This is a genomic window from Micromonospora sp. NPDC023644, assembly GCF_040640115.1.
Lineage (GTDB): Bacteria > Actinomycetota > Actinomycetes > Mycobacteriales > Micromonosporaceae > Micromonospora.
This window is the reverse complement of sequence record NZ_JBFABA010000019.1, coordinates 1-95,775: the sequence shown is the minus strand read 5'-3', so window position 1 is coordinate 95,775 and position 95,775 is coordinate 1. Positions and strand designations below refer to the sequence as shown.

71 protein-coding genes, 1 tRNA gene and 4 pseudogenes are annotated in these 95,775 nt (G+C 71.3%); 53 read left to right on the top strand and 23 right to left on the bottom strand.

Features of this window, described 5'->3' with window-relative positions; translation table 11 throughout:
- Nucleotides 1-265 precede the first annotated feature (265 nt).
- Both AB0G08_RS16685 and AB0G08_RS16680 read left to right on the top strand, forming a co-directional pair.
- A complete protein-coding gene (locus AB0G08_RS16685; protein WP_358088215.1) occupies nt 266-2,017 on the top strand; it encodes a CTP synthase in 1,752 nt (583 codons plus the stop codon).
- Nucleotides 2,018-2,093: 76 nt separating this feature from the next.
- Nucleotides 2,094-2,699 (top strand): NUDIX hydrolase, encoded by a 606-nt coding sequence (locus AB0G08_RS16680; RefSeq protein WP_358088212.1) that lies wholly within the window; start codon nt 2,094-2,096, stop codon nt 2,697-2,699.
- Nucleotides 2,700-2,758: 59 nt separating this feature from the next.
- Here the strand turns inward: AB0G08_RS16680 and AB0G08_RS16675 are convergent, their stop codons facing one another.
- Nucleotides 2,759-3,136, bottom strand: a complete 378-nt coding sequence (locus AB0G08_RS16675; protein WP_358088209.1) for a TM2 domain-containing protein — start codon at nt 3,134-3,136, stop codon at nt 2,759-2,761.
- Nucleotides 3,137-3,307: 171 nt separating this feature from the next.
- Here AB0G08_RS16675 and ald point away from each other — a divergent pair, with 171 nt between their 5' ends.
- The 9 genes from ald (at nt 3,308) to AB0G08_RS16630 (ending at nt 11,921) form a co-directional block, all read left to right on the top strand.
- Nucleotides 3,308-4,423: an alanine dehydrogenase gene (gene ald / locus AB0G08_RS16670; RefSeq protein WP_358088207.1), complete on the top strand. Its 1,116-nt coding sequence runs from the start codon at nt 3,308-3,310 to the stop codon at nt 4,421-4,423.
- Nucleotides 4,424-4,434: 11 nt separating this feature from the next.
- Nucleotides 4,435-5,427: a site-specific tyrosine recombinase XerD gene (locus AB0G08_RS16665; protein ID WP_358088229.1), complete on the top strand. Its 993-nt coding sequence runs from the start codon at nt 4,435-4,437 to the stop codon at nt 5,425-5,427.
- Nucleotides 5,428-5,760: 333 nt separating this feature from the next.
- Nucleotides 5,761-6,684 (top strand): AAA family ATPase, encoded by a 924-nt coding sequence (locus AB0G08_RS16660; RefSeq protein ID WP_121397670.1) that lies wholly within the window; start codon nt 5,761-5,763, stop codon nt 6,682-6,684.
- Nucleotides 6,685-6,719: 35 nt separating this feature from the next.
- The gene (locus AB0G08_RS16655) at nt 6,720-7,739 is read left to right on the top strand and encodes a ScpA family protein (protein WP_358088204.1); all 1,020 of its coding nucleotides are present in this window, start codon (nt 6,720-6,722) and stop codon (nt 7,737-7,739) included.
- The gene (scpB, locus tag AB0G08_RS16650) at nt 7,736-8,650 is read left to right on the top strand and encodes an SMC-Scp complex subunit ScpB (RefSeq protein ID WP_358088200.1); all 915 of its coding nucleotides are present in this window, start codon (nt 7,736-7,738) and stop codon (nt 8,648-8,650) included. Before AB0G08_RS16655 ends, scpB begins: the two co-directional genes overlap by 4 nt.
- Nucleotides 8,637-9,407 carry a pseudouridine synthase gene (locus AB0G08_RS16645; RefSeq protein ID WP_358088197.1) on the top strand — a complete coding sequence of 257 codons (771 nt, stop codon included), beginning with the start codon at nt 8,637-8,639 and terminating at the stop codon, nt 9,405-9,407. The genes scpB and AB0G08_RS16645 overlap by 14 nt, the downstream gene beginning before the upstream one ends.
- A gap of 157 nt (nt 9,408-9,564) precedes the next feature.
- Nucleotides 9,565-10,245, top strand: coding sequence for a (d)CMP kinase (gene cmk / locus AB0G08_RS16640; RefSeq protein ID WP_358088195.1), 681 nt, complete (start codon nt 9,565-9,567; stop codon nt 10,243-10,245).
- Nucleotides 10,242-11,645 (top strand): ribosome biogenesis GTPase Der, encoded by a 1,404-nt coding sequence (gene der, locus AB0G08_RS16635; protein WP_358088193.1) that lies wholly within the window; start codon nt 10,242-10,244, stop codon nt 11,643-11,645. The genes cmk and der overlap by 4 nt, the downstream gene beginning before the upstream one ends.
- 202 nt (nt 11,646-11,847) lie before the next feature.
- A tRNA-Pro gene (locus tag AB0G08_RS16630) sits at nt 11,848-11,921 on the top strand.
- A gap of 355 nt (nt 11,922-12,276) precedes the next feature.
- Here AB0G08_RS16630 and AB0G08_RS16625 read toward each other — a convergent pair.
- Nucleotides 12,277-12,567: a hypothetical protein gene (locus AB0G08_RS16625; protein ID WP_358088191.1), complete on the bottom strand. Its 291-nt coding sequence runs from the start codon at nt 12,565-12,567 to the stop codon at nt 12,277-12,279.
- A 125-nt stretch (nt 12,568-12,692) separates the two neighbouring features.
- Between AB0G08_RS16625 and AB0G08_RS16620 the strand changes: the two are divergent.
- Nucleotides 12,693-13,906 (top strand): annotated as a pseudogene (locus AB0G08_RS16620) (IS3 family transposase).
- Here the strand turns inward: AB0G08_RS16620 and AB0G08_RS16615 are convergent.
- Together AB0G08_RS16615 and AB0G08_RS16610 are read right to left on the bottom strand one after the other, a co-directional pair.
- A pseudogene (locus tag AB0G08_RS16615) lies at nt 13,891-14,103 on the bottom strand (hypothetical protein); the annotation flags it as partial. The pseudogenes AB0G08_RS16620 and AB0G08_RS16615 overlap by 16 nt on opposite strands.
- A 2-nt stretch (nt 14,104-14,105) precedes the next feature.
- Nucleotides 14,106-14,300 (bottom strand): annotated as a pseudogene (locus AB0G08_RS16610) (IS5/IS1182 family transposase); the annotation flags it as partial.
- A gap of 149 nt (nt 14,301-14,449) precedes the next feature.
- On the opposite strand from AB0G08_RS16610, the gene AB0G08_RS16605 reads away from it, so the two are divergent.
- Nucleotides 14,450-14,716 carry a hypothetical protein gene (locus AB0G08_RS16605; protein ID WP_358088188.1) on the top strand — a complete coding sequence of 89 codons (267 nt, stop codon included), beginning with the start codon at nt 14,450-14,452 and terminating at the stop codon, nt 14,714-14,716.
- A gap of 125 nt (nt 14,717-14,841) precedes the next feature.
- Nucleotides 14,842-16,887: a hypothetical protein gene (locus AB0G08_RS16600; protein WP_358088185.1), complete on the top strand. Its 2,046-nt coding sequence runs from the start codon at nt 14,842-14,844 to the stop codon at nt 16,885-16,887.
- A gap of 6 nt (nt 16,888-16,893) precedes the next feature.
- Here the strand turns inward: AB0G08_RS16600 and AB0G08_RS16595 are convergent.
- Both AB0G08_RS16595 and AB0G08_RS16590 read right to left on the bottom strand, forming a co-directional pair.
- A pseudogene (locus AB0G08_RS16595) lies at nt 16,894-17,718 on the bottom strand (IS5 family transposase).
- 100 nt (nt 17,719-17,818) lie between these two features.
- The gene (locus tag AB0G08_RS16590; protein ID WP_358088226.1) at nt 17,819-18,649 is read right to left on the bottom strand and encodes an IS5 family transposase; all 831 of its coding nucleotides are present in this window, start codon (nt 18,647-18,649) and stop codon (nt 17,819-17,821) included.
- A 1,047-nt stretch (nt 18,650-19,696) separates the two neighbouring features.
- On the opposite strand from AB0G08_RS16590, the gene AB0G08_RS16585 reads away from it, so the two are divergent.
- Nucleotides 19,697-20,149 carry a CPCC family cysteine-rich protein gene (locus AB0G08_RS16585; RefSeq protein WP_358088183.1) on the top strand — a complete coding sequence of 151 codons (453 nt, stop codon included), beginning with the start codon at nt 19,697-19,699 and terminating at the stop codon, nt 20,147-20,149.
- A gap of 357 nt (nt 20,150-20,506) precedes the next feature.
- Nucleotides 20,507-21,184, top strand: coding sequence for a hypothetical protein (locus AB0G08_RS16580; RefSeq protein ID WP_358088180.1), 678 nt, complete (start codon nt 20,507-20,509; stop codon nt 21,182-21,184).
- 305 nt (nt 21,185-21,489) lie between these two features.
- On the opposite strand, the gene AB0G08_RS16575 is transcribed toward AB0G08_RS16580, so the two are convergent.
- Nucleotides 21,490-22,512 (bottom strand): site-specific integrase, encoded by a 1,023-nt coding sequence (locus AB0G08_RS16575; RefSeq protein WP_358088177.1) that lies wholly within the window; start codon nt 22,510-22,512, stop codon nt 21,490-21,492.
- Between the two features lie 553 nt (nt 22,513-23,065).
- Here AB0G08_RS16575 and AB0G08_RS16570 point away from each other — a divergent pair.
- On the top strand, nt 23,066-24,502 hold the full coding sequence (locus tag AB0G08_RS16570) for an endo-1,4-beta-xylanase (protein WP_358088224.1): 1,437 nt from the start codon (nt 23,066-23,068) through the stop codon (nt 24,500-24,502).
- A gap of 191 nt (nt 24,503-24,693) precedes the next feature.
- On the top strand, nt 24,694-26,067 hold the full coding sequence (locus AB0G08_RS16565; protein WP_358088174.1) for an RICIN domain-containing protein: 1,374 nt from the start codon (nt 24,694-24,696) through the stop codon (nt 26,065-26,067).
- A gap of 103 nt (nt 26,068-26,170) precedes the next feature.
- Here the strand turns inward: AB0G08_RS16565 and AB0G08_RS16560 are convergent, their stop codons facing one another.
- Nucleotides 26,171-26,878: an FCD domain-containing protein gene (locus AB0G08_RS16560; protein WP_358088171.1), complete on the bottom strand. Its 708-nt coding sequence runs from the start codon at nt 26,876-26,878 to the stop codon at nt 26,171-26,173.
- A 93-nt stretch (nt 26,879-26,971) separates the two neighbouring features.
- Here AB0G08_RS16560 and AB0G08_RS16555 point away from each other — a divergent pair, with 93 nt between their 5' ends.
- Nucleotides 26,972-29,302 (top strand): RICIN domain-containing protein, encoded by a 2,331-nt coding sequence (locus AB0G08_RS16555; protein ID WP_358088221.1) that lies wholly within the window; start codon nt 26,972-26,974, stop codon nt 29,300-29,302.
- Nucleotides 29,303-29,377: 75 nt separating this feature from the next.
- Here AB0G08_RS16555 and AB0G08_RS16550 read toward each other — a convergent pair whose 3' ends face one another.
- A complete protein-coding gene (locus tag AB0G08_RS16550; protein WP_358088169.1) occupies nt 29,378-31,141 on the bottom strand; it encodes a family 43 glycosylhydrolase in 1,764 nt (587 codons plus the stop codon).
- A gap of 142 nt (nt 31,142-31,283) precedes the next feature.
- Nucleotides 31,284-32,915, bottom strand: a complete 1,632-nt coding sequence (locus AB0G08_RS16545; RefSeq protein WP_358088166.1) for a ricin-type beta-trefoil lectin domain protein — start codon at nt 32,913-32,915, stop codon at nt 31,284-31,286.
- A gap of 676 nt (nt 32,916-33,591) precedes the next feature.
- Between AB0G08_RS16545 and AB0G08_RS16540 the strand changes: the two genes are divergently transcribed.
- Nucleotides 33,592-35,676, top strand: coding sequence for an RICIN domain-containing protein (locus tag AB0G08_RS16540; protein WP_358088163.1), 2,085 nt, complete (start codon nt 33,592-33,594; stop codon nt 35,674-35,676).
- A gap of 310 nt (nt 35,677-35,986) precedes the next feature.
- Here AB0G08_RS16540 and AB0G08_RS16535 read toward each other — a convergent pair whose 3' ends face one another.
- The gene (locus tag AB0G08_RS16535; RefSeq protein ID WP_358088160.1) at nt 35,987-36,388 is read right to left on the bottom strand and encodes an FCD domain-containing protein; all 402 of its coding nucleotides are present in this window, start codon (nt 36,386-36,388) and stop codon (nt 35,987-35,989) included.
- Between the two features lie 56 nt (nt 36,389-36,444).
- Between AB0G08_RS16535 and AB0G08_RS16530 the strand changes: the two genes are divergently transcribed.
- Entirely contained in the window at nt 36,445-36,879 is a 435-nt protein-coding gene (locus AB0G08_RS16530; protein WP_358088157.1) for a hypothetical protein, read from the top strand.
- 89 nt (nt 36,880-36,968) lie between these two features.
- On the opposite strand, the gene AB0G08_RS16525 is transcribed toward AB0G08_RS16530, so the two are convergent.
- Complete coding sequence (locus AB0G08_RS16525; protein WP_358088154.1) at nt 36,969-39,707, bottom strand: beta-L-arabinofuranosidase domain-containing protein; 2,739 nt, start codon at nt 39,705-39,707, stop codon at nt 36,969-36,971.
- Nucleotides 39,708-40,406: 699 nt separating this feature from the next.
- Nucleotides 40,407-43,058 carry a LuxR C-terminal-related transcriptional regulator gene (locus tag AB0G08_RS16520; RefSeq protein WP_358088151.1) on the bottom strand — a complete coding sequence of 884 codons (2,652 nt, stop codon included), beginning with the start codon at nt 43,056-43,058 and terminating at the stop codon, nt 40,407-40,409.
- Nucleotides 43,059-43,741: 683 nt separating this feature from the next.
- On the opposite strand from AB0G08_RS16520, the gene AB0G08_RS16515 reads away from it, so the two are divergent.
- From AB0G08_RS16515 to AB0G08_RS16505, 3 genes are read left to right on the top strand one after another with little or no spacing between them, the layout of a single operon-like run.
- Nucleotides 43,742-46,372 carry a lantibiotic dehydratase gene (locus AB0G08_RS16515; protein WP_358088148.1) on the top strand — a complete coding sequence of 877 codons (2,631 nt, stop codon included), beginning with the start codon at nt 43,742-43,744 and terminating at the stop codon, nt 46,370-46,372.
- Nucleotides 46,365-47,516 (top strand): lantibiotic dehydratase C-terminal domain-containing protein, encoded by a 1,152-nt coding sequence (locus AB0G08_RS16510; RefSeq protein WP_358088145.1) that lies wholly within the window; start codon nt 46,365-46,367, stop codon nt 47,514-47,516. The genes AB0G08_RS16515 and AB0G08_RS16510 overlap by 8 nt, the downstream gene beginning before the upstream one ends.
- Before the next feature lie 37 nt (nt 47,517-47,553).
- On the top strand, nt 47,554-49,254 hold the full coding sequence (locus AB0G08_RS16505; protein ID WP_358088142.1) for a thiopeptide-type bacteriocin biosynthesis protein: 1,701 nt from the start codon (nt 47,554-47,556) through the stop codon (nt 49,252-49,254).
- Nucleotides 49,255-49,317: 63 nt separating this feature from the next.
- Here AB0G08_RS16505 and AB0G08_RS16500 read toward each other — a convergent pair whose 3' ends face one another.
- The 3 genes from AB0G08_RS16500 to AB0G08_RS16490 all read right to left on the bottom strand — a co-directional run bounded on the left by AB0G08_RS16500 (nt 49,318) and on the right by AB0G08_RS16490 (nt 53,244).
- Nucleotides 49,318-51,246, bottom strand: a complete 1,929-nt coding sequence (locus AB0G08_RS16500) for a TOMM precursor leader peptide-binding protein (RefSeq protein ID WP_358088139.1) — start codon at nt 51,244-51,246, stop codon at nt 49,318-49,320.
- A 7-nt stretch (nt 51,247-51,253) separates the two neighbouring features.
- A complete protein-coding gene (locus AB0G08_RS16495; RefSeq protein WP_358088136.1) occupies nt 51,254-52,942 on the bottom strand; it encodes a hypothetical protein in 1,689 nt (562 codons plus the stop codon).
- 128 nt (nt 52,943-53,070) lie between these two features.
- Nucleotides 53,071-53,244, bottom strand: a complete 174-nt coding sequence (locus AB0G08_RS16490) for a thiazolylpeptide-type bacteriocin (protein WP_358088133.1) — start codon at nt 53,242-53,244, stop codon at nt 53,071-53,073.
- A gap of 502 nt (nt 53,245-53,746) precedes the next feature.
- Here AB0G08_RS16490 and AB0G08_RS16485 point away from each other — a divergent pair.
- The 6 genes from AB0G08_RS16485 (at nt 53,747) to AB0G08_RS16460 (ending at nt 59,044) form a co-directional block, all read left to right on the top strand.
- Complete coding sequence (locus AB0G08_RS16485) at nt 53,747-54,121, top strand: nucleoside triphosphate pyrophosphohydrolase (protein WP_358088218.1); 375 nt, start codon at nt 53,747-53,749, stop codon at nt 54,119-54,121.
- Between the two features lie 197 nt (nt 54,122-54,318).
- Complete coding sequence (locus AB0G08_RS16480) at nt 54,319-55,140, top strand: hypothetical protein (protein WP_358088130.1); 822 nt, start codon at nt 54,319-54,321, stop codon at nt 55,138-55,140.
- Between the two features lie 489 nt (nt 55,141-55,629).
- Nucleotides 55,630-56,421, top strand: coding sequence for a class I SAM-dependent methyltransferase (locus AB0G08_RS16475; RefSeq protein WP_358088127.1), 792 nt, complete (start codon nt 55,630-55,632; stop codon nt 56,419-56,421).
- A 54-nt stretch (nt 56,422-56,475) separates the two neighbouring features.
- Nucleotides 56,476-57,477 carry a hypothetical protein gene (locus tag AB0G08_RS16470; protein WP_358088124.1) on the top strand — a complete coding sequence of 334 codons (1,002 nt, stop codon included), beginning with the start codon at nt 56,476-56,478 and terminating at the stop codon, nt 57,475-57,477.
- The gene (locus AB0G08_RS16465) at nt 57,474-58,127 is read left to right on the top strand and encodes a hypothetical protein (RefSeq protein WP_358088121.1); all 654 of its coding nucleotides are present in this window, start codon (nt 57,474-57,476) and stop codon (nt 58,125-58,127) included. Before AB0G08_RS16470 ends, AB0G08_RS16465 begins: the two co-directional genes overlap by 4 nt.
- Before the next feature lie 14 nt (nt 58,128-58,141).
- Nucleotides 58,142-59,044 (top strand): inositol monophosphatase family protein, encoded by a 903-nt coding sequence (locus AB0G08_RS16460; protein WP_358088118.1) that lies wholly within the window; start codon nt 58,142-58,144, stop codon nt 59,042-59,044.
- Nucleotides 59,045-59,050: 6 nt separating this feature from the next.
- On the opposite strand, the gene AB0G08_RS16455 is transcribed toward AB0G08_RS16460, so the two are convergent.
- Complete coding sequence (locus AB0G08_RS16455) at nt 59,051-60,283, bottom strand: SLC13 family permease (RefSeq protein ID WP_358088115.1); 1,233 nt, start codon at nt 60,281-60,283, stop codon at nt 59,051-59,053.
- Nucleotides 60,284-60,379: 96 nt separating this feature from the next.
- Between AB0G08_RS16455 and AB0G08_RS16450 the strand changes: the two genes are divergently transcribed.
- The 6 genes from AB0G08_RS16450 (at nt 60,380) to AB0G08_RS16425 (ending at nt 72,151) form a co-directional block, all read left to right on the top strand.
- The gene (locus AB0G08_RS16450) at nt 60,380-66,169 is read left to right on the top strand and encodes a TIR domain-containing protein (protein ID WP_358088112.1); all 5,790 of its coding nucleotides are present in this window, start codon (nt 60,380-60,382) and stop codon (nt 66,167-66,169) included.
- Between the two features lie 179 nt (nt 66,170-66,348).
- Nucleotides 66,349-66,594: a hypothetical protein gene (locus tag AB0G08_RS16445; RefSeq protein WP_358088110.1), complete on the top strand. Its 246-nt coding sequence runs from the start codon at nt 66,349-66,351 to the stop codon at nt 66,592-66,594.
- A 218-nt stretch (nt 66,595-66,812) separates the two neighbouring features.
- Nucleotides 66,813-67,667: an alpha/beta hydrolase gene (locus AB0G08_RS16440; RefSeq protein ID WP_358088107.1), complete on the top strand. Its 855-nt coding sequence runs from the start codon at nt 66,813-66,815 to the stop codon at nt 67,665-67,667.
- A 171-nt stretch (nt 67,668-67,838) separates the two neighbouring features.
- Complete coding sequence (locus AB0G08_RS16435; RefSeq protein WP_358088105.1) at nt 67,839-69,872, top strand: hypothetical protein; 2,034 nt, start codon at nt 67,839-67,841, stop codon at nt 69,870-69,872.
- A 160-nt stretch (nt 69,873-70,032) separates the two neighbouring features.
- Nucleotides 70,033-71,073 (top strand): hypothetical protein, encoded by a 1,041-nt coding sequence (locus AB0G08_RS16430; protein ID WP_358088103.1) that lies wholly within the window; start codon nt 70,033-70,035, stop codon nt 71,071-71,073.
- Nucleotides 71,074-71,368: 295 nt separating this feature from the next.
- Nucleotides 71,369-72,151: a hypothetical protein gene (locus AB0G08_RS16425; RefSeq protein ID WP_358088100.1), complete on the top strand. Its 783-nt coding sequence runs from the start codon at nt 71,369-71,371 to the stop codon at nt 72,149-72,151.
- A 128-nt stretch (nt 72,152-72,279) separates the two neighbouring features.
- Here the strand turns inward: AB0G08_RS16425 and AB0G08_RS16420 are convergent, their stop codons facing one another.
- The 4 genes from AB0G08_RS16420 to AB0G08_RS16405 form a co-directional block, all read right to left on the bottom strand.
- Nucleotides 72,280-73,599 (bottom strand): M23 family metallopeptidase, encoded by a 1,320-nt coding sequence (locus tag AB0G08_RS16420; RefSeq protein ID WP_358088097.1) that lies wholly within the window; start codon nt 73,597-73,599, stop codon nt 72,280-72,282.
- Between the two features lie 281 nt (nt 73,600-73,880).
- A complete protein-coding gene (locus AB0G08_RS16415; RefSeq protein WP_358088094.1) occupies nt 73,881-75,107 on the bottom strand; it encodes a MalY/PatB family protein in 1,227 nt (408 codons plus the stop codon).
- A 117-nt stretch (nt 75,108-75,224) separates the two neighbouring features.
- Nucleotides 75,225-76,205 (bottom strand): DUF2804 domain-containing protein, encoded by a 981-nt coding sequence (locus AB0G08_RS16410; RefSeq protein WP_358088091.1) that lies wholly within the window; start codon nt 76,203-76,205, stop codon nt 75,225-75,227.
- Nucleotides 76,206-76,308: 103 nt separating this feature from the next.
- On the bottom strand, nt 76,309-77,175 hold the full coding sequence (locus AB0G08_RS16405) for an amidohydrolase family protein (protein WP_358088088.1): 867 nt from the start codon (nt 77,173-77,175) through the stop codon (nt 76,309-76,311).
- Between the two features lie 102 nt (nt 77,176-77,277).
- On the opposite strand from AB0G08_RS16405, the gene AB0G08_RS16400 reads away from it, so the two are divergent.
- From AB0G08_RS16400 to AB0G08_RS16375, 6 genes are read left to right on the top strand one after another with little or no spacing between them, the layout of a single operon-like run.
- Complete coding sequence (locus AB0G08_RS16400) at nt 77,278-78,501, top strand: M20 family metallopeptidase (RefSeq protein ID WP_358088085.1); 1,224 nt, start codon at nt 77,278-77,280, stop codon at nt 78,499-78,501.
- The gene (locus AB0G08_RS16395; protein WP_358088082.1) at nt 78,498-79,529 is read left to right on the top strand and encodes a Gfo/Idh/MocA family oxidoreductase; all 1,032 of its coding nucleotides are present in this window, start codon (nt 78,498-78,500) and stop codon (nt 79,527-79,529) included. Before AB0G08_RS16400 ends, AB0G08_RS16395 begins: the two co-directional genes overlap by 4 nt.
- Nucleotides 79,516-80,814 carry an ABC transporter substrate-binding protein gene (locus tag AB0G08_RS16390; protein ID WP_358088079.1) on the top strand — a complete coding sequence of 433 codons (1,299 nt, stop codon included), beginning with the start codon at nt 79,516-79,518 and terminating at the stop codon, nt 80,812-80,814. Before AB0G08_RS16395 ends, AB0G08_RS16390 begins: the two co-directional genes overlap by 14 nt.
- A gap of 55 nt (nt 80,815-80,869) precedes the next feature.
- Nucleotides 80,870-81,829 (top strand): sugar ABC transporter permease, encoded by a 960-nt coding sequence (locus AB0G08_RS16385; RefSeq protein ID WP_358088076.1) that lies wholly within the window; start codon nt 80,870-80,872, stop codon nt 81,827-81,829.
- Complete coding sequence (locus AB0G08_RS16380) at nt 81,826-82,659, top strand: carbohydrate ABC transporter permease (protein WP_358088073.1); 834 nt, start codon at nt 81,826-81,828, stop codon at nt 82,657-82,659. Before AB0G08_RS16385 ends, AB0G08_RS16380 begins: the two co-directional genes overlap by 4 nt.
- Nucleotides 82,656-83,075: an L-rhamnose mutarotase gene (locus AB0G08_RS16375; protein WP_358088070.1), complete on the top strand. Its 420-nt coding sequence runs from the start codon at nt 82,656-82,658 to the stop codon at nt 83,073-83,075. The genes AB0G08_RS16380 and AB0G08_RS16375 overlap by 4 nt, the downstream gene beginning before the upstream one ends.
- 62 nt (nt 83,076-83,137) lie before the next feature.
- Here AB0G08_RS16375 and AB0G08_RS16370 read toward each other — a convergent pair whose 3' ends face one another.
- Entirely contained in the window at nt 83,138-84,268 is a 1,131-nt protein-coding gene (locus AB0G08_RS16370; RefSeq protein ID WP_358088067.1) for a mandelate racemase/muconate lactonizing enzyme family protein, read from the bottom strand.
- 130 nt (nt 84,269-84,398) lie between these two features.
- Here AB0G08_RS16370 and AB0G08_RS16365 point away from each other — a divergent pair, with 130 nt between their 5' ends.
- The 11 genes from AB0G08_RS16365 (at nt 84,399) to AB0G08_RS16315 (ending at nt 94,559) form a co-directional block, all read left to right on the top strand.
- Entirely contained in the window at nt 84,399-85,334 is a 936-nt protein-coding gene (locus tag AB0G08_RS16365) for a thiamine pyrophosphate-dependent dehydrogenase E1 component subunit alpha (protein WP_358088064.1), read from the top strand.
- Nucleotides 85,327-86,307 (top strand): transketolase C-terminal domain-containing protein, encoded by a 981-nt coding sequence (locus tag AB0G08_RS16360; protein WP_358088061.1) that lies wholly within the window; start codon nt 85,327-85,329, stop codon nt 86,305-86,307. The genes AB0G08_RS16365 and AB0G08_RS16360 overlap by 8 nt, the downstream gene beginning before the upstream one ends.
- Nucleotides 86,304-87,065, top strand: a complete 762-nt coding sequence (locus tag AB0G08_RS16355) for an SDR family oxidoreductase (protein ID WP_358088058.1) — start codon at nt 86,304-86,306, stop codon at nt 87,063-87,065. Before AB0G08_RS16360 ends, AB0G08_RS16355 begins: the two co-directional genes overlap by 4 nt.
- A 41-nt stretch (nt 87,066-87,106) precedes the next feature.
- The gene (locus tag AB0G08_RS16350) at nt 87,107-88,429 is read left to right on the top strand and encodes a hypothetical protein (protein ID WP_358088056.1); all 1,323 of its coding nucleotides are present in this window, start codon (nt 87,107-87,109) and stop codon (nt 88,427-88,429) included.
- The gene (locus tag AB0G08_RS16345; protein WP_358088053.1) at nt 88,426-88,725 is read left to right on the top strand and encodes a YciI family protein; all 300 of its coding nucleotides are present in this window, start codon (nt 88,426-88,428) and stop codon (nt 88,723-88,725) included. Before AB0G08_RS16350 ends, AB0G08_RS16345 begins: the two co-directional genes overlap by 4 nt.
- Complete coding sequence (locus tag AB0G08_RS16340) at nt 88,725-90,302, top strand: hypothetical protein (RefSeq protein ID WP_358088050.1); 1,578 nt, start codon at nt 88,725-88,727, stop codon at nt 90,300-90,302. The genes AB0G08_RS16345 and AB0G08_RS16340 overlap by 1 nt, the downstream gene beginning before the upstream one ends.
- Before the next feature lie 336 nt (nt 90,303-90,638).
- The gene (locus AB0G08_RS16335; RefSeq protein ID WP_358088047.1) at nt 90,639-91,886 is read left to right on the top strand and encodes an ATP-binding protein; all 1,248 of its coding nucleotides are present in this window, start codon (nt 90,639-90,641) and stop codon (nt 91,884-91,886) included.
- Nucleotides 91,883-92,344, top strand: a complete 462-nt coding sequence (locus AB0G08_RS16330; RefSeq protein ID WP_358088044.1) for a roadblock/LC7 domain-containing protein — start codon at nt 91,883-91,885, stop codon at nt 92,342-92,344. Before AB0G08_RS16335 ends, AB0G08_RS16330 begins: the two co-directional genes overlap by 4 nt.
- A 23-nt stretch (nt 92,345-92,367) precedes the next feature.
- The gene (locus tag AB0G08_RS16325; RefSeq protein ID WP_357871150.1) at nt 92,368-92,712 is read left to right on the top strand and encodes a DUF742 domain-containing protein; all 345 of its coding nucleotides are present in this window, start codon (nt 92,368-92,370) and stop codon (nt 92,710-92,712) included.
- Nucleotides 92,705-93,295, top strand: a complete 591-nt coding sequence (locus tag AB0G08_RS16320) for an ATP/GTP-binding protein (protein ID WP_358088042.1) — start codon at nt 92,705-92,707, stop codon at nt 93,293-93,295. The genes AB0G08_RS16325 and AB0G08_RS16320 overlap by 8 nt, the downstream gene beginning before the upstream one ends.
- Nucleotides 93,296-93,317: 22 nt before the next feature.
- A complete protein-coding gene (locus AB0G08_RS16315) occupies nt 93,318-94,559 on the top strand; it encodes a styrene monooxygenase/indole monooxygenase family protein (RefSeq protein WP_358088039.1) in 1,242 nt (413 codons plus the stop codon).
- Between the two features lie 100 nt (nt 94,560-94,659).
- Here AB0G08_RS16315 and AB0G08_RS16310 read toward each other — a convergent pair whose 3' ends face one another.
- On the bottom strand, nt 94,660-95,487 hold the full coding sequence (locus AB0G08_RS16310; protein ID WP_358088036.1) for an SGNH/GDSL hydrolase family protein: 828 nt from the start codon (nt 95,485-95,487) through the stop codon (nt 94,660-94,662).
- Nucleotides 95,488-95,775 lie beyond the last annotated feature (288 nt).

Here is a 95,775-nt window from a genome sequence, read left to right as displayed (position 1 = left end):
CCCGGCCCCGCGCGCCCCCGGCCCGGCGACCGGGGCGGACGGGCCGACGGCCGGCACGGACGCCGGGCAGCGCGCGCCGGCCGGCCGGCCATCGACCGAGGTCACCGCCTCCTGAGCCGGGACCCGACGCGCCGCCGCCCGCTGCGGGTGCGCCCGGCGGGCGGGCCGGATGAGGTGTTACCGTGGAATCCCGTGGATCGCGTGATCACTTGGCTGATCGGCACGGCGGTCTGCACGACCGCGACGGACGACACGGGAGCAGGCCTTGGCCCCTTCAGCACGGACGACCAGGCACATTTTCGTCACCGGGGGAGTCGCCTCCTCGCTGGGTAAGGGCCTCACCGCCTCCAGCCTCGGCAACCTGCTCACCGCGCGCGGCCTGCGCGTGGTCATGCAGAAGCTCGACCCCTACCTCAACGTCGACCCGGGGACGATGAACCCGTTCCAGCACGGCGAGGTCTTCGTCACCGAGGACGGCGCCGAGACCGACCTCGACGTCGGGCACTACGAGCGGTTCCTGGACCGGGCGCTCTCCGGCAAGGCGAACGTCACGACCGGACAGATCTACTCGGAGGTGATCGCCAAGGAGCGGCGCGGCGAGTACCTGGGCGACACCGTCCAGGTGATCCCGCACATCACCAACGAGATCAAGTCGCGGATCCTGGCGATGGCCGACCCGGACGACGACGGCCAGGTGCCGGACGTGGTGATCACCGAGGTCGGCGGCACCGTCGGCGACATTGAGTCGCTGCCGTTCCTGGAGGCGATCCGCCAGGTCCGCCACGACCTGGGCCGCGACAACTGCTTCTACCTGCACGTCTCGCTGGTGCCGTACCTGGCGCCGTCGGGCGAGCTGAAGACGAAGCCGACCCAGCACTCGGTGGCCCAGCTGCGCAGCATCGGCATCCAGCCCGACGCGCTGGTGCTGCGCTGCGACCGGGAGATCCCCGACAAGGTCAAGCAGAAGCTGTCGCTCTACTGCGACGTCGACCGCGAGGCCGTCACCGCCGCCCCGGACGCGCCGAGCATCTACGACATCCCGAAGGTGCTGCACCGCGAGGGCCTCGACGCGTACGTGGTGCGCCGGCTCGGCCTCTCCTTCCGGGACGTCGACTGGACCAGCTGGGACGACCTGCTGGAGCGGGTGCACCAGCCCCGGCACACCGTCACCGTCGCCGTGGTCGGCAAGTACGTCGACCTGCCCGACGCGTACCTGTCGGTGAGCGAGGCGATCCGCGCCGCCGGCTTCGGCCACCGGGCCCGGGTGCAGCTGCGCTGGGTGCCCAGCGACGAGTGCGTCACCCCGACCGGCGCGGCGGCCGCCCTGGCTGGCGTGGACGGCATCGTCATCCCGGGCGGCTTCGGGGTGCGCGGCATCGAGGGCAAGATCGGCACCGCCCGGTACGCCCGCGAGAACGGCATCCCGCTGCTCGGCCTCTGCCTCGGCCTGCAGTGCATGACCATCGAGGTGGCCCGGCACCTGGCCGGCCTGGAGGGCGCGAACTCGCTGGAGTTCGACTCCGAGGCCGCGCACCCGGTCATCGCCACCATGGCCGACCAGGAGGACATCGTCGCCGGCCGGGGTGACCTGGGCGGCACCATGCGGCTGGGGGCCTACCCGGCGGCGATCGCCGAGGGCTCGCTGGTCGCCGAGGCGTACGGCAGCACCGAGGTCAGCGAGCGGCACCGGCACCGGTACGAGGTGAACAACGCCTACCGCGACGCGCTGACCAAGGCCGGCCTGCACATCTCCGGCACCTCGCCGGACGGGCGGCTGGTCGAGTTCATCGAGCTGGACCGGGGCCTGCACCCGTTCTTCGTCGCCACCCAGGCGCACCCGGAGCTGCAGAGCCGGCCGACCCGGCCGCACCCGCTCTTCGCCTCCTTCGTGAAGGCGGCGGTGGCCTACTCGGAGGCCGACCAGCTCCCGGTCGACCTGGACGCTGCCGAGAGCGCCGCCGCGAAGAAGGCCGCCCGCAACGGTGGCGCCGCCGCGAAGGCGACGTCGGCCTCGTGAGCGAGCGGAGCGAGCGAACCATCGGGCACGGCAGCGCGGCGGCTCACGCCGCTGGCACGCGAAGCGGGGCGGCGTCGTGAGCGCCGTCGAGCACCGCTACGAGGTGCGCTCCCGCACCGAGCGCTACCAGGGCCGGATCTTCGACGTGGTCAGCGAGGAGGTGACCATGCCGGGCGGCGGGACGGGCGTGCGCGACGTCGTCCGGCACGTCGGCGCGGTCGCCGTGGTGGCGCTCGACGCGGCCGGCCAGGTGGTGCTGATCCGCCAGTACCGGCACGCGGTCGGGCGGCACCTGTGGGAGCTGCCCGCCGGGCTGACCGACGTCTCCGGCGAGGACCTGGCCGCCGCCGCGATCCGGGAGCTGGCCGAGGAGGTGGACCTGGCCGCCGGGCGGGTCGACGTGCTGGTGGACCTGCACAGCTCGCCGGGCTTCACCAACGAGCTGGTCCGGGTCTTCCTGGCCCGGGACCTGACCGACGTGCCGGCGGAGCGGCGGCACGAGCGACGCGAGGAGGAGGCCGACCTCCAGGTCGTCCGCATCGACCTCGACGAGGCGGTCGGCATGGTCCTCGCGGGCGAGATCACCAACGCCTCCTGCGTGGCCGGGCTGCTCGCCGCCGTCCGGGCCCGTGACACCGGCTGGTCGGCGCTGCGCCGGGCCGACGCGCCCCTGCCGAGCTGAGCAGAAGGTGAAGGGGCCGTGCGGTACGCCGCACGGCCCCTTTCGTCGTTGCGGACCGGTCAGTCGCGCAGCGGCCGGCCCTGCCCGTCGACGCCACCGTTGATCAGGATCAGGATGCCGTCGATGAAGCCCCAGAGGCCGCCGATGCCGCAGGTCACCAGGGACACGATGAGCTGGATGACGCCGGTCTTGGTGTCGCCCATGTAGAAGCGGCCGATGCCGAAGGTGCCCAGCACGATCTGCAGGACGCCCGCGACGACCTTGCTCTTGTCGGAGACGCCCGACGGGTAGCCGGGCTGGTAAGGAGGTGTGGTCATGAGGCGACACCCTAGTGATCCACTGGTCTCTTGTCCGCAGCGGTACCCGAAGAGTGGGACGATAATGGATGAACACTGTCCTGACGGCTGAGGTGACGTCCCACCGCCGGCGCCGTTCATGCCTGACACATCGTCAGGGCGTACGGGCACCGGATGTCACTGTGCTGCCTCATCGGGGGCGGCGACGCGCCTAGACTGCCGCCGGCGGGACCGGTGGACCGCGGCGGCAAAGGGGCCGCCGTGGCACCGAGCAGTCGGGGGAGCGCAGCCCCGAAGAGAGGTGTCTGCATCGTGAAGGTCGGAATCCCACGCGAGGTCAAGAACCACGAGTACCGCGTGGCGATCACGCCGGCGGGCGTCAACGAGTTCGTCCGCAGCGGTCACCAGGTCTTCGTCGAGTCCGGCGCCGGGGTCGGGTCCAGCATCGGCGACGACGAGTTCGCCGCCGCCGGGGCCAAGATCCTGGCCACCGCCGACGAGGTGTGGGAAACCGCCGAACTGGTGCTCAAGGTCAAGGAGCCGATCGCCGAGGAGTACCACCGGATGCGCGAGGGGCAGGTGCTCTTCACCTACCTGCACCTGGCCGCCTCGAAGGCGTGCACCGACGCGCTCGTCGACCGCAAGGTCACCGGCATCGCGTACGAGACCGTCGAGCTGCCCGACCGGTCGCTGCCGCTGCTCGCCCCGATGTCCGAGGTGGCCGGCCGGCTCGCCCCGCAGGTGGGCGCCTACCACCTCCAGCGGCAGGGCGGCGGGCGCGGCATCCTGATGGGCGGCGTCTCCGGCGTGTACGCCGCGAAGACGGTGGTCATCGGCGCCGGCGTCTCCGGCATGAACGCCGCCGCGATCGCGCTCGGCCTGCAGGCCGAGGTGCTGCTGCTGGACAAGAACGTCGCCCGGCTGCGGCAGGCCGACGCCATCTACCGCGGCCACCTGCAGACCGTGGCCTCCAACGCGTACGAGATCGAGCGGGCCGTGCTGGACGCGGACCTGGTCATCGGCGCGGTGCTGGTGCCCGGCGCGAAGGCCCCGACCCTGATCTCCAACGAGCTGGTCTCCCGGATGAAGCCGGGCAGCGTGCTGGTCGACATCTCCATCGACCAGGGCGGCTGCTTCGAGGACTCGCGTCCCACCACGCACGCCGAGCCGACCTACCAGGTGCACGGCTCGATCTTCTACTGCGTGGCGAACATGCCGGGCGCGGTGCCGCACACCAGCACCTACGCGCTGACCAACGTCACCCTGCCGTACGCGCTGGAGCTGGCCAACCACGGCTGGCGCGAGGCGCTGCGTCGCGACCCGGCGCTGGCGCTGGGCCTGAACACCCACGACGGCCAGGTCACCTACGGCCCGGTCGCCGAGGCGCACGGCATGGCGAACCTCGCGCTGGCCGACGCGCTGGCCTGAGGGGTGGCGGGCTGACCGGCACACCGGACGGGGCCGACGCGGGCGTGCAGCCCGCGCCGGCCCTGCGCCGTGCCGTCCGCGGCTACCTCGACCACCTCACCGTCGAGCGGGGGCTCTCGGCGAACACGCTCTCGTCGTACCGCCGGGACCTGGAGCGCTACCTGGCGACCCTGGCGGCGGCCGGCGTGCCGGACCTGGCCGCCGTCGGCCCGGGGCAGGTCGAGGCGCACCTGGCCCGGCTGCGCGCCGGCGACGACGCGCACCCGCCGCTGGCGGTCTCCTCCGCCGCCCGGGCGGCCAGCGCGGTGCGCGGCCTGCACCGGTTCGCGCTGCGCGAGGGGCTGACCGGCGCCGACCCCAGCCGCGACGTCCGCCCGCCCACGCCGCCGCGCCGGCTGCCCCGCGCGCTGCCGGTCGACGCCGTGGTGCGGCTGCTGGAGACCGCCGGGGCGCTGACCGCCGCCGGCGACCAGGCGCCGCTCGCGCTGCGCGACCGGGCGCTGCTGGAGTTCCTGTACGGCACCGGGGCGCGGATCTCCGAGGCGGTCGGCGCCGCCGTGGACGACCTGGACGTCGACGAGGGCACCGTGCTGCTGCGCGGCAAGGGCGGCCGCACCCGGCTGGTCCCGATCGGCGGGTACGCCGTCGAGGCGGTGCGGGCCTGGCTGGTCCGGGCCCGGCCCGGGCTGGCCGCCGCCGGCCGGGGCACCCCGGCGGTCTTCCTCAACGCCCGCGGCGGCGCGCTGACCCGGCAGGGCGCCTGGACGATCCTGCGTCGCGCCGCCCAGCGGGCCGGGCTGCCGGTGGACGGGCCGGAGGCGGTCTCCCCGCACACCCTGCGCCACTCCTACGCGACCCACCTGCTCGACGGTGGCGCGGACGTGCGGGTGGTGCAGGAACTGCTCGGCCATGCCTCGGTGACCACCACCCAGGTCTACACCCTGGTCACCGTCGAGCGGCTGCGCGAGGTGTACGCGACCGCCCATCCCCGGGCGCGGGGGTGACCCCGCCCGGCCCCGGCCCGGGCGCGGGGCCGACCGCCGGCCGCCCCGCCGTGGGTGGCCGGACCCCGCTTCGCCGCGGTGGCCGCCGGCCGGTTCGCGAAGGCGCGACGGCGCCCGGGGCGGTCCGTGGGGGACGCCGCCGACGGCTGGCCTGGTGGGCGGGGCGGCGACACGCCGAGCGGGTGCGACCGGGCCGCCGGGCGGTGGCGTACAGTCGGCATCGGCGCGGACCTCCTGGGGCGATGGTGATGCAGACCGGGGTGCGCAGCGGCGCCGCGAAGGACGTCGGACGGCTCCGACGCCGGGTGGTCGTCGGGAGGGGGCAACGAGCACATGGCTGGCAACGGTGACCGTGCCGAGACCTGGACGTCGGAGCTCCGCGAGCAGCAGGCCACGCTCGGGGCGGATCTCGGTCCGGCGGATCCGGCGGCATACACGATGCGCAAGCCGATTCCCGAGCCGATGCCGACCGACCGGCACGGCCCGGCCCGGATCATCGCGATGGCCAACCAGAAGGGTGGCGTGGGCAAGACCACCACGACCATCAACCTGGGCGCCGCGCTGGCCGAGTACGGCCGCAAGGTGCTGCTGGTCGACTTCGACCCGCAGGGCGCCCTCTCGGTCGGGCTGGGGGTCAACCCGCACAACCTCGACCTGTCGGTCTACAACCTGCTCATGCAGGACGACGTCACCGCCGAGGACGTCCTGATCAAGACCGACGTGGCGGGGCTGCACCTGCTGCCGGCCAACATCGACCTCTCCGCGGCCGAGATCCAGCTGGTCAACGAGGTCGCCCGGGAGATGGCCCTGGCCCGGGTGCTCCGGTCGGTCCGCAAGGAGTACGACTACATCCTGATCGACTGCCAGCCCTCGCTGGGCCTGCTGGCGATCAACGCGCTGACCGTGGCGCACGGCGTGCTCATCCCGCTGGAGTGCGAGTTCTTCAGCCTGCGCGGCGTGGCCCTGCTGCTGGACACCATCGACAAGGTGCGCGAACGGCTCAACTTCGACCTGGAGCTCGAGGGCATTCTCGCCACCATGTACGACAGCCGCACCACCCACTGCCGGCAGGTGCTCCAGCGGGTGGTGGAGGCGTTCGGCGACAAGGTCTACCAGACGGTGATCACCAAGACCGTCAAGTTCCCCGAGTCCACCGTCGCCGGGGCCCCGATCACCACGCTCGACCCGGCCTCGTCGGGTGCCCGCAACTACCGCCAGCTGGCCCGCGAGGTGATCGCCGCCCAGGCCGAGCGGTAGGCCGGGATGCACCTTCGCGCCGAGCCGTCCGGGGCGTGGACTACGGTCTCCCGGTGACCGCGCCACCCCTCGACCCTCCGACGACGCCGGAGCAGCCGCCCGTGCGGGCCGCCGAGGCCGTCGCCGAGGTGCCGACGGACCCGGCCGGGGTGCCCGAGGCGGCGGCGGAGAGCGGCGGGTTCACCGTCCGGCTGGCGAACTTCACCGGTCCGTTCGACCTGCTGCTCCAGCTGATCGGCAAGCACAAGCTCGACGTGACCGAGGTCGCACTGCACCGCGTCACCGATGAGTTCATCGCCTACATCCGGGCGATGGGCGACCAGTGGGACCTGGACGAGGCCAGCGAGTTCCTGCTCATCGCCGCGACCCTGCTGGACCTCAAGGCGGCCCGGCTGCTGCCCGCCGCCGAGGTCGAGGACGAGGAGGACCTCGCGCTGCTGGAGGCCCGGGACCTGCTCTTCGCCCGGCTGTTGCAGTACAAGGCGTACAAGGAGGCGGCGGCGCACATCGCGGCGCTGGAGGAGGTCGGCGGCCGGCGGTACCCGCGCGCGGTCACCCTGGAACCCCGGTACGCCGAGGCGCTGCCCGACCTGGTGCTCGGCATCGGCCCGGAGCGGCTGCTGAAGCTGGCGATCAGGGCGATGACGCCGAAGCCGGTGCCCGAGGTGTCCATCGCCCACGTGCACATGGTGCGGGTCAGCGTCCGGGAGCACGCGGCCATCCTCACCGAGCGGCTGCGCCGGGCGGGCACGGCCACCTTCTCGCTGCTCTGCGCCGACTGCGAGGCCACCCTGGAGGTGGTGGCCCGGTTCCTGGCCCTGCTGGAGCTCTACCGGGAGGGCCTGGTCGCCTTCGTCCAGGAGCAGGCCCTGGAGGAGCTGACCGTACGCTGGACCGGCCCCGCCGACGGCGGCCCCGACCTGCACATCGACGAGTACGCGGGCGCCCCGCCCGAGCCCGCCGAGCCCGCCAGGGCGGCCGGGCCCGCCGAGTCCGCGGAGTCCGCCGGGCCCGCCGGGCGACCGGACGGCGACCAGGGAGGAGCAGAGGGATGAACAGCGACGAGCGCCGGGACTCCCTGGCCGACCAGGCGGCCGCCTGGGTGCCTCCCTGGCAGCGCCCCACGGTCCCCTCCGCCACGCCCGACGCCGAGGACCCCGGCGAGTCCCCGCCCGCGGCGGCTCCGGAGCCACCGGCGCCCGTGGAGCCCTTGAACCCGCCGGATCCTTCGGAGCCCTCGGGGCCACCGGCGCTCCCGGAGCCGCCGCGGGCGCCGGGGCCCGCCGGGATCTCTGAGGGGCCCGCGGCGGCGGACGTGGCGCCCGCGGCGGCGGGGGAGGGCCCGGGCGCAAGCGCGCCGGAGAAGGCGCCCAGGGCCCGGCGGCGGGCGACGCCCGCGCCCGAGCCGGCCCCGGAACTCGACGACGCCGAGCTGCGCGGGGCGCTGGAGGCGATCCTGCTGGTGGTGGACGAGCCGGTCAGCGAGCTGACCCTCGCCCAGGTGCTGGAGCAGCCCGCCGAGCGGATCGGGCCGGTGCTGGACGAGATCGCCGCGGGCTACACGACCGCCGGGCACGGCTTCGAGCTGCGCCGGGCCGCGGGTGGCTGGCGTCTCTACACCCGGCCGGAATACGCCACCTACGTGGAACGGTTCGTACTGGACGGGCAGTCCGTGCGACTGACCCAGGCCGCGCTGGAGACACTGGCCGTGATCGCCTACAAGCAGCCCGTCACCCGGGGGCGGATCTCCGCCATCCGGGGTGTCAACTGCGACGGGGTGATCCGTACCCTGGTGTCCCGCGGGTTGGTCGAGGAGTGCGGCACCGAACCGGACAGCGGGGCGTTCCTCTACCGGACCACCACGATGTTCCTGGAGAAGCTCGGGCTGAACAGCGTCGACGACCTCCCGCCGCTGGCCCCGTTCCTTCCCGACGACGTAGAAGAGCTTGCCGATGCCACGCGATGACCGCACGCCCCGCCCCGACGCGCCCGCCTTCGAGGGGGCCGAGCGCCTGCAGAAGGTGCTGGCCGCCGCCGGTGTGGGCTCCCGGCGCGCCTGCGAGGACCTGATCTTCCGCCGCCGGGTCACCGTCGACGGCCGGGTCGCCCAGCTCGGCGACAAGGTCGACCCCGCCACCGCCGTGATCCACGTCGACGGCGAGCGCCTCGTCGCCGACACCCGGCTCGTCTACCTGGCCATGAACAAGCCCCGCGGGGTCGTCTCCACCATGGCGGACGAGAAGGGGCGCACCGCGCTCGCCGACTTCCTCGGCAACCGGGTGGAGCAGCGGGTCTACCACGTGGGGCGGCTCGACGCCGACAGCGAGGGTCTGCTGCTGCTCACCAACGACGGCACCCTCGCGCACAAGCTGATGCACCCGTCGTACGGGGTGCAGAAGACGTACCTCTGCGAGGTGTCCGGGCCGATCCCGCGCAACCTCGGCAAGCGGCTGATGGCCGGCGTGGAGCTCGAGGACGGGCCGGCGAAGGTCGACTCCTTCCGGGTGGTGGACACGATGGGACGGACCGCCCAGGTGGAGCTGAGCCTGCACGAGGGGCGCAAGCACATCGTCCGCCGGCTGCTCGGCGAGGCGGGCCACCCGGTGAGCCGGCTGGTGCGTACCGCGATCGGGCCGATCCGGCTGGGCGACCTGCGCGCCGGGCGGACGCGGCGGCTGACCAACGCGGAGGTCGCCGCCCTGTTCAAGGCCGTGGGTGACTGACCCCCGAGTTCGGGGTACGGCTGCCGGTAGGCTCCCTGGCGGCCCGGCGCCGGCGGCGCCCAGCGCGCGGCGCGACGCCGGGCATCATTGAGAACGTTTGGAAAACCGCTCGCGGCACATCCGGTGTTTCGTGAGGTACGGGCTGAGGAGGACGACGGTGGAGGAAAACGAACGGGCCGGGCGATGCGTGGTCGCTGTGGACGGGCCGTCCGGTTCGGGTAAGTCCACCGTCTCCCGGCGGCTAGCCGTCGGCCTCGGTGCCCGCTATCTCGACACCGGCGCCATGTACCGCGCCATCACCTGGGCGGTGCTGCGCTCGGGGGTCGACCTGACCGACGCCGAGTCGGTGGCCAAGGTCGCCGGCGAGGTGGACCTGCGCATCGGCACCGACCCCCAGGGCTACGGCGTGACCGCCGACGGCGTGAACGTCGACGCCGAGATCCGCGGGCCGGAGGTGACCGGGGCGGTCTCCGCCGTGGCCGCCGTGCCTGCGGTGCGCGCCCTGCTGGTCACCCGGCAGCGCGAGATGATCGCCAATGCCGGCCGGATCGTGGTCGAGGGCCGCGACATCGGGTCCGTGGTGGCCCCGGACGCCGACCTGAAGGTCTACCTCACCGCCTCCGAGGCGGCCCGGGCCGCCCGGCGCAGCGCCGAGGACGCCACCGACGTCGCGGCGACCGCGGCCGACCTGGCCCGGCGGGACCGGCTCGACTCGACCCGCAAGGCCGACCCGCTGGCCCAGGCCGCCGACGCCGTGGTGCTGGACACCACCGAGCTGGGCATCGACGAGGTCGTCGGGCGCCTGCGCGACCTGCTGACCGATCGGGGAGTGGCATGACCGAGACCGACGGGTGGATCGAGCTGCGGGAACCGGACGTCGACACCGAGGAGCCGACCGGCCCGCAGCCGGTCGTGGCCGTGGTCGGCCGCCCCAACGTGGGCAAGTCGACCCTGGTCAACCGGATCATCGGTCGCCGCCAGGCGGTCGTCGAGGACGTCCCCGGGGTCACCCGGGACCGCGTCCCGTACGACGCGCAGTGGGCCGGCCGGCAGTTCACCGTGGTGGACACCGGCGGGTGGGAGCCCGACGCCAAGGACCGGGCCGCCGCGATCGCGGCGCAGGCCGAGACGGCGGTCGCGACCGCCGACGTGGTGCTGTTCGTGGTCGACGCGATGGTCGGCTCGACCGACGTGGACGAGGCCGCCGTACGGATGCTGCGCCGCAGCGCCAAGCCGGTGATCCTGGTCGCGAACAAGGCCGACAACACCGCCATCGAGATGGAGGCGACCTCGCTGTGGTCGCTGGGCCTGGGTGAGCCGTACCCGGTGTCGGCGCTGCACGGGCGCGGTTCCGGCGACCTGCTCGACGCCATCATGAACGCGCTGCCGGAGGCCCCGAAGATCGTCGAGAACCGGCCGCGCGGCCCGCGCCGGGTGGCCCTCGTCGGCCGGCCGAACGTCGGCAAGTCCAGCCTGCTCAACCGCTTCTCGGGCGAGGAGCGGGCGGTCGTCGACTCGGTCGCCGGCACCACCGTGGACCCGGTCGACAGCCTGGTCGAGATCGGCGGGGAGACCTGGCAGCTGGTCGACACGGCGGGCCTGCGCAAGCGGGTCGGCAAGGCCAGCGGCACCGAGTACTACGCCAGCCTGCGGACCGCCGCGGCGATCGAGGCCGCCGAGGTCGCCGTGGTGCTGCTGGACTCCAGCGAGCCGATCAGCGAGCAGGACCAGCGGATCCTGTCCATGGTCACCGAGTCCGGCCGGGCGCTGGTGATCGCCTTCAACAAGTGGGACCTGGTCGACGCCGACCGCCGGTACTACCTGGACAAGGAGATCGATCGCGAGCTGCGCCGCATCCCGTGGGCGATCCGGCTCAACCTGTCGGCGCAGACCGGCCGGGCGGTCGACAAGCTGGCGCCGGCGCTGCGCAAGGCGCTGGCCAGCTGGGAGACCCGGGTGCCGACCGCGCAGCTCAACTCGTGGCTGACCGCGCTGGTGCAGGCGACCCCGCACCCGGTGCGCGGCGGGCGGGCGCCGAAGATCCTCTTCGCCACCCAGGCGGGCGTGGCGCCGCCGCGTTTCGTGCTGTTCACCACCGCTCCGCTGGACGCCGGCTACCAGCGGTTCGTCGAGCGCAAGCTGCGCGAGGAGTTCGGCTTCGAGGGCAGCCCGATCGAGATCTCCGTACGCCCCCGCAAGAAGCTCGGCCCCGGCGGCCGGGGCAAGGCGCACGGCTGACCCGCCGCACCTGAAAAAGCCGGGTGGAAGCACGCTCCCACCCGGCTTTTTCGCCGCCCGCCAACTCCCCTTATCCTCCTAGGACGCTCTAGGGGAGGTGCGCCGGACGACGCGTTCCGGCACGGGAGGGGGCAGTGCGGACGGCGCGAAGATCCTGCGCTAAGCTGTACCGGCTGTCGCGGGGAGCACCGCGCGGGAGCATCGGGACGTGGCGCAGCTTGGTAGCGCACTTGACTGGGGGTCAAGGGGTCGTCGGTTCGAATCCGGCCGTCCCGACCGGTTGACCTGGGGAGATGAAGATCTTCTCGGGTAACGGCGGTAACATCCGGTAACGGATGATCTTTATTGGCGGTAACGGCGCGGACCGTGGGCCGCCGGTCAGCTGACTATGGAACGCGCTGACCTGCCGTTTCATCTGCATCCCGGATGAAGCGGCATTGTGGTCTCTTGATTCCGTGTCAAGCGCTCCAGATCTGCCAGCTGTTGCTACGTCGGGTGTTTCGACGGTCCTGAATGCGAGGCAGGATCGCCGGCGCTCCCGGGTCCTGGTCTTCACGAGTTCGACCGGTGGACGGTGGAGCAACCTGTCATCGCGTCGGCGGAGAGGTCGGCGTCGACCTGGCTCGGGCGACTACCTCCTGAGCAGTTCGATGAGCGCGGTGTCGCCTTGGGCCAGGATCGGCGGTCCATGCAGCGGTGTGGCCAGGACCCGTCGGCATTGGTCGAGTTCGATGTAGACCACGTCGCCGGTGATCGTGGCGTCCTGTAGGGCAGCGAAGCGGTCTGCGGCGACTGAGCACTGCTCAGCGGGGCGTAGCGCTGCCAGCATCCGCTCGATGGCCGCCCGCCGCTTCTGTGGCAGGAGCAGTCCGTACTCGAAGGTCCCGGCTGGCTGGGGCGTTTCCTGCTGCTGCGCCGGCACCCGGTACACGCACAGACGCACTCGGGACGGGAGCGACACCCGGCCCGGCCGTGGGAGGAGCCTCGGGTTGGGCTTCCCCCTGAGATGTGGACACCCTGAGACTGGATGTTGGTCCAGAGGAAGGGGTGTCCCAGTTTGGGCGTCCATCGAAGTACACGGAAGAGTTCCGGCGTGACGCGGTTGACCTGGCCCGTTCGTCGTAGCGGCCGATCAACCAGGTGGCGCGTGAGCTGGGGATGAGTCACGAGACGCTGCGCAACTGGGTCCGCGCCGCCGAACGCCAGAGCGGGGTCGCCGCGACCGCCTCGGGTGGGGACGGGTTGTCGGTGGCGGACAAGGACGCCGAGATCGCCCGGCTGCGGCGTGAGGTCGCGGAGTTGCGGCAGGAGAAGGAGATCCTGCGCAAGGCAGCCGCCTATTTCGCGAAGGAGATGGATCGGTGACCAGCCGCTTCCGGTTCATCTCCACCCACCGCGCGTCTTCGGCGTCAAGCGGCTGTGCCGGGTCCTGGCGGTATCCCGCTCCGGGTTCTACCGCTGGACCGCCAGCGAGCCCGCCCGGCAGGCTCGCGCCGCCGACGAGGACGCCCTCGCCGAACAGATCAAGGTCATCCACGCCGACTCCGGTGGCACCCTACGGATCCCCTCGGGTGACCGTCGAGCTGCACGACCAGGGCGTGCGCGTCAACCGCAAGCGGGTCGAGCGGATCATGCGCCAACGCGACGTCGTGGGTCGGCACCTGCGCCGCCGCAAACGCACGACCATCCCGGATCCGGCTGCCCCACCAGTGCCGGATCTGATCGGCCGGGACTTCACCGCCACCGCACCGGATCAGCGATGGTGCGGCGACATCACCTACCTACGCGTCGGCGCCGGCTGGCTGTATCTGGCCACGGTCATCGACATCGCCACCCGACGGCTGATCGGCTGGTCGATCAACACCCACATGCGCGCGGAACTGGTCATCGACGCCCTGGACGCCGCGGTCGCCGCCCGCGGCGGCCGGGTCGACGGCGTGATCTTCCACTCGGACAGGGGCGCCCAATACGGCAGCGACGCCTTCGCCGAAGCCTGCCGTCGCCACGGTGTCCGCCGCTCGATGGGGCGGATCGGCTCGTCGTACGACAACGCTCTGGCCGAGGCGTTCTTCGCCACCCTCAAGCGTGAGCTCGACGTCAACCGCCGACGGTGGGCAACCGAGGCCGACGCCCGCCGCGACGTGTTCCGGTGGATCGCCTTCTACAAACACCGACGCCGTCACTCCGCGCTGGGCTACCTCAGCCCCGCCGACTACGAACAGACCCTCACACCGACTACGCTGCATCAGGTCGCGGCATAACCCGGTGTCCACATCCCGGGGGGAACCTCAATCGGGGTGCGGTGGGGCTGGTCGGTGTCGTGTTGGGCGGTGTCGATCGTGACCATGCGGGCTCTGGCGAGGAGTTCCAGGCCCATGTAGCGGCGGCCTTCGGTCCATTCGTCGGTCTGCTCGGCCAGGACGGCGCCGACGAGGCGGATGATCGCCGGGCGGTTGGGGAGTTCGTGCGCCAGTACGCCGCTACCAGCAACACCCGATAGGCGAGGTCGAGAGACCACTGCCGGCCCGGTCGGCCGTCAGCGATCGCGTTACCGCCATGCTCGGCGACCAGCCGGACCAGCCTGCGGAACTGGGCGGGCTGCAGCCCGGTGAACGGAAAGATCCACTCCGACTGGGCCGCCGAGATCACCTGCACCCCGACGTGATCCACCATGGACCGACCACCGAGTTACGAGACGTCCCTTAGAAGTAAGCCACAAAGCGGGCGCTCTCGGCGTAAACGTAGGCCCATGTAGCAGGATGTCGTGGATGGAGTATGGGCATGCTTGCCCGTACCCTATAAGGATGGTGGAGCCACTTACAGACGACCAGCTGGCAGATCTGTACAACGATGAGTCTTTCAGGCGGGCGCTCTCTCGACTACTGGATCTTCGCTTGCTCTTCCAAGAATGTATTATTACAAAAGACTTCAAAATTACCCAGCAGATGTATGATCCGCTGGTCCTTACTGACGAAGGCCAGCGAACCGTCGATAAATTCGTAAAGCGGGGGATTCCCTACCCGCAGGCTCGGTTTTCTGCCTATTGGACATACTTCAAACTGGACCACTGATTGATCCTGCAAAGACCGACACGAATAGACTCCTCCAAGTAGCCTCGGAGCAGGTCGAAAGCGGAGACATGCGCTATCCGTATACATTTGGCCGACTCCTTTACGACAGAGCGAATGATCTAGGCATGAACGCCAAAGTTCGCCTCAACCATCGTGACACTCTAGACCTGCTAGACGGAACTCCACAAGGCGTCTTCCAGGTCGGTGCGTTTGTAACTGGGCCGTTCGGCATAGTTGAATCTGAACACCGGCGCGGCTGTCGCCCTCGCATGGTTGTCAGGTATCATTGTTCGGATCAGGCTTGTCAAGCTTTGCATTATCACGCGCTTGAGACCTCCCGAGAAGCTGAAATTAACGAGAATCGAGAAAAGGCCGACAGGGTCCTCGCCAGGGAATTTCCGAGTGTAAGCGACTGGCCGGGCTACTACAGGCGCTTTCCGGAATTCGATAGGCATCGAACTTATGACGACTTTGCCGGCGACACGCTACCGTTTCTTCTTGGTGATGCGCTTTCTCTAGGCGAGCTGCAACAGCTCGTTGCGTATCTGCTCGACAACACTCAAGGAAGACTGCGCGCCTTTTGGCGAGAGCGGGCCGGATTGAATGGGCCAGCTGCGCGAATCGTTGAGGGCCTGGGATCAGCTCAACTCATGCAGGTGTGCCTTGTGGCCTCAGATGCAGACATATCCTCGGCTCTGGACGCGTTAGTTGCATCGGGGGCCATTTTCGTTCCTGCGGGAGAGGTCCGTCGGCCCGTCATCAATGCGTCTCGCACGAGTGGCGCCTTTGAGCTGAGTCCGCGACTGAGTCGATTTGGTGTTCGCATCCAGCCGGGTGATAACTCGCTTGCCGCACTTCGCCTTCGACGTCTAGTCCGACAGATGTACCGATTTGATAAAGAGGAGGACCGGCTCGAACTCGCATGGCATTTGCAGCTTAGGGACGAAGGCACGGATACGCTCGATGCCGTTCTAGAGCAGTACCTTCAGTCTAGTACGCCGCGCCAGGCTGTTTCTACGCTTCTCCTCGCGAGGCGAAGCAATTTCATTGTTGCAGCAGATAAATTGAACCTCAATGAAAGGGCTCTATCCACCGACGAGGATCGCATTAATGCGGTGCTTTGGAAGCTAGGCTTCACGGCGGAAGACTTGCTCGATCCTCATGCCCGGTTTTGGGTGCTTCATGAAAAGATGGTGACTTTGACCCGGCAGAGTCCCATTAATCCGCTTGGGCCTGACGAGGAGCAACTCCGGAGCCAAGCGGTCAATTATTTTGTAGCACTGGAAGACCTCCTTAAGGATTCTCTCCTTTACTCGACCTGGTGTCTTACCGTTGATCACTACTCGAGCCCACAACGCTTCATCTACCGCCCGCATTTGGCTAAGGAGATCTCCCTTCGAGTGTTGAAGGAGCAGGCGGATCTAGATGTTGACGAGGACGGCCGCCCGCGGCTCGCCATAGATGACAAAATGACTCTCTATCCTTTGACGAGAGGATTCGGTCTATTGGCGAATGCACTTCGCGACTTCCAGGCGCGAGCTAAGGATCTCGTAAGGCCGGATAAGGGTGTTCCGCTCTGGTATAAATATCAGTCATTAGAGCGCTTCCCATTTTCGCATACGGTGCCCTTCCTCGATCTCTTGCCCGACAGCAGAACGGACGTGCTTGAGAGCCTTGAAGAGGTATCGAGAAGACTTGTGGGTGCCGACGTAAGCGAGGCGCGCAATGAATGGCTCCACCCCCGTCGAAGGGGAGGGCAAATGGACCGTCTCCGAGGGAGCCTGGATGCGGTGAGAGATGCCGTAGAGATGCTTCAGAACAAGGGCTTCTCCAGGCAGGTCTATCGGCGGGCAAAGACGGAGCGCGACGAAGCTGGTCGTTCTACAGTGGTTCTTGCGGATAGTCGAGGCCAAGAACTGGTTGTTTTCCGTCCGTCGGGATTTGCGTGGATCGGCCTTCCTGGCCTTGACGTGCCCCAACATGTCATGTCGGCTGCGCGTTTTGCTGAGCCGAGTGAGGTTCTTAGGTTTAGAACGGAGGAGGATTCGGAGTTCGCGCGTTTGTGGACTGGATATCCAGCCAGACCGCGCAGGGGGGCGGACTCAGCCGCTGCCCGTGTGTATGCCGGTATCGGCGTTCCAGAACAACGATCAGACGAGGATCGCGTCTAACAACTCCTAACTCTTTGAGCGTTGGAGTCGGCGCCAGCAGATGATGGGGCAGGCGAGGGTGAGGAACGCTTCGTGGATGTCGTCGTGGATCTCCCAGCGGATGCGTAGGCGGCGGAACCAGTGCAGCAGGGCGATGGTCTGCTCGACGACCCAGCGTCGGGTGCCGAGCCCTGACCCGTGGCCGGTGCCGCGTCGGGCGATGACCGGGGTGATGCCCTTGGCCCGCAGCTGCCGGCGGTAGCAGTCGTAGTCGTAGCCCCGGTCGGCGTAGATCCGCTCGGGTCGTTGCCGCCGGGCCGCGGATGCCTTTGATCCGGGGGGTCTTGTCGACCAGGGGCAGCAGTTGGGTGACGTCGTGGCGGTTGCCGCCGGTCAGGCTCGCGACGAGGGGGATGCCGCCCGCGTCGGTGATGACGTGGTGTTTCGAGCCTGGCTTGCGGCGGTCGACCGGGCTCGGGCCGGTTTTGGGCCGCCCTTGATCGCCCGGACGTGGGTGACGTCGATTACCGCCCGGGACATGTCCGACTGCCCCGCGGTCCGGAGTCTGCCGAGTAGGACCTTATGCAGTAGTTGCCAGACGCTGGCGTCGTTCCAGTCCCGCAACCTGCGCCAGCAGGTCATGCCTGACCCAAAGCCGAGTTCTTGGGGTAGGTACTCCCACGGGATCGCGGTGTAGAGCACGAACAGGATCCCGCACAACACCTTGCGGTCATCGAAGGGCTTGCGGCCTGGGTGCCGATGCCGCCGGGGCGGACGGGGTGGCAGCAGCGGTGCGATCTCGGCCCAGAGTTCGTCCGAGACGATCCACGGCGGCTGCGCACCCCTCCTCACGTTCAGACAGAACGATCCTCACGTCCCGAGGACACGCCGAACATCATTTCGTTAGGAGCTCTTAGAGGGCATCTGATCTCGCTTGGTGAGGTTGGTCCGATTAGGCGGTTTCGTTTCGCCAGGTTGGGGTGGATTCTCCGGTGAGATAGCGGCTCATTGTGTTAGCCATCGCCCATTGGATCATCGCCCGGGTGCGTTGGGGAAGGGTCTCGTAGTCACGGACGAGTCGTCTGTGCTGCATCAGCCAACCGAAGGTCCGTTCCACGACCCACCGCCGGGGCTGGACGTGGAAGCCCTTCCCGGCGTGGCGGGGCACCCGCTCGACGTCGATTCCCAGCCGGGCGCCGTGCGCTCGTACGGCGGTGTTGTAGCCACCGTCGACCCACGCCTTGACCACGCCCGGATGGTCCGCGGACACGCTGGTGAGCAGGTGCCGGCCGGCGGTGGAGTCCTGCACCGACGCGGCGGTGACGATCACCGCCAGCAGCAAGCCGAGGGTGTCGGTGGCGATGTGCCGCTTGCGTCCCTTGATCTTCTTCGCCGCGTCGATGCCCTGGCTGGACTCGCCGACGTTGCTGGAGGTCTTCACGCTCTGCGAGTCCAGAACCACCGCTGACGGGCTCTCGCGGCGGCCGCGAGCGACCCGGACCCGATCCCGCAGCAGATCGTGAATCCGCTGCGTCGTCCCGTCAGCTTCCCACTTGGCGTAGTAGTCGTACACCGTCTTCGCCGGCGGGAAGTCGTGCGGCAGGTACTCCCACGCGATCCCCGTCCTGGCCACGTACAGGATCGCGTTAACGATCTCCCGCAGGTCATGCACCGGCCGGCTGATCCCCAACCCCACCCGCGCCGCCCGCCACGCGGTCAGCACCGGCTCGATCAACGCCCACCGCTCATCCGACAAGTCCGACCGATACCCACGCCGCTGCACGCCCACGCCGCGATCAACGAAACAGGCCCACCACCGCAACGGCCGAACGTGAAACAGCCACTACACGGATCAGATGCCCTCTTATGCATCGAGGACTGGGTCGCCGAGGCGGCACTGTTCGCGCTCGTCGCCGAGGCGTACCGAGAACCGGCCCTGTGGGAGGGGGGTACAACAGCTCGGCTGAATGTGGCGGTGGCAGCAAATCGGTTGGTCACGATCGAGCAGTCGCTGGTGCAGTTGATGCTCGTCACGCCTTGCTTAGCACGGTAGGGCTCTTCGGCGGCAACACCAAGGCCAGCTCGGCCCCAGCGTTTGCGAGCGTGCTGACGCAAAGAGCGCCCGGCGGAGTTTGAGCAGTTCTATCCTAGGACGCACTGCAAGTAGTGTTTCTCCTCAACACTGCAGCTGTACGGGACGGCAGGGCGAGTCCTTGACCGTTCGCCGTAACGAATCCGGTAACGGCGACGGCCCACCAGGGGAGGAGTGGCCGACATGAGATGGCATGAGGCGTGATGCGTGCTGTCGTTCTGTCTGGGTATGCGGATGTATCGAGCTGTTCCGACAAGGCGTGACAGAATCGTTGTAGAACTGGGGGTCAAGGGGTCGTCGGTTCGAATCCGGCCGTCCCGACAAGGTGTAACAGCAGGTCAGAGGGCTGATCCGACATATCGGGTCGGCCCTTCTGGCTTCCTGGGGACCACGGCGGTCAAGTGCGCCGGGCCGGTAGCGCATCTTGACCGCTGGTCAAGTTTGAGGTGGCTACCCGGGCCATCTGCCGAGTTGTTCGTTATCAAAGCGGCCCGCAAGCGGGCCGCGCCGGCCCGGCCGGCCACGCTTGGGGAGACAACAAGACCTTGAAGACCTCGGGGCTCCGCCCCGAACCCCGACCCTCCTCAGAGATGCCGCGTCAATGTAGACGTCAGCATGGAACCCTTGTGGCTTACGTCTACACCGCCCTACGCGCAGACTTCGCCGCCCTCACCCCTTGACCTCCATAGGAGCATCGGGATGGCGACGCGCGTACCTCCGGTCTGCCAGGATTGGGAGGTGGGTGATCAAGCGTCGGTATACGTGCGTCGTGGACCGGAGGGCGGGCCGTATGGCTGTCCCTGCTGCCGGTGCATCACGCTCGACGAGCGCGGCATGTACCAGATCTGCGTGGTGTGTTTTTGGGAGGACGATGGATCCGACGATGCCAGCGCCCATGAACCCAGCGGGCCGAACGGTTCGCTGACCCTGGCCCAAGCGCGGGAGAACTTCGCGCGATTCGGCGCATGTGACGAGCTGGGGGCGGACTGGCCTGATCAGTTTGAAGAGGTCCGATGTCGGCTGGCCGACGGCATGCCGGTAGACGCAGCCATTGCCCTGATGCGCCAGCGGGGCCTTAGTCGACTTGCGTCGATGAAGGTTCTCTGGCACCTAGTGGTCGCGGATGTTGGCGCGGTAAGACACCTGATCGATGAGAGCGCCGTGTGGGTCCGCCGCAGGTCAAAGGGCTGATCCGGAAATCGGGTCGGCCCTTTTTGGCGTTCTGGGGACCAAGATCAGTCAAGTTGGAGCGTGCCTGGCGCTGCTTGACTGCTGGTCAAGTTCACGACGGCTGGTCCCTTGCCTGCCGGATTGTTCCCTCAGAGCATCAAGGCGGTCCTGGACGGGCCGCATGCGCCGGCGCCTGGACGTCGCCGGCCGCTTGCCACTGTCGCTCTGCGACCGCCGCGCCCATGCCCGACGGCTGGCGTGGGACGGTCACGTTCCTGCCTCGACCATCCGACCTGCGATGGGAAGCCATGTGACGGGCTGCGGTACGGTGCCAAATCAGCTGCCGAGTCTGTGGGGCCGTTCGTCCTGTCAGGAGAGGTGACCGTGCAGTTGCATCGGAACACTACGAGACTGCGCAAGACTTGCCTCGCCTGGGGGCTGTTCGGGGCGCTCGTCTGGTTGGCGGCACAGTGGGCCGGGGCCAACCCTGATCACTTTCATCACAGCAAGGCACCCTTCTACGAAGTTGTTAGCGCGGCCATAGTCGCCGTTTCTCTCCTCGCGTGGCTGATGCTGCTCTGGCCGTTTCTAATGAAAGTCGATGTGGATGGCCTGACGCTTCGGCTGCGGGGAATCACGACCCGGTTGCCTTGGGAGTCGGTGGAGTCGCTGATCGTGATGAAGGCGGGGGAGTCGTGGGAGGCGCCGAACATGGAGATTCGCCTGGCTCCGGGGGTGAAACTCGGGGGACGGGTGGCCACTAAGCGAAACGGACGCCGGATCTACTCGCTGCTCGCCCTGGACAGTTTCACCGTCGCACCGGAAGAAGTGATCGCGGCTCTGCAGCGGTATGGCGGAGGCAGGGTCGATGCGCAGGAGTACCTTCAACACCGGGCGGCGAAGCGGGCCGTCGCGCGATACATGCGTGGCGATGAAGTTCAAGCCGACCCGCATCTGGCCGAATACATGGCAGCACAGCGGAGCACCGAAGCGGAGAAGCGCGAGAAGTTGTCATCGGGTGACGACCAAGAGCCGGACTCGCTTACTTCTTCCTGAACCGTGTGTTGCGTTCGTCGAGCATGTCAGCGCCCGGGGACCAAGTGGGGACCACACGGCCTGTGCGATGGTGCGCGGCACGACGTCGACTGCACGGCCTGATCTTGGGGATAGCGTGCGTGACGTGCGGGAACGCTTACCGAATCGTCCTGGGGGTCCAAGGGGTCGTCGGTTCGAATCCGGCCGTCCCGACAGTAAAACAGCAGGTCAGGGCCTTGATTCACTTCGGTGGGTCGGGGCCTTCTTGCTGTCTCGTCTCACAATTGATCACGTACGCTCGTACTGCTAAATGTCGGGTGCTGGAGTCACCCGAACAGCCCTGATTCGAGCTGCTCAGCCGCCACCTTCAAGTGGCTGCTGTCGGGGTGGACGTAGACCCGCTTGGCGAGCGTGCCGCCGTCTGCGTGGCCGGCCCAGGCCGCCAGGACGACGTCGGGCACTCCGGCGCCGGCGAGGTAGGTCAGGCAGGCGTGCCGCGCGTCGTACGGCCGGACCTTGCCAACCCCCACCTTCGCCATCAGCTCGTAGACCCGGCGGCGGAACCAGGCGGTACGTTGCGGCTGGCCGAGCTCGTCGACCAGGACGTAGCCGCTGTCGACGTAGACGTCGCCCGCCTTCAGGCGCTCCTTCTTCTGCAGGGTCTGGAACGCCTTCAGCGCCTTCGCGGCCGTCGCCGGCATCGGTAGGCCGCGTTTGCCGGCCGCCGACTTGGCCTCCTTCTCCTCGATCTCGCCGTCGACGAGCGTCCGCGTGTTCTCCCCGGCCGTGATCGTGCCGGTCTCGAAGTCGATGTCGGACCAGCGCAACCCACACACCTCGGCCGGGCGCAGGCCCATCAGCGACAGCAGGCAGGGGGCGTGCAGGCGCTCGCCCGCGATGCCTGTCAGGAACGTCTTCGCCTCCTTTTGGGTCCAGGGCTTGCGCTGTGCCCGCGTCTCGGCGTCGGCCTTCGCTACCGCCCTTGGGATGGTCACGAACGCTGCGACGTTGCGCACCACGAGCTGGCGGCGAACCGCCACATTCAGCGCGGTCCTGAGACGGCCGAGCGTCAGGCGCACCGAACGGACGCCCAGCCCCGTTCCCGGCTTGCCGCCGCGCCGACGCCCCTCGGTCAGCATCCAGTCGATCAGCGCCTCGATGTCAGCCTCGGTGACGTCTTGGAGCGGCTTGCTGCCGAGACGGGCGCGGACCGGCAGGAGCGCATCACGGTAGTTGGCGGCGGTAGCCTTCTCGACCACCTCTTCCTGGGTCCAGGGCCTGCGCTCAGCTTGTGCTTCGGCGGTCCGGTCGGCGAGCTTCGGCGCGTCGTTGCTGCGGTTGAACCGCAAGTTGTGGATGGCGTCGGGCCGCCGTGAACGTGGCGGTGTCGAGGGACCGGCGATCGGCGGCCATCGCTCGCTCCAGGTGCGCCCTGCCCGAGCGGCTGTGAGCGATAACAGGATCGCAGCCGGTCGCATCCGCAGTAGCGACCACATCCGGCACGCCGAGCGTTTCGTGAGGCAGGGATGGCCGAGCGGCTAGGTCGCCCTGGCGGATGAGTGCGTCTTGGGGCTTGGGAATTGATGATCCGTTACGTCTTGACGAAGGCGATGTTATCGCTCACCCTCGATGTCGAGGCTGACTGCGGCCGTGGCTCACCGGGCGAGCCCTCGCTGGTCGACCTCGCGATCATGACGTCCCCCCAGGGCATGCGGACGTCACCTCAGGACATCCGCTGGCGACAGCGACCGGACTGCCGGTGTCGGTGCCGTCCACCTCACTGACCGTCCGCGAGCCGCGCCCGCCGTTCCGGGCTTCCCGAGCCAACTGGCACATCACCACCACCGGTATTGATGACTGGATAGGAACGCCATGACATCCAAGAGAACCCTGCTGTCGGCGATGGCCCTCGCCGTGGCGCTGACCGCGGGTATGACGGCGACGCTGGACTCCACGGCCAGTGCCGGAACCACCCTGAAAGCGTCCGCAGCCGAGAAGGGTCGCTACTTTGGCGCGGCCGTCGCGACGGGCAAGCTCTCCGACAGCCAGTACGTCGGCATCCTCAACCGCGAGTTCAACAGCGTCGTCGCCGAGAACGAGATGAAGTGGGACGCCACCGAGCCCCAGCAGGGCCGGTTCAGCTACACCGGCGGCGATCGTCTCGTCAGTCACGCCCGGGCCAACGGCATGAGCGTGCGGGGTCACGCCCTGCTCTGGCACGCGCAGCAACCGGGTTGGGCGCAGAGCCTCTCCGGTAGCGCGTTGCGCAACGCCGCGATCAACCATGTCACCCAGGTGGCCACCCACTTCCGAGGCCAGATCCACTCCTGGGACGTGGTCAACGAGGCGTTCGCCGACGGTGGCGGCGGCGGACGGCGTGACTCCAACCTGCAGCGCACGGGCAACGATTGGATCGAGGCGGCGTTCCGCGCCGCCAGGGCGGCCGATCCCGGTGCGAAGTTGTGCTACAACGACTACAACACCGACGGCGTCAACGCGAAGTCGACCGGTGTCTACAACATGGTGCGGGACTTCAAGACCCGGGGCGTGCCGATCGACTGCGTCGGTTTCCAGTCCCACCTGGGCACCTCGCTCCCGGGCGACTACCAGGCCAATCTGCAGCGCTTCGCCGATCTCGGGGTCGACGTGCAGATCACCGAGCTCGACGTCATGAAGGGCTCCAACCAGGCCAACATCTACGCCGCGGTCACGCGCGCCTGTCTGGCCGTCTCGCGCTGCAACGGCATCACCGTGTGGGGTGTGCGGGACAGCGACTCCTGGCGCGGCACCGACGACGCCCTGCTCTTCGATAGATCGGGCGACAAGAAGCCGGCGTACACCGCCGTCCTCAATGCCCTCAACGAGGGCGGCAACCCGCCCTCCACGCCGCCACCGGGCCTGCCGGTGGACACCAGTGCCTGGTATCTGCTGGTGAACCGGAACAGTGGCAAGGCGTTGGACGTGTACAACCTCGCGACCAATGACGGTGCGCGGATCAACCAGTGGACGCGGAACGGCGGGGCGAACCAGCAGTGGCAGTTCGTGGACTCGGGTGGTGGCTACTACCGGTTGAAGTCCCGGCACTCCGGCAAGGTGCTGGACGTCTACAACTTCTCCACCTCCGACGCCGCCGCGATCGTGCAGTGGAGCGACGGCAACGGCACGAACCAGCAGTTCCGGCTCGCCGAATCGGCCGGAGGTTACGTGCGTGTGATCAACCGCAACAGCGGCAAGGCCGTGGAGGTGCAGGGCGCGTCCACCAGCGACGGGGCAAACGTCGTCCAGTACACCGACTGGGGCGGCAACAACCAGCAATGGCAACTGATCCGTATCGGTTAGCTGGTCTTCCGCTAGGTGGCGCGGACGGCATCCGTTCGCGCCACCGCAGGTGGGCAACCGGCCAGGGACACGCGCCGGTGGCCGCATCGCACCCGTACGACGAACACCGTGCCGACGCCGGACGGCGGCACGCACCCCAGGCCATCCGCCTGCGTTCCGCTCGCGGGTGACCCCGACCAGAGGAGTGGACCATGAGTGCCATCGGTGCGGCTCGTCCCGCCCTCCCATCGAGACATCGCTGGCGGTCAGGGCTGGCCGCGGCGGCCATCGCGGCCGGCACGTTGGTCGCCGTGAACGCGGCCCCCGCGGCCGCGGCGACCGTGGACACCGACGCCTGGTACGTCCTGGTGAACAGGAACAGCGGCAAGGCGCTGGACCTCTACGCCTCGGCCACCAACGACGGTGCGCGGATCAACCAGTGGACGCGGAACGGCGGGGTGAACCAGCAGTGGCAGTTCCTGGACTCGGGTGGCGGCTACTACAGGCTGAAGTCCCGGCACTCCGGCAAGGTCCTCGATGTGCACAACTGGTCGACCGCCGACGGCGGGGCCATCGTGCAGTGGTCCGACAATAACGCGACGAACCAGCAGTTTCGGCTCGCGGACTCGGACGGTGGTCACGTCCGGCTGATCAGCCGGCACAGCGGCAAGGTCGTGGAGGTGCAGGGTGCCTCCACCGCCGACGGTGGGAACATCGTGCAGTACTCCGACTGGAACGGCGCCAACCAGCAGTGGCAGCTTGTCCGCGCGGGCAGCGACGATCCGCCGCCGGGAGGCACCGGGTGCGGTAGGGCCCCGACGCTGTCCAGCGGCACGCACACGATCCAGAGCAACGGCAAGAGCCGTTCCTTCATCCTGCGGGTGCCCGCCAACTACAACAGCAACAATCCCTACCGGCTGATCTTCGCGTTCCACTGGCGCGGCGGCACCATGCAGGAGATCTCCTCGGGCGGCACCAGTGGGACGGCATGGTCCTACTACGGGCAGCAGGAGCAGTCGAACAACAGCGCGATCCTGGTCGCGCCCCAGGGAATCGGCAACGGCTGGGGCAACGCCGGCGGTGAGGACGTCACCTTCGTCGACGACATGATCAGACGGATCGAGAGCGACCTCTGCGTCAACCCGAGGCAGCGGTTCGCCCTCGGCTTCAGTTGGGGCGGCGGCATGAGCTATGCGCTCGCCTGCGCCCGGGCCACTGTCTTCCGGGCGGTCGCGGTCATCGCCGGCGCACAGATCAGCGGGTGCAGCGGCGGTACGCAGCCCATCGCGTACTTCGGGCTGCACGGCATCTCGGACAACGTCCTGAACATCTCGCAGGGGCGTTCGTTGCGCGACACGTTCGTCCGGAACAACGGTTGCGCCGCCCAGAACCCGCCCGAGCCGGGGCCGGGCAGCCGTACGCACGTCACGACCGCCTACTCCGGCTGCAGGGCCGGCTACCCGGTCCAGTGGGCCGCGTTCGACAACGGTCACATGCCCGGGCCGGTGGACGGGACGTACGCCGAGAGTGGCGTCACCACCTGGACCAAGGGTGAGATCTGGAGGTTCTTCGCGCAGTTCTCGTGACGCGGACGGGTCGGCCGGCGCCGGCTCCCGCGACGCGGGGGTCGGCACCGGCTGACCTCGGGCCGAGACGGCGAGGACCCTGAGCGCCGGCCTCCTGGCCGGGTCAGCGTTGCAGGCGGGCAGGCTTGTCCGAACCGCTGCGGCGGACCAGCCACGCCTCGGTGATGTGGGTGAACATGGCTTCGGCCGCGCCGTTCGGGTCGTGCGCCGCGATGCGCTCGTAGATACGCCGGTGGCCGCGGTTGGACGCCACGCACAGGGAGCGTTCGGTCCGGCCCACGTAGCGGGCGGTGTCGATGAGCTGGCTCTCCAGCGCCCGTACGAGACCGCGGGCGATGCGGTTCCCGGACGCCTGCATGACCGTGTCGTGGAAGGCCCGATCGTGCTCGTGGTAGGTGACGTGGTCGTCGACGAGCTCGTCCATCCGGTGCACCAGCGCGCGTAGCCGGTCAGTGGTTTCCGCGTCGGCGAGGCGGGCGGCGACGTTCGCCATGTCGGACTCCAGCACCCGCCGGGTGGCGACGAGGTCGTCGAGGATGGCGAGGCTGTCGTCCTCGGCGATGGTGGCCCCGAGGACGAGTTCGTCGAGCATGTCCCAGTCCGATGGTGGGGTGACCATGGCGCCGGCACCCTGGCGGACCTGCACCAGCCCCTTCTCCTGGAGGATCTTCACCGCCTCCCTGACGACGGTCCGGCTCACGGAGAAGGTCTCGCAGAGGATCGGCTCGCCACCGACGGCCTGCGCTACCTCCGGGAAGTCCTCGGGTGACGCGCCGCCACGCACCGAGCCCGCCTCGTCGAGGCGATCCACCCACACCCCACCTCAGGTCAGGAGTACCGTCCCGTGCCCGTTACGTCCCTACCGTCGCCGCGCCGGCTGCTGGCCGGCGCCACCGCGACAGCGATGGCCGCCCTGGTCGCGGTGGTCGCCTCGGCGTCCCCGGCCTCCGCCGCCACCACCACCCTTTACGCGGCTCCATCCGGCACCGGCAGCAGTTGCTCAGCCAGCCAGCCGTGTTCCCTGACCTCCGCACAGGCGGCGGTACGCACGCGCAACAGCGCGATGTCCGGTGACATCGTCGTCGAACTGGCCGACGGCGTGTACCGGCTCTCGTCGCCGATGCGACTGACCGCGGCCGACTCGGGCACCAACGGCTACCAGGTGATCTGGCGGGCGGCCGCCTCCGCTCGCCCGACGATCACCGGCGCCCGGGCGGTCACCGGTTGGTCGCTCGCCGACTCCGCGAAGAACATCTGGCGAGCCGACGTCGGAGCCGGGCTGGACAGCCGCCAGCTCTACGTCAACGGCGCCGTCGCCACGCGGGCACGTACCGCCGTGAACCGGGCCGACTTCACCTTCAGCACGACCGGCATGCGGTTCAGCAACAGCGCGCTGAGCTACCTGAACAACCTGGGCAACCAGAGCAGGGTCGAGGTGGAGAGCGTCGGCTCGTTCACCGACCGGTACTCACCCGTGCAGAGCACCAGCGGGAACTTCCTCACCATGCAGCAGCCCGCGTGGAACAACAACACCTTCGGGTTCGACACCCTCTCCAGCCCGCACCGGGCGGGCCCCTTCCACCTGACCAACGCCTACGAGTTCCTGGACTCACCGGGGGAGTGGTACCTCGACCCGGGCAACGGCCAGCTCAACTACATTCCGCTCGCCGGACAGAACATGAGCACCGTGAGTGTGGAGTTGCCGCGGTTGCAGTCCCTGGTCAACGTCGGCGGCACCTACGACGCCCCCGCGCACCACATCTCGTTCAGCGGGATCACCTTCACGGGCACCAGTTGGCTCGGCCCCAGCAGCAGCAACGGCTTCGCCGACCAGCAGACCGGCGCCCACATCACCGGCACCTGGGCCCGACCGGCCGACGCGCTGACCTCCTGCCAGGCCGGCTGCCCCCAGTTCGAGGCCACCCGGCCGAGCTGGAACCAGATGCCCGCTGCCGTACAGGTCTCCGCAGCCAACACCATCACCTTCAGCGACTCCCAGTTCGTGAACCTGGGGCAGACGCCCATCGGCATCGGCAACGACGGCAACGGTCACACCAGCGGCGTCGGCCTGGGCGCCAGCAACATCACCGTCACCCGCTCCGAGATCGCCCGCAACTCCGCGGGCGGGATCGTGGTCGGCGGTGTACGCGCCGACGCCCACCACCCCAGCGACCAGCGGATGGTCAACCGGGACATCACCATCAGCAACAACCGGGTCCACGACCTCGGCCTGGAATACCGGGGTGTCGTCTCGATCCTGACCACGTACGTCAACACCGCCACCATCTCCCACAACGAGGTCTACAACATGCCGTACACCGGCCTCTCGGTCGGGTACGGCTGGGGCGCCAACGACGCCGGCGGCAGCCAGCACTACGCCAACCGGGGCCTGTACAACTACCAGCCGCGGTACACGACGGCCACCACCGCGTCCAACAACCGGGTCGTCGGCAACTACGTGCACGACGTGATGCAGCAGATGACCGACGGCGGGTGCATCTACACGCTCTCGGCGAACCCGGGCGCAACCATCAACGAGAACTACTGCCTGCGGACCAACGGCTGGTTCGGGCTCTACTTCGACGAGGGCTCCCGCTACCACACCGCCCGCAACAACGTCTTCTCCGCCACCGGCACGTGGGCCACCGCGAACTACTGGTACGCGGAGAACATGGGCAACTTCACCGTCACCAACAACTGGTCGACCAACGGCAGCACGAACGTGACCAACGGCGACCGCGGCAACGTCGTCAACGGCAACGTCACGGTCACCGGCGGCAGTTGGCCGTCGGGCGCGCAGGCGGTGATGGCCGCCGCCGGCGTGCAGAGCGGCGGCGCCAACCCGCAGAACGTGCAAATCGTCGGGGTGCAGTCCGGCCGCTGTGCCGAGATCGGCGGATCCAGCACGACCAACGGCACGCAGGCCCAGATCTGGGACTGCGTCGGCACCGCCAACCAACGGTGGACCTCCACCGCCAGCCGGCAGCTCATGGTCTACGGCACCAAGTGCCTGGACGCCTCCGGCCAGGGCACCGCCAACGGCACCACGGTGGTGATCTGGGACTGCAACGGCCAGGCCAACCAGCAGTGGAACATCAACGCCAACGGCACGATCACGGGTGTGCAGTCGGGTCTCTGCCTGGACGCCGACGGCGCCGCCACGGCGAACGGCACGAAGCTCATTCTCTGGTCGTGCAACGGTGGCACCAACCAGCAGTGGCAGCTGCGAAGCTGACTTCCGGAACGTCGCGGCCGGTCAGCGCTGGGTGGTGACGGGGGACCGCCACCACCCAGCCCACCGTCGGTCCGCTCAGGCGCGCGACCACTGCATGCTGGTCGCCGAGGTGCACGTACGCTGCTCGAGCGCGGCGCCGAGAGCGGTGGAGCCGCCGACCACGCCCAGGCACTTGTTGCTGTTGACGTTCACCAGTTCGTGGTAGCCGCTGCCGGTCGATCGCCAGGTGAACGCCTGGTTCAGGCCCTCGTGGCAGGTGTACTGGACGATCCGGGCGCCGTCGGCCACCGAGGCGTTCAGGACGTCGACGCACTTGCCGCTGTTGACGCTCTGCAGCCGCACCGCCCCGTTGCCGGCGTCGAGGAAGCGCCACTGTTGCCAGGTCGAGCCGTTGCCGGTCCACTGACCGATCACGGCGAGGTTGTCGAGGTTGGGCTGCTGGACGTCGACGACCTGCCCACTGTTGCGGTTGGTGATCCGGTACGACGGCGAGGCGCCGCCGCCGAACTGCCACCAGTTCACGTTGAACAGGTTGCCGCTGCCGCCGGCGAAGCGCAGGTAAAGGTCGTGCGTACCGGTGGCTCCGCTCACGCCGCACGTGGTGTTCGTCCAGTTCTGCCAGCCGCCGGTGCCACCCACGGTGCAGGTGCCGACGAGCGGGCCGCTCGCACTGTCCAACCGCACCTCGATGCGACCTCCGCTCGTGCCGGAGGCGACCCGCGCGGTGAAGGACGTGGCACCGGCGCCGAAGGCGACCCCCTTGACCTTGATGGTGTCGCCGTTGTCGATCCAGCCGACGTTCATGCCGCCCTCGCTGGACGGTTCGGTCTCGATGCCGGAGCCCCAGGCGATCGTCTCGGCCTCCTGCCGGACGTACGGGTTCAGCGTGCCGACCTGAGGAGGGCCCGCGGTGGTCATGTTGATCGTGGGAAAGGTGCCGTTGGAGTTGTAGGTGAACCGCTCCACCGCGACGGAGCGGGTGTAGCCGCCGCCGCCGGGCAGCGCGCCGTTGTGGTAGAAGAAGTACGACCCGCCGTCGAAGTCGATGACACCGGCGTGGTTGGTGAAGCTGCTGCCCTGTCGGGGCATGATGGCCCCGCGGTACGTCCAGGGTCCCGTGGGGCCGGGCGCGGTCGAGTAGGCGATGAACTCGGAGCAGCACTCCGCCGCGAAGACGTTGTAGTAGAGCCCGTTCCGTTTGTAGACCCAGGGGCCCTCCTCGTAGAGGGTCGGCCGGCTGGGGTTGCCGGTGCGGGTGCCGTACCCGGCGGTGCTGAGCGGGATCTGGGTCGCCCCGCCCGAGAACGAGATCATGTCGGGGTTGAGCCGCACGTACCACAGGTTCGGGTTGCCCCAGTACAGGTACGCCTGGCCGTCGTCGTCGATGAAGGCGTGCGGGTCGATCTCACCGTTGCCGACGAGTGGTCGACCGAGCGCGTCCCGGAAGGGACCGGTGGGGCTGTCCGCCACCCCGACCCCGATGACCATCTGCCCGTTCGAGCGCTGGCGTACGGGCACGTACCAGTAGAACTTCCCGTTGCGGGCGACGACCTGGCCGGCCCAGGCGTTGGCGTCCGCCCAGGCGAAGGTCGCCAGGCTCATGGGAACGCCATGATCCGTCCAGTTCACCATGTCGGCGGACGAGTACACCCGCCACTCGCGCATCGTGAAGTAGGTGGAGCCGTCCTCGTCATGCCCGGTGTAGACGTACACCCGGCCGTTGTGCACCATCGGCGCCGGGTCAGCGGTGTAGATGTTCTGCACGATCGGATTGTCGGCGCGCGCCGTACCCGGCAGCACCGCGACTGCGCAGGCGAGGCTCGCGATTGCGGCGACCACGCGTCGGAATCCCCGACGGGCCCGGAGCGGAGCTCGTGATTGCACGATGTACCCCCAGATTGTCGAGCGGTTTCCACTGGTCGGCGAGCCGGCCGGGTGGACGTGCCGTCCACCCGGCCGGCCTCAGGTCAGCGGCCGGCGGTCACACCCGGCTCCACCGCTGGTTCGCGTTACCGTGGCAGGACCAGAGGATCACCGCCGTGCCATTGGCCGTGCCGCCGTTGTTGACGTCGAGGCAGAGCGACGAAAAGCGGACATTGCTGACCGTGCCGTTGCTGTTCAACGTCCACTGCTGGTTGGTGCCGCCGTTGCAGTCCCAGATCTGCACCCGGGTGCCGTTGGCCGCGCTGGTCGGGACGTCCAGGCACTTGCCGAGGATCCGCAGCGTCTGGCCGTCCTGGCTGATCTGCTGGTTGGCGTTGCCGTGGCAGTCCCAGATCAGGGTGCCGGTGCCGTTGGCGGTGTTGGCGTTGTCGACGTCGAGGCAGCGCCCTGCCGACTCGCTGCGCAGCCGGAACGTGGTCGGGGGCGGCGGGTCGGTGGTGCCGCCGCCGCTGACCCGGAACACCACGGTGCCGTGTGCCGGGACGCTCGCGGAGATGCTCCCGGTGGTGGTGGAGGTGCTGTTGGTCCACGCGTCGCGCAGGGTGAACGAGCTGCCGGTCTTGCCGATCGCCGCCGCGGTGGTGGCGATCGTCGTGGTGGAGCTGCCCTGGTTGAACAGGGCGACGGCGACGTCGCCGTTGGTCAGCCGCTTGGCCAGGATCCGCCGGGTGCCGTCGTGGGAGACCTGGACCGCTTGGAGACCGAGCGGATCCTGGTTGATGGCGGCCAGGTTCTGGTTCTTCAGGATCGCCAACGTCGCCGCGTTCGCCGAGCGCAGGTCGTTGCCCATCATGAGCGGCGCCGCCATGACCGACCAGAGCGCGAAGTGGCTACGCATCTCCGTGTCGTTCATGCCGCCGTTGCCGACCTCCAGCATGTCCGGGTCGTTGAACCCGCCCGGTGCGGCGTAGCCGGCCAGCGGCACGTTGACGTCGACGATGTTCTGGATGCCCATCGGGTAGCCGTTGGTCTGGCCGGTGTTCCACGCGTTGGTGATGTCCTCGGTGGTGCGCCAGAGGTTCGCCACGTCGCTCCAGTTGCGCTGCGGCCCGGTCTTCTCGTGGATGCTGTTCGGGTTGATGCTGTAGACGATCGGCCGGCCGGTGGCGGCCAGCGCGTCGCGCATGATGCCGAACCGGGCGACCTGGTCGTTGATGGTCCCGGTCGGCGAACACCAGTCGTACTTCAGGTAGTCGACGCCCCAGGCGGCGAACTGCCGGGCGTCCTGGTACTCGTGGCCGAGGCTGCCGGTGGAGCCGGGGAAGGCGTCGAAGTACTGGGCGCAGGTCTGATCCAGCGGAGCCTGGTAGAGGCCGAACAGCAGACCCCGCGCGTGCAGGTAGTCCCCGAGCGCCTTCATCCCGCTCGGGAACCGCTCGGGGTGGGCCTGCAGATTGCCCTGCGCGTCCCGGTTGGGGTTGAACCAGCAGTCGTCGACGACGACGTACTTGTACCCGAGGTCCCGCAGGCCGTTGGTCACGATCGAGTCGGCCATCTGGCGGATGAGCGTTTCGTTGATGGAGCAGCCGAAGGTGTTCCAGGTGTTCCAGCCCATCGGCGGGGTGCGGGCGGCTCCGTTGTTCAGCGCCTGCGCCGGCTGCGGCGCGACGACACCACCGGCGAAGGCGGTCGCGGCCGTCACCGCCAGGACGCCCAGGACAGCGGTCATCCATCTCCTGCGTCTGTACACGTTGTTCCTCCTCGGGAGCTCCGGCGTCGGCGGTCGGTAGCCGGTGCCGTGACTGATCGGTACGGCGGGGACGGTTGCGCCCGTCCGTACTCGCGGCAGGTTGCTGTGTGAGAGGCCGCCCGGCCACGCGCGGAGCCGAGGCGACGGTGCCCTGGTCGCGTCGGTCGCCCCGCTGTCGCCAGCCCGGCGGCTCCAGCCGCGCTGCCGTTCGCGGATGATGGGACGATTGCAGCGATGTTATCGCTCACATCGATTCGTGTAAATTGGCAACAGACGATGTCCTTGGGGAGTGCGGGTGGATTGCCCGCGATGATGGGCTGAGAGGGCTTCTCCGCAGATCACCATCAGTGTGATCGCGGGTGCCGGATCGAGGCGCGTGCCGGCCGCCCCGGGGAGCGGCGGCTCTGCCCGAGGTTACGCCTTGACTGGCAGCGTGTTATCGCTCACAGTCGATGGGTCGGATCGGTGGCCGGCTCGGCCCGCCAGACCGAAGATCATTTCCCTAGCGGGTCGTCCGGGCTGCGCCTCCTGGGCAGGGGCGCACCGACCTGTCAACGATCACGACGCGCCGCGGATCGGACCTGGTGGTCGTCTGCTGCCTGACGACGGCTCGACCGACCGACTCCGGCTCCTGGTTGTCTCCTGAAGGAGGATCATGTCTACCAACGGTGGTCTTACCTGGGCTGTGTCGGGGCGGCGTGGGTGGTTGTCCCGCATCGCCGCGGCCGTGGTGGCGGTGCTGGTGGGCGGCGCGCTCGTCGCGGTGTCTCCGTCGCCGGTGTCGGCGGCGACGGTGGACACGAATGCGTGGTACGTGTTGGTGAATCGCAACAGTGGCAGGGTGTTGGACCTGTACAACATGGCCACGGGCGATGGTGCGCGGATCGCGCAGTGGTCGCGTAACGACGGGAACTGGCAGCAGTGGCAGTTCGTCGACTCCGGTGGCGGCTACTACCGGTTGAGGTCGCGGCATTCGGGCAAGGTGCTGGACGTCTCCGGGGCTTCCACGGCCAATGGTGCGAGCGTGGTGCAGTGGGCTGATCACAACGGGACCAACCAGCAGTTCCGGCTGGCGGATTCGGCGGGTGGGTACGTGCGGTTGGTCAACCGGAACTCGAACAAGGTGGTGGAGGTGCAGAACGCCTCGACCGCCGACGGTGGCAACGTCGTGCAGTACGACGATTTCAACGGCAGCCACCAGCAGTGGCAGCTGGTCCGCGTCGGCGACGGCGCAAACCCCGGTGGCTCCTTCACCAACCCGGTCGTCTGGCAGGACTTCGCCGACGTCGACATCATCCGGGTCGGCGACGTCTACTACATGTCCGCCTCCACCATGCACTACTCGCCCGGCGCCCCCGTGCTGCGGTCGTGGGACCTGGTGAACTGGGAGTTCGCCGGGCACTCGGTGCCCCGGCTGGACTTCGGCGCGAAGTACGACATGGCAGGCGGCAGCCACGGGTACGTCGACGGCATCTGGGCCTCCACGCTGAACTACCGGCCGAGCAACCGGACCTTCTACTGGGCCGGCTGCGTCGACTTCGCCCAGACACACATCTACACCGCCTCCGCCGTCGACGGCACGTGGAGCCGGCACACCACCATCCCCCACTGCTACTACGACGCCGGGATGCTGATCGACGACAACGACACCATGTACGTCGCGTACGGCAACGGCACGATCAGTGTGGCGCAGTTGTCGGCCGACGGGCGTACCCAGGTGCGGGCCCAGCAGGTGTACCAGACGCCGTCGAACATCGGCACGCTGGAGGGGGCGCGCTTCTACAAGCGCAACGGCGCCTACTACATCTGGCTCACCCGCCCCGCGAACGGCCAGTACGTGCTGAAGTCGACCAGCGGCCCGTTCGGCCCGTACGAGCAGCGACAGGTGCTGCTCGACATGGCGGGCCCGATCTCCGGCGGCGGTGTGCCGCACCAGGGCGGGCTCGTGCAGACCCCGAACGGCGCCTGGTACTACATGGCGTTCACCGACGCCTACCCGGGCGGCCGGATGCCGACGCTGGCGCCCATCACCTGGACCAGCGACGGCTGGCCGCAGGTGCAGACGGTCAACGGCTCCTGGGGCGTCAACTACCCCAACCCGCTGCCGTCGCGCCCGGTCAAGCCGCTCACCGGCACCGACACCTTCACCGGCACCACCCTCGGCGTCCAGTACGAGTGGAACCACAACCCGGACGACAGCCGGTGGTCGGTGAACAACGGGCTGCGTCTGCAGACCGCGTCGGTGACCGACGACCTCTACCGCGCGCGCAACACGCTGACCCACCGGATCCAGGGCCCGACCTCGACGGGCACCATCGAACTGGACTACTCCGCCATGCGCGACGGCGACCGGGCCGGACTGGCGATGCTGCGCGACACCTCGGCGTGGATCGGCGTCACACGGGACAACGGGGCCACCCGCGTGGTCATGACCAACGGCCTGACCATGGGCACCGACAACTGGAACACCACCGGCAAAGGAACCGAGATCGCCGGCGCCCCGGTGTCCGGCGGGCGGATCTGGTTGCGGGCCAACGCCGACATCCGGCCCGGCCCGGGGCGGCAGGCCAGGTTCTCGTACAGCACCGACGGCGTCACCTTCCTCCCGCTCGGCAACGCCCTGACCCTCAACAACGCCTGGCAGTTCTTCATGGGATACCGGTTCGGCATCTTCAACTACGCCACGCAGTCGTCGGGCGGCACGGTGACGGTGCGCCGATTCACCCTGGCGACACCGTGAGGTCGGTCGGGACCCCGAGTACGTAGGGGCACACCACCCTGTGGTGATCGCACCTGCGCGGGTGGGAGCGGAGCAGCGCCGTACCGCTCCCACCCGGGGCCCGCTGGCCGACGCCGACGACCAGCGGGCCCCGCCACTCCCTTCCGGCCGTCCGACCCTTCCGCCGCGCCGGACACGACCTGTCTCCGGTGCCGGCGCTGGTCGTGGCGGGCGAGCGGCACTTCGTCGTCGTCACCGACCCCGGCTCGTTGGAGCGTCGCCACACCTGGCCCGACCCGCCTGATGTTCCGTGACGCCGTCGGTCCGGACGTCACGCGTCCGCCGCGGTGGCGGCGAGCACCGTACGCAGCCACGCTTCGGAGGTGTTGACATGCATCAGCGCGCTGGCCTGGGCGAGCAGTTGGTCGCGCGAACGCAGCGCGAGGTAGATCGCGCGGTGCTCGTCGAGCGTCGTGTGTGCCGCGTGACCCTCGATCGACCCACGCCAGACCCGGGCCCGCACCGTGCGGCCGGACAGCCCGTCCAGCAGCGACGTGAGGGTCTCGTTGCCGGTGCTCGCGATGACGGTGTGGTGGAAGGCAGTGTCGAACTGGATCAGCTTCTCGGCGTCGTCAGCCGCCGACCGCATGTCCTCCAGGATCCGACCGAGTTCGTCGAGCTGCGTGTCGGTCATCCGCAACGCCGCGACGCCGGTCGCCACCGGTTCCAGCATCCGGCGTACCTCCCGCGCAGGCCCTGGCCCAGGCCGGCGTCACCCCGGGCAGCACGGTGAGCCGGAACGGCGTCAACTTCCGCTGGCCCGACGTAAGCCCCGGCGTCGCCGACAACGCCATCGCCTCGGGGCAGTCCATCAGCCTGACCGGCACCGGCCGTACCCTCGGCTTCCTCGCCACCGGCACCTACGGTGCCGTCTCCGGGACCGCCGCGGCGATCTACGCCGACGGCACCCGCCAGACGTTCACGCTGAGCACGCCGGACTGGTACGGCGGACCACACGCCGGTGGCACCGCCGCCACCGCCGCCATCGTCGCCTACCAGAACCGGCCCGGCAACCAGCGCGTCACCACGCCGGCCTGCGTCTACTACGTGGGCGTGGCACTGCGGAACAAGCAGGTGGTACGGGTCGAGTTGCCCAACATCAGCGCCCGGCCGGCATCCGGCTTGCCCACCATGCACATCTTCGCGATCGCGATCGGCGCCTGACCACGTCGCGACCCCCGCGTACCTCTGGAACAGGCCATTCGCGCGCGTCCCGCTCGGGAAGCGCGCGAATGGCCTGTTCCCTGCCGCTTCTAGATGAACCGCCAGCGCTGGTCGGCCGACCCGCTGTCGTTGCCGAGCACGACCTGCGCGCCCTGGCTGCCGGAGCCGCCGCTGACACCGAGGACCCGGCCGCCGTTGGCGCATTGGATACGGAAGTAGGCGCTACCGCCGTAGCGCAGCCGCCACCGGTGGTCGGTTGCGCCGTTGTCGGCCCACTGCACGATCCGGGCGCCGGCCGCGGCGGAACCACCCTCCACGGCGAGCACCTTGCCGCTGTGCGAGTTTCGTAGGCGCAGGTACCCGGCGGTGTCGACGATCGCGGTCCACAGGTGGTCGGCGGTGCCGCTGTCGCCCCATTGGATGACGAGGCCGCCGTCGGCGGTGGACATGTTCTGCACGCCGAGGACGAGGCCACTGGCGAGGTTCTGGATCCGGCGGGCGCCGTTGGGCAGGAACCGCCACTGGTTGTCCAGCGTGCCGTTGTCCTGGTCCTGCACCGCCTGGGCACCCTGGCTGACGGAGCCATCGATGATGGCGAGGAGCTTGCCGGTGTGCGTGTTGCGCAGCTTGTGCGTACCGTCGCCCACGTCGACGACCGACCAGGTGTGGTCGGCCGTGCCGTTGTCGGCCCACTGGAGGATGCGCGCGTTGTCGGCGGTGGACATGTTCTCCACCCCGAGAACCTTGCCGCTGTTGACGTTGCGGAGTCGGATCGCCGAGCCGTCGACCAGCAGCTGCCAGTCGTGGTCCGCCGTGCCGTTGTCACCCCACTGGATGGCGAGCCCGCCGTCGGCCGTGGACATGTTGCGGATGCCGAGCACGAGACCGCTGGCCGTGTTGGCCAGCCGGAAGCTCGCGACGGTGCCGTCGGCCGTCCCGCCAGCTCGCCAGTACACCGTGTAGTTGTGCCCGTGGGCGTCGTAGAACGGCCCGAGGTTGACGGTGACGCCGTTGGCGACTGCGGTGAAGGCCAGCGCGCTGCTGCTGGTGCGGGTGATCGAGCCGCTGGTCAGCGAGGGCAGGTCGCTCAGGGCGGTGTTGCCGTAGTTTCCGGAGAGCACCACCGGGCCGTAGGTGACCGCCTGGACCGCCGCGTTGTCGTTGGCGGCAACCATCACGACGCGCATCGGCAGTCGGACCGTGACCGTGTCGCCGGAGGCCCAGGATCGGGTGAGGTTGGCGTAGCTGCCCGGCGTCGCGGTGACGTTCTGCGGCGTGCCGTTGACACTGACGGTGGCACCGCTCGTCCAGCCCGGGATCCGGATCCGCATCGTCCACGAACCGCCGACCGATCCGGTGACGGTCAGGGTGGTGGTGTCGGAGACCGGGTATGACGTCGTCTGCGTGACCGTGATCGCCCGCTGTGTCCAGGTGAGGACCGATGGCATGAACAGGTTCACGGTCAGCGTGGTGTCGTTGTGGAAGTAGATCGAGTCCATCAGCGTCGTGTTGGTCTCCACGCCGGTGCCCTGACAGCACCAGAACGAGTTGTAGTCGGTGCTCCAGGTGCCGCCACCCCACGCCGGGCCGACGCCGCGACGGCCGCCCGGGTTGAGCGGGGTGAAGTAGGTGACGTGCCCGTGGCTGTCGGCCGGGTTCTGTTGGCCGATCATGTGGTTGAGCAGCGCACGCTCGTAGAAGTCGAAGTAGGCCGCCCGGTCCGGATCGAGCAGCCACAGCTCCCGGGTCAGCTTGAGCATGTTGTACGTGTTGCAGGCCTCGCAGGTGTCCGCGCGCAGGTATCCGGCGATGGCGTTCGGTGCCCGGAAGTGTTCGGCCTGGCTGTTCCCGCCTATCACGTAGGTGTGCGCGTTGACGGTGATGTTCCATGCGTTGCTGGCGATGTCCCGGTAGCGGGTGGTGCCGGTGGCCTTGTACTCGCGGACGGCGCCGATCCACTTGGGTACCTGCGTGTTCGCGTGCAGCCCGTTGAGCTGGTCGGAATTGGCGGCGAGCGGATTGAACACGGCGTTGTGGTCGAAGCGCTGGGCGGCCGTCAGCCAACGGGCGGTGCCGGTCTGCTGGTACAGGTCGGTCAGGACGGCGTTCATGCCGCCGAACTCGGTGCCCAGCATGGCCTGCATCTGGCTGGCGGTGAGCCGGCCGGTGCGCCAGTCGACCCATCCGGCGAGCGCCAGCAACACGTCGCGGGCCTGGGTGTTGCCGATGAGGCGCCAGACGTCGAGCAGCCCGGCGAGCGTCTTGTGGATGCAGTAGTACGGCACGTTGCCGTTGCTCAGCGTCCGTGCCTCGAGCGCGGTGAAGTCCGACTCGGGAAAGCCGGACAGGTAGCCGGTATTGAAGCCGGCGGCGGCGTTGTTGGCCTGGCACTTCGCCAGCTCGGCCACCATCTGGTTGGCCTTGTCCCGGCAGGTGGTGTCCCCGAGGACCGCCCAGGCCTGGGCCCAGGCGGTCAGGAGGTGCCCCTGCATGTGGGTGCGGAAGGGGAACGTCGGCGCGTCCCACCCCCCGTTGGGCGTGGCACCGGCGGTGGAGAGCCGGTGGTTGGCGCGGAAGTTGTAGAGCAACCGGTTGACATCCACGAAGCGCAGATAGTTCAGGGTGCGGTTCTGGTTGTCCTGCCAACGGCTCCCGGTCAGCCTGACCTGGCCCGGCTCGAACGCGTAGGCGGAGACACCTATGTCGGCGCGGGCCGGGGGCAGGGCGGCACCGGCGGCACCGGCGAGGGCGGGGCCAGCGGCGCTCGCGACAGCGGCTCCGCCGGCTGCCTTCAGCAGGGTACGACGGTTGACGAAGGGGGCGGGCATGTCGGCCTCCGTTGGTGGTGGTGGCGGGGTGGTGGGCTCGCGCGGCAGCGGGATCCTCACGAACTGGTCCGGAAGGTGGCGTCCTGCCGCCTGCCCCCTCGGCTCCTCGCGGCGGCGTCCGGCAACCCGCTCCTGCCGGTCGGCGACACTGGAGGGTGTGCTCAACGAGTTGGTGCGCCAGCAGGCATCCGGCGGTGTGGATGGCAGCTGTGGCCGCCCCTGGTGCGACGACGAGGCCGGTGACGGTGGCCGCGCCGGCTGTACTGGGCGAAGCGCGCGCCAGGCGTCTCGTCTGCCGTGGAAGCGCATCGTGTGCGGTCCCCACGAGCACGGTCGGGCCGGCGGCGCTTCACCGATCCGTCAGCGGCAAGGCAATGGGTAGACTTCGATGTTATCGATAACATAGCGTCGGCCTCGGGCTCGCGCAAGACTTTGGTAGTGCGCTGAGGCGCGGCACCCGGCACCGTGGCGACGGTGAAGCACCTGAGCGCATCGCTGCCGGTGGTCCCTGCGGGGCGGCGCGGGGGGCGTGTCGGATCGCTCGGTTTCGCTGCCACACCCGGGTGGCTGAGGTCGCGCCGATGGCGATGTGTTTCCGGATGCTCCAACGAACCGTGACGTTAGCGATAACAGTGGCCTACACGCGACGGGTCGCGAGTCCTCGATCGTCGATGCGGCGGCGACGACGTTCCGCTCACCTCACCGAGGTTCCCCGGCCGGCGTCGTCGTGTGCGACCGGAGCACCGCCCGGGCCAGGCTCGCCCGGTTCGACACACCGAGCTTGCGGTAGATCCGGCCCAGGTGGGTGTCGACCGTACGGACGCTCAGGAAGAGCCCGTGTGCGGCCTCCACGCTGGTCATACCGCGGCTCACCAGATCGGCGATCTGCCGTTCACGCTCGGTCAGCACGGCCAGCGGGTCGCTACCCCTGGTTGACGCGTTCGGGACCAGACGGCTCCGCTGCCGGCGAACCCGATCGACCAGACGGGCCGAACCGCACTGTTCGGCGAGCGCGGCGGCCCGTCCGAGCCAGGCGCGGGCATCGTCGGTGCGGCCGGCGTCGACCAGTACGGTTCCCGCCGCCGCCATCGTCCGGCACAGGTCCAGGTCCAGTCCCCGACCGGCGAAGCACTCGACTGCCTGCTCCGCGGCGGCCAGCGCCGGGCCGGTTTCCCCGCGTGCGGCGTACAGCCGCATGCGGGCGCGCATCAGAAAGCCCTGACGGCTGACGGAGAGGTCGCGCACCGAGGCCTCGGCCAGGTCGACCCACCGGCTCGCGTCACGCTTGTCACCCATCCGGAGCGCGGCCATGGACAGCGCCTCGTACCACCGGGACCGGTTCGGCGGGGCGATCCGTGGCATCTCCGGGCCGCCGAGAGCGTCGAGCATCAGCCGACGCCCGCGTTCCGGCTCCGCCACCTTGATCAGTAGGTCCGCCAAGAGGCAGCGCACGATCACACCCTCGGCCGGCCCCTGGTCCCGGATCAGGGCGAGGGCCTGATCGCCCAGGGCGATCACCGCGGCGGCCTCTCGGTCGAAGTCCTGCCAGTACCGTACGAGCGCGAGAAGCGCGGCGACCGTGGCCCAGGCCGTCGACGTGCCTTCCGGTTCGAGCAGTCCCGCAGCTTCCTCCAGGGTGCGGCCGGCCCGGTCGAGTAGTCCACGTTGCAACTCCACCGCCCCGAGCGAGGTCAGGATGGCGGGAAGGATGAACCATTGTCCGGTTCGGCGGGCCTCCTCGGCACCCCGGGACAGGTGCCGATGCGCCTCGGTGAACCGGTGCAGGGCCTCCTCCGTCGAGCCCACCAGGTAGAGGGCTGGCAGGTTGGTGACGACGCTGCTGTCCGGCGTGGTGTCCACCAGATCGGCCGCGACGTCGGCGGCCCGGTCCGCGGCGTCGCTGTCGGCGGCGAGCAGGTGCGCCATCGCGGTCTGGGCGACGGCGGCCGCCTCCCCGAGCCGGTCTCCGTGCTGCCGGGCGATGGTGGCGGCCTCGTGGGCGTTCAGGCGGGCGGCTTCCTGATCGAGCCGGTCGAGGGCGAGTGCCGCCAGTTCCGTGTGCATGGCCACGGCCGTACAGGGAGTGGAGGGATGGGTGTCGTGCAGCGCGGCCAGCCCTTCCCGGATCAGGACCGACGCCTCGGCGTGCCGGCCCTGGATCCGGCGTACCCGGACGGCGACTGCCATGGTCGAGGAGAAGTCCCGGCCAGGCATGCGGATCACCCGGGGTAGGAGGGTGTGCACCAGTTGCTGCACGTCGCATCGACCGCCGCGCAGCAACTGGGCCCGCAGGGCCAGCACCTGCGCCTCGTACCAGCGGTCGTCGCCCTCGGGCAGCAGTTGCAGCGCGGCCTCCAACCACTCCAGCGCATCGGCCGGTGCGTCGTGCATGGTGCTCCGCGCCGCGTCGATCAGGACGGGCAACTGCTCAGGACGGCCCGTGTCGAGGGCCCGGGCGATGTGGTGGGCGCGCTGGGAGACCGGAGCGCCGCGAGCCAGCAGTTCGGCCTCCACGCGCCGGTGGGCGGCGAGGCGTTGGCTGGGGCCGATCCGTGCGTAGACGAAACGACGGACGACGTCGTGCCGGAACGCGAAGCGCGGCAGCAGCTGCACCGGGCGCATCAGGTCCAGCTCGGTGAGGGTGTCCAGGGCAGACAGTGTCTCCGTGACGTCCAGTCCGGCCACCGCGGCGAGCAGGTCCGCCGAACCGGGGGTACGCAGCACGGCGGCCGCCTGGGCGACCCGCAGTTCGCGGTCGGCGAGTTCGGCCAGCTCGCCGAGCAGGATCAGGTGGGCGTCGGTCATGGCCTCCGCGTCTGCGGCGGCCAGCAGTTGCAGGTAGAGCGGGTTGCCGTCACTTTCGGCGTGCAGCCGGGTCAGGTCCGGCCGGTCACCGAGCAGCTCGCGGGTCTGGCCGAGGTCCAGTGGACCGAGTCGGTGCTGGGTGAGCTGGCCGCGTGCGGCCGCCCGGGACAGCACCGCCGCCGCTCCACGGGACAATTGTCGGTCCCGATAGGCGAGGGCCAGCAGCACCGGCGCGGTGGTGGTCAGTTCGATCAGCTGCTGCATCTGGTCCCGGTGCGCCGTGTCGAGCAGGTGCACGTCGTCGAGCAGGACAAGGGTGGGTTCCGCTCCCACCACGACGGGCGGGCCGGTGCCCGTCCGGCCGGTGGCGGCGACCACCGTGAGGGTGTGCGTCCTGCCCTGCGCCGCGAGGGCGGAGATCAACGTGGTCTTGCCGATTCCCGGTTCTCCGGCGAGGGCGACGGCTGCGCCGGTTCCCGCGTGCAGGTCGTCGAGCTGACGACGGAGTGCGGCGAATTCCGTCCGGGGCAGCGGGTGACCGGTCATCCGACCGGACTTCGGTCGAGCTGGTACGAGCCGGTCGGCCGGGGCGGGCGTCATCGGACGGTGTCGCGGGACGGCCGCTGGCTGTGGGTGCGGAACCGCAACCACAGTGTGATCAGAGAAGGCCGTTTACCTGGCATTACGGATCCTTAGGGGGAAGATCCTCTTTGGGGATGTCGAGTACACAAGGCGGACGCTTCGTAGTCAACAGCTCACCGCACTCTTCGATCCGGCCAGATCTCGAGTTGATCGGTCCAGGTGTAGTTTCCCGGCGGAGGAAGGATTGCCGTCGATCAAGCGCTGGGGTAGAAAGACGGCGGGCCGTTGTTTTCAGCCGGGCGACGAGCGTGCCCGCCGCCGTCCGGAGCTGGTCGAGGCCGGTGAAGCCGCGGTTCCAGGCGGCAGTCCGCAGGACTCCGGCGGGGCCGCCGAGTCGTGCACGTCGAGGTCAGCCAGGCCGAACCCATCGTCGATGGAGACCGTGTCGACGCCCCGCACACCTCCCTCCCGCCGCCCCGGCACCATCCGGAGAAGTACGCAACCGGCTACGCAGCCGGCGCCTGCCACCGAGTACGTAACCGGACCGGTAGTTGTGCGGACGCCTCCCACGGACACGGCTGCGAATGTCGGCAGTCACGCCGTCACCGTCCTCCACCAGGAAGCGGTCACGGGGGAGAGGAGAGAGGATGATCGGGACCACGGTCGGCGGGACGCCGGCGCTGGGCGTACGCCGGGTCGGGCCCGTCACCCGAGCGCCCGAGGTCACCGTGGCGCCGTACGCGATAGTGCGGGTCGCCGGTGTCGCCCTCCCGGAACCGTCGGCCGTGACCGAGGAGTTCCGGGGCGTCGCCGCCCGCCTGCTCGAGCTGACCGCACGCGCCGAGCGAATCGCCGCGGCGCTCGCCGACGTGCTGCACGAGCAGGTCGTCCGGGCCGATTCCGACCAGCGTCGGGCGCTGCTGGCCCTGCGCCGCGACGTGCACAACGGGCGCAGCCCGTCGGCGGCGTCGCGTACCCGGCTGGAGGGCTGGACAGACCACCTGCCCGGCCTGGCGTCCTGGCTCGGCCTCCGCGACGACATCGACCGGCACACCGCGGAACTCGACGCCCTTCTCGCGCCGGCGCTCGCCGCCGACCGGGTCGCCCTGGCCGAGCTGTGCCGCGCCGAGGAGCTGTCCCGGGCCGTCGCGCTGACCAGCGTGGACCTGCTGCGGGCGCTGCGCCGGGCGGCCGAGCAGGGCCCGGCACCCGACGACCGGGCGCGCAAGTCGGAGGCCACCGTGCTCCGGTACGCGCTGCGCGCGGCCACCAGGACCGTGCCGCTGTCCTGGTTCACCCGGGTGGGCTGGGGCCGCTGGGACCGGCCGATGCCGGACCCGACCGGTTCCCCGGAGGTGGTGGCGGTCGCCAACGCCGACCGGGCCACTCTGTCCGCTCTCGTGCACGCTGTGCTCCGGCACCCCGACCGTCGCGGCGATCTGCCCCACACGCTGGCACCCGGCCTGCGGGTGGACGGGGCGGCGATCCGACTGCGTCGGCAGACACAGGCCCCCGACGCGCCACCCGGGGTGCAACGGGAGGAGGCGCTGACGCTGCCGCTGACCCGGGCGCTGCGGCACCTGCTGAATCTGCTGGAGCCCGGCGGGGTGGCGACGCCGCACCAGCTCGCGACGGAACTGGCCACCCGGCTGCCCCTTCCGGCGTCGCAGGCGTCCGCGGCGGCCCGGGCGTACCTGCACGCGCTCGTCGAACAGGGCGTGCTCCGCCCCGCGTACCCGGTGGACCCGCAGGCCGTCGACGGCCTCGCCGCGGTCGCCGACTGGCTGGCCGGGATCGGCCTGGCCGACGTGGCCGTGTTGCTGCGGGAGATCGATGCCAGGACCACCGCGTTCGCCGGTCTCGGCGCGACCGAACGGCCGGCGGCCCTGGCCGGGCTACGCTCCCGGTGGGACGCGGCCTTCGCCCTGCTCGGCGCGGACCGCACGGGTCGTCCGCAACCCGTCACCGAGGACGTGACCCTGGTCCGCCCGGTGGGCCTGGGCCGGGCCCACGGCCGGGACCACCGGGGCACCCTCGCCGCGCTGGCCCCGCTCTTCGAAGTCTTCGACCAGCACGCGGTGATCCGCCGCCTGGCCCGGGACCGCTTCGTCGCCCGCTACGGCGTGGGCGGCCGCTGCGAGTCGCCGACGGAGTTCGCCGAGGAGTACGGTGCGATCTGGCAGGCGGCGCACCTGGTCGGCGCCGACGGCGCCCTGGACCCGACGCTCGACCTCGCCCCCGGTGACGAGCTGCGCGAACTGGCCCGGCTCCGGGCCGACCTGGTGGCCGCCGTCACGACCGACGACGACGGGAACCTGGCCGTCCCCGACGGGCTGCCCGACGCCGTCGCCCCCAGGCTGTCCCGTTGGCTCACCAGCCGACCCGGCTCGTACGCGGTCTTCGGACAGTCCTGCCACGACGGCGCGTCGTTCTGTGTCAATCACGTGTACGGCGGCTGGGGCCGGTTCACCAGCCGCTTCCTGCGGCAGCTCCCCCCGGAGGCCGGGACGGCCGTCGCCGCCCAGCTCCGGCGCCACCTCGGCGCCCGGGTGGCCCAGCTCCGCCCAGTCAACGGGTTCAATGGCAACCTGCATCCGCTGCTCGTCGGCGACGAGATCGCCGACGACCGCCGCCACGGAACCCTGGTCCCGGACGACCTGCACCTGGTCCACGACGTCGCCACCGATCAGGTCCGCCTGGTGGTCACCGCCACCGGTGAACCGTTGGATGTGCTCTATCTCGGGTTCCTGGTGCCGCTGGTGCTGCCGGAGCGCCTGACCAGCATGCTCACCGACCTGGGCACGGGATCGGTCGGACTGGGCGGGGCCATGGCGGCCCGACAGATCTGCCGCACCCCGGTCGGCCCGGTCTGGTGCCGGCCCCGGTTGCGGTACCGGGAGGTGGTCCTCTCCCGGGCGGCCTGGCGGCTCTCCGCGGACATCGTCGCCGCCTGGCGGGCCGAGCTGGACGCCCGGCCCGCCGAGGTGGGACGTACCGCCGTGCGCTGGCGACACCTGCTCGGCCTGCCCGAGCACGTCTTCGTCGGCGCCGCCGCCGTCGAGGGCGCGAAGGGGTTGGCGGCGTTCATGTCCTACCTGGAGCAGCCCCGTTCCCAGTACGTCGACCTCGCAAGCCCGCTGCACCTGCGTTGCCTGTCCCGGACCCTGGCCCGCTACCCGGACGGTGTCGTCCTGGAGGAGGCACTGCCCGCCCCCCGTCCCGGGCAGCCGGCGACGGAGGTCGTGATCGAGCTGTACCGTGCAGGCACCGATGAGTGACCACCGGTCGACGGCCGCCGACGTCGTCTGCTACTACCACGAGCCGGAGAAGGTCCCGCTGCTGCACCACGCGGTCCTTCCCGCCGTCGCCAGGCTGAGTGGTCCGCAGCTGCGGCTGCACGTCGAACGGCACTGGCTGCACGGGCCGCACCTGCGGATCCGGGTGGCCGGACCGGAGCCCGCCGTACGCGTGGCCGCCGACGATCTCGCCGCCGCGCTGCGCGCGTACCTGGCCGCCCACCCCTCCCGGGGCGACGTCGACGATGCCGAGCTGCTGCGCCGCTGTGTCGCGGCGGGCCGGGCCGAACTGGTGCCCGGCCCCTACGAGCCGATCATGGCCGACAACACCGTCCTGGTCGGCCCGCAGGCCGACGGGCACGTCCGTGAGCTGCTCGGATCCGACGCCGCCGTGGCCTGCCGCGCGGAACTGCTGCGCGCCGGCCTCGACCCGGTCGCCGCCACCGCCGCCGACCTGGTGGCGCACGGCAACACCTCCGCCCGGCGGGTCCGGCTCGCCCTCACCGCCATGGCGGTGCACGCGGCCGCGTACCCGGCCGGCTACGGCGCCGGCTACAACTCCTTCCTGTCCCACCTGGAGGACTTTCTGCACCTGCGGGATACCGACGGGCGGATCCGGGCCGGCTTCCACGCGACCTGGCAACGGCAGAGCGACCGGATCGTCGAGGAGGTCAGGCGACTGGTGGCGCCGGACCGGACCGGCCACACCCCGGTTGCCGAAGCCTGGCGAAGCTGGGAGGAGGTCGCGTGGCGGATCACCCGGGCGGCCCATGACCGAGGTGACATACCCGTGGTACCCGGCGACCAGTACGCCCGCCGGGCCCGCGCCCTGGGCGACCCCGCCACCGAGCGGCAGTGGGATGTCGCCCTGCGGACCGAGTTCAGCCCCTACCACCGCGGGCTCAACCGGATGGACTTCCTGTCCAGGGCGGCGGTCCGCAACGACTTCGGCCCGTACCGGTTCGGCACCAACGTGCTGTACCTGCTCCTGGCGATCTGCGACATCACCCCCTCCGAGCGCTACCTCGCCGCCTACCTGTTCAGCGAGGCCATTCAGCGGCTCACCGGAGTGACCTGGCAGGACGCGATGCGCGAGCACCCGCGCGCGTCGGAGGTGACCCGGTGACGGCCGTGGTGTCCGTGCCCTGTCCGGAGGAGTTCCCATGCCCGTGACCGCCGCCCCCGTCCACCCCGGGCGGGGCTCCTTCCACAGCCTGCACTGCTATCTGCACTGGAGTGCGGAACACGTCGACGACTTCATCACCAGCACACTCACACCGCTCATGGAGGGACTGCGTCGGGACGGGACGATCACCGACTGGTTCTTCATCCGCTACTTCGACGACGGTCCACACCTGAGGGTGCGGGCCCGGGGCGCCGAGGCGCACGAGCACCGCCGGTGGCAGGAGCAGTTGGTGGCCGCGGCCCGGGCCGCCGACCATCCGCTGCTCGACCTCAGCACCGCCAGCCGTCCGGGGTGGCCGGGGCACGCAGAGGCCCGGCAGGTCGACTACGAGCCGGAGACCGAGCGGTATGGCGGCCCGGCCGCGCTGCCGGTGGCGGAGACGGTGTTCGGCACCTCCAGCCGGATCGCCGCCGAGGTGGTCGCGCGTACCCCGGGACCCGGCCAGCGGATGGTGGCGGCCACCGACCTGGCCCTCGCCACCCTGATCGCCCTCGACCTGGACATGCTCGCCGCGGCCCGATGGCTGCGCCGCAGCGCGACCGCCTGGCGCTGGCACCCGGAGAGCACCACGCTGACCCCGGGCAACGTGCAGGGGCCGGCGCTCGCCGCAGCCACCACGCAGGCCCGCTCGGTGGTACGGCGCTGGCACGAGATCACCGCCTCCGCGGCGGACGGCTCCCGGATCCGGGACCGGTGGGCCGCCCAGGTGCGCGCCGCCCGCGCCCAGCTGGAGAGCTCTGCCGGCGGCGGCGACCAGTGGGCCGGGGTGTGGGCGTCCCAACTGCACATGCTGCTCAACCGGTTGGGCATCCTGCCCGACGAGGAGCGCTCCCTCTACCACTTCCTCGCCGCCGCCCTGCTGGCGCCGGACGGCCCCACCGACTTCTTCGCCGACGGCACCGACAGCCCCGACCGGCGTTACCTGGCGGCCAGCAGCTACGCCCCGGGCCGAATCGAGTGGCAGCAGCCGCGGACGTCGGGCCGGACGCGGCACGGCGACCGGCGACGGTCCGGTCCGCCCCTGGCCCTTCCTCCCGCCGCGCCCGTGACGGCCGCGCTCGGCGACGCGCTCACCGCGCGGGCCAGCGGACGCGGGCCGCTCTGCGGCCCGATGGACGCCGCGCACCTGGCCACTCTGCTGTGGACCGCCAGCGGGGCGAGTGATCGGGCCGGCAGACCCGGGGTCCGCCGGCCCTACCCGAGCGCCGGCGCCAAGTACGCGGTCCGGCTACGCGTGCTGGCCCGGGACGTGGCCGGCATCCCGGCCCACCAGTACGACGTGGACGCCGAGTCCCGGCTCCTGCTCCCCACCGGCCCAATGCCCACCGACGCCGAGCTGGCCACCGCGTCGATGTGGTTCAGGGCCGGCCCGGCCACGCAGCCGACGGACACCCCGGCCAGCCAGGAACGGATCGATCTGTCGGCGCTGCCGGCGCTGCTCGGGGTCTACGTCGACCTGCCCGTGCTGCGGGCCACCTACGGCCTCCGGGCGCTGCGCTTCGGCCTGCTCGAGGCGGGTCACCTGGCCCAGAACCTGGCTCTCACGGCGGCGGCGACGGGACTCGGGCTGGGCATGGTCGGTGGGTTCTACGACGACATCGCCCACGAACTGCTCCTCCTCGACGGGGTCGACGAGGTTCTCGCCTACCTGCTCCCGGTCGGTCGGCCCGTCGGGTGACCCCTGGCGGTCGGGCCCGCACGTCGGGCCGACCACCCCCCGGTCGGGCCCGGGACGGGACGGTCACGGGAAGGGATGCGGATGCAGCGCCAGGTCCTCGTAGCGGGGCCGTCCGGGCAGGCGGCCCAGCTCCGCCGGCACGGTCAGCAGCCGGGGCAGCCCCCGCGTCCGCCGGTTCAGGTGACCGAACGTCATCGGCAGGGTGCCGGGGACGACGACCTTGGCAGCATGCAACCCGAGGGCCTGCCGCAGCTCGGGGATGCTCTGGTCGACGACGATCGGTTCCACCCCGGCCCGGTGGTGCAGGTCCGCGCAGAGCGCGCCGAACAGGGCCGCGAGGTCCTCGACGGGGCGGGGCAGCCCCGGCCACACCTCCCGCCAGGCCCGGGTCCGCCCGGTCCCGAGCAGGAACTCGTAGCGCGGCCGTGCCTCGGGCAGGCAGTGCAGCATCATGTGGTCGTCCATCTGGCGGACCAACGCGGCATCGTCGAGCATCGGCAGTAGCCGGTCGCGGTCCGCCCGCGTCGGATCCCCCTGCCACGCACCGCGCACCTCGTGGACGTTGACGACCAGCTCCACCACGGCGGAGTGGATCGCCGAGAGGGGATCCAGGTGGGCGCCGGCCGCGAAGAACGCCGTCGGCGCCGCCTTGTCCGGCACCCGGTGCTGCGCCAGCGCGACGACCGCCGGCACGGCCAGGTCGGTGGTCGCGTCGAACAACCGTAGGTCGTAGTCGAGCAGATCCAGATCGTCGGCGAGGTGCCCGACCAGGTCGAGTTCGTCGGGGAGCGCGACCTCCACCAGCGGGGTACGGGCGTACCAGGCCATCAGGAAGGCGTCCCGTTCGATCACCTCGAACAGGCCGTGCAGGGCCGCCTCCTCCAGACTGTTGCCGAGACCGCAGCCGTTGGAGGACTCCGACAGGAAGGTCACCGACGGGCGCTGCCCGAGGTCACCCCAGTACGCCGCGTGTTCCGGCACCGCCACGGACGTCGCCCGACTCGGCGACCACCCCGGCACCCACCACGTCGGCACGTCGGGGGCGTACGCGGTGTGGTGAGCGCTGGGCAGGTCGGGCAGACCGAGGGCCGCGGGATCGACGGCGCGCTCCGGTCCCAGCTCCGCGAAGGACGCCCAGTGCCGGGCGGCTGGCCCGTGGGGGGCGTACCCGGCCAGCCGTTCCACCGCTTCGAAGAGCGCCAACCGGTCAGCCTCCGCGGCGGTCGCCGCCCGGCCGAAGCCCGCCACGGTGACCGCCGGACCGGCGACCACCGCCGTGGTGACCGGTAGCCCGTACCCCTCGTGCCGGTGCAGCTGAACGACGTGGCCCAGCCGTGGCTCCAGCAGCGCCCGGCGAAGTCCCGCCAGGTCGGTCGCCGGGTTCGGCCGGCGCAGCCGCACCGGGTCGGCCGGCGGCTGACCGCTGCCGGCAAGCGGCGTCCCAGGTGGCGCAGGCGGCTGCCGGCTGAGGCATCCTTCGCAGCGAACCCCCACCGGCGCCACCGGATGGACGGACACGCTCCCGTCCGGCCGGACGACCCAGAGCCGCGCGGCGGCGGACTGCGGCTCGGCCAACGCCGACCGGACCACCGCGGCGAGCACGGGCAGCAGGGCCGGGGCCGGCAGACCGCCGAGCCGTAGCTCGGGATCACCGTGCGGTGTCCGGCCGCCCGGCGCCGCCAGCCTGGCGATCTCGAGGCAGCGCAGGCAGGTGGCGCTGTCGGCACCGACCAGCGGACCCACCAGCGCCGTACCGCCGTCGAACCGGACGGGCAGGACGGTGCCGCCGGCCCCGGTGCCCCGGTCGACCAGCCGGCTCAGCAGCGCCGGACTCCACCGGGTCGACACCACCACCGCCGGGCCGGAGCCGGCCCACCCGTCGTCCTCGGTCAGCACCGGGTACGGCGACCCCGCCCCCCTCAGCGCCTCGGCGAGCTGGCCGGCCAGGTCGGGGTCCGGCTGCCGGGGAGCGTCCCGATCGTCCCCGGGCAACCGAGGGTCACCGGTCATCGCCGGCCCGCAGGACGACCATTCCGACCGTACGCAGGGCGGCGGCCAGCGGAGCCGGCGGCGCCACCACGATCGGCTCCGCAGGGGCGCCGACGAGGGTCCGCAGTGATCGCCGGAGGGTGGCCTCCCGTTCGGACCCGTCGGGCATGGGCGCGGCCGAGCGGCTCACCCGTGGCGACGCTCCGCAGGGGCCGTGCGAGTACGGCGGACCGGGCTGGTGGGCACGCCAGCGGACCGTGGCGACCGCGGCGAGGGCGGCGAAGGCGACCGCGTCGTGGGCCGTGGCCTCGATCGCCCAGCCGAGTTCCATCCACCCATCGGGGTCGGTCGGGCCCGGGCCGTGCACGACGGCCAGCTGCGCCCCGGGGGCGAGCCGGCGGACGTGAACGGTCGCCGGGACGCCGAGGCGGCGGGTCAGCGTACGCCACCAGCGGCGGGCTGCCGGCGCGTCGAACGCCGACGGTGGGACAGCCTTGCCTGACGTGACGCCGGCCGAGGCCACCGACCGGCGGGCGAGGCGGCGCAGCAGCACTCCCTCGGCATGGCTGCGGTCCACCCCGCAGGCCAGCACGACGGCCCCTCCGGCCGACACGCTGAGCAGTTCCACCGCTGCCAGCGTGGCGTGCAACCTCGCCGTGGCGGTGTCCGGACCGTGCCCGGTGACGAGCGTCCCACCGGCCGGGCCGGGAACACCGCCGACCCGGCACCGGGCCAGTCCCACCGGCAGTTGTGGCAGGTCGTCGAGCTCCACCGGCGGCAACACACCGAGTTCCGGGTCCGTGAGGGAGGTGGGTAGGCCCGCGTGGACGGTGTTGTCCCGCCGGTCGGGGGCGTCGACCGCCGGTGACCGTACGCCGGGCGGCCAATGGTGGGCGGTGGCGCGCAGCGGGTCGTTCCGCACGACGAGCGCCGTCGGCGCGGCCGGGTCGGTCAGCTCGGCGAGCGCGCCGAGGAGCCGGTGCGCGGCGCAGGCGCCGGCCACCACGGAAACCGGGTCGCCAGGGGCCGTCGCCGCGCTGCCAAGTCCGAGCCGCTCGGCGATCAGGCCGACCTGGGCCCGCAGATGCGTGCCCGGGCCGACGGGGGTGACGTAGCCGACCGTGGCGCTGGCCCCGGTCACCACGGCACGCCCGTCGCCGGCGGCGAGAATGACGTGCCCGGCGTCGCGCGGTGGGTCGGTGTGGGTCGCGGCCCGCCGGACCCGGGCTCCGGCGGCGGTCAACGCCTCGATCGCGGCGGTGGCAGCGGGGCCCGCTCCCGTGACGGTCACCGATTCCCGGCCGATGCCGTTCCAGGACGCGGCGGGGTCGGTGGCGACCGAGGCCAGCCAGGTGGCGACGGCGGGGGGAGGCACCGGGGCCGGTCCGCAGGCGTCGGCGGGGGCATGGGGATGCCCGGTGCTGGCCCAGTGCTCCGGCACCCGGACCAGCAGGTCGTGTTCCCGGAGCAGGTCGGCCAGCCGGTGCAGGGCGAGGGCGACGGGCGGGCGTGGCGACAGGTCGCGCAGGTCGTCTGTGGCCCGGCCGGACGCGAGGCGCCGGGTGAGCAGTTGCCAGAGCCGCCACAGCTGTGGCGCGTCGTCCAGGGTGAGGCTGGTGTCCCAGGACCGTAGGTGCAGCCCGCCGTCGATCCGGGTCGCCTGCACGGCGGGGCGGAGTTGCCAGGAACGGGTCGACATCTGCTCGCCTCACCGGTCGGGGAACGGCTGGGGTCGTCCGAAGGAGTCCGGGTTGGAAAGGCGACTGTCGCCGGGCCCGGCGACAGTCGCCTCGTCACCCAGGCAGCACGGTTCGCGCTCCGCGGCGGCTACAGCATCGGCTCATCCGGAACGATGGAGCAGGAGCAGGACGCCGCGCACGCGCTGATCCGGGACGCCCCGGACTCGGGGATCGCGACGGTGTCGCGCATGACCGTCACGGTCAGGCCGCTGAGGTCGAGATCGTCGAGCTCGAACTCGTCGTCTTCTCGTTCGATCGGCATGTGGTCACCTCCCTTCGAGGTGGGATGAGGCCCGGGCCACGCCGGGATGGCAGAGATTCTTCCGGCGGCCGGTGCGGGGCGTCGTCAGTAGTTTTGCCGACATCACTACTTACCCACGCTCGGGGGCCAAAGCTGCCTACCCGGCCGGGGTCCCGCCCCTGGGCGACCCCTCGGCGGGTGACGTGTCATCCGGCGCCCCGGCCTGCTGGCAACCTCCGGCCGGCATCGGCTGGGCCGGCCAGCCACGCTGGCGGACGACGAGACCTCTTGAAGACCTCGGGGCTCTGCCCCGAGCCCGGCCCTCCTCAGAGATCGGCCAGGAGCGGATCACCTCGCCGGGCACCACAAGGGTTACCAGCCTCCCCGGACAGGGCCAAGGTCGTTCGGCTGGTAAGGCGCTCCACCTTGTCCCCGTCCGGGGAGGCTGGACGGTCTACGACTGCCCGACGAGGAGATCCAGCGTTTGCGGTCAAGCGGTGAGCACAACGAGGATGACTTGGTGATGCAGAGGCGGAGTGTTTCGTACGGCAAGCTCGTGAGAGACCGGATACCGGAGATCATCACAGCGAAAGGCAAGGAGGCTCATGTCCGTACCCTGCAAGCCTCCGAGTTGTTTGACGCGCTGGTCACAAAGCTGGGAGAAGAAGCGGCCGAACTGAGGTGCGCCGCGCCGGACTCCCAACTGGAGGAACTTGCCGACCTACGCGAGGTGCTGTCGGCGTTGATCACCACGCTCGGCTACTCCGAGGAGCAGGTCGAGCAGGCTGCCCGGGAGAAGCGAGCCATACGAGGAGGCTTCCGGCGCGGAGTATGGCTCGACGAAGTGTCATGGCTGGACGACCAGCACGGCACCGCTGGGCCATCCACGGGCCAGTAACAGTGGCGTGGAGCGGACGCGAGCGGGCACGAGCTGCTCGAGCGTAGGCCGCCGGTCGCAGGCGTTTCGGGCATCACGACCGGTTGATCGCGCTCTTCCAGACTGGCGGTGCGAGCGCGAACGGCTAAATCCGCCGTGCCCGTTGTTTGCCCGATGGGGCGGACGATGAGGGGCGACGGCGGTACTGAAGGAGCTAGATGGCGCAGCTCGAAGGATCGGGTCAGATCGTGATTCTCAATGGCCCACCGCGCTCTGGGAAGTCCAGCATCGTCGTCGCGATCCAGGGCACGTTCGAAGGCGTCTGGATGAACCTGAGGGTCGACCACTTCAAGCAGATGACCCCGGCACGGTTCCAACCCGGAATCGGGCTGCGACCGGGCGGTGAGCGTCCCGACCTTGAGCCGGGTGCGGAAGCCGTACGACACCAGACGACCGGCCTACCGTCTACAAGCGCTCGCCGTCAACCGTTAGCCTGCCGCAGGCGGCACGGGCCAACAGGGAGACGGACTATGGGCGTCTGGGACGTCAAGCGTGATGAGGGGCGCAATCACTGGAGTTTCGTCCCGATGGCCAGCGTGGGGCCGCTCCAGTTCGGGATGAGTTCCGACGAGGTGGTTGCGGCACTAGGCGGCGGTGAGCGATCCGGCAGGGGCTGCGGTTCGTGTCGTGGAGAGTCGTTTGAGACGTTCACCGATGCGGGCGTCAGCGCCTACTACACGGACAGGACGCTGTACTGCATTGCCGTGGACGCACTCAATGGACCACAGGTCGCGCTCGATGGCGTGGCGTTGGTCGGTCGCGTGCCCTCCGAAGTGGAACAATGGGCATGGGGTCAAGCTGATAGGTGCGGACGAGAGCTGCGTTATACGCACGCTGCGGACCCGGAGTTGGCGGACCTTGGCTTGATCATCCGAGCTCAGCGGGCTGGCGACATCGTTCTCAGCCGCCCCGTCTTCCTCAAGGAGCGGGCAGAGGTCACGTGGGACTACGTTCCCTCAGAAGAGTGGCGCACTTTCTAATGGTGTAGCGGTGAAGGTCGCGGATGCCTGGTCGATGAGAGTGCGTGCAATGGTGTCGGCGTCCGCGCTTGCGGCAGCGCGGCGGTGAGCGTCATAGCGCGCTCTGCCCGTCTGACCCAGCGAGCCCATCTGTCTTACCTGCTCAGAACAGATCGGAACCTCCGGTCTGCACTTCGGACCACCACCGGTTCTGGCGTCTATCGCCCATCGACGACGCTCTGATCGATCACGTCCAGGAGCCGCAGGACCGGGCAGTGCGTTCCTTGCGGGTGCTGGTGTGCACACGGGCTTTGTCGGCGGCCAGGTCCACCAGTAACGGCGCTTGCACGGCGTGCGGATGCCGCTGCCGGCGCCTTGGCCGCCCTGCGCTCCCTGTTGCCGCGCCGGTGGGTGCGCCCACCGTCGCGGCGGTCATGCCAAGCGACGCCGGGTGGTGCGAGGCTGGAGGTGGTCGCCGTCGCCGAAGGTGGCGCCGCAGCGGAGGGTGCGATGGCCGAGCCACCGACCGGGGCCCCGTCGGGCAGCGCGCAGGCGCACGGGCGGCGCGCCAACCGGCGGAGCTACCACGACGGTGTGCAGGTCAACGGGTACGTCGACGACCCGTACCACCGGGTCCGCCGGGCGGTCGCGGCCCGGTTGATGGTCGACGACATCCGTGGGGGAGCGCCGGTACTCGAGTTGGGCTGTGGTCCGTGCAGCACGCTCGACCCGGCGCAGCTGCCCGTGCCGCTCGTGGTGGCGGACGTGGCCGAGGCCGCGCTGGGTGCGGCCCGCCGGGCCACCGCCGGTCGGGCGCTGCCGGTCTGCCTGGACGCCACCTGCGCTCTGCCGTTCCGCACCGGCAGCTTCTCCGGGCTGCTGACCGGTGAGTTGATCGAGCACGTCTACGACCCGGTCGCGTTGCTGCGGGAATGTCACCGGGTCCTCGCCCCGGGTGGGCTGCTGGTGCTCACCACGCCGAACCTGGCGACCGTCCAGGACCGGCTGGCGTTCCTCGCCGGCCGCGCGCCCCGCCAGGTGGATCCGCTGCACCCCTACCTCTGGTTGCACATTCGTCCGTTCACCGCCTCGCTGCTGCGGCGGGTGCTGCGGCGGGCCGGGTTCGCACCGCTGACGCTGCGGTCCAACCACGTCGGGTGGCGGCTGCCCGGCGGACGCTGGGTCACCTCCCGGCTGCTCGCCCGGCTCGCGCCGGGGCTCGGTGGCTCGCTGATCTGCGCCGCCCGGCGGCTGGACGAACCACCTTCGCCGCCGGACGCGGGACTCGGGAGCAGTGCGTGATCAGGCATTGACATAGGGCTATCATGGGGACTCCGTCATCGACCGGGAGATGTCATGGCCGGCCTCCTCGCCTGGGTCGTCAGGAATCTCGACGCGTTCATCGGGCTGCTCCTGGCACTGACCGTCGCGTTCCTCGGGGTCAACAACGGCGTCAGCCAGGAGGTGGTGAACAGCGCCATCCTGCTCGTGCTCGGCCTGCTCGCCCAGGCGCTGCTGCGCGACCGGCTGCGCCGGGAGACCGCCGAGCGTGAGGTGCGGCAGGTCATCCGGGACACCCGGGACCGGCTCGCCGAGTTGGTGCCGCAGATGCACGAGATCACCGGTCCGGAGGGGGCGCTGAACCGGGCCCGGGAGGCGATCGACAGCATCTCCATGGTCCGCGTCCTGCACGGCAGCGAGGTCGGGCAGGCCCTGGCCGACGCCCGTCGGCACACCGACCGGTGGAGCTTCAAGGGCGGTACCGGCACCTACACCCGGGCGGTCACCCTGCCCGAGTGCCTGGAGCACGCTCGTCGGCGTAACGCCACCCTGCATTTCGCCGTCGAGATCATCGACCCGACTGACGAGGAGGTCTGCGAGCGGTACGCACGGTTCCGGCGCAGCCTCGCCCCCGACGCGCCAGGCGAGCGGTGGACCGTCGACCGCACCCGCAAGGAGTCCTACGCGACCGTGCTGGCCGCCTGTTGGCACCGGCAGCGCTCCGGGCTGCTCACCATCGACGTCCGGGTCTCCGCGCAGATGACCACCTTCCGCTACGACCTCTCCTCGAGCTGCGTCATCGTGACCCAGGAGAATCCGCAGACCCCGGCACTGAGGATCGACCGCAGGGAGCTCTACTACAACCGCTACAACATCGAGTTGCAGTACAGCCGTGAACAGAGCCGGCGGGTGCCGATCGAGGCTGCCGGGCAGGTCAAGCTCGACGACGAGCCCTCCGTGGAGCAGGTCCGCCGCCTGTTCACCGCACTCGGGCTGCCACTACCCCGGTCCTTCGGCGACCGCGAGGTCGCCGACATCGTGAGCCGGGCCATCCAGGCGAGGAACCCGTACGCATGATGAGCTACGCCGACCTCGAACGTGAGATCGACCGGGGCACCCGGCCGGAGCTGCTCCGCGACTGGATGTTGGGCGTCCTCGACGACGTCGCCGAGGGGCAGCGGCCGTTGCTGGCCGTGCGGCACCCACTCGGCTTCACCTGCCTGCCGGTGAGCCGTACCGGCGCCGACGGGATCTGCGTGCACGCCTGGCCGGCCGAGCCACCGATCGTCCAACCGACCACGTCCCCCGTGCACTCGCACAGCTGGGACCTGCTCAGCCACGTGCTGCACGGCCGGGTCCGCAACGAGCTCATCGAGGTGACCGAGGCGTCCGCCGACCCCGCCTGGCGGGTGTACGAGGTGCACAGCCGGGGCGACGTCGACGAGATAGCGGCCACCGATCGGCTGGTGACGGCGGCGACCGTCACCGTGGAGACGTACTGCGCGGGCAGCTCGTACGCGCTGCCCGCCGGTGGCTTCCACACCTCGGAGGTGGACCCGGGGCAGCCGGCGGTGACCGTGGTGCTCGGCCGGGCCGCGCCCGGCTTCTGTGACCTGAGCCTTGGCGCCGTGGGCGGACACCGCCACCGGATACGCCGGGACCGCTGCGACGTGGCGGAGACCGCTCGGATGGCGCGGCAGATCGCTCGACTGGTGGCACGGGGCTGACGGTTGGAGGAACCATGGACGTGGAGCCGGGCAGACCCGGGCCGGACCTGCGTGACGCACATCGTTTCGCGGTGGAGGTCGCTCAGGCCGCCGGGCGGCTGGTGCGCCGGGGCACCCGGGGCGAGTTGCACGCTCGGGCCAAGAACGCCACCGGTGACCTGGTCACCGACCTGGACCTGGCCGCCGAACGGCTGATCGTCGGCCGGATCCGGGCCCGCTGGCCGGAGCACGGCGTGATCGCCGAGGAGGGCGGGGAGTACGCCGCCAACGACTCCTGGGCGTGGCTGGTGGACCCGCTCGACGGCACCAACAACGTGGCGATCGGGCTACCCACGTACGTGGTCGGGATCGCACTCTGCGACCGGGGTTCGCCGGTGCTCGGGGTGGTGCACGACCCGGTCGCCGGCCGCACCTGGTCGGCCGTTCGTGGTCAGGGCGCCTTCGTGCACGTCGACGGCCCGGTCGGCCAGCCGCTGCGCCCGCGGCACCGGCCGGTGCCGCCGGCGCCGGTGCTGGCCTGGACCCAGGGATACGAGGTACGCCGGGACGACAGCACCGCCCGGGCCCTCAAGGTCGTGCTCGACTCCACCGCCCGGCGGGTGCTGCAACTGTGGGCGCCGCTGCTGTCCTGGGTGATGCTGGCCCGGGGCGACATCGACGGCATCGTCGGCTACCGTCCGGAGGCGGTCGACCTGCCGGCCGGGATGCTGCTGGCTGCCGAGGCCGGCATGGTGGTCCGGGCCCTCGACGGTGGCTGCTTCGACGACCGGTACGGGTGCCCCGCCGACCGGCGCAGCTTCGTCGCCGGCCCGCCGGAGACGATCGACCGGCTGGTCAAGCTGGTGACCGCGGCACAGTGGATCGAGCCGAAGGTCCGCCATCTCACGCCGATCGGCCTGACCACCGTCGGTTGGTGAGGCTGGTCAGCCCGACGGGGTGACCAGCAGGGCGGCGACGCTGGCGGTGGTGGCCAGTACGGCGAGGACGGCGCTGGTGGCCACGAACCGCCCCAGCGGGACCGCGACCCCGGCGGCCCGGCAACGCTCGTACCAGATCAGCGTGGCCAGCGACGCCCACGGGGTGGCGAGCGGGCCGACGTTGGTGCCCACCAGCAGGGCCAGCAGCTGGGTGTGGTGGTTCACGGCGATGACCGCCTCCCCGGCCACGTACGCGGGCAGGTTGTTGACCACGTTGGCGAAGAGAGCACCGACGGCGCCGGCCCGCAGCGCGCCCTCGGCGCCGGGGTCGTTGCCGATCAACGCACCCATCACGGTGTCCAGTCCGTGCCGACCGATGGTCTGCACCACCAGGAACAGCCCGGTGACGAAAACGAGCAGCCGCCAGGGGACCAGTTGGAGTCTCAGGCTGCCCCGGGCGCGGACCGCGAATCCGGCGACCAGGATCGCGGCGGCGACCCCGGCGGCGATTCCGATCTCGACCTCGGCGAGGATCCCGGTGACGAACAGCAGACAGGCTACGAGCGCGGTGCGGTGGAGCACGGGGTCGGACGGCACGTGTGGCGGCGGTGGCACGAACGGGTCGGCGCCGGCCCGCGCCGGCCGCCAGTACCACCACCAGAGCAGCAGCATGGTGATCGCGATGGCGACCAGTTGCGGCCACCACATCCGGGCCGCCCACGGCAGCGGGGCCAGCCCGATCCGGTCGCTGGCCAGGATGTTGGTCAGGTTGGACACGGGTAGCAGCAGGCTCGCCGTGTTGGCCAGCCAGACCGTGGTCATCGCCAGTGGGGCCGGCGGCACACCGAGCTTGCGGGCCAGAGCGATCATCACCGGGGTGAGCAGGACAGCGGTGGTGTCCAGGTTGAGCGCGATCGTGGTCACCGAGGCGAACCCGACGCAGAGCCAGAACAGCGCGCCGAAGTCGCCCCGCGCGGTGATCGCCATCCGGGCGGCGAGCGCGTCGAAGACCCCGGCCACCGCGGTCAGCTCGGCCAGCACCACCACGGCGCCGAGGAAGAGCAGGATGGGCAGGATCCGGCGTACGGTGGCCTCGGCGTCCGCGCGGGGGAGGAGGCCGGTGAGGACGCAGAGGACGCCGCCTGCGAACAGGCCGATCGCGATCCAGTCCAGTACGTGCAGCCGACCCCAGGAGGATCGGTCCGGGGCGGCCGACGGTGACTCGCCGGTGGTCTCCACAAGGCACGATCCTCGCACACCGTCACTCAGCCGGAGGCGACCGATTCGACCGCGCATGGTGGCGACGGGTTGACCGTGAGTGGTCATAATGGCGAGGTGGCTGTAGGCGCGCAACCGACCCGGTCCGACCGCCCCATCGACTTCTTCGTCAGCTACTCGCCCGCCGACGAGCGCTGGGCGACGTGGTTGGCGTGGGAGTTCGAGGCCGCCGGCTACCGCACGATGCTCCAGGCGTGGGACTTCGTGGCCGGCACCAACTTCATCGACTTCATGGACCGGGGGGTCCGGGAGGCCGCGGTCGTGGTGGCAGTCCTGTCCGAACGCTACCTGCACTCCACGTACGGCAAGCTCGAGTGGCAGGCGGCGCTGCGTGCCGATCCGGACGGTACCGGCAACAAGCTGGTCACCGTCCGGGTGGAGGACTGCCCGATCGACGGCCTGCTCGCCACCATCACGTACGTCGACCTGGTCGGGGTCACCGACCCCGTGCAGGCGCGTTCCCGGGTGCTGGACCGGATCCGGGAGGCGCTCGACGGCCGTGCGAAACCCGTCCGGCAACCTGCCTTCCCGCACCATCCGGCAGACCCGGCCGGGGTGCTTTCCGCGCCCGTCGCCGGCCCGCCCGCGCCGCGCCGGGCCCGCCGTACGCCGATCAACCCGCCACCGTTCCCCGCCGCCCCGGCGACGGTGCCGACCTCGCGGACGGCGCTGACCGTGCTCCAGGTGGCCGGACCGCGGTTCGGTCGGGGCATGATCGAGCCGGGCGCCCCGGTCACCCCCGGAGAGCTCCAGGAACACCTGATGGGTGATCTGACCCTGCTGATGAACGACGAGGTTCCCCGACCCGACCTGTTGGTGGTGGCGGGCAACCTGACCGAGTCCGGCAGCCCCCGTGAGTTCTCCGACGCGCTGAGTTTCCTCACCGGGCTGCGGGTGCTGCTCGGGTTGGAGCCGCACCGCCTGGTCGTGGTGCCCGGCCCGCGCGACGTGACCATGGCCGCGAGCCGCGCCTACTTCGCCACCTGCGAGGCGGACGACGTCGACCCGCAGCCGCCGTACTGGCCGAAGTGGCGGCACTACGCGCGGCTCTTCGACGACCTCTACCAGGGTCTCGAGGACCGGCTCTTCGACAGCGAGCAACCCTGGACGCTGTTCCCGGTGCCCGACCTGCGGCTGGTGGTGGCCGGGTTGAACTCCACCATCGCCGTCACCCACCGTGAGGAGGACCGCTACGGCTTCCTCGGCGAGGCCCAGTCCACCTGGTTCGCCCAGCGGCTGCGTCACTACCAGCAGTCCGGCTGGCTGCGGCTGGGCGCGATGGCGCACGTTCCCGGCCCGCGCACCCCGTACGCCGACGAGATCGCGGTCCCGGACGGGGTGACGCTGCGCGACCGGGGATCGTTCAACCGCCTGCTCGGGCCGATGCTCAACCTCCTGCTTTCCGACGCCGTGGCGACCGGTGCCCAGGTCGACCCGGTGGTGCCGCTGGCCACCGCGTCCCGCGACGGCAGGGCGCAGGTGCTCCGGCTCGCCGCTGACGGGATGACCCGCTGGGTGCTCGGCCGCGACGACCGGCGCGAGGTGGGCGGGTCGACGGCCGTGAGCTGGCCCCGCGCGGAGGCGACGTTCGGGGCTGCCGGGCCGGCCCAGGTGCCCGACCCGCGGCTGCCCACCGCCGTCGAGGGGCCCACCCAGGAGGCGACTGCCACCACGTCGGCCGTGGCCCCGACGGCAGCGCTGGACCGGCTGCTCGACCGGCTGGCCGAGGTCTGCGAGGCGCGTCACGACCGGGTGCTGGTCCGCCGGGTGACGGTCGAGCCGCCGCACCTGTTCGTCACCTACCGCGCCGACGGGGTGGTCCGGCAGCAGCGGGTCGGGGCGTACGTCGGCACCCCGAGCGCCGCGGACCTCGACCACTTCGCCCGGCGGGTGCACGCCGCCGACCCGGACATCACGTCCGAGCTGGTCTACGACGGCGACCGGGTCCCGCGCGGACTGGCCGAGGAGGCACAGCGGCGCGGCGTACGGGTGCTGCACCTGACCGAGTTCCAGGGGCTGCTCGACCTGCGTGAGTACGTTGCCGCGCAGACCGCCCGGTTGCAGGCCGACCGGCTCTATCCGCCCGGCCAGTACGTGCCGCAGCGCTATCGCCACCTGGTCGGCGCCGACCAGCAGGTCCGCGAGGACGTGGTGGACCACCTGCTCGAGGTCGCCGCCGCGCCGGACGGCCGGTTCGTGCTGGTGCTCGGCGACTTCGGCCGGGGCAAGACGTTCGCGTTGCGCGAGGTGGCCCGCCGGTTGCCGACGGCCGCCCCCGACCTGATCCCGATCCTGGTGGAGCTGCGTGCGCTGGACAAGGCGCACTCGGTCGACGGGCTGGTCGCCGCGCACCTGGCCAACCACGGCGAGCAGGTGATCGACCTGAAGGCGTTCCGCTACATGCTCCGGCAGGGGCGGATCGTCCTGCTCTTCGACGGCTTCGACGAGTTGGTGGCCCGGGTCACCTACGACCGGGCGGCGGACCACCTGGAGACGTTGCTCCAGGCGGCCGAGGGGAACGCCAAGATCATCGTGAGCAGTCGCACCCAGCATTTCAAGACCAACTCGCAGGTGCTCACCGCCCTCGGCGAGCGGGTGGGCATGCTGCCGCACCGGCGGGTACTGGCCGTCGAGGACTTCACCCCCGGGCAGATCGAGACCTTCCTGCGGCACCGCTACGGCGGGGACGAGCGGGCGGCCCGGGAGCGGATGAACCTGCTCGGCGGGGTGAAGGACCTGCTCGGGCTCTCTCGTAACCCGCGCATGCTCGGCTTCATCGCCAACCTCGACGAGGGACGGCTGACGGCGGTGGCCGGCGCGGGCGGCACGTTCAGCGCGGCCGCGCTCTACCGGGAGATCCTGGAAGCCTGGCTGGACTTCGAGGAGCGGCGTACCCAGGGCGTGCCGGGTGCGCCAGTCAGCCTGCGTCGCCCCGAGCTGTGGCGCGCGGTGAGCCGGTTGGCTTTCCAGCTCTGGGAGAGCGGGGAGTCGTACCTGCGCCTGGCCGAGTTGGCCGAGGCCGCCGGGCAGTTGGCCGGGTTGGCAGAGTCCCAGCTCTCCGGATCGCAGGCGACGCACGCGGTGGGGGCGGGCAGTCTGCTGGTCCGCACCGACGACGGCCTGTTCGGCTTCATCCACGCCTCCGTGATGGAGTGGCTGGTCGCCGCGGGGATCGCCGCCCAGCTCAATCAGGGCGAGGATCCGTCGGCTCTGGCGGCGCGCCCGCTGTCCACGCTGGCCGTGGAGTTCCTCGGCGACCTCGCCGACTCGGCCCGCTGCACCGCCTGGACGTCCCGGGTGCTCGGCGACGAGGCAGCCGGCGAGACGGTCCGGGCCAACGCGTTGCGGCTCAGCGCCCGGCTGCGGCTGCCGGACCGGGCCGACCTACGTGGCGCGGTGCTGCGCGGTGAGGACCTGTCCCACCGGGAGCTGGCCGAGGCGGATCTGACCGGCGCGGACCTGACCGACACCCGCCTGGTCGCCACCAACCTGACCGGGGCCCGGCTGACACACGCCCGGTTGCGCGGCGCCCGCCTGGACCAGGCTCGCCTCACCGGGGCCGATCTGCGCGCGGCCGATCTGGTCGGAGCCCGGCTGTTCCGGGCCGACCTGCGCGACGCGCGGGTGGCTGGCAGCAGCTGGCACCGGGCCGCGCTGATCGACGTGAGTGCCGACGCGGCGCTGCTGCGCGCGCCGGAGCTGCGCGGCGCCGTGGTCGCCCCGGGCCGTCCGGTGACACCGGGCCTGGCCCCGTCCGCCGTGGGCGTCTCGTACGGCTTCGAGGTGGGCCGGCTGCCGTTGCCGGCGGCGTACAGCCCGGACGGCACGGTGCTCGCCGTGGGCAGCGACGACGGAGGGGTGCTGATCTGCGACACCACCACCGGCCTTCCGGTGCGGACCCTGCAGGGCCACCGGGACCGGGTGTACGCGGTCCGATTTGACGCCGCCTCGCATCACCTGGTCACCGGCTCGGCCGACCTCAGCGTACGACTGTGGGACGCGGACCACGGCGACGTGCGGCACGTGATCGAGGATGTCTTCGCCGGCTGGGTGTGGCCGTTGCTCACCGACGGAGCGCGGGGCCGGCTGGTGGTGGGCGACGCGGCCGGTGTGGTCCGGCTCTACGACACCCGGACCGCCCGGCTGCGCCACGAATGGCCCGGGCACGCCGCGCCCATCTGGGGCACCTCGTTCAGCCCGGACGGGCGGCGGGTCGTGGTCGTGGACAGTGCCGGCGCGGTCCGTGGCTGGGACATCGCCTCCGGCGACCTCGTCTTCGAGGTGCGGGAGCCGGAGGTGGTCTACCGGGTGGTGCACACCCCTGACGGTCGCTCGCTGGTCGCCGTCGGGCAGCACGGCCGGGTGTGGATCCGCCGGGCCGCCGACGGGCAGCTGCTGCGGCAGCCGCGCGGCCACGAGGCCGACGTCTACGCCCTCGACGTGCACCCCGACGGCGGGCTGATGGCGACCGGCGACACGCATGGCGCGCTGCGGCTGTGGGAGGTGGAGACCGGCCGCTCGGTCCGGGTGCTGGACCGGCAACGTGGCGCGATCTACAGCGTCCGGTTCAACGCCGACGGCACCATGCTCGCCACGGCCGCCAGCGACGGCGCGATCCAGCTCTGGACCACCGCCGACGGCCAGCTCCGGCACGAGCTGAGCCGGCACCGCGGCTCGGTCTGGCCGGTGGTGTGGCGGCCGGACCAGGCCCAGGTGGCGACCAGCAGCAACGACGGCACCACCCGGCTCTGGGACGCGCGGAGCGGGCAGCTTCAGCACACCCTGCGTGGGCACGGGCGGCGGGTCACCTCGCTGTCCTTCCGCGACGACGGCGAGATGCTGGCCGCCTGCGGCAACGACGGTGTGGTGCGGCTGTGGGAGCCGCGCACCGGGCGGCTGGTCCGGCAGTTCACCAGCCCGGCCGACCGGCTGCTCTCCGCCGTGTTCTGTCCGGGTGAGCCGCTGGTCGCCGCACCGAGCGGGGACGGCGGCGTGCACCTGTGGAACACCGACACCGGGGTCGACGAACGCGAGCTGAACGTGGACACCGACCATGTCTGGGCGGCCGCGTTCAGCCCGGATGGCGATGCGCTGGCCACCGCCAACGACGACGACACCGTCCGACTGTGGTACCGGCGTACCGGCCGGCACTTCGCCACCCTCACCCCGCACCGGGGCCGGGTCCGGGCGGTCGCGTTCAGCCCGGACGGCGAGGTCATCGCCACCGGCTGCGACGACCAGCTCGTCCGGCTCTGGGACGCGGCCACCGCGACCTGTCGCCGCACCTTGGAGCAGCACACCGACCGGGTGTACGCGGTGAGCTTCAACAGCGAAGGGACGCTGCTCGCCAGCGCGAGCAACGACGGCACCGCCGTGGTGTGGGACGCCCTCACCGGCGAACGGCGCGCGGTGCTCACCGAGCACACCGGCCGGCTCTGGTCCTGCGCGTTCAGCCCGAACGGCGCGCTGCTCGCCACTGCCGGGGACGACCTGATCATCCGGCTGTGGGATCCGGGCACCGGTCGGCTGCACGGCACCCTGGCCGCGCACACCCGGCGGGTCTGGTCGGTGGCGTTCAGCCCGGACAGCAGCATGCTCGCCAGCGCCGGTGACGACGGCACCGTCCGGCTCTGGGATGTCGTGGATCCGGAGCACGCTCAGCTGCGCGCCACCCTGATCGGCCTGCCCGACGGCTGGGCCGCGGTCAGCCCGGACGGGCGGTACAAGCTGGATGGTGATCCGGGCGGTCAGTTCTGGCACGTCATCGGCACCTGCCGGTTCGAGGTGGGAGAGCTGGACCCCTACCTGACGCAGGTGCGTCGACTCCCGGTGGACGCCCCGTTCTGACTGGTCGGACCCGTCGACGTGCCCGCTCAGGTCGCCGGCAGCCCGACGTGGTTCTCCGCGAGGCTGCCTCGAAGACGTCGGGGCTCCGCCCCGAACCCCGGGCCCTCCTCGGAAAACCGCCGCTACTGGCACACTGCCCAGATGGCTCACGACCTGGCGGAGCGCGATGGGGGTGAGCGGTGAGGTTCTCGCGCGCATGGGCAGCGACCGGGCGGGGGCCGTACGGGCTGGTGCCGGGCGCCCGGCGGCTGCTGTTCCAGCACGGCAGCGACGACGAGGTCGTCTACGTGTCGGAGGGGCGGCGATTGTTCCACGCGGCCGCCGAACTCAAGGAGTGGCGCGAATACCCCTGCGGACACGACACCTCGACGCCGCCTCAGGCCCGGGCCGACCGGCTGCGGCTCTTCACCGCCACCGCGCAATAGATTCGGTGTCCGGCGGTGTCCGGAGCGCGCATGGGTGAAGGGGTCCTGCGGGCTGACGGCGTACGGCAGGCTCGTGCCAGGCAGCAGTAGGTCGCCGGCTCCGACCGACAGCGGTCCTGATCTTTGCCGGATCCCTGAGTGGGCGCTGGTGTCGAGGCGGCGGGCGACGTTGCGCGCGTAGCGTGGGCCGCAGTCGCGCAGTGTCCTGGAGGTTGACGATGCAATCGACGGCCCACTCGTTCCGCACGCCCGACGGCGTGACGCTCGGCGTCGAGCACTTCGGCGATCCGGCGGCGCCCCTCGTGCTGCTGGCGGGAGGCGCGACGATGCTCTCCTGGCCCGACGCGCTCTGCGCGGCGCTCGCTCGCGGCGGACGTCACGTCGTGCGCTACGACCTGCGCGACTCCGGCGCGTCGACAACTGTCGATCCCGAGGCGCCGGCGTACACGCTGCGCGACCTCGCCGCCGACGCCGCCGCGCTCGCCCGTGGCCTCGACCACCGGCCGGCGCACCTGGCCGGCATCGGCGTCGGCGGGATGGTCGCCCAGGTCGCCGCGCTCGACCACCCGGAGGCGTTCTCGGCACTCACCCTCGTCGGGACGCGGCCCGTCGCACCGGGCCCGGTCGACGACGACCTGCCCGACCACGACGCGGCGACGCTGGGCCGGCGGTTCGCGCTCCCGATGCCCGACTGGTCGGACCGCGCCTCCGTGGCGGAGTTCGCCACCGCCGGCGCAGAAATCCTCGGCAACGACCCCGCCGCGGCGCGCGCGACCGCCGAGCGCATCTTCGACCGTACGCCGGGCAGGGAGCCCGCGGTCCAGCTGGCCAACCAGCTGGGCATGGTGTTCTCCAGGCTCGACTGTGAGCCGCGCTGGCGCGAGCGCCTGCCCGAACTCGCGACACCGACGCTCGTGGTGCACGGTCGTCGCGACCCGTTCTTCCCGGTCGGCACCGGCGAGGCGCTCGCGCGCGAGATCCCGGGCGCGCGGCTGCTCGTGCTCGAACACGCCGCGACCGCGATCCCCGACGCGGCCGCCGACGAGGTCGCCGCGGCGATGCTCGCGCTGTAGGCGTCGTCACGCAGGTGCGGGGGCGGCGCGCTCCTGCTCCTCGTTGCGGTGGGGGGATCAGGACGGGCAGCTCTTGCCGGGATCCATTCACGAGCGTAGGAAGAAGGCCACGCTCCACCATCGTCGTCGGCCCCTGCGCCGGACGACCGTCCAGTGTCGGAGGAGATGCGCGTGTCCACACCCCGACGGCTCCGTCTCGCCGTGTCCGTGCTGGTGACCGCAGGCGCCGTTTTCCTGGGCGCGGCAGCCGCCGCGGCGCCGCCGGCGGCTCCCGCACCGGCCGGGCACCGGGCCTGCGACCCGATCGACCCGACGGCCTGCCTGCTGCCGTTCCCGAACGACTACTTCACCGTGCCGGATCGGAGCAGCCCGACCGGCAAGCGGGTGCGGTTCGCGGCCTCCGCGATGCCCGCCAACGCGCGGGGGAACCCGATCGACCCGACGGAATGGAACCGGCAGGACGGGTTCAGTCCCGGTTCGCCGATCCTGGTCCGCGTGCCCGGCCTCGACGCCGCGGCGACCGGGATCGCGCCGGTCACCGACATCGGCCGCTCGCTGGCGCCGGACGCGCCGATCGTGCTGCTCGACGCACGGACCGGCAGGCGCACGCCGTACTGGGCCGAGCTGGACGCGCACGCGGCCGGCCAGCCGGACCGGCAGTTGCTGATCATCCGGCCGGCGGTGGCGCTGACCGAGGGCACCCGGTACGTCGTCGGCCTGCGTGGCCTGCGCGACGGCACCGGAGCGCTGATCCCGGCGCCGAAGGGGTTCACGGCGTACGTGACCGGTGCCGGCCTCGACCATCGGGACCGCCGTGTCCCGCAGATGAAGCGGACCCTCGCCGACCTGACCAAGGCCGGCGTCCAGCGGCACAGCCTCTACCTGGCCTGGGACTTCACGGTGGCCAGCCGGCACGGTCTGACCGGGCGGATGCTGGCCATCCGGGACGGCGCGTTCGCCGCCCTCCGCCGCGCCGCGCCGTCGTTCACCGTCAACAAGGTGACCGACTACCCGCCGGAGCAGGAGCCGCTGATCGCCCGGCAGGTGACGGGCACGATCGACGTACCGTCCTATCTGACCGGCGACGGCGGGCCCGGCTCCCGGCTGCACTACGGGCCGGCCGGCGGCGGCGGGACGCCACCGACGCCGAACGCGCTGCCCACGCCGTCCGGCGCGACGGTGGCGGCGGACTTCGTCTGCAACATCCCGCGCAGTGCCTCCGCCGCGAAGCCGGCACACCTCTCGCTCTACGGCCACGGCCTGCTCGGCAGGCCGACCGAGATCAACGCCGGCAACGTCAGGACGATGTCGCACACGTACGACTTCACCTTCTGCGCGACCAGCTGGACCGGCATGGCCGCCGCCGACGTTCCCTACGTGGCCGGCGCCTTCACCGACCTCAGTGCCTTTCCCTCGGTGGTGGACCGGTTGCAGCAGAGCTTCCTGAACTTCCTCTTCCTGGGCCGGGCGATGATCCACCCGGGCGGGTTCGCCGCCCACCCGGCGTTCCGGGACGCCGCCGCACGGCCGCTGATCGACGTGGCCGGCGGGCTGCACTACGACGGCAACAGCCAGGGCGGCATCAACGGCGGCGCGCTCACCGCCATCGCACAGGACTGGACCCGGTCGGTGCTCGGCGTGCCGGGGATGAACTACTCCACGCTGCTGCAACGCAGCGTGGCCTTCACCCCGTTCCAGACGATCATGGACGGCCACTACCCGGACAAGGTCGACCAGCAGTTGATTCTCGCGCTGCTGCAGATGCTGTGGGACCGGTCCGAGGCCAACGGGTACGCCCGGCACATGACCGACCGGCCGTTGCCGGGCACCCCGGCGCACCAGGTGCTGATGCACGTGGCCTTCGGCGACCAGCAGGTTTCCCCCGCCGCGGCGGAGGTGCAGGCGCGCACGATCGGCGCCCGCCTGCACACCCCCGCGCTCGCCGACGGCTGGTCATCGGACGTGCGGCCGTACTGGGGCATCGCGCCGATCCGCAGGTACCCGTACACCGGCTCGGCGATCGTGGTCTGGAACAGCGGCGCGGCGTACGCGCCACCGCCGACCAACCTCGCCCCGGCCGGGCCGGAGTACGGCGACGACTCGCACGAGTTCCCGCGCGCCCAGGCCGGAGCCCAGAAACAGAAGGCGGTGTTCCTGCTCACCGGCAAGGTCATCGACGTCTGCGCGCGGACGCCCTGCCCGTGACGCGGTGACCGGTCCCGCCACGGGGGCACGGCCGCAAGCAGATACATGTCTGTGGATCAATGCCGACAGACCACTGCCCGGCGGCGGGTCAGCGCCCTAGCGTCACCTGTGCCGGGCCCGTGGCGGATGGCCACCCGGGCCGGCTCCTAAGGAGGATCGGGTGCGAAGGCGTTACGGCATCATCTCGGCGGCCACCGCCATGCTCTGCGGGCTCACTCTGGTCGGCACACCGGCACAGGCGAGCACGACCACGCCGAACGGCATCCCGCTCGAGGCGGAGGCGACGTTCCACGGCCGGCCGATCCGGGACGCGGCGGCCGCGCAGACCCTGGCCGACGCGTACTGGACGCCGGAGCGGATGCGATCCGCGACGCCGCTGGATCCGCCGGTGGGCGAGGAGGAGTTGGCCGGGGAGGCCGAGGACCGGCCGGGTCGGGTCGGCGAAGCGCGCTCGGGCGCGGAGCCGATCGGTCCGCGCGGCACTGGCACGGCGATCCCCGGTGCACCGGTCTCGGCCCGGAACGCCTCCGCCGGGGCGGGGATCCAGTCCGTCAATCCCTCGCCGGGTGTCGGGCGGGTCTTCTTCACCGACGCCAACAACGAGGACCATTTCTGCTCCGCCAGCGCGGTCAACACGGTCAAGGCGAACCTGGTCTCCACCGCCGGGCACTGCCTGCACCCCGGCGACGGCTCCGACAACTGGTACACCAACTGGGTCTTCGCCCCGAACTACGCCGACGGCCCGTCGAGTTGGGGGCTGTGGAGCGCCCGGAGCATGACCTCCACCAAGGGCTGGGTCGACCACGACATCCTGTGGTGGGACTACGGGTTCGTCACCGTGTGGCCGCGCAACGGCAAACGACTGGTGGATGTGACCGGCGGGGAGGGCATCAGCTTCAACTACCCCCGCAGCGTCGCCGTCACCCTGCTCGGCTATCCCGGCGCCGCGCCCTTCGACGGCAGGTGGCAGCACTACTGCCAGAGCACGACGCAGGCCGCCGGAACGCAGCGCGTCAAGCTCGTGGACTGCCCGCTGAACGAGGGCACCAGCGGCGGGCCGTTCCTGCGGGCCTGGAACAACTCCCAGGGCTTCGGGTACGTGAACTCGGTGGCCTCGTACAAGTTCTCCGGCAACATGTACGGCCCGTACTTCGACGAGGACGTCGCCGACCTCTTCGACTACGCGAAGGCCAAGAACTGACCGGCGCCGGCCGGCGGGCCAGCCGCACCGGGAGCTGAGGCGTTGGCCGTGGTACCGGCTGCCACGGCACCGCGTCGAGTTCCTCGGCCGCCCAGGTGGTGTCGATCACCCCTGGGCGGCCGACCCGGCCCGGCCGGTCCACGGCGTGGCCCGTGACATGATGGCGCCCATGGGGAAACAGCAGGATGTCGGCGGACCCGACCGTCACAGTGCGTCAGGTGCCGCCGCGGACGGCGCGACGGGTGGTAGCGCCGTCGCGCGGCTCGCCGTCGCGCAGGACCCCACCACGTCACAGATGACCCTCATCGACCTGGCGTCCGATGCGTCGGTCGAGGTCCGCAAGGCGATCGCCACCCGCACCGACGCGCCCGCGCAGGCGCTGCGGCCGCTGGCCCGGGACCATGATCGTCATGTCCGGGAGGCCGTGGCGAGGAACCCCTCGACCTCGGTCGGCAATCTCCTGCTGCTCGTCAAGGACGCCGACCGGTGGGTCCGCTGGGCGGTCGCCGGCAATCCGGCCTGCAACGAGTCGGTTCGCCGGGTGATGGCGGAGGCTCCCGACAAGGAGCTTCGCGGTCTCCTCGCCGAGACGCGCGAACTGGAGCCCGAGCTGGCCGCGCGGCTGGTCGACGACGTCTCACCCGAGGTGCGGGAACGACTCGCCACCCACACCCACGACCCCGACGTGATCACCGCCCTGATGGCTGATCGCACGGCGCGCGTACGCAAGGGACTCGCCCGCAACCCGCGGACCACCGCCGCCCAGCGCAGCGCGCTCGCCCAGGATCCCGTGGCGGACGTCCGCGCCGCGCTGGTGCTCGCGGTCGAGCTCGACGAGGCGGACCTGCGACGCCTGGTCGACGACCGCTCGGTGCAGGTGCGGATGGCGGTGGCGACGTCGGAGCTGGTTCCGGCGCACATCCGGCAGGCGCTCGGCAGCGATCCCGACGAGCTGGTCGCCGGCGCGGCGCGGGACTTCCGCCCCGGGGCGGGCAGCGCCGCGGTGGTACGGGCTCCGCGCATCGGCCACCGGGCCTCCGGAACCGGCCGAGGTCGACCCGGCGGCGCCCGCCGCTGAGGCGGGTGGAGCCGCCGTCATCCGATCGCACGAAGGGCGGCAAAGGACCCGCCGTCGAACCGTGGACCCCACGCGGATCACCGCGGTCGCCGCGGGGACCTCCCGCGCGGGAGGTCCCCGCCAGCGGTTCAGGCGGCGTAGATGTACTTGTTGTTCCCCACCGCCAGCACGGCCGCCGTGAAGCCGCGGACCCCGCTGTTCAGATTGCGCCAGCCGGTGCTGCTGGCCGTCTCGTGCACATAGCCGCCGGTGACGCTGTAGACCAGCTTCGTCCCGTTGAAGTGCAGCGCGGCCAGGGCGGTGCCCTGTGCGCCGGAGACGCCGGTCCAGAGGTTGCGCCAGCCCGCGTTGCTGGCCGCTTCGAAGATCCGGCCGCCGTTGAGGGTGTAGACGATCTTCGTGGTGCCCGCCGCGATCGCTGCCACCGCCAAGCCCGGAATGCCGGTGTTGAGGTTGCGCCAGCCGTTCGCGCTGCTCGCCTCGTGCACGTAGCCGCCGACGATGCTGTAGACGTACTTGATCCCGCCGATCTCGATCGCCGAGATCGAGGCGGAGCTCACCCCGCTGATGCCCGTGCTGAGGTTGCGCCAGCCGTTGCCGCTGCTCGCCTCGTGCACCGCACCACCGACCACGCTGTAGACGAGCTTCACCCCCTGCCAGTGCAACGCGGCCAGGGCGGTGCCCTGTGCGCCGGAGACGCCGGTCCAGAGGTTGCGCCAGCCCGCGTTGCTGGCCGCTTCGAAGATCCGGCCGCCGTCGAGGGTGTAGACGATCTTCGTGGTGCTCACCCCGATCGTGGCCACCGCCGACCCGGTGACCGCACCCTCGCTGCCGGAGACCGGCAGGGCCTGCCAGCCGTTGAAGCTGGGCGCCTCGAACACCTGACGCGACTGCTGGCCCGGATTCTGCGCGATGTAGACCAGGGGGCTGATTCTGGTGCCCGAGGGGTCGATCATGTGCCAGTGCAGGTGCGGGCCGGTCGAGCTGCCCGAGCCGGGTGCCCCGGCGGCACCGCCGGACCGACCCACCACCGTGCCCGCGCCAACGCTGGCACCGTCGGCGAGCAGGAACTGCGACAGGTGCATGTACTGACTGCGGTAGCCGTCGCCGTGGTGGATCGTGACGGTGTGCCCGCCGGTGCCGTTGTAGGGGATGTTCTGGATGGTGCCGGCGCCGCAGGCGGGCAGTGCCGTGCCCACGGCCATGCCGTAGTCGATGCCGCCGAGCGAACCGCGGCGGAGGTGGCCCTCCCAGGTGTCGGTGACCGGGTATGCGCTGAACGGGTTGTAGATCGCCGGTGCGGCGTGCGCGGTTCCGGGAATCAGCACCCCGCCCACGGTCACGGCGCCCGCGCCCAACGCCGCGGCGCGCAACACGGCACGGCGGCTGATGCCTGATCCGCCCTCGTCGCCGCCCCCGCAGCAACCGGATCCGTCATGCTGGTCCATGGAACTCCTTCGGTGATCACGGGTGCACGCGTCCACAGCCGCGGCGGTCCGATGGGGCGTCGTGACGGTTCCGGCCGGTCGGGGTACTCCACGCACCGGACGATCTGCCCGCCCCGATCGACCCGGTCGGACACGCTCGTCCGATGGACCCTGCGGTGCCGGAGCCGTCCGGTCGATCGATCGATCGGTCATAGTCATTGCCGTTGGTCGGGCGGCTGGTGCCCGGCCGGCGAGCGGCGCACCGACGGCGACCTCGTGCGGGGCGCCGATGGCGAGCGCCCTCAGCCGACTGCGTCGCCCATGCGGGTGACGGCCTCGGTGAGGATCGCGGGGGAGGTGGCGAAGTTGAGTCGTACGAAGCCCGTCCCGCCGGTGCCGAAGACGTGCCCGGAGCTGAGGGCGACCCGCGCGTGGTCGAGGAACATCTTGGCGGGCCCGGCGACGTCACTGACCACGCCCGCGCCGTCGCCCGGCCGCGCCGTGTCGATGCCCAGCCCCGTGCAGTCCAGCCAGGCGAGGTAGGTGCCCTCGGGGCGGTGGTACGGCACGGAGGGGAGGTGCTTCGCCAGCAGCGTCGCGAGCAGCGTGCGGTTGCCGTCGAGACCGTCGAGGAGCAGGTCGAGCCACGGCCCGCCGGCGCGGAACGCGGCGGTGTGCGCGATGACGCCGAGGTGGCTGGGCCCGTGGCCGACCTCTTCCGGCATGCGGCGCAGGTCGGCGGCGGCCTGCGGCCCGGCGACCGCGAGCGCCGCCTTGAGGCCGGCGAGGTTCCACGCCTTCGAGGCGGAGGTCAGGGCGAACGCGTTCTCGGCGCCGGCCACCGTGAGGTACGGGGTGAAGTGGGCCCCGGGCAGCACCAGGGGGGCGTGGATCTCGTCGGCGACCACCCGCACGCCGTGCCGGTCGGCCAGTGCGGCCACGGTCTCGAGCTCCTCACGCCGGTGCACGACGCCGGTCGGGTTGTGCGGGTTGCAGAGCAGGAACGCCGGCCGGCGGCCGTGGGCCCGCGCGCGGCGGAATGCCTCGTCGAGGGCGGCGGGGTCCATGCGCCGGTCGGGTCCGAGCGGCGCCTCGATCACCTGCCGGCCGGCGTTGGTGGCGAAGGCGTAGAAGGGCGGGTAGACGGGGGAGCAGACCACGACCGCGTCGCCGGGGTCGGTGACGAGCCGGAGCACCTCGACGATGCCCATCATCACGTCGGGTACGACCGTGGTGTGCGCGACGCGGAAGTCGTGCCAGCCCCAGCGCCGGGCGGCGAAGTCGCCGAGTGCCTCGGCGTACGCCGTTCCGTACCCGTAACCGGTGTCGCCGAGGTCGATCGCGCGGCGCAGCGCGTCGGCCACGGGGGGAGCGAGGGGCACGTCCATCTCCGCGACCCAGAGCGGGAGCACGTCGGGCGGGTGCATGCGCCACTTCACGCTGGTGCGCCGGCGCAGTTCGGCCAGCGTGAGCAGGGTGAGCGGGTTCCGGGCCGCCGAGCCGTCGGCGGAGGGGTCAGGGCTCGCCATGCCGCCCACCCTAGGCCCGCGTCGAGGCGGCCGTCCGGTCCGGCGTACCGCCCGGGGAGCCCGTGGCCGACCACCCGGCGGCGGCGCGGGGCGGCCGTAACCGCGCGGATCCCGGCGCTACCAGCGGTTGCGCGCCTCCTCGGCCCAGCCGACAAGGCCGTCCAGGTCGACCCGCTCGCCGTCGTCGGCCGCCGCCCAGCCGGTGAAGTGCCCGAAGCACTGGTGCGTCTCGTTGGCGAGCACACCGAAGTTGGTCCGGGCGACCTTCTCGTGGAAGGGGTGGAACTCCACCGCCACCCGCTCGCCGCTGATCCGCCACGGCCGCAGCCAGTCGGCGCGGTCGTACTCCCACCGCAGCTCGTCGCCGATCTTGTGCAGCCGGCCGTCGACGAAGAGGCCGTTCTCGGTCGAGCCGGTGCGGTCGGTCCACCGGCCGCCGAGCTGGATCGCCCGACCCGGGCCGCTGCCGGCGGCCCAGTTCCAGCGGATCGCGTACGGCCACCGGCCTCGACCATGGTCGAGGACGGCGAAGGAGTCCGCCTCGGCGACCGGATGGTCCACCCCGTTCACCCGCAGGGTGCCGCGCACCGGGCGGCCGAGGTCCTTGACGGTGTACTGGAACCGGCGGGTGCTCCAGGGCACCACCACGCCGAGCGACTCGTGACCGGCCGGCAGCGGCACCACGAGATCGACCGCCAGGCCGGGGGCGGCGGCGAGGATCGTGGTCTCCGACGCGCTCTGGTCGATGTCGATCGAGACCCCACCGCCGCGCGCCCGCACGGTGCCCGCCCCGCTGACCGGCGGGAAGAGCGTGCCCCGGGCGAGGGGGACCACCGCGCTCCTGTCGATCTCGACCTTCGTCGCGCGGTCGAGCACGTAGATGCTGTGCACGCCCGCGTAGTCGAGCGACGAGGCGACCAGGCCGACGATGTGGGTGGGGGTAACGACTCCCCAGTATTCCCAGCGCTTGTTGCGGCCCCAGCCGCGCAGGTTCGCCCGGTGCAGCGGACGGCGGCTCCAGCCCACGGCGGCGGGATCGAGCCGCCCGCCCGGAAGGCACAGGTCGACCGGCTCGGTGATCTCGTTCTCGTGGGTCACGACCGGAGGGTATCCGGCCGGACCCGGGGGAAGGCCGCCCAGCGGCCACCGCCCGCGCCCGGACGGCCGGCACGTCGCGGCGTGCGGGTGGCACGGGGGCGGGTCAGGGGCGGGGCGTCGGCTCTCCCCGCGTGGCGGCGGCGTGGCGGTCGAGGGCGCGCAGGAGGTTGCCGCCGAGGACGGCGTCGCGGTCCTCGGCCGACAGCCCGTCGAGACCGATCGGGTCCGCCGCCTGCGCGAAGGACACGTGGTCGAGGCTGGGGGAGAAGTCGGAGCCCCAGTACAGGCGCTGTGGGCCGAAGCGGTCGAGCAGCAGGTCGACGAAGGGGCGGGCGGCATGGTGCGGGAAGGCGTGCGCCGGGCGGCTGACCGCGTACAGGCCGGAGATCTTGACCCCGACGTGGGGTAGCCGGGCCAGCCCCGCCAGGGGGGCGAGGGCGGCCTGCGCCGTCTCGCGGGTGGGCACCTCGGCTCGTTCGCCGGGCAGGCCGAGGTGGCTGAACAGCACGGTGCAGCCGTCCAGCGCGGCCAGGGCCGGGCCGAGCCGCGTGGTCGCCGTGGGGGTGGCGTTGAGGCTGACGACCGCGCGGACGCGGTTCAGCGCCGGCGCCTCGCGCGTCGCCCAGGCGGTGAACGCGTCGGCCGCCGCGTCGTCCGGAAGGTACGCGGCGGCGCCGACGAAGCCGGAGGCCAGCCACTTTCCGGTCCCGCCCGCCCCCGCCGGTCCGCCTGGTGGGACGAAGGCGACCGCCGCGATCCAGTCGTGCGCGGCGGCCAGGCGGGCGAGGTGGTCGTTGTTGCCGGCGAAGCGCGGCTCGCCCTCGTAGCCGACCACCAGTGCCCGTTCGATGCCGTACGCGCGGCGTAGGCCCTGGTAGACGGCCAGTTCGTCGCCGCCGGAGGGGGAGTGGCCGTAGCGGCCGGGGTAGCCGTCGGCGAACAGGTGCAGGTGGGCGTCAGCGCGTCGCATGGGCGGACCCTAACCCAAATCTTCGCAGGCCATTGACGCGGCGGCACCCCTGACCTAGGTTCTTGTCTCAATTAGGTCCGGATTCTAGGGCGTGAGCAAGGAGTGAACCGCGTGACGCTGCAAGGCGACAACGTTGATGAGCTGGTCCGGCTGCGGCGCCAGCTTCACCAGCACCCTGAGCTGCGGTTCACCGAGCGGCAAACAGCAGCCACCCTCGTGGAGGTGTTGCGGCCGCTGGGCCGGATCCGGACCGGAATAGCCGGGACCGGCCTGACACTGGAGATCGATGGGGCTGCCCCAGGACCCGACGTTCTTCTTCGGGCCGATATGGACGCCTATCCCGTTCAGGACGCCAAGCAGGAGCCGTACGCCTCCCGCAACCCCGGCGTCTGCCACGCCTGCGGACACGACGTGCACATGACCGTCGCCTACGGAGTCGCCGCCCGGCTCGCCGCCGACCCGCCGGCCCGGGGCTCGGTGACCCTGCTGTTCCAGCCCGCCGAGGAGATCCCGTTCGGCGCCGACTCCGGCGCCGCCGCGGTGCTCGCCCACGAGGCGTTCCGGGACCGCCGGTTCGCCGCAGTGCTCGGCCTGCACTGCTGGCCCGATTTGGCGGCGGGCGCGCTCGGCGTCGACCGGAGCACCGCGATGGCGGCGAAGGACGCGTTCCGCGTCGAGGTGCTCGGGCTGGCCGCGCACGCCGCCACCCCGGCGCTGGGGCGCGACGCCATCCTGGGCCTCACCGGCATGGTCACCACCCTGCACGCCGCCGTGGCCCGGTCCCGCAATCCCGAGGAGCTGGTCGCCTTCAACATCGGCACCATCTCCGGCGGGGCGAGCCAGAGCCAGGTCGCCGACTGCGCCGAGGCGACCGGGACCCTGCGGACCCACGACCCGGTTGTCCGGAAGCGGCTCAAGGCGGTGATCGAACGCGTCACCCGCCAGCAGGCCGCCGCGCTCGACCTCGGGGTGCGCTTCACCTGGGCCAACGAGATGCCCCCGGTGCGCAACGCCGCCGAGTTGGTCGCCCTCGCCCACGCCGAGCTGCCCGGCATCGTCGACGTCGTCGACCTGCCGGTACCGCCCCTGACCACGGACGACTTCGCACTGCTCGGCGCGCTCGGTCCGAGCCTGTACGTCAAGCTGGGCGTCACCGGCGACCGGGGCGGAGCGCCGCTGCACTCCGGCGCGTTCGACGTCGACGAGCGGTGCCTCGTGTCGGGGGTGGCCGCTCTGGAGCGGCTCACGCGAGCGGTCCTCGACGGTCGGCTGCGGGCCGGCGTCGCGGAGGCCGCGCCGGCGTCCGCCGAGGCGGTGGACGCATGAGGAACGGGCCGCGGGTGGCGGTGATCGGGGGCGGCGCGTTCGGCGCCCGGCACGTCGCCGCCTACCAGGCTCTGGGGATCCGGGTCGACGCGCTGGTCGACCCCGACGCGGCCACCCGGGAGCGGGTCGCCACCCGCCACGGCATCCCGCACACCTTCCCCACGGTCGCCGACCTGCTCGCCGCGGGCCCGCCGGACGCCGCGTCCGTCTGCGTACCCGGCTCCGCGCACCGTGCCGTCGCCGTCGCCCTGATCACCGCCGGGGTGCCCGTTCTGGTCGAGAAGCCGCTGGCCGCGACGGTCGCCGACGCCGCCGCCATCGTCGAGGCCGCCGAGGCGCACGGGGTGCTCTGCCAGCCGGGGCACATCCTGCGGTACAGCCCCGCCCACCGGGCGCTGCACGACGCCGTCCGCGCCGGCCGACTCGGCCAGGTGCTGGCCGTCTCCTCACGCCGGGACCGACCCCGCACCCTGACCCGGCTCTTCCCCGGGGAGCACCCCGCCCTGCTGACCGCCGTGCACGACATCGACCTGGCGCTGTGGTACGCGCAGTCGCCGGTGGTCGAGGTGCGCGCGGCGGCCCGGACCCGACCGGGATCGGCGACGCCGGTGCTGGTCTGGGCGGAGCTTCGACACGCCAACGGCGTCGTGTCGTCGGTCCGCAACAGCTACCTCCTGCCCGAACACACGCCCAACCACACGGCCGACCTGGTCGAGGTGTACGGCACCGACGGGGTCGGCCACGTCGATCTCGCACACCCCACCCTGCTCGTGCAGGCCGAGCGGACGGAGGCGCCGGACTGGCTGCTCTCCCCGGCCGACGGCGGCGGCGCGCTCGCCGCCGAGATCCGGCACTTCCTGCGCCGGCTGGACGGCAGCGAGCCCACCCCGGTCGTTCCTCTCGCCGACGGGTTGCACGTGGTGCAGATCGCCGCCGCCGTCGCCGACAGCGCCGCCGCCGACGGCGCTCCCCGCCGAGTTCCCCCATCCCCCTCGCTGACAGGAGCTTCTGCTGATGATCCGACGTAGATTGGCCGCCGGTGTGGTCGCCGCCGGCATGGCCGCCGCCGCGTTGCTGAGCGGTTGCGGAGGCGACGACGCCTCGGACGGTCCGGTCACCCTCAAGGTGCTGACCTGGGAGCCGGGCGGTACCGAGTACTGGAAGCAGGTCAAGACCAGCTTCGAGGCCAGCCACCCGGACATCAAGCTGGACATGCAGTCGGTGCCGTTCGACAAGTATCCCGAGGTGCAGGGCCCGTACATCACCTCGCAGTCGGGCCCGGACGTGATGGCCAACAACGCCGGCCTGGAGCTGTTCGACCGGCGCGGCGCGTACGTGCCGCTGGGCGACAAGGCCGCCGAGATCAACAAGGATCTGGTCACCTACAGCGGCGCCTGCGAGGGCTTCGACACCGCCAAGCCCTGCTACGGCGTGCCCTTCTCGTACCAGGGCAACGTCCTCTACTACAACAAGAGCATCCTGACCGCCGCCGGGCTCGACCCGGAGAAGCCGCCGGCGACCTGGACCGAGTTCAGCGCCGCCTGCGACGCGGTGAAGAAGGCCGGCAAGACCTGCCTGGCCCTGGGGCTGTCCGGGACCTTCCCCGCCTACTGGGACTTCCCGGAGATCGCCCGAAGCTACCTGAGCGAGGACGACATCCGCGGCCTGCTGGCCGGCACCCTGTCGTGGAAGGACCCGAAGCTGGTCGCGGTGCTGGAGAAGCTCGCCGAGATCACCACCAAGGGCTGGGCGAACAGCAACGCGCCGTCGATCACGATGCTCCCCGACGGCGCGGACATCTTCCAGCGCGGCGACGCCGCGTTCGCCGGGACGATCATCTCCGACGCGGTGAACTGGGAGGCGTTCGGCAAGGCCCTCGGCGACGACAAGCTCGGCGTCACCCGCTGGCCGGCAGCCGAACCCAACGCTCCGCTGGCGCAGAAGTTCTCCGGCATCGAGGGCGCCGTCTACGGCGTGACGAAGTGGAGCGAGAAGAAGGACGCCGGGTTGGAGTTCATCACCTGGCTCGCCGGCAAGGAGAACGGCGAGCTGTGGGTGAAGCACGCCAAGGGCCAGCCGCTGAACAAGAACGTCGACAAGGCCCTGCTGCCCTCCTCACCGGCCTTCCAGAAGATCCAGGAACTGGTCGCCGACCCGACCCTGCACGCCGGGGTGATGCTCTCCGGACCCGAGGCCGACGCGCTGGCCCGCGGCTGGCAGCAGGTGAGCCTCGGTCAGCTCACCGTCGACAAGTGGGCCGAGCAGATGCAGCAGGCGCTGGAGCGCAGCCCCACCAAGAAGCAGGCCAACTAGCCGTACGGGGCGGGGCGGCACACGCCCCGCCCCGCGAGCCGGAGAAGGAAGCCCGATGACGATCTCCACCGCGCCGGTGCCGGAGCCGGTGGCCGCCGACAAGCCGACCCGACCCGCCCGGCGGCCCCCGCGCCCCGGCCGGGCTCGAGAGTGGTGGCTGGGCGCCGTGCTGGTGCTGCCCGCGCTGGTCCTGGCCGTGACGTTCAAGCTGGTGCCCCTGGTCCGGGGAGTGATCACCAGCACCGAGTCGTCCAGCGGGTTCGGTGGCAGCTCGTTCGCCGGGGCCGACAACTACACCCGCATGCTCGACGACCCGATGGTGCTCACCAGCTTCCGCAACGCCCTGCTGGTGGTGGCCACCCTGCCGGTGTGGATCGTGCTGCCACTGGTGCTGGCACTGCTGATCCACCAGCGGTCACCGGGCTGGAAGTTCTTCCGGGCCGTCTACTTCATCCCGTACACGATCGCCCCGATCGTCGTCGGGATCATGTTCCGGCAGATCCTCGCCCCGGACGGACCGCTGAACGCGCTGCTGCGTACGGTCGGCCTCGAACCGCTGGCGATCCAGTGGCTCAACGGCCGCTACAGCGCGCTGTTCGCACTGGTCGCGGTCGCACTGTGGAGCCTCTTCGGCCTGGGCGTGATGACCTACCTGGCCGGGCTGGCCACCATCCCCGAGGAGACCCTCGAGGCGGCCTACCTCGACGGCGCGGGATTCTGGCGGCGGCTGATCTCCGTGGTGGTGCCGATGCTGCGGCCCACCGTGGCGTACTGGAGCGTGCTGTGCGCCTCCGGCGTCCTGATCTGGCTCTTCCCACTGATCTACGCCCTGACGCAGGGCGGTCCGGGCGACGCCACGATGCTGCCGGAGTACCTGGTCTTCCTGACCACCTTCCAGTTCCTGGACCGGGGCTACGGCTCCGCCATCGGCATCGCGCTGTTCGTCTTCGTCGCCGTGCTCTCCGTCTTCAGCGTGCGGCACATGTTCACAGAGGGGACCAGGAAGCCGCGATGAACCAGCGCCACTTCGCCCGGGCCGGGCGCTACCTGCTCACGTTCGCGCTGGTCGTCGTCGCGGTCGCGGCGGTCTACCCGCTGCTGTTCACGGTGGTCAGCTCGCTGAAGACGCAGACGGGCTTCGCCCAGGACCCGCTGGGCCTGCCGAGCGGGATCACCCTCGACAACTACCTCGAGGCGTTCCGCCGGATGGACATGCCCCGGCTGCTGCTCAACTCGCTGATCACCACCCTGGGCGGGCTGGTGCTGTCGGTGCTCGCCGCGCTGCTGGTCGCGTACGCGGTGACGAAGCTGCGCTTCCGCGGTGGCAAGGTGGTCTTCCTGCTGATCATCATCACCCTGACCATCCCCGGTCAGGCGATCATCTACCCGCTCTACCAGACCGTGCTCGACCTGGGCATGTCCGGGGAGTACCAGGGGCTGATCCTGGCGTACGCGGCGTTCGGACTGCCGCTGGGCACGTACCAGCTGGCCGGCTACTTCCAGCAGGTGCCCGACGAGCTGATCGAGGCGGCCCGGGTCGACGGCGCGGGCCACTTCACCATCCTGTTCCGGCTGCTGGCGCCGATCGCCGCGCCGGCACTGGCGGCGCTGGCCATCTTCAACTTCGTCTGGATGTGGAACGACCTGCTGCTGCCCCTGGTCATCATGGGCGGCTCGGACAGCAAGACCCTGATGGTCGGCGTCTCCCTGCTCAGCGGCCAGTACGACGTGTCGGTGCCGCTGGTCAGCGCCGGTCTGATCGTCGCCCTGCTGCCGGTGCTGATCATCTACCTGGTCTTCCAGCGCCAGCTCGTCTCCGGCGCGCTCGCCGGCTCCGGCAAGTGAGCCCGCCGGCAAGCGGCCCCGCCGGCCCTGGTCCCGCTCCCGGCGGTACCGGGCCGGCGGCCGGTCCCGGTGCCGCCGGCCCCGGGGCGCAACTGTGTCACCTCTACCGGCTGCGTCCCGGCGCCGAGCGGGAGTACGAGCGCCGGCACGCCGAGATCTGGCCGGAGATGTCGGCGTTGCTGGACGAGGCCGGCGTCTACGACTACCACATCTACCGGCACGGACTGCTGCTGATCTGTGTGCTGCGGACCCGCGACGGCTACCCGAGGGCGCGCCGGGTCACCGAGGCCTCCGCCGTGCAGGCACGGTGGACGCGGTCACTGGCGCACCTGTTCGCCGAGATCGCCGACGCCGACGGCGAGCCGCTGTGGGCGCACCCGGTCTTCCACCACGCTGGCCGGCCGCCGCCGACGTGAGGGTGGCGGTCCGTACGACGGTTGCCCGGCGGCCCCGCCGGCCGGGCAACCGTCGCGCGTGCTCAGACCGCGTAGGCGACGGAGCCGTCCGCGCGCAGCGGAATGCGGTGCAGGGGCCGGCCGGTCAGATCCAGCGGCGCGGCGTCGGCGAGGTCCAGGGTCACGCCGAGCCCGGGCTCCTCGGGCACCGGCAGGAAGCCGCCCTCGCGCCGCACGCAGGCCCGCGCCGGGCCGTCGGCCAGCTGGTCGTCGAGGGGGGAGTACTCCTGCACCACGAAGTTGGGGATGGCGGTGTCCAGGTGCACCGAGGCCATCGTCAGCAGCGGGCCGAGGCAGTTGTGGCTGACGACGGCGGCGTGGTGCGCCTCGGCCAGCGCGGCGATCTTGCGGGCGTGGCTGATGCCGCCGGCGAGTCCCAGGTCGGGGCGGACGTACTGGGCGCCGCCCTGGGCGAGCAGCTCCTTGAACTCCCAGATGGTGTGCAGCCGCTCCCCGTTGGCCATGGGCACGCCGAGGGCCCGCCGGGCGACGTCGGCCTGGCTGCTGACGCTGTCGATCTGGATCGGGTCCTCCACCAGCAACGGCAGGTGCCGGGCCAGCGCGGGAACGACCGCCTCCGCCTGCAACGGGGTGAGCTTGCGGTGCAGTTCGACGAGAAGGTCGACGTCGGGGCCGACGGTGTCGCGGACCGCGGCCGTGGTGGCCTCGGTGGACATGACCAGCCGGGCCAGCGACAGGTCGGCGTAGTCGGCCGGCAGCGGATCGAACTTGACCGCGGTGAAGCCGTCGGCCACGGCCGCCGCCGCCTGTGCCGCCAGCGCGTCCGCGCCGGTGCCCGACAGCAGCAGGTGCAGGCGGATGCGCTCGCGTACCCGGCCGCCCAGCAACTGCCAGACCGGGACCCCGAGACGCTTGCCGAGCAGGTCCCACAGGGCGATGTCCACCGCGGAGACGGCGGCGGAGAGCACCGAGCCCCGGAACGGGCCCATCCGGTAGAGGTGGTGCCAGTGGTGCTCGATGCGGCCGGGGTCGGCGCCGAGCAGATGGGGGCGGAACGCCTCCACCACGGCGTGCACCGCCGCGGGATAGCCCCAGCAGGCGGACTGGCCGACGCCGACCAGCCCGTCCGACGTGTGCAGCTGGACGAAGTGCGCGTCGCCCAGCACCACCGACTCGACGGCGGTGATCTCCATACCTGCCCCCAAATTAGAGACCAATAACGGCCAGAAACTTGCTAGTGCACTCTTCCATAGCCTTACGAAGCTGGTCTAGGCTTCGTGGCGAACGAGCCGCAATAAGGCTCTAACTGCTACTGGGGGTGTGATGGGTCTGCCGGACGACTATCGGCTCATGGCCCGGATCCGCCGGTTCGAGGAGCGGCTGGCCGCCCTCAAGGACGACGGCGAGATCCCGGGCTCGATCCACCTGTGCAACGGCCAGGAGGCGATCCCGGTCGGCGCCTGCCGGGCGCTACGCGACGGCGACCACGTGACCGCGACCTACCGCGGCCACGGCTGGGCGGTCGCCCGGGGCGTGGACCTGGCCGGGCTCTTCGCCGAGATGATGGGACGCGACTCCGCCCTCTGCGGCGGTCGGGCCGCCTCGCCGTACCTGTCCGACCCGAGCCGGTGGTTCGTGGGGGAGAACTCCATCGTCGGCGCCGGAGTGCCGGTCGCCGCCGGTGCCGCGCTCACCGCGCAGCGCACCGGCAGCGGCGCGGTCTCGCTGGTCAGCATCGGCGACGGGGCGATGAACCAGGGCAACGTCCACGAGGCGATCAACCTGGCCGCCGTGCTGGACCTGCCGCTGGTGCTGGTCGTGGAGAACAACGTCTACTCCGAGATGTCCCGGATCGAGGACATGGTCCGCGTCCGTCAGCTCGCCGAGCGCGCCGCCGGCTACGGCGTTCCCGGCCGGGTCGTCGACGGCAACGACGCCGACGCCGTGGCCGAGGCCGTCACCGAGGCCGTCACCCGGGCCCGCGAGGGCTCCGGACCCTCCATCGTGGAGGCCATGACCGAACGGCTGGTCGGTCACTACAGCGGCGACGTGCAGCACTACCGGCCGGCCGGCGAGATCGCCGTCGCCCGCACACGCGAGCCCCTGGCCCGGATCCGGCAGGCCGCCGACCCCGCGCTCGCCGCCCGGCTCGACGCCATCGACGCCGAGGTGGCCGCCGAGGTCGAGGCCGCCGTCACCGCCGCCCGCGCCGTGCCGTTCCCGGACCCGGCGACCGCCAAGGAGCACGTCCATGTCTGAGTCCCTGCGCTACATCCAGGCCGTCAACGCCGCGCTCACCTGGGCCCTGGACAGCCGCGACGACACCGTCTACTTCGGCGAGGACGTCGCCCTGCCCGGCGGGCCGTTCGGCGCCACCAAGGGGCTGCACAAGCGGTTCGGCTCCGCCCGCATCTTCGACACCCCGATCTCCGAGACCGGCTTCCTCGGCATGGCCCTCGGGGCGGCGATGACCGGCCTGCGCCCGATCGCCGAGATCATGTACGCCGACTTCTCGTTCGTGGCGATGGACCAGTTCGTCAACCAGATCTCCACCGTCCACTACTCCAGCAACGGCCGGTGGAAGGCCCCGCTGGTGATCCGGATGCAGCAGGGCTACTCGCCCGGCGCCTGCGCCCAGCACTCCCACTCGCCGGAGGCGTACTTCGCGCACACCCCGGGCCTGCGGGTCGCGCTGCCGGCCACCCCCGACGACGCGTACCAGATGCTGCGCACCGCGGTGGTCAGCGACGATCCGGTGGTCGTCGCCGAGGCGCGGATGCTCTACCCGACGCGCGGGCCCGTGCGCACCGACGCCCCGGTCGAGCCCGTCGGCGGCGCCCGGGTGGTCCGGCCCGGCGGCGACGTCACCGTGGTCGCCTGGTCCCGGATGGTCGCCGCCGCCGTCGACGCGGCGGGTCAGCTGGCCGAGGAGGGCATCGAGGCCGAGGTGATCGACCTGCGCTGGCTCAACCCGCTCGACTTCGACACCGTCGCCGCCTCGGTGGCGCGCACGGGCCGTCTGGTCGTCGCCCACGAGGCGAACCTGACCGGCGGGTTCGGCGCGGAGATCGCCGCCCGGGCCGCCGCGGAGTGCTTCGCCGACCTGCGCGCCCCCGTCGCCCGGGTGGCCGCTCCGGACGTGCCGATGCCCGCCGCCCCGGCCCTGCAGGCCGCGGTGGTGCCCGAGGCCGCCGACGTGGTCGCGGCGGTGCGCCGGACGGTCCGTCCGTGACCGTCGACATCCCGCCGGCCGGGCTGCTGGCCGGCCGGCGGGTGGTCGTCGTCGGCGGCGCCTCCGGCATCGGCCTGGCCACCGTGCGGGCCGCGGCTGACGCCGGCGCGTCGGTGGCCGTGCTGGACGCCGACGGCGACGGCGCGGCCAGAGCCGCCGAGCAGGCCCGCGACGGCGGGGCGAGCGCCTGTGCCCGGCGGGTCGACGTGACCGTCGAGGCCGAGGTCGCCGCCGCTCTCGACGGCGTCGCCGCCGACCTCGGCGGGATCGACGCCGTGCTGCACGTGGCGGGCGTCATGCGCGGGCAGGGCCTGGACGTCCGGGAGGTCACCGCCGAGCTCTGGGCCGAGGTGATCGCCGTCAACCTGACCGGACCGTTCCTCGTCGCCAAGCACGCCGCGCGACACCTCACCGGCCGCTCGGGTGTCCTCGTGCTCGTCGGGTCCAAGGCGGGCGTACAGAACGGATCGGGCTCGGTACCCTACGGCGCGAGCAAGGGAGGGCTGCACGGCCTGGCGCTCACCCTGGCCCGGCAACTCCGTCCACACGGGATTCGTGTGCACGCGCTCTGCCCCGGCGACATCGACACTCCGCTGATGCGCAGGTCGTTGGCCGAGGCGCGGGCCAACGGCGCGGACGGGGACCGGGTCGCGGAGATCGAGGCCGCCCTTGGTCGGCCGGAGGACGTCGCGTCCACGCTGGTCCTGCTGGCATCGCCGGTCAGTGACGGTGTCGTGGGCACCGTCCACACCGGCTGAGCAGCCACCCCCGAGGGCGGCGACGACGTGGAGGCGACAAGGTGATCGGCATCATCGGACCGGAGGACTCGATCCGGCTCGTGCAGGAGGTCTCCGCCGGCGAGGGACGCGCCGGGGACCTCACCGCCCGCGCCTACACCCGACCCGAACAGGCACCCGAGCTGGCCCGCGAACTCGACGAACTGTGCCAGGTGCTGCTCTTCACCGGGCGCATCCCGCACGCCTTCGCGGCCTCCGCGGGCGGCCTGCGCGCGGAGATCGACTACATGCCGCACGCAGGCATCGACCTCTACCGGACGCTGTCGCGGATGCTGCTGGCCAACGGTGGACGGCTGCCGACGGTCAGCGTGGACACCATCGAGGCCGACATCGTCCGGGAGACCTACCACGACATCGAGCTGACCCCGCCCACCGAGATCCTGCCCATCGCCGACTCCTCGGGCCTGCTCTTCTCCGGCCTCGACGAGATCGTCGCCTTCCACCGCGAACGGTATGCCTCCGGCGCCGTCGAGGCGTGCCTGACCTGCCTCGGGGCGGTCCACCGTGACCTGCGCGAGAGCGGGGTGCCGGTCTGGCGTGTCGAGCACACCCGCGCCTCGGTCCGCGACGCCCTGCGCAGGGCCTGGCTCGCTGCGGAGATCCGCCAGTCCCGGGCCACCCAGATCGCGGTGATGATGATCGAGGTGGCCGAGCAGGCCGGCCGCGGGAACGACCCGTACCAGGTGGAACGCCAGCGGCTGCGGCTGCGCGAGGCGCTGCTGGAACACGCCGAGCGGATGCGGGGCAGGCTGAGCACGATCGACGACCGGACGCTGCTGATCACCACCACCCGGGGCACCGTGGAGAGCGCCATCGCCCGGCAGCGCTCCGGCCACGCGACCCTGCTGACCCTGCGCGGCGTCGACGTCGAGCACACCGTCGGCTTCGGCGCCGGCACCACCATCGCCGCCGCCGAGGACAACGCCCGCAAGGCGCTGGCGCTCGGCCGTGGCAGCGGCGACACCCATGTGGTCTTCCCCGACGGGGAGATCTACTCCAGCCGCGAGAGCCCGGTCAAGCAACGGCTGCGCGAGACCGCCTCCGGGGTGCTGCGCATCTCCGAGCAACTGCGGCTCGGGCCGCTGTCGACCCGCCGGCTGCTGGAGGCGCTGCGTCAGACGGACCCGAACGAGGTGACCGCGCGCGGCCTGGCCGACGCGTACGGGGTGGAGGTCCGCTCGGCGCGGCGACTGCTCAACTCCCTGCGCGCCGCGGGCTACGCCGAGGAGATCGGCGTGCACGTCAGCACCGGCGCGGGCCGGCCGCAGACGGTCTACCGGGTGGAGATGCAGCGGCTGTTCGACGAGATCGGCGGTGGCGTGTGAGGTTCGAACCGGCCTTCCTGGTCACCGCCGCGTTCGCCGCCGACGCCGCCGTCCGGCGCGAACCCCACCGTCAGGCGCACCTCGCCCGCGTCGAGGCCCTGCTCGCCGACGGCACCGCCCTGCTCGCCGGGGCACGGGCCGACCTGGGCGCCTCCGTCCTCGTCCTGCGGGCCGCCGACGCCGGCGCCGCCCGCGCCCTCTGCGAAGAGGATCCCTACTGGCGGCACGGGGTGTGGACGGCCATCGAGGTGGCCGACTACCTGGCCGCCGTCCCGCCACCCCACGGAAGGTCATGATGTCGCCGTACCGCCAGATCACCGGAATCCGTGTCGAGGGCGTCGCGTCCGCGCCGTACGCCGCCCGGCTGCTGGCCGAGACCTGGGGGGAGACCCCCGAGGGAGTGCCGGTCCACCTCGACGTCGACCCCGCCCTGCCCGAGGGCGGCTACCGCATCGAGGTGCCCGAGCAGGGCGACATCCGGCTGACCGGCGACCCCTTCGCGGGCCTGATCTACGCCGCCCGGGAGCTGACCGCCCTGGCCACACCGGCCGGTCTTCCCCTGGGCGTGCGCGCCGGAGCGCCCGGGATGCCGCTGCGGACGCTGTGGACCTGGGACCACTCGACCAACTGGGACCTGCGCCAGCTCGGCCAGCAGGAGATCGGCGCGCTCAACCCGTACGCCAAGTCCGCCGACGCGTTCGGCGCCGACTATCGCCGGCTGGTCGACTTCTGCAGCCGCGAGCGGATCGGTGGCATCGTGGTCTACGGGCTGCTGCGCGACGCCCACGGCGGCGTCGAGGCGGCCCGCGAGCTGTGCGAGTACGCCAACGCCCGGGGCGTGCGCATCATCGCCGGCATCGGTGTGAACGCCTACGGCGGCATCTACTTCGACGGCCGGCACCGCTACAACCTCGCCACCTGGCTGCGCCAACGACCCGACCTGGCCGCCGAGCTGCCGAAGAAGGTCGGCTTCGACATCGACGACTTCGGCGACCTGCACTTCCCGGCCAGCGAGTACATGATGGCCGCCTGCCCCTCGCAGCCGGACAACCTCGCCTGGCACCGGGACGCCGTCGACTGGCTGCTGGACACCCTGCCCGTCGGGGGCATCAACTTCGAGACCGGCGACTACGGCAGCTGCGCCTGCGACCGCTGCGCGGCCCGCACGGGCGGCGAGCGCACCTCCTGGTCGTACGAGGCGATGCGGTCGGTCTACCCCACCCTCCTGGAGACCGCCCGCCGCACGGGCCCGGCGGGGGTGCCGCTGCGGCACCTGGTCGAGGTCTACTGGGACAACATCTTCGACCTCGACGCGCAGCAGCCCCTGGCCGAGCTGCCCGACGACGTGGCCTACCAGTACTGCGTCAACCGGGGCTTCTGGTACGAGAACCGGCACCGGCTCACCGCGGCGCACGTCGACCAGCTCCCGCACACCACCAACGTGCTGCGCACCCACGCCGGCTCCCAGTGGAACCGGCAGCGGCACTCCTGGGTGCCCGAGATGTACGCCGACATGGGCACCCGGGCCGGCGGCGCGGGGATGCGCGGGCTGACCATCTTCGCGGAGGCGTCGGCCTACCACCCGACCAACGAGATCAGCTACCTGGCGTACGCCCGCTTCACCTGGAACCCCGACCTGGCCTGGGCGGACTTCTGGCGCGACGAGGTCGCTCCCCGCTTCGGCGGCGCGGCCGAGGCGGAGGCGTTCCGCGACGGGGCGGCGGTGCTGGACGACCACTCGGCGACGGCGGGCGCCCTCGGCGCGGTCCGCGAGGACGCCCTGGCGATGGTCGCCGCCACCAGTGGCGACGTGCAGCGCCGGTGGCTGTGGCTGGCCGAGAGGGCCACCCGCCACGCCCACTCCGCCGGCTGATCCCGCCACGTCCCGCCGCGGCAACCGGCACGGCCGGGCGGGGAGGCGTGCCCTGCGGCGGGCGGGCTGCGGCGCGGGTGGCCGGGGCGCCGCCGACGACACGGAACCGGCGCGGGCCGGTACGCCAGGCGGCCCCGCTGTGACGTTGGTGGCCGCGCCGCCGCTCTAGACAGTGGACCGATGCAGGGCGGCGGGGTGGCCCCGTGTCGTCGAATGTGAAAACCTCCCCAACTTCCCTCGCGAACGTTGCGATCGGCCGAAGACGATGGTTGACTGCTGCATCGTGTCAGAACGCGTGAAAACCGATAGGTCGGGAAGTTCGTGAAACACGACGTAATGACAACACCGCATCCCGGCAGCCCTCGTCGGGTGACCTGGCGGCAGCGGATGGCTCGCTGGCTGGACCCGACGGTCGCGCAGTGGGCGCTCGCCCGGGAGGAGGCGCCGCCACCGCAGCGACCGTCGTCCACACCGGAGCAGGTGGAGAACCTGTGGCCGGCGATCTGCGAGCAGTTCGCGCTGCGCATCCTCGCCTCGGCGTACCAGATGGGCAGCCACCTCGAGGCCGTGGAGGCCGACGAGCAGGATCCGGAGCGGCTCGAGAGGCTCTACCGCATCGACCACGCGAACACCCGTATCCGCCGCCACGCGGAGAACTTGCAGGTCCTGTTGGGTCGACGCGTCGAGGACGCCGACCCGCAGAAGGTCGCGCTGGTGGACGTGATCCGGGCCGCGAGCTCGGCAGTCGAGCACTACCCCCGGATCCGGGTCGGGCACGTGGTGAGCCTCGGGATCGTGGAGTTCGCCGCCGACGACGTGATCCGGGTGCTCACCGAACTGCTGGACAACGCGACCCGCTTCTCACCGCCCACCTCCTCGGTGATCGTCTCCGCGTACGTCACGGAGGCCGGCGGTGTGCTGCTCCGCCTCGAGGACGCCGGCGTCGGCGTCAAGCCCGACCAGCTCGGGGCGCTCAACGCCATGCTCGCCGGCAACGCGTCCGCGCCGGCCGCGGTCAACCCCGCAGCGCACCTGGGCCTCGTCGTCGTCTCGTACCTCGCCCGCGCCCACCAGCTGCGGGTCAGCCTCACCAACCGGCCCTCGGGCGGCACCACCGCGACCGTGCTGGTTCCCGGGGCGCTGCTGTGCGAGATGACGCCCGCGGCCCGACCGGGACCGGCCGCCTCCCCACCCTTCGAAGCGCAGCGTCCGGGGTCGACGACCGATCGGCCGCCGGCGCAGGACGGCACCCGTCCGACAGCGGCGCAGGCGCCGGCCGACCGCGGTGCACAGTCGCCCGCGTCGCGCCTGACGCTCGTGCACGGGCAGCCGACCGGAGACAGCCGTGGCCCTGCCGCACGGCAGCCGGCCGCCGGCGGTGGCCTTCCCCGACGCGTACGCGCGAGTGTGCGCGCGGACGGGCAGCTCGGCGGCGGAAGCCGGCCGCCGGGGCCCGAAGCGCCACCGCGACGGGCGTCCCCGTCGGACCGTGACAGCTGGCCGGACGAGACGGCGGCCTTCGCGGCCGGAATCGCCGACGCGCAGGCACCCACGAGCACGCAACCCCGAGGACATCTGCCATGACCTACCCGAACAGCGGCGGCGGGCCGCAGGCCGGCCATCCAGGCCATCAGGACTTCGCGTGGCTGGTGAGCCAGTTCGCCGACGAGGTGCCCGGCGTCACCCACGCGTTGATCGTGTCCCTCGACGGTCTGCAGCTCGCGGCCTCCCGCGGGATCTCCCGGGACCTGGGTGACCAGCTCGCCGCGTTGACCGCGGGACTGCTCAGCATGGCCGACCGCAGCGCCGACCTGCTCGACCTCGGCGCGTCGGAGTACCTGACGGTCCGGCTGCCGCGCGGGCACCTGATGTTCATGCGGGTCGGCGAGTCGGCGGGGCTGACCGTGGCCGCCGCCGCGGGCTGCGACCTGCGGGTCGTCTCCTACCATATGGCGCAGTTCGTGGGGGCCGTCGGGCACGTGCTCACCCCGCAGATCCGCAACGAGCTGCACCGCCTCACCGCCAGCCAGCCGCCCCGCTAGTGTCCGCAGCCAAGGGAGCGAACGTGCCCACCACGTACTGGAAGGTGCGGCCCTACGTCTTGACCGGCGGGCGCACCCGCACCCGGCAGCCCCTGCTGGTGCACACCCTGGTGTCGGTGCCGTACTACGACGCCGTCTTCGCCTCCGGTCTGCTGCCGGAGGCGCGCACGCTCTACGAGCAGGCCAGGAACATGCGGTCCGTCGCCGAACTCTCGGCGGTGTGCGGCACGTCGTTGGGCGTGACCCGTGTGGTCATCGACGACCTCGCCGCCACGGACCGGCTGCGGATCCACGCCGACCCCTACACCTCCCCGTTCGACGACCGCCTCCTGGAGAGACTGCGCGATGGCCTTCGCCAGCTTGCCTGACAGCCCCCTGGTGACCTCCGCGAAGATCGTCATCGCCGGCGGGTTCGGGGTCGGCAAGACGACCTGCGTCCAGTCCATCTCGGAGATCCCCCCGATCAACACCGAGGCGTGGATGACGGCGGCGAGCGAGACGGTGGACCGACTGGACCCGGGGATCGACAAGACGACCACCACCGTGGCAATGGACTTCGGGCGGCTGACGATCGGCCCGGACCTGGTGCTCTACCTGTTCGGCACGCCCGGCCAGCCACGGTTCTGGCCGATGTGGGACGACCTCTGCCGGGGAGCGGTCGGCGCGCTGGTCCTGGCCGACACGCGGAACCTGGAGGCGTCGTTCCCGGCGGTGAACTACTTCGAGCAGGACAGCGACGTGCCGTTCGTGGTCTGCGTCAACCTGTTCGACGGCGCGCTAACGCACCGGCTGGAGGACGTCCGCGAGGCCCTCACGCTCTCCGCCGAGATCCCGCTGATCACCTGCGACGCGCGCGAACCGTCGTCGGTCGCCAGGGCGCTGTTGGCGGTCGTCGAACACACCATGACGCGTACCACCGGCCCGGTCCCGGGCGCGCTGGCGGTCCGGTAGCTCACATACCTGGAGGCATCACATGCGCAGAGTTCTTATCGTGGGAGCCGGCCAGTCCGGGCTGCAGCTCGGCCTGAGTCTGCTCGCCGAAGGGTACGACGTCACCATCATGTCGGCCCGTACGCCTGATGAGATCCGGCGTGGCTGGGTGATGAGCACACAGGCCATGTTCGCGGCCGCCCTGGACACCGAACGCCAGTACGGGCTGAACCTGTGGCAGGAGCAGTCGCCGCGCATCGAAGGGCTGCACGTGTCCCTGTCGGCCCCGCCCGGCCAACGCGCGCTGCGCATCCCCTGCCCCTTGGACCGCTACGCGCAGAGCACCGACCAGCGGCTGAAGATGGCTGCCTGGCTGGAGCTGTTCGAGCAGCGCGGCGGCACCGTCCACTACCAGGGCGTGACGACCGCGGACCTGGACGGGCTGACCCGGCTCGGCCGCTACGACCTGACCATCGTCGCGGCCGGCAAGGGCGACCTGGTGGGCGTCTTCGACCGGGACCCGCAACGGTCGGTGTACACCGCGCCCCAGCGAGGGCTCGCCGTCGCCTACGTGCACGGCATGACGCCGGACCCGCTGTGGCCGGTGCCGCACGTCAGCTTCAACGCGGTGCCGGGACTGGGGGAGCTGTTCGTCATCCCGGGGCTGACCCTGTCCGGGCCATGCGAGATCCTCTTCTGGGAGGCGGTGCCCGACGGCCCGCTCGACCTGTGGAAGGAGCGGCTCGATCCGGCCGAGCATCTCAAGCTGACCCTCGAGCTGGTGCGGCAGTACACGCCCTGGATCCACGAGCGGTGCGCCGACGTCGAGCTGACGGACGGGCGGGCCACCCTGTCGGGCCGGTACACCCCGACCGTGCGCCGCCCGGTGGCGGAGCTGCCCTCGGGTGGCCTCGTGCTGGGCATGGCGGACGTCGTGGTCGCCAACGATCCGATCACCGGCCAGGGCAGCAACACCGCGGCGAAGTGCGCCTACTCGTACCTCGGATCCATCCTGGAACGGGGTGACCGGCCCTTCGACGGGCAGTGGATGACCCAGACCTTCGAACGGTTCTGGGCGGGCGCCGGGCAGGCGGTCACCGCATGGACCAACGCGATGCTCCAGCCGCTGCCGCCGCACGTGCAGCAGATCCTGGGCGCGGCATCCACCAATCCGACGATCGCCCGTCGCTTCGCCAACGGATTCTCCGACCCGAACGACTTCCAGGACTGGTTCATGACGCCCGACGCCGCGGACCGCTACCTGGCGCTCCTCGCCACCAGCTGAGCCGAGCACTCCTGAGCGCCGGTCCGGAGGGCGTCCCGACGCCGCCCGGGCGGCGTCGGGACGCCCTCCGGTGTGCTCGGTCCGACGGGGTCGCGCGCGGTCAGGACCGCCGGGCCGTGGCGCCGCTGAAGGCGGCCTGCACCATGCCGGCGTACCCGACGTGGCCGGCCCGGTTGGGGTGGTACGACTCGCCGAGCGGGTTCGAGGTGCCGTTGAGCCATTCGACGTCGTCACAGACGGCGTGGCCGGTGAACGGGCCCCGGGCGTCGGCGAAGGTGAAGCCGTGGGCGACCGCTCGGCTCCGGATGGTCGTCGCGAGCAGGTCGGCGGCGGCGTTCAGCTCGGCCTGTTCGCCGGGGGAGATCCTGGCGATGAGGTTGCACTCCTCGCCGTTGAACAGCCTCGGGTAGCCGACCACCGCGACCCGGGCGTTGGGGGCGAGGGTCTGGATCCGGGAGTAGAGCTGGTCCAGCCGCCCCGGCAGGATGTTGCGGATCTGGTTCTCCGCGTTGTCGATCTGGGACCAGCAGGTGGCGGGCCAGGGCAGCGCGCACTGCACGATCACCGACGACCAGCCGATGTCGTTGCCGCCGGCGGTCACCGTGACGTAGGTCGTCGAGGCGTTCAGGCTGCCCAGTTGCCCGTTCAGCACGCCGGAGACCGTCGCGCCGGCGCAGGCCGGGAAGGTGAGGGTGGCGCCGAGCCGGGCGGCGCCCAGGACCGGGTAGGAGTGCCGGGAGCGTTGGCACGAGCCGCTGTCGGAGTAGTACTCCCGGGTGCCGGTGCCCGAGGCGTACGAGTCGCCGAGCGCGGTGTAGGTCGAGGTGGCTGCCTGGGCGGGTGCGGCGGCCAGGCCGAGGGTGAGCGCGGTGACCATGGGCAGGGCGACCGCGGCGAGGGCGGCTGTCGCACGGCGGGAGAACGACACGGGCACTCCTGACATCGAAGGCAGTGGATGTCAGGTTGGCAGAAGGTCGCGCCGTGCGGAAGTGGTCGGGTGGCTGTCCTTCCGGGCTCCGCGCCACCCCGGCGAATTCAGTCGCTCCAGGCGTTGGTGTCAGGGCCCCTGCTGACTTCGCGGGCGGGGGGGGGGGGGGGGGGGGGGGGCCCCCCCGGGGGGGGGGGGGCCCCCCCCCCCCCCCCGGGGCGGCCCCAAAACACAGGGGGCCGGGGGGGGGGGCCGGGGCCCCCCCCCCCGCCGCCTGGGCCGGCCGGT

What these genes read in the sequence shown, in the direction of transcription:
- AB0G08_RS16675 (WP_358088209.1), bottom strand. Translation starts at nt 3,136, where the DNA reads ATGAACGGCGCCGGCGGTGGGACGTCACCTCAGCCGTCAGGACAGTGT.
- AB0G08_RS16660 (WP_121397670.1), top strand. Translation starts at nt 5,761, where the DNA reads ATGGCTGGCAACGGTGACCGTGCCGAGACCTGGACGTCGGAGCTCCGC.
- scpB (WP_358088200.1), top strand. Translation starts at nt 7,736, where the DNA reads ATGAACAGCGACGAGCGCCGGGACTCCCTGGCCGACCAGGCGGCCGCC.
- AB0G08_RS16645 (WP_358088197.1), top strand. Translation starts at nt 8,637, where the DNA reads ATGCCACGCGATGACCGCACGCCCCGCCCCGACGCGCCCGCCTTCGAG.
- der (WP_358088193.1), top strand. Translation starts at nt 10,242, where the DNA reads ATGACCGAGACCGACGGGTGGATCGAGCTGCGGGAACCGGACGTCGAC.
- AB0G08_RS16605 (WP_358088188.1), top strand. Translation starts at nt 14,450, where the DNA reads ATGGTGGAGCCACTTACAGACGACCAGCTGGCAGATCTGTACAACGAT.
- AB0G08_RS16600 (WP_358088185.1), top strand. Translation starts at nt 14,842, where the DNA reads ATGAACGCCAAAGTTCGCCTCAACCATCGTGACACTCTAGACCTGCTA.
- AB0G08_RS16570 (WP_358088224.1), top strand. Translation starts at nt 23,066, where the DNA reads ATGGCCCTCGCCGTGGCGCTGACCGCGGGTATGACGGCGACGCTGGAC.
- AB0G08_RS16565 (WP_358088174.1), top strand. Translation starts at nt 24,694, where the DNA reads ATGAGTGCCATCGGTGCGGCTCGTCCCGCCCTCCCATCGAGACATCGC.
- AB0G08_RS16555 (WP_358088221.1), top strand. Translation starts at nt 26,972, where the DNA reads ATGGCCGCCCTGGTCGCGGTGGTCGCCTCGGCGTCCCCGGCCTCCGCC.
- AB0G08_RS16545 (WP_358088166.1), bottom strand. Translation starts at nt 32,915, where the DNA reads ATGACCGCTGTCCTGGGCGTCCTGGCGGTGACGGCCGCGACCGCCTTC.
- AB0G08_RS16540 (WP_358088163.1), top strand. Translation starts at nt 33,592, where the DNA reads ATGTCTACCAACGGTGGTCTTACCTGGGCTGTGTCGGGGCGGCGTGGG.
- AB0G08_RS16535 (WP_358088160.1), bottom strand. Translation starts at nt 36,388, where the DNA reads ATGCTGGAACCGGTGGCGACCGGCGTCGCGGCGTTGCGGATGACCGAC.
- AB0G08_RS16525 (WP_358088154.1), bottom strand. Translation starts at nt 39,707, where the DNA reads ATGCCCGCCCCCTTCGTCAACCGTCGTACCCTGCTGAAGGCAGCCGGC.
- AB0G08_RS16520 (WP_358088151.1), bottom strand. Translation starts at nt 43,058, where the DNA reads ATGACCGGTCACCCGCTGCCCCGGACGGAATTCGCCGCACTCCGTCGT.
- AB0G08_RS16515 (WP_358088148.1), top strand. Translation starts at nt 43,742, where the DNA reads ATGATCGGGACCACGGTCGGCGGGACGCCGGCGCTGGGCGTACGCCGG.
- AB0G08_RS16510 (WP_358088145.1), top strand. Translation starts at nt 46,365, where the DNA reads ATGAGTGACCACCGGTCGACGGCCGCCGACGTCGTCTGCTACTACCAC.
- AB0G08_RS16505 (WP_358088142.1), top strand. Translation starts at nt 47,554, where the DNA reads ATGCCCGTGACCGCCGCCCCCGTCCACCCCGGGCGGGGCTCCTTCCAC.
- AB0G08_RS16495 (WP_358088136.1), bottom strand. Translation starts at nt 52,942, where the DNA reads ATGTCGACCCGTTCCTGGCAACTCCGCCCCGCCGTGCAGGCGACCCGG.
- AB0G08_RS16490 (WP_358088133.1), bottom strand. Translation starts at nt 53,244, where the DNA reads ATGCCGATCGAACGAGAAGACGACGAGTTCGAGCTCGACGATCTCGAC.
- AB0G08_RS16485 (WP_358088218.1), top strand. Translation starts at nt 53,747, where the DNA reads ATGCAGAGGCGGAGTGTTTCGTACGGCAAGCTCGTGAGAGACCGGATA.
- AB0G08_RS16480 (WP_358088130.1), top strand. Translation starts at nt 54,319, where the DNA reads ATGGCGCAGCTCGAAGGATCGGGTCAGATCGTGATTCTCAATGGCCCA.
- AB0G08_RS16475 (WP_358088127.1), top strand. Translation starts at nt 55,630, where the DNA reads ATGGCCGAGCCACCGACCGGGGCCCCGTCGGGCAGCGCGCAGGCGCAC.
- AB0G08_RS16470 (WP_358088124.1), top strand. Translation starts at nt 56,476, where the DNA reads ATGGCCGGCCTCCTCGCCTGGGTCGTCAGGAATCTCGACGCGTTCATC.
- AB0G08_RS16465 (WP_358088121.1), top strand. Translation starts at nt 57,474, where the DNA reads ATGATGAGCTACGCCGACCTCGAACGTGAGATCGACCGGGGCACCCGG.
- AB0G08_RS16460 (WP_358088118.1), top strand. Translation starts at nt 58,142, where the DNA reads ATGGACGTGGAGCCGGGCAGACCCGGGCCGGACCTGCGTGACGCACAT.
- AB0G08_RS16440 (WP_358088107.1), top strand. Translation starts at nt 66,813, where the DNA reads ATGCAATCGACGGCCCACTCGTTCCGCACGCCCGACGGCGTGACGCTC.
- AB0G08_RS16425 (WP_358088100.1), top strand. Translation starts at nt 71,369, where the DNA reads ATGACCCTCATCGACCTGGCGTCCGATGCGTCGGTCGAGGTCCGCAAG.
- AB0G08_RS16420 (WP_358088097.1), bottom strand. Translation starts at nt 73,599, where the DNA reads ATGGACCAGCATGACGGATCCGGTTGCTGCGGGGGCGGCGACGAGGGC.
- AB0G08_RS16415 (WP_358088094.1), bottom strand. Translation starts at nt 75,107, where the DNA reads ATGGCGAGCCCTGACCCCTCCGCCGACGGCTCGGCGGCCCGGAACCCG.
- AB0G08_RS16405 (WP_358088088.1), bottom strand. Translation starts at nt 77,175, where the DNA reads ATGCGACGCGCTGACGCCCACCTGCACCTGTTCGCCGACGGCTACCCC.
- AB0G08_RS16395 (WP_358088082.1), top strand. Translation starts at nt 78,498, where the DNA reads ATGAGGAACGGGCCGCGGGTGGCGGTGATCGGGGGCGGCGCGTTCGGC.
- AB0G08_RS16390 (WP_358088079.1), top strand. Translation starts at nt 79,516, where the DNA reads ATGATCCGACGTAGATTGGCCGCCGGTGTGGTCGCCGCCGGCATGGCC.
- AB0G08_RS16385 (WP_358088076.1), top strand. Translation starts at nt 80,870, where the DNA reads ATGACGATCTCCACCGCGCCGGTGCCGGAGCCGGTGGCCGCCGACAAG.
- AB0G08_RS16380 (WP_358088073.1), top strand. Translation starts at nt 81,826, where the DNA reads ATGAACCAGCGCCACTTCGCCCGGGCCGGGCGCTACCTGCTCACGTTC.
- AB0G08_RS16370 (WP_358088067.1), bottom strand. Translation starts at nt 84,268, where the DNA reads ATGGAGATCACCGCCGTCGAGTCGGTGGTGCTGGGCGACGCGCACTTC.
- AB0G08_RS16365 (WP_358088064.1), top strand. Translation starts at nt 84,399, where the DNA reads ATGGGTCTGCCGGACGACTATCGGCTCATGGCCCGGATCCGCCGGTTC.
- AB0G08_RS16360 (WP_358088061.1), top strand. Translation starts at nt 85,327, where the DNA reads ATGTCTGAGTCCCTGCGCTACATCCAGGCCGTCAACGCCGCGCTCACC.
- AB0G08_RS16340 (WP_358088050.1), top strand. Translation starts at nt 88,725, where the DNA reads ATGTCGCCGTACCGCCAGATCACCGGAATCCGTGTCGAGGGCGTCGCG.
- AB0G08_RS16335 (WP_358088047.1), top strand. Translation starts at nt 90,639, where the DNA reads ATGACAACACCGCATCCCGGCAGCCCTCGTCGGGTGACCTGGCGGCAG.
- AB0G08_RS16330 (WP_358088044.1), top strand. Translation starts at nt 91,883, where the DNA reads ATGACCTACCCGAACAGCGGCGGCGGGCCGCAGGCCGGCCATCCAGGC.
- AB0G08_RS16315 (WP_358088039.1), top strand. Translation starts at nt 93,318, where the DNA reads ATGCGCAGAGTTCTTATCGTGGGAGCCGGCCAGTCCGGGCTGCAGCTC.